Consider the following 115,343-nt stretch of genomic DNA (forward strand, 5'->3'; position numbering starts at 1 on the left):
GCACCATAGTAACTATTGGCAGCAGGGATTCAGTCAGCGTCGGTGCGCGTGGTTTTATTATATTATTCATAGGGTACTACTCCTGGTGTGCGTAGGGGGAAGTACTGATGATTCGTTCTAATGCTTCAGCCAACGTATCCCGCGGCGTGGCAATATTGATTCTGAAAAAACCTATTCCCGACTCGCCGAACCCAGATCCCCAGCTCATTTCGACGCCGGCACGGTTAAGAAACCAGTGTTTTAGTTGGTCTTCGCTGAGGTGACTTGCTTGGTAATTAACCCAGAGCATGTAAGTGCCCGTACTGCGGGTAACCACCCAGTCAGGGAAATGTTCACTTAGCATGTTGATCACCCATGCTCGATTTTCGGCTAGATAGTTTTTTAAGGCGAATAACCAGTCATCACAGTCGTGGTAAACGCTTAAAAAAGCAGGGACAGCGTAGTACCCGGGGTTATGAATCCCCGCAGCTTCGAGACAATGTATAAATTTTTTTCGATGTTGCTCGTTGGCAATAATAATGTTGGCAACCTCAAGACCCGCCATGTTAAAAGCTTTCGCCGGTGAGGTGCAGATAAATGAATTTTGCTCAACGTAAGCGCTAATGGATGAAATTACCTGGTGTTGGTGATGACTAAAAATAAAATCAGCATGAACATCATCTGAAATAATGAAAACGTGATGTTTTTCGGCCAGCGATGCAATTTTTTTTAATGATTCTTTTTCCCAGACGGTACCGGTTGGATTGTGGGGGGATAATAAAATGAAACAGCGAGCCTGTTTAAATTTCTCTTCAAGATCATCGAAGTCGATGGCATAGCATCCATGCTGATAGCGCAGTTCGCTTTCCAATAATCTGCGCTGATTGACCACGACACTGTGGCTGATGGGATGATAGGCTGGCGCCAAGCTGACAATGCCATCACCTGGTGCAGTAAAGTTCTGGATGTACAGAGAAACGGCTTGTATGACTCGTGGGCAGAAGACCACGTGCTCGGCATCTACATACCAGTGGTAATGACGTTGCATCCATTGTGCGACAGTTTCGCCCCAATTATCGCTCAGTAAGGTATAGCCATAAATGCCTTTATCTGTAAATTCATTAAGTAAATTTATTGTTTTTTCCGGTAGTGGGATATCCATGTCGGCAACGGAAAGGGGAATTAACGGCATTGGGAGAGTGTTGCTTGTTTTTTTCCATTTAGCGCTGTGAGTCCCTTTGCGTGATATTTTCTTATTGAAGTTATAGTTACCCATCACACGACCTCACTTTGACGCTTGCCATTATTGTGAGGCTACGATAGCGCTAATTGATTATGGTGTTTATTCCGGGTTTTTCTTTTGTCGTTATGAAAAATGGCTTACGTGATATTGGTCACAAGTAAAGCAAAGGACTAGCGCAGAAATAATCATTAGTGTTGTATATGGACGCAAAGAGTTCAGACGGGGAGTGGGGTAGGTATGTTCGATAAGCGCTACCGAATTACGCTGTTATTCAATGCGAACAAAGTGTACGACCGGCAGGTGGTCGAGGGGGTTGGCGAGTATTTACAGGCTTCACAATGTGACTGGGACATCTTTATCGAAGAGGATTTCCGCTGCCGTATCGACAATATCAAAGACTGGCTGGGTGATGGGGTCATTGCTGATTTCGACGATGTAGAGATTGAACGGCTACTGCAAAATGTCACTGTGCCTATCGTCGGCGTGGGCGGCTCTTACCACCGAGATGATGAATATCCACCGGTGCATTACATTGCCACTGACAACCACGCGTTAGTCGAGACGGCATTCACCCATCTGAAAGAAAAGGGGATTAATCGTTTTGCTTTCTACGGATTGCCTGATGAAGGTGGAAAGCAATGGGCGAAGGAGCGTGAATATGCCTTCCAGCAATTGGTGGCGGCGGAGCAATACCAAGGGGTGATCTATCAGGGGATGGCCACTTCTCCAGACAATTGGCAATACGCACAAAACCGGTTGGCGGACTGGGTGCAGACCCTGCCACAGCAGACCGGCATCATTGCGGTGACCGATGCACGGGCGCGCCATCTGTTGCAGGTGTGCGAACATCTGGATATCGCTGTGCCGGAAAAGCTGTGTGTGATCGGTATCGACAATGAAGAGCTGACGCGTTACCTGTCGCGGGTGGCGCTGTCTTCGGTTGCGCAGGGTACCCGCCAAATGGGCTATCGTGCCGCCAAATTGCTGCACCAATTGCTCAATGGGCAGGTGTTGCCGTTGCAGCGTATTTTGGTTCCACCAATAAAAGTCATTGAGCGGCGTTCTACAGATTTTCGTTCATTGCGTGATCCTGCGGTGATCCACGCGATGCATTACATACGCCACCATGCTTGTCAGGGGATTAAAGTCGAACAAGTGCTGGATGCCGTGGGCATATCGCGGTCTAACCTGGAAAAGCGCTTTAAGGACGAACTGAACCAGACAATCCACCATGTGATTCACGAAGAGAAGCTCGACCGTTCACGTAATTTACTCACGGCGACGTCATTACCGATTGCCGAGATTTCACAGATGTGTGGCTACCCATCGCTGCAATATTTTTATTCGGTATTCAAGAAAGGCTATGACATGACACCCAAAGACTATCGCGAACGCTACGGCGAGGTCGGGTATTAGATTGGGTGCCGTACTGACGGCTACACTGTTTTTTATACCAATCCACAAAACGCCTTCAGCCGTTCGGCCAGCGCGGGCGTTGCGGCGGGGGCGCCGTCGCGGTAATACAGCGCTAGCTCAATGTTGTCGATTGGCGGTAACCCTTCGGCGCTGCCCAGTACCCGATGGCTTGGCAAACGACAACCGGCCGGTAACAGCGTTACGCCCAGCCCGGCGGCAGATGCGGCGGTGAGTGCGGCCAGACTGGCGCTGCTGTAGCCGATACGCCACCGCTTGCCGAGGTTATCCAGCGCCTGGCACAGATCATCGCGGTATAACCCATTGAGCGGGAACACTGCCAACGGCACAGGTGATTGTTCGATAGCCGGGAAGGCCAGGCTATCCAGCCACAGCAGCGGTTCCGGCCTGGCGGCGCGCGGTGGTTGGTTACGGCGTTGTTTAACCAGGATCAGATCCAGCTCTTCACGGGCGTAGGCGCTATGCAGGTCGGCACTCAGGCCACTGGTGACGTCCAGCCGCAGATGCGGATGCGCCCGGCTGAACTCCGCCAGCAGTTCGGTGGTGGGGGCGGCAAAATCCTCCGGCATCCCCAACCGCAGTACGCCGTCACGCCAAATACCGGTTAAGGCGTCGTGCGCTTCTTCATTCAGTGCAATGATCCGCCGCGCATAGCTCAACAGTTTCACCCCCTCTTCGGTGAGGAGTACCTGATGAGACGAGCGTTCAAACAGTGGCTTACCCAGCATATCCTCCAGCCGGCGCACCTGTTGGCTAACAGTGGACTGCGACAAAAACACCCGTTCTGCGGCGCGAGTGAAGCTGTTGCTGTCACACACTGCGACAAAGCTGAGCAGTAACTGCGGATTAAACATCGGGTAGCGATTCATTTTCCCACTGTTGGCTATTTTATTATTTAATTTCCCAATACTAACGGTGGAGCCTACAGTTAGGCAACGTTGTGGCGGTGACTCTGTGACCCCGCACTCTTCATCCCGGAAGTTCAGGAATAGACCGTGTTAAATCATTTTGCAGTTCCCCCCCTTTTACGCCGTTGGTTCAACCCCCTGCTGTGGGCACTGGTGCTCATTGGTTTGAATATGCGACCGTTGCTGACCTCGATCGGCCCGTTGTTGCCGACGTTGCGACAGGCCACCGGCCTGAGTTTTGGCGGTGCAGCACTGCTGACCACCTTGCCAGTATTGATGATGGGGCTGATGGCGCTGGCTGGCGGGGCGATCAACCGCCTGTTCGACGAGCGTACCAGCGTAGTGCTGAGCCTGTTGGCCATTGGCCTGGGGGCCGCTTGGCGTGAGCTGGCACCGGGCAGCACACAATTGCTGCTGAGTGCGGTGTTGGGTGGACTGGGGATTGGGGTGATCCAGGCGGTGATGCCCGGCATTATCAAACATCACTTTCTCAAACAAATGGCCCTGGTAGCCGGGCTGTGGTCGGCGGCCCTGATGGGCGGTGGTGGCTTGGGGGCGGCGATCACCCCCTGGCTGATGAGTGTCGGCCATGACTGGCACAGTGCATTGGCCTGGTGGGCCGTACCTGCACTGGTGGCGTTAATCGCCTGGTGGCCGGTTAGCCGTGGCCTGGCGCGTCTGACACCGTCCGGAACCTCCTCCGGGCCGAGCCTGTGGTTCAGCCGTCGTGCCTGGTTGCTCGGCGCTTATTTTGGTTTGATCAATGGCGGCTATACTAGCCTGATCGCCTGGCTACCGCCCTATTACATGCAGCTCGGCTGGCAGCCGCAAGCCAGCGGATCTTTGTTGGCATTGATGACCTTTGGGCAGGTGGTGGGGGCTTTGTTGTTGCCGGCGCTGGCGCGCTCGGCGGATCGCCGACCATTGTTATTACTGGCGTTGTCCATGCAGCTGATTGGGTTCATCGGCCTGATTTATCTGCCGCAGACACTGCCGTGGGTCTGGGTGCTTCTGTCCGGTCTGGGGCTGGGCGGCGCCTTCCCGTTGTGCCTGGTATTGGCGCTCGATCATATCCCACACCCGGCGGCCGCGGGGCGGTTGGTGGCCTTTATGCAGGGCATTGGCTTCCTGCTGGCGGGTGCTACGCCTTATATTTCCGGGGTGCTGCGTGATTACAGCGGCGGTTTTGTACTGGATTGGCAAATCCATGCGTTGCTGGTGGTGGTATTGATTGCGATCACCTGGTGCTTCCATCCGCACAGCTACCGGCGGGCGTTCGCCGAATAATATTACTGTCATTGCGGCTCCCTATAGTGACGTTGCTTTTACCTCTGGGCAATAACAACAAAAAGGGAACCATGACATGCACATCACCAAAACCCGTCTGGCGCTATTGGCTGGCTGTATGGCGCTGAGCAGTAATCTATGGGCAGACGCTCAACCGGTGCCAGCAACCTTGGCCGGGCACGCGCTATTAGCCGTTAAATCCAACGTTGCCGCACCGCAGGATGCCCCTAACGATTTGCAGCAAAGTGGTAAATACACCAGTGGCAAACGTGTGACTGAACTGGGTAGCGTGGCGGGCAAATCCGCCGATCGCATGACCGGTATTGGTCTGCCGATCAGTGGCCAGCCGCTACAGGGGCATTCCGGCATCAAACATATGCCTGACGGCACCTACTGGGTACTAACCGACAACGGCTTCGGCAGTAAAGCCAATTCGCCGGATGCCATGCTGTACCTCAATCACTATAAAATTGACTTCAGCAACGGCACGGTGACCCCGTTGGAAACGGTATTCCTGCACGATCCGGACAAAAATGTCCCCTTCCATATCATCAATGAGAGCACCGATAAGCGTTACCTGACCGGTAGCGATTTTGACCCGGAAAGCTTCCAGTTTGCCGACAATGCCCTGTGGATTGGCGATGAGTTCGGCCCCTACCTGATTAAGGCCGATCTGAACGGTAAAGTATTGGCGGTGTTCGATACCAAGGTCGACGGCAAGGTGGTGAAGTCGCCGGATAACCCGACGCTGACCCTGCCGGGCGCTCCGGATGGCAAACAGAACTTCCAGGTGGCGCGTTCTAAAGGTTTTGAAGGCATGGCGGCATCACCGGACGGCAGCAAGTTGTACCCGTTGCTGGAAGGCGCGCTGTGGAATGGTGAAAAATTCGAGAACATAGATGGCAAACGCTACCTGCGGGTGCTGGAATTTGACGTGAAAAAACAGGCCTGGACCGGCCGCAGTTGGCAATATGTGTTGGAAGATAACCAGAACGCGATTGGTGATTTCAACATGATCGACGCCACCCATGGTTTGGTGATCGAGCGCGATAATAACGAAGGCACGGCGGACAAAGCCTGCGCTGCTGGCGCCCCCACAGACAACTGCTTCAGTCAGGTGGCGAAGTTCAAGCGAGTGTACAAAATCGCTTTTTCTGACGATAACGTCGGCAAACCGGTCGATAAATTGGCTTATATTGATCTGATGAACATTCAGGACCCAAATAAACTGGCGCGCAAACCGCTGAATAACGGTGTGCTGACTTTCCCGTTCTTCACCATTGAAAACGTGGACGTGGTGGATGGCAGCCATATCATCGTCGGCAACGATAATAACTTCCCGTTTTCCTCCAGCCGCCAGCCAAATGTGGCGGATGACAACGAGTTTATCCTGCTGGACGTGAAAGAACTGTTGAAGCCTTAACCCTGCCTGCCTCCGGCATATTGCCGGAGGCTACCGCTATTTCCCTCTTAGCGCTAAGGGTAAACTGCGCTATAATCAGCCCCTTGCTTCCTGTTGCCGAAGGAAGATCCTCGTCCCCGGTGGGGCGGCCGGACTTCAAATCCGGTTGGGGCCGCCAGCGGTCCTGGGCAGGTTCGACTCCTGTGATCTTCCGCCAAAGCTCCTCTTTTCATGTCAACTCAAGTCTATATTTTTCATTAAAAACAATGGTTAACTTGAAATTAATCTCTTCTGATGTCAACCTGTGTCTACTCAAATCTACCCCCATTAAGGGGTGTTTTTGGGGGTTAAAAATTACCCCTAAAAATTGATACCCCCAGAAGGAGACGCAATGCCTTTGACTGACGTAAAGGTGCGTACAGCAAAACCCCAAGACAAACCCTACAAGCTCACTGATGGCGGGGGATTATATCTGTTGGTAAACACAAACGGCTCCCGCTATTGGCGCATGAAGTATCGTGTGATGGGGCGTGAAAAATTGTTGTCCATTGGTGTTTACCCCGACATATCCTTAGCGGTAGCCCGTCAGAAAAGAGACGAGGCGAGGCGTGCCCTTGCACAGGGCAATGATCCCGGGGCGATAAAGAAGGCGGAGAAACAGGCTAAAAAAATAGCAGCAGAGAACACTTTCGAAGCGATTGCACGTGAGTGGCATAAAGCCAAGGCTGATCGTTGGTCACTACGTTACCGTGATGAAATCATTGATACTTTCGAAAAGGATATTTTCCCCTATATCGGGTTACGACCTATTGCTGAAATTAAGCCGTTAGAGTTGTTAGAAACACTCAAAAGAATGGAGAAGCGTGGCGCATTAGAGAAAATGCGTAAAGTGCGCCAGCGATGCGGTGAGGTATTCCGTTATGCGATTATTACTGGCCGCGCTGAGTATAACCCTGCCCCTGATTTAGCCAGTGCTTTAGCCGTACATAAGAAACAACACCTCCCATTCTTAACAGCGCAAGAGTTGCCTGATTTTTTGCAGGATTTAGCGGGCTACACCGGTAGTATTATCACCAAAACCGCGACTTACTTAATAATGTATACCGGTGTAAGAACTCAGGAACTGCGTTTTGCTCGTTGGCAAGATATTGATCTTGATAAAGCGATGTGGGAGGTTCCGGCTGAACATATGAAGATGCGCCGCCCTCATAAAGTACCATTATCAAGACAAGCCATATCCTTACTGAAGCAGTTACAGCCGATAACAGGCCATTATCCGCTTGTTTTTATTGGCAGGAATGATCAGCGTAAGCCGATCAGTAAGGAAAGTATCAATCAGGTTATTGAGCTTTTAGGCTATAAAGGCAGGCTTACTGGACATGGTTTTAGGCACACGATGAGCACTATCCTACACGAGCAAGGCTATGACTCTGCTTGGATCGAAATGCAATTGGCTCATGTGGATAAAAACGCGATCCGGGGAGCCTATAACCATGCACAATACTTGGATGGTCGTAGAGAGATGATGCAATGGTATGCGGATTATTTATCTGATAAAAAAGTAATTAATAAATGATTTTTTTTAAAATAAAAAATACAGATTCTCTTTTACGAGAATATTACCAATTGTCCGAGGCGGCCGAGATAATTGGATGTGATGAAAAAGATATCCTTTGGTTTGCGCGGCACAAAGGCATAGAGCTCTGTATGGAGTTCTATGATGATGAGCTGGATGTATCTAATGGCTTAAGCTCTAATGTTGATAGAGCTGAGTTATTAAATGCAATAAATTCATTGCCAAAAGATGAGGCTGGTTATCATCTTCTATCTGAAAGTTGTTCTTTAAGATTGCATGCTGGGGAAGACTCGTATGATGAGAATGGTTTTTTAAGATGCCATATAAAAGGTTTGTTTGCTGTCGGTGATATTTATAAGGAGCTATTCATTAAACATGAAGGCCAGCCTGAGTATTGGCCTGAAAGCTTTATTCCTTCTGGGGCTGCTTATCTTGATTTTCCTGTAAAGTTATTTGTTAACTACGATGAGAAGGAAAATTACTTATTACTAGATACTTTATGGATTACAAAGAAAGAAATAGGAAGTTTTTTTAGAGCCGTAGCAGAAGATAAAAAAACGAAGAAGATAGAGAATAGTTATAAATCACAGTCTGAAGCGCAAAAGCAGAAGCATGCGGTTCCTAGAGTCGAAATTCTTATGGCCGTTATAGCGTTGTATCACCGTGATATGAAGCTAAGAAGAGAAAGTCCTACTGCTGTAACCGACCATCTTTTTAAACATGCGGCTGAGTTCTGGCCAGAAAAAGGCGAACCTCCATTAAGTTATGACACCATCGTGAGCCTTTTGCGTAAGAGTATGAAGAAAAACCAATTAACATTTGATTAACAATCGTTGTGACTAATGAGTCTGACCCTCTGATTCTTTAGTCACATTTTAATACCTGAAATCATGTGATTAAATTTTCCGTATTGAGGCCAGTTGACTCGCACAGACGGAGAATGAGATATGACCTTTATCAATGAATTGACAACCGCACATCGCCCCCCAATGGATGCTCTGATTGATATGAAATTTATCACAGCAGACTGTCTATTAAGTGATAAATGGATTTATCGACTGATATCGCAAGAACGATTTCCACGCCCAATAAAATTAGGTCGTATGTCACGTTGGCGTGCTGCTGATTATTATTCATGGCGAGATGATTTAGAAAGTTCCTCTTCAACAGAATATGAAAAGAGTCGATTAAAAGCTAATAACATCAGGGAAGGCAAGTCACAAGGTATTACTGGGCGGCACTGAGCCGCCATTTAAGAAATCACCCTTTAGGCTCAATGCCTCGGCGTTTTAGTTCTTGGCGTGCAAGTTCTTTTATCCAATTAGCAAGGCTGACATTATCTTTATTAGCTTCAGTTTCTAATTGCTCCTTTAGCTCAGGAGTTATACGCATTTTGAATTGCGGGGACTGTCCAGCACCTTTTGGGCTGCGATCTCTGGTTGTTGCTGTTGACAAGTGGCCACCTATTGGAATACTGTTTAAAACGTTAGGTGGCCACCTTATCACGAGGGCACCTGAAAAAAAAGCGGCTCTGTACAGTGCGCGAACACTGCCAGAGCCTGACCATCAACGTAAATTGAGAGCAACGCCATGGCTACATCAAAGTGTACCTACATCTTTGCCGCAATCAACCGCACCCAGCGCAAAATCCGCCCGGTGATGTTGCGCATTACCGCCGGTGACGAACGCAGCGCCCGCCGCCAGTTGGCCGGTGACTACGTACTCATGTTCGCCGGTCGTCTGCCGCAGGGAGGCTGTCATGCGTGAGTTTCCGCAATACGGCGAGCGCTATCAGCATCAGGAAGGCAGAACAGTGCGCATCCTGAATCTGCAACGTGCCCGTGAGGCTATTTCACAGCTCAATCCTGAGTTTGCCTATGAAGTGATTTTTGAATACGAGTTATCCGGCAATGTCACCGTTATGCCACTACCGTGGTTCGCTGAGGTGTACACCAAAATCGCCGATGCACCGCGCACCCTTGATTCCCGGTCGTCCGGCAGTCAGCCGCCGTTACGTCTGCATCCCTCCGTGAAAGTGGTACGTAGCCGCCATTGGACGGCCGAACGCCCTGCGCCGGAGCACGACGACACCCATTATTCCCGCTTCCTGTAACGCGGCTAATCACGCTTAATTTTCGATTCTGACGGACAAAAATCATGACTTCATTACATGGGCAATCATCAGCTCAGGGCACCGTGTTGCCGCCATCCTGCCAGTACCTGTCTTACGGCATGACCGAAGACGCCTTTGAGAAATTAAACCGCGCCAAGCAAGCCTGTTCGCTGCTGGATATGCTGTTCGCCGGTCAGGCCGCCTCGACGCAGTTCCCGACCGGCATCACCACGCAGGAAATGGCCGCTATGGTGGCTTACCTGTCGGAGGATTTGGCCTTCGTTCAGGCGCAGTGCGCCGCGATTAACGGGGAGGTGGCCGCATGACACTGGATAACGGTTCTGCCTCCTGCATTCCACTGGAAGTGCGCACCGCGCTGTTTCGCCGTGCGGTGGCCGAAGCCTATCTCGCCGCCTGTGCCGTGCAGGGTGTGGCGCTTTCCCACTCACTGGACAGCCTGCAGAAGCTGATTGCCAGCGACATCGAAGCGCTATTTGTGAAGATGCACGGCATTGACGAAGGCATGGAGATTGCCTGTGCGTTGCTGGGCGAGATGGTGGCCCCGAATATCCTGCTGGCGGCACCACAGCTCACGGTGCAGGGCTGCAACATTATGGCGGAGCTGTGCGGCGTGGCGGTCACGTCCTGCCATCCGGCACCGACGCTGCATTAAGGGGGCGCAATGACTAAATTAGAACAGACCAAACAGGCGGCCCGCGGCCGCTGGGAAGCTCTATTCCCCCTGCTGGGCGTGACGGTTCCGCCTCACGGCCAGCACGGCGCCTGCCCGAAGTGCGGCGGCACCAAGCCATTTCGTATGGACGATAAAAATGGGGACGGCCGCTGGATTTGTACGCATTGCTCGCACGGTGACGGGCTGGACTTGGTGGCGCTGGTTAACGGTATCAGCGTCGGGCAGGCCGTCAATGAAGTGGCCGACGTGCTGCAACTGAGTCAGGTGCAGCAACAGCCACCCAAGCCCGCCAGAAAAGAAGCCGCCAACCCCGCACCGGCAATGACGGATACGGTGGCGCAATGGCTGGCTTCCTGCGCTGTCGGGCAGAGTGAGTATCTGAACGGCAAAGGCTTCCCGGCTCTGCCTCATCCGTTGACCACCACAGCCCGCAAAAGCGGCGGTGTGGACTTCCTGCCCGGTTCACTGGTGCTGGAATTGACGGATATTCACGGCGCAGTGACAGGCGCACAGCTTATTTCCCCGCTGGGCGATAAGCGTCTGCTGCCGGGGACGGTACAAAAGGGGGCATTTATCGCCCTCAGTGAGCTGCCGGGCGCAGAAGTCCCCCCGGCGCAGGTGATTATCACCGAAGGCTACGCCACCGCGCTGACGGCCGCCCAGCTCGCCGCAGGCTGGGTGGTGGCCGCCATCTCGGCCAGCAACCTGCCGAACGTGGCACAAGCGATACATGCCCGCTGGCCGCAGGCCCGTATCGTCATCGCCGGAGACAATGATTTCTACGACGGCAAAGAGAACACCGGCAAAGTCTGGGCGGAGAAAGCCGCCAAGGCCGTCAACGGCTGCGTCACCTTGCCGCCGACCCGGCATAAGGCAGACTGGAATGACTTTATGCAGGAGAACGGCCCGGCACGCGCTAAAGAGGCATTCAGCGAGGAACTGGTGCAATTGGGTAAGTCGGCGGTGAAGTTGCCACAGGGGTTCCGGCTGACGCAGGAATATCTATGGTTCGACAAACAGGTGCAAAAGTCGGACGGAGACACCGAAATTCGCAACATCAAAATCAGTAACCCGTTGCGGGTGACGGCCATCACCTGCGATGCCGACGGCGGCAACTTCGGACGCCTGCTGGAATGGGAAGACACCTACGGCCAGTCGCGTAAATGGGCGATGCCAATGGAGATGTTGAGCGGCAGCGGTGAAGAGCTGCGCCGAATCTTGCTGGTCAACGGCCTGTCGTACATCAGCACCACCGGCGAGGCCCGTGCCCGGCTTATGGAGTACATCTCCCTGTGCAAGCCGGAGCGCAAAGTCACCTGCGTGAACAAGACCGGCTGGCATGGCGATGTCTATGTGTTGCAGGATGAGGTGATCGGCGAAGATGCGGAGGCGGTGATACTGCAAACCGCCAGCGTACAAGGCAAAGATTTTCGTGTGGCCGGGACGCTGGACGAGTGGCAGAAACAGATTGGCCGCTACTGCGTCGGCAACTCCCGCGTGGCCTTTGCGGTCAGTCTGGCGTTTGCCGCACCACTGCTGCGTCTGGTGGGGATGGACGGCGGCGGTTATCACCTCAAGGGTGAATCTACCGACGGCAAGACCACCACCATGAAGGCGGCGACCTCGGTGTGCGGTGGCCCGGATTACTGGCACACGTGGCGCTCCACCGGTAATGCGCTGGAAGGCACCGCCAGCCGCCGTAACGATGCAGCCATGATGCTTGATGAAATCCGGGAGGTGGACGGCCGTGAGGCCGGAAACATCGCCTATATGCTGGCGAACGGCCAAGGCAAAGGGCGGGCAGGCACCGACGGCGAGTTACGCGCCCGCAAGCAATGGCGGCTGTTGTTCTTCTCGACCGGAGAACTGTCGTTAACCGAACATGCCGCCCGCGCCGGCGAACGCACGTTTGCCGGGATGGAAGTGCGGATGCTTCAGATACCGAGCGACTCCGGCAAGTACGGCGTGTTTGAAACCCTGCACGGGTTCGACAGCGGCAAGGCACTGGCGGAGCATTTTGAACTCACCACAGCGACGGTCTACGGCACGCCGTTTCGTGCCTGGCTGAAAGCCCTCACCGCTGACCTGAACGGCATGGCAGCCAGAGCCAAGGCAATGATGAAGGAATACACCCACCTGCTGATGCCGGAGGCTGCCGGTAATCAGGTCGGGCGGGCTATCAACCGCTTTGCGCTGGTTGCCATGGCCGGAGAGCTGGCAACCCAGCTCGGCATCACCGGCTGGCCGGAAGGGGAAGCACTGCGGGCCACCCAGACCTGTATGCGGGCATGGCTGGCCGACCGGGGCCACAGCGCCAATCAGGAAGATCTCGCCGCACTGGAGCAGGTGCGCAGCTTCTTTACGGCCGGGCAGTTCAGCCGTTTTGCCGACTGGCATAACGAGATGAACCGCCCCGGCAACATGGTGGGCTGGCGCAAAGTGGAGAAAGGCAACCATGCCCGGCAGGTGGAGGCGATGACAACGTTCTATGTGATGCCGTCCGGCTGGAAGGAAATCTGCAAGGGTTTTGATGCGCGGAAAGTGGCAAGGCTGTGCGCGGAGGCCGGTTTTTTGGTTCCGGCCAAAGACGGCAAAATGCAAACGGCCACCCGCCCGCCAGAGATGGGCGTCAAGAAGCTGTATGTGTTTACCAGTGACGTCTTAGGCTAAGTCTTTACGCGAGTCTTATTTTTAAAGGGTAACAGAGGTAACAGGGGTTACACCGTTGTAATCACTGGAGAAAATCTGTTACCCCTTTTGTTTTGATTGGGGTAACAGGGGTAACAGATTCGACGCTTTTTCACCCTGTTACCCGGTGTTACCCCGTCAATTACCGCCGGGGTAACACATTTTTCCCTTTAAAATCATAGCTGTAACCTGTGTAACCCCTGTTACCCCTTCAAATCGATAAAGGCAGCGGCCGACTCACCGAAACGCCCTTTCTCTGGCGGGCCATCCCTTCCGGAAAAACATCACCTAACACATTGAAAAAGGCCAAGTTGTGTAGCCGGAGTGACAACTGTGTTCGATTGAGCGGTTGTGCCGGTTATCGGACACTGTCCACACAACATAACGAACTGGAGTTTTTCGATGACCACCAAGACCCCGCTTGCCGCACTTTCTACCCGCTTTTTGCAACAACAATCCGGCTTTGATGACGCACGTAACGGTTTTTATAAAAAGAAAACCGAGCTGAATGATATCCGTCAGGTCATTGCGACCACACACGATAAAAAACGCGCAGCGGAAGAGCAGGCCGTTATGGATGACAAGGGCTGGCGTAAGCGGTTCCGCAAAGCAAAAGGCGAACTGACGCCGGAGATGCAAGACCTGCATACCCAGCGCATCATCAAGCGCGAGCTGGTGAATGAATACGACGGGCTGTTGGCCGAATTGGAAGATGAGCAGGAAGAGGCGATGCTTTCGGTCTGCGCCGCCGCCCGCCGTTATGACCAGAAACACCGCACGATTTTACGAACCCACTCCGAAATGACGCTGGAAATCGCACTGGATAAGGCCTCGTCCCTGATCCGCGCGGTTGCCTTGCGACTCCATGCCCAGTTGCGTCTCGGCCACGACGAAGAGCAGTTCCAGAACAATAATCTGTGCGCCCGAGATCCGCGTGGTGTCGTGATGCAGGAAATTATGCAGGCACTGATGGAACGCGCCGGTAGCTATCAACTAAGCGCAGAGGGCGACCCGATTCTTGAGGCGATTGGGTTGTACGGTCCGGATTTCAGTGGTATCGACCAGAAGCTGATTAACAGTCCGGCGGCACTCACAAAACTCAGCGTGGAAATCGCCGAACGCAAAAAAGCCAAAGCGGCAGAGGAGGAATAATCATGATGCGCTGCCCTTTCTGCCGCAGCGGTGCACACACCCGCACCAGCCGTTATCTGACGGAACAGACCAAAGAGGCCTATTACCAGTGCCAAAATATTGACTGCTCCAGCACCTTTAAAACACGGGAAAGTATTGAGCATGTGATCCGGCAACCAATACCCCCGGAAACTATTCCGGTACCGCCGCCGGAATACCGAACGTTGAACCGTTACGGGAATAATAATTGTCTGCGTTGATTAATAGCATCCGCTCCTTTCTTAAGGGGCGGTTTTTTTATTTCCTTCTGTGTTTGTTTTCTGCGGCTTTTTCTCTGGCGGGCCTCACATTTTGAGCATGCATGCATAGGGTGCATGAATTTGCATGCCTATAATGCCCTTACTGCCTCCCTGCCGTCCCAGTGCTGGCGCGGTTTGCGGGCCATCATGCAACTGCATGAAAAGCGACACAAGAAGCGGGCAGGCGAGGCGGGGATAGCATTGCGCGGAAGCTTATAAAAGGTTATAACGGGCTGAAAATGATGATGGTTAGAGGCAATCAATGAATAGACAACCGTTTACTTCTTTCGCGCTTAAAAAGAAATTAAGTGATAACGAAAGATATATTGATTTAAAAAATAACCCAGATGAAATAGAGAAGTTGGTTAACGACGCTGTAAATATTGCTCATGAGAATTTCAGGTCCGGAGTAAGTATAAACAAGTTCCAACTAAAAGGACGCTATGTATACTCAGCGTCCTGTGTTAAAGAAAAAATAGTGTTAAGACATTGCAATTCTAATTTGAAATCTATCAGTAATGTCTCTTTGAAACAAAGAAATACAATTATTGACGAGATACAAATTTACCTCAGCGAGGGTGCTAGGTTTCGGGTTTACAGGCTTGATATTAAATCATTTTTTGAGTCTATAGAACTAGATGTTCTGCTTGGTATTATTAATAACAGTACTGAGATATCTCGGCATACGAAAAACATTGTCGAATGGTATTTAAAGTCTTGCGAGAGAAAATATGGTTCGATAGGGCTTCCTAGAGGACTAGAGATTAGTCCTGTTCTCTCTGAAATTTATTTGTCAGATTTTGATGATAGTTTAAAAAAAAGAAACGATATTTTTTATTATGCACGATTTGTTGATGATATAATTTTAATTACTGCAGGAATGGAAGATAGTAATATTTTATTGAGGGAGATAGGAAGCAAGCTTCCAAAAGGTTTAACCCTAAGTCATAGGAAAGATAAGAAATCCATATCTCCGCTAATAGAAAAAAGAGCGCAAGGCGCTAGCCCGAATGGAACCGTTGTTCATAAGTTTGACTATCTTGGCTATCGTTTTTCAATAGTAGATACGCACATTATTAATAAAAAAGCAGTGAAGTCTGTTTATAGACTAGTAAAAACTGACTTATCAGATGGTCGATTGAGAAAGATAAAAACCAGACTTGCGAGAGCATTTTACTCCTACCATAAATATGGTAATTTTGACTTGCTATTAGATAGGGTTTCTTTTCTTACAAGTAATAGGGATTTAAAGAGGAAAATAAATAAGACAAAGGGTATAGACAAAAGTAAAATCAGTACAGGAATATATTATAGTAATGCAAAACTAGACTCTGACTCTGAAAGTTTATCTTTTTTAGATGATTTTTTAATATTTTGTGCTAATTCTAATAAGGGTAGGATTAATAAAATAAAAAATCACCACATAAACAAACAGCAAAAAAAAGCATTGCTTAGAAATAGCTTCAAGAAAGGATTCAAAGAAAGAGTTTATCGAAAGTATAACTTTAAACGATATGAAGAGATCACCAAAATATGGTTATAAAAAAAACAAACATAAAATTGGATAAGAAAGACTATCTCAGAGCTCTATTGTGTGATACTGCGCCATCTGATACACCTATTATATTTTCCAATGATGGGTTATACATCAATGCAAATGACATGAAGAAATATGAAAATTCACAATATTCTCCAATATCTTCGTTTTACAAAAAGATTATAAACCCAAATTTGGACAATAGTTTGACTCTCGGAGATAGAGAGTCAAATAAAAAGAAGCAAACGTATCCTTTTAAATATAGTATATTTAAAGATCAATATAACTTAAGGCATATATCTCTGATCCATCCTAGATCTCAGATTAACTATTGTGAGTTTTATAAAAAATATGCACCTGTAATATGTTTAAATACCTCAAAAAGTAACTTTTCAATAAGATCACCAAAGAAAGTAGCTAATTCATTTTTTCTTTATGAACAACAGGTAATGAGGAAATATAAAAGTGGCGACATAGAAACACTAAAAGATGAGTTAACGAGTAAATATTCATCATCATACTTTTCATATAATGGCTTTAATAGGATTCATAAACTTTTCGATAGCAAACTATACTTCGATATTGAAAGAAAGTTTTCCATGATGTGGATGCTTGATGTATCACATTGTTTTGACAGTATTTACACACACTCAGTTTCGTGGGCTTTAAAAAGCAAGGAGTTTATAAGGGAGCATATAGATTGCAAGAACCAATTCCCGCAAGAATTAGATACATTAATGCAACGAAGCAACAATAATGAAACAAATGGGATACCGATTGGTTCGGAGTTTAGTCGAATTTTTTCAGAGATAATATTTCAGAGAATAGATAAAGACATAGAGGAGTGTCTTCTCAAACAGTACTCATGGAAAATTAACGTTGATTATATAATATTGCGATATGTTGATGACTATATACTCTTCTCAAATAGTGAGGATAAGTCACATACTATAACAAATGTTATAAGTATAATGCTTAATGAATATAATCTTCACTTAAATAATAATAAAATGCAGAAATACAATCGACCTTTTTGTACTAAAAAGACTAGTATTATCATTAAGATTAATGAGTTGATAAAGAGTTTAGAAAGGAAAATTTATGAAAAGAACGGTGACAGTAGAGATATAAAAAGAATAAGAAATCATCATGAACTTAAAAGGTACTTCATAAATAATTCAAAGTCTATATGTATTGACTGCGGAATGGATTACAGCAGTGTTTCAGCATACTTAATATCGTCTTTGTCAAAAAGAGTTATAACTTTAATACATAATAATTCTGTTGTAGATCTACTAAAAGAAGATGATAGAGAAAAAGTAAAAAAAGTAAAAGACGTTATTTTTATAATGTCTGATTTGATGTTTTTCTTTTTTAGTGTAAACCCAAGTGTTTCTGCGTCCTATAAATTTTCAAAAACAATGGTTATTATATCTAATTATTTAGAGGATTTGTCAGAGGATTATAAAAACTTATTTATGACTAATCTAGTTTACACGGCCGAAACGTTGAATTTTGGTGATAAAGAAAATGGATTGTTTGTAGATGGGTATATATCGATAGAAAAAATAAATGTAATACTCTCAACTACATTTTTTGGAGATAATTATTTGGTTAATAAGCAATACTTTAACGGAATTTTGCCAAAAAAACACCTTGATTATTTTAGTGTCATATCGCTTTTATTTTACTTTAGAAATAGATCTGAATATAAAGACCTAAAGAATGAGATAGAGAGGAGGATTAAAGATGTTTTATGCAAGGAAATGAATCTATTACAGTCATCAGAGAATGCTCACTTATTTCTTGACATAATGTCATGCCCATTTGTATCCAAGAAGACAAGAAAGGAAATTTATAAAAAGTATCTTATTAAATTTGAAGATAAATTGATGAGAAGTGACACTGAAGTTGAAAATGATTTACGTCAGCTTCTGACGACATTTTGGTTCGTGAATTGGGAAAGTTTAGATCTTGTTAAAATGATAGAAAAAAAAGAGTTGAAAGAGAGTTATTGATATGATAAAAAAATAAAGTGATCAGCTTCAAAATACTTACGTACTATTTCAAACTTATTTACATCGAGTTTTTGAAGAGTACGATTTCGCTAGATTGAAACTCGGCTTAGTCGCTTAAACCACAACAGACAGACTTGTTGTGGGGCTGTAGCAATACATCGCTACCGCATGTCTCGCTCTAGTTGAGAGTAACGTGCTAAAACACGTGCTTACACACCTGATGTTGAGGAGCTGATCACACCCTATTTGTTGTTTTCAAGTATGTTTTTCTACCAGCCATCAAACAGAAAGTATCTTGCAATACCATTTTTCAGAGCTTGTGTTGGTTTTCATTAGCAATTAGCTAAAACTCCTTATGCATCGTTTAACTACAATCTTTGATTGATTATGCTCCGTATCATTTGGTCATCATAAAATGATATGCAAATCAATTCGGTGGTGCTTTTGGGGGTGTGTTGAGAATTATTATAGTAAATCTTAATATTTTACATGTTGTTACCTATCAAATGCGACTCCTGTGATCTTCCGCCAATCAATCCGCTTCATTCCCCACAAGTGACTGAGTACACCATTGCCCAAGCTGGGCGATCGCCTGTTCAACCTCATCGTTATAACCAAAGCCTGCATTCAGTCGGAAACAGTGATCGTAGCGGTCATCCGTGGCAAAAATATGCCCGGGGGCGATGCCGATCCCGGCATTACGCGCTTTGATAAACAGCGAGCGTACATTCAAGGTATTCTTCGGCATTTCCACCCACAGCACATAACCGCCTTCAGGCTCAGAGACTTTTGTGCCAGGGGGGAATGCTCGTAGCACTACCTGACGGATCTTGCTCACCAGGTTAGCCAACTTATGCCTGAGTTTGCGCAGATGGGCGTCGTATCCGCCATTGCTCAGTAATTCGGCAATGGTTGCCTGCGGCAATATTGGTGAGCCCATGGTCGAGGTATATTTCAGCGAGGTGATTTTTCGCATGTAATGGTTGCTGTGAACCCAACCGACACGCACGCCAGGCGCCACGGTTTTAGAGAAACCGCTGCACAGGATGACATTGGGGCTAAAGGCCCTCATGGGAAATGGTCGTTGATCACCAAAGGCGATGTCGCCAAAAGTGTCATCTTCAATAATGATCACATCGTTTTCATCGGCCAGCCGCGCGATGTGAGCTTTTTTCTCGTTCGGTATGGTTTTGCCCAGTGGGTTATTAACATTGGCGAGGGTGACAAACACCTTCACCGCTTTTCTCTGGAATAGCGCAACCAGCTTTTCGCTATCCACATAGCCTTCGTTACCCGTTTCAACCTCAATCACGCGCAGTTTGAGCTGACGCAACATTTGCAATAAAACAAAGTAGCAGGGCGATTCAACGGCAACCGCATCTCCCGGTTTCACTGTCGCAAGCAGCGAGAGCGACAGTGCCTCCACGCAGCCGTTGGTCACTAAAATGTTATCCGGATTAATATTGCAGCCATAGTCTATCGCTCGTCGGGCGATTTCTGTTTTTAACGGCGCATAGCCAGAGCCTTTAACCGTATCACCGAGCAAAAATGGCTTGCTATAACCAAGCTGGCGCATGATCAAACTCAGCTTTTTGATGGGGTACAAAGAGCTATCACCATTAGCCAGATCCAGACGAACGCGGCAATCTTCCCCCACCATGGCCATATGCAGTTCGGTTTGTTCATCCAGCGGCGCAATCTCACGTGGCTGTTCCACGATAACGGCGTCCTTTTGCGGCGAATGTCGCTTTGGTGCGACAAAAAAACCGGATTTGGGTTTGGCTACGGCGTAATGTTCATCTTCCAGGGTACGCAAGGTTTTAAGTGCGGTTGTCAGACTGATGTTGTATTGAGTGGCCAGGGTTCTTACCGACGGCAAACGTGTATTGGCAGGTAAAAATCCTGCGTGGATTGCCTGTTTTATCTGTTCGGCAATCTGACGGTACCGGCTGCCCTGTATCCCCGCTTCCGTCTGCTCCATCGGCATCTGTTCCACTCCATATCGTTCTGATCTGTACGTATAAAACAGATTACTTTGATAGTAGTTTAGCTAGCAAGGCTTAGAAATAATGAATTCAACGTGTTCATTCGCAGAAAGTTTGTCAGTTCGAGTGGGTGAATGACCGAGGCCTATATTCTGTGACTGAGCCGTTTGTTATTTATCAAAGGATAACTTTGATGGATATAGAGAATTAATTTTTACTGCAATGATAAATTTCTAAAAAAACTGGGTTATTTTCGACTTTCTAGGAGGTTTGCATGGAATTGAGTGTGGCCAATGTGGCTGATATTGAACAAGTGACTGAACTGCTCAAGCGGTATCAGGTAGTAACCATCAGTGAGGAAGACAAGAAAGATGGTTTTGTGACCACTTTACTGACCTATGAGCAAATGGTCGCGTTGATCGAGCAAGAGCAAGGGCTGTTTGTCGCCAGGCAGAAAGGTAAGGTTGTCGCGTTTGTGATGGCCGCTTCCTGGCAGTTTTGGGCGCCCTGGCCTTTGTTTGAGCACATGATTGGCAGATTGGGAGAATATGAGTTTGCCGGCCAGGTGTTGACGGTAGAGAACTCCTACCAATATGGGCCGATCTGTGTCGACGTTTCGGTTCGGGGCAGCGGGGTGCTTGAAGCGCTGTTTGCATTTGCATTAAAAAAAATGTCATTGCGTTTTGATGTTTTGGTCACATTTGTGAATAAAATTAACCCACGATCTTATGCAGCCCATACGCGTAAACTGGGGCTCCAGGTTTTGAATGAGTTTACCTTTAATAATAATCATTATTACTGGATGGTTTGCGCTACTCGTCAGAGTGGTAACGGATCTTTCGCTTAAACCTAAAAACTCTATAAAATCAAAGGATGGTTGTTGTCTGTTTTGGTTCATTTCCTATAAGGTACACCCGCCGAAATAAACTTACCCAGTTTTAGCACAAAGAGCTAAAAACGCGTCTATCTTTACCAGTGAACACGGGTTCCGCAAATGAGAGGCAGTTATGTTTCTTAATTACTTCGCGTTGGGTGTACTTATTCTAGTTTTCCTTATTATTTTCTATGGGATTATTATTCTGCATGATATTCCCTATCTTATTGCCAAGGCACGCAACCATCCGCATGCCGATGCTATCCATGTCGCGGGCTGGGTGAGTTTATTTACTCTGCACGTGATCTGGCCGTTTTTATGGATATGGGCTACTTTATATCGCCCCGAGCGTGGTTGGGGTATGCAAAATCAGGAGGCATCGCTCGCACAGTTGCAGCAACGTGTGGCGGAGCTAGAGTTGAAGTTAGTTGATATTAAAACGCCTCCTGCGGAGTAGCCACCATGGATCTGCTCATTATCTTGACGTATGTCGCTTTTGCCTGGTCTATATTTAAAATTTTTAAAATACCGGTAAATAAATGGACTGTGCCCACAGCAGCTTTAGGGGGCGTATTTTTAATTGGTGCGTTAATTCTATTAATGAATTATAACCATCCATATACTGCTCTGGCACAGAAAGCGGTTGTTTCTATCCCTATTACGCCTCAGGTGACTGGCATAGTTAGCGAAGTAACCGATAAACAAAATGTATTAATAAAGAAAGATGAGGTGCTATTTAAATTGGACCCTGTGCGGTATCAGGCTCGCGTCAATCGACTGCAGGCAGATTTGGTCACCGCGATTAATAACACCCAGGTTTTAAAAGGTCAGCTTGATGAAGCCATTGCCAATACGTCTCGGGTCAGTGCCGAACGCGATAGATTATATAAAGACTACCAACGCTATATTAAAGGCAGTCAGGCAAAGGTAAACCCTTTCTCTGAAAGCGATATTGATAACGCCCGGCAGAACTATCTGGCGCAAGATGCGCTGGTAAAGGGTTCGGTAGCTGAACAAGCACAAATAAAAAGCCAGTTAGACAGTGTGGTGAACGGGGAGCAATCTCAAATCGTTAGCCTCAGAGCACAGTTGGCGGAGGCCAAATATAATCTTGATCAAACGGTGATTCGCGCTCCGAGCAACGGGTATATAACCCAGGTACTCATCCGCCCAGGTACTTACGCAGCGGCTATTCCGCTGCGGCCGGTGATGGTATTTATCCCTGAGCAAAAACGGCAAATCATTGCTCAGTTCCGCCAAAATTCCTTGCTGCGTCTTAAGGCAGGCGACGAGGCCGAGGTGGTGTTCGATGCATTTCCCGGCCAGGTATTCCCCGGTAAATTGATTAGAATTCTTCCGGTAGTCCCCGGTGGATCATACCAGGCTCAGGGGACGCTACAATCGCTGAGTATGGCCACTGGCAGTGACGGTGTACTGGCGGTGATTGAGCTGGCACCCAACAGTGAAATCGATGAGTTGCCGGACGGAATTTTTTCGCAGGTGGCAGTTTACTCCGACCACTTTACCCATGTTGCGGTGATGCGCAAAGTACTGCTACGCATGACCAGCTGGATGCACTATCTCTATTTGGACCATTAGTTCCGTATGGAAAGCCTCTTCTAAATGAAGAGGCCCAACACCCTTTGACCTAAGCATACCTGAGTGTGTTTAATCGCCGCTTTCGGCGTATTTATGCCCAAGTTATGTTGTAGAGTCGTTGGCGTTTATTATGTGGCGTAGGTTAATTGATATTAATCGAAGAACACAAAGTCCTGCTGAGCATTAGGGCATATTTTATCCCCAGATAAACCGCGTTATCTGGGGCATTAGCCGTAGCTTGGCCATTAAAAGAAGTAAGTTAAAATACAGGGTATTATAGCCAGCTCGATGATGGCTTATCTTCTGCCGAAAGGATAATTAGTCGTGTTAGCGTGAGGATCCCGGCCAGCAGTGGATTTTTACGTATTCTGTCTGACCGGAAAATTTCCCTGGTGTTGGCTGGGTGGCCTACCTGACTGCACTAACCCGTTTTATCCTTCACCGACGCACTTGATTATAAGGTATAGTTTTCAATTCATAACCTGAACTTAAGTGCAGGCAACACCTATACTTAAATGCAGGTTGCTTTTAGTAAGGGATTAGTTAGATCACCACGGAGCCTGTATGTTTTGTGCCTTCAATGAAAATCAAACAATAACGGCAACGCTTAGGGATCATATCGACAGAAAGTTGTCCTCACTCGGTAGTCCAGAATACGCTTATACAGTGCTTAGAAAACAAGATCCGTCAGATGCACTTATTATTTCCAGCTATCCGAGTGAATGGGTAGACCTCTACCGTGCTAACAATTTTCAGTTCACTGACCCAGTGATACTAACTGCGTTAAAACGCACCTCACCCTTTGTATGGGACGAGAATATCACTCTGATGTCAGATAAGATTTTTTCTCTCTCTAGGCGATACAACATCGTTAACGGCTTCACCTTCGTGCTGCACGATCATATGAACAGTTTGGCTTTATTGTCTGTCATCATCGGCAGCACTGGACAAGAGGAATTGGAAAAGCAGCTCTCGTCCGATCGTGGTGCCATGCAGATGTTACTGATTGATATTAATGAGCAGATGTATCGTCTCGCTAGAACCACCACAGCTAAAAGTCAGAAATATCATACCGATACGGATAAACCCATTTTCACCCCAAGGGAGAATGAGGTGCTGTATTGGGCCAGTATGGGAAAAACTTATGGGGAGATCGCGTCTATTGTTGGTATTTCCGTGAGTACGGTGAAGTTTCATATGGGTAATATTGTCGTGAAGTTGGGTGTCAGTAACGCCCGGCAGGCCATCCGACTGGGCACTGAACTGACGTTAATTACCCCGGTAGCGGCCAGATAAAATAGCGGCCCCCCTGGATGATCTTCAATACCCTCTCATTGGGTCTGTTAAAGGCTGTTTGGCTTTATCCCGCCTGGACAGGTTTCAGCTAGTTGAGTTAAACCTTCGCTTTCCTGCTTGAATGAAACCTTGTCCTGATCCAGTGTGACCACGAAAATGCTGTCGAAGTCGCTACCTGGCCATTTGGGCACCAAATTGGCGTCGCCACCGCGTGCCGCGACGATGTTCTTCACCGCCTTATCGAGATTCTTATGTTCCCAGGCGATGAAAATACGTGAGTTTTGGTATTTGTCGCTGAGCAGTTCCTGTTTCAGCCCGGCGATGTCATCGGCGTGAAACTGGATGCCGATTGGGAGCCCTACGCGCACGGCGGTAGGCATGATGGTCGACAGCGCTCGCAGAGAACTGCCGGTCTTGTTCTCTTTCGGTCCGGCAGCAAAGATAAAGTCTGGCTTGCCATAGCGGTTCAGCAGCACATCCGGCAGTGCCAATGCGCGGTTCAGGCCTTTACAGGTTAGCTGCCCGCTGCTGTTAGCGGGTTTCTCCCCGTGCCGCACGAAGATCAGCGTTTCCTGTGCCAGTGCGCTTTGGCTGAACAACAGCACCGCCGCCAAACCACCGAGTAAATTTCGAGCTACTTTGTTAAACATCCTCAACCCTTATGTAATGGCTTGCTGATTTCTATGCGCTTTTGGTCGCGTTACTCGCTATCATTACCGGTGTGACAAAAAGGGCATGCCGCACCGATGTGGCGCCTCTGGGATAATTAAATACTGGCCTAAGGAAGGATTTACAATGAAAAACATTTTCTTTTTTGATGCGATGCTGACTCCGAAAATCATCACCGGTGTCTACTGGCTTTGCCTGCTGAGCATTATTGTTGGCGGGATTGGGGCGATGTTCTACGGTGAGTTCTTCCGTGGTCTGTTCGCGATCATCATCGGTGGCGTGTTCACTCGCGTTTGCTTTGAAATGATCATAATTGCGTTTAAAAATAACGAATATCTGCGCAAAATTGCTGAAAAGCCATAATGTTTTAAAATGCCGGGCTGTGCCCGGCATCCTGTTATTCCCCCAAAGTGATCGCCAGCCGCTCCTTCATCAACTCAATAAAATTATCCGGCAGCGTTTTCGTTGTGGGGGCCCGTAGCGCTTTGCTCCAGACCGGCTCCGGGAAGTGCGAATCGTCGAGGTAACGCGGGACGATATGCCAATGCAAATGTGGCAACGCGGTACCCAGACTGGCGATGTTTATCTTCGCTGGCGTTAGCAACTGACGTAGCTGCGCTTCAACCTGTGCCACCACCGCCATGATGCTGTTGCGCTGGTCGTCACGCAGATCGCTCAACTCGGCGATGTGTTCATGCCACACCACCCGACACCAACCTGGAAAGGGACTGTCAGCGATAAAAATTGCCCGACACAGTGCGTTTTGCCACAGCACGATCTCATCGGTCGGGTGGCAGTAAACACAAGATTCATCATTCATTTTTTTCTCCTACTGCAATTTTGGACGCAGCGAAGCCCTGCCGCGCATCAGCGCAACCAGAATTCAGTGTGAAAGTGAGCGGGGCAGAGACCCCGCCAGGGGCTACGTGTTAATAACTGACTGGCGGCGTACCAAGCTGGGGGCAAATAAAAATTCCTCAACCGGCAGCTCAGGATTTTCCAGTCGGCCGATAAGCCTATCGACAATTTTCACTGCCATCTCGCGCAGCGGCGGTGCCACAGAACTGAGCGCTGGGTTAAACAGCTCGGACAGAAACATGTTATCGATGCCGACAACCGAAATATCTTGCGGTACTTGCACGCCCAGCCGTTGGAAGGCGGAGATCATGCCGATGGCCAGCATGTCATTGAGTGCGACAACGCCATCGGGTCGTGGCTCACTTTGGCAAATCTGTTCGGCGAGTGTTTTCCCCAATTCGGCCATTTCGGCATCGCCAAAGGCAAATTGCGCCTTACCTTCGATCACCGTGGCTGGCAGTCCGGCATCCTCCAACGCCTGCCGATAACCGGCAATCTTGTTGGCACGGCTGCTGGTCATGCCAGAGGCGGTGGCGAAAGCAATACGGCGGCAACCTTGGGCGAGCAGATGTTGGGTGGCCATGTTGCCAGCGGCGCAATTGTCCATCGACACGCTGTCGATCGGCAGTATTGTCTCACCGGGGGAAGTCAGCGTGCGTTCATCGTAGTTGATCATCACCAGGCCACGTTTCAGTGCATCACGGAAATGGGGGCGATCGTAAAACGTGGAGGCCACCACCACACCGCGGATGCCTAATGCCAGCAAATCGTCAAGAAAACGGATCTCCTCTTCCTCTTGCCGATGCGTATCTCCCAGCAGCACCTGATAGCCGTAATTTTGCTTGGCCGCCAGTTCAATCTCACGCACCAGTGCGGCGAAGCTAGGGTTCACGATCGACGGCACCAGCAGGCCGAGCATTTTTACCTGCCCGGTTTTGAGCTGTTGCGCTGCGCGGTTCGGTTGGTACTGCAACGCCGCCATCGCCTGTTCAATACGGGCTAGCGTATCCTTTCGCATCTGATCTACCCGGCCGTTCAGCACGTTGGAAACCGTACTGACCGACACCCCGGCATGACGTGCCACATCACGTATATTCGCCATCACATTCCCGTTTTGCATTAACCCATTACCCCGACTTTATCACGCGGCTGAAAGTGAGTCACAGGCCCTTAGGGCGCGATCTGCCCACCGTTAACGTCGATAATCTGCCCGGTGATGTAGCCGCTGCAATTATGTGACGCCAGGAACAGATAAGTTGGCGCCACTTCTTCGCTGCGGCCAAAGCGGCCCATTGGGATGGAGGCGCACATCTTGCTCAGCACTTCTTCGCTTTTGCCGTGGTGGAAAGCCGTGTCGATACTGCCTGGCGACACGATATTGAAACGGATGTTGTCCTTGGTGAACTCCTTCACCCAGTTGCGGTGAATGTTATGTAACCAGGCTTTGGCGCTGGCATACAGGCCAGCACCGATACCGCCGCCTTCACGTGCTGCGATGGAGCCGGTGCTGATCACACTGGTAGTAGCGCCGCTTTCACGTGCTGAAGCGCGCAGGTAAGGGATAGCGAATTTGGTGACCATCAACGCGGAGCGGCAGTTAAGGTCCATCACCCGGTCAAAGAACTCGTCGTCGATAGCTTCCAGTCCATTGCGCCCACCCAGCCCACCGGCGTTGTTGATCAGAATATCGATGCCGCCGAAACGAGCGACAAAGGCTTCCACCAGAGCTTCACAGCCAGCGGAGCGGGATAAGTCGGCGGAGAAAAACGCACACTCGCCAGGGAAGGCGGCGACTTCTGCCGGCGCCTCACTGCGCATCCCGTTAATCCCCACTTTGGCACCGTGTTGGGCGAACAGCGCTGCGGTTGCCAGCCCGATACCGGCGGTGGAACCGGTGATCAACACGCGTTTGTTGGTTAAATCAGAGAACATGGTATGGCTCCTTTTGAGTCAATCAGTAGCCCAGCCGCGTCGGCAGCCAGGTGGTGAGCGCCGGGAACAGCGCGATAACGATAATGCCGAGCAGTACGATCAGCAGGTATTTGGCCATGGGCTTGATCACGTCCTGCATGGGGACGCCACAGATGGCGCAAGTGGTATACAGGCCGAGGCCGATCGGCGGGGAAAATAGGCCAAAGCCCATCGCCAGAATCATCACAATGGCGTAATGCAGGGCATTGAAGCCGAGCTGAGTGGCAATGGGCACCAGAATTGGTGCGAAGATAATCAGTGCCGGAGCGCCTTCCAGCACTGCGCCGAAGATAATCAGAATGACGATCGACAGCAGCAGAAACAGCCATGGACCGTAGTTCGCACCGATGGCAACCAACAGCTGTGCACATTGCTGCGGGATCATCTCGATGGTCAGGGCGAAAGACAAACTGGTGGCACAGGCGACGATAAACAGCAGCATGCCGGACAGGGCTGCGGTGTCGACAAACAGTGTCAGGGTGGCTTTCAGCGTGAGTTCCCCAAATGTCAGCCGACCCACGACGATGGCGTAGACCACGGCGAAAGCGGAAATCTCGGTAGATGTCGCGATACCGGCCACTACACCCTTGCCGATCATCAAAATCATCACTAACCCGACGGCGGCGCCGATCAGCAGTTGGCGCGTTGGCATCCGCACCGGATAGGCATCATCCACGTTGATGCGCTTGCCGAAGATCACGGCGGCAATCAGCAACATCACCAGCAGGCACAACGCTGGAATCAGTCCGGCGATAAATAGCGCGCCAATAGAAATGTTGGCGATAAAGCCCATCACGATCAGGTTGACGCAAGGGGGAATCGTCTCCGCCATAATGGCCGAAGCAGCGAACACTCCGGCAGACTCTGCGGCAGGTTGGCGCGCCCGTCGCACCGCAGGCATCAGCACGCCGCCTACCGTGGCAACGTCCGCCAACTTGGAGCCGGAAATACCGGAGAAGAATGCCATCGACACAATCGTGGTCATGTTCAGTCCACCGCGATAACGGCCCATGCCCCGGACGATCAGCTCAACCAGCCGTGACGACATGCCGTTCACTTCCATCACTGCGCCAGCCAGTAAAAAGAAGGGAATGGCCAGCAGGACGAAATGGTCGACGCCAGCGGTTACCTGCTGAGCAAAGAACACGAATGGCAGCGAGGGATCGCTAAGGAAGAACACCATTGCCGACATGCCGAGCGTAAAAGCGATCGGCACGCCGGAGATGATCCCCAGAATAAAACAGGCCAGCATGAGTACGGCAGGCAGCGAACTGAACCCCAATGCGCTATGCAAGCTGAGGTAGCCAGTACCACCCAACAAGGCGACGGCAACCGCGCTGAGCAATACCACTTTCAATGGTGCCTGGCAGGCGTGATCGAGCGCACTGACCAACATCACCGCTGCGCCGATAAACACCGGCACCACAAAAATCGCCTGCGGCAAGCCGTGCTCAGTGGTTTGTGGCAGCGAAATACCGACCAAACTGAAGCTGGATACCGTCAACCCGAGTGCCACCAACACCAATACCCAACGGCTGGCATGCACCACGTATGGCTGGATTGCCGCTGGTAGCCAACGTAAGAACAGATCGACGCCAATATGCCGCCCGCGCCCGGTGGAGGTGGCGACGCCGAAAAACACCAGCGTCACCATCAGGGCTCGCGCCACTTCCTCCGCCCATTCGATGGGGCTGTGCAGCGCGTAGCGCCAAATTACCGAGGCGAATACCACCACGACGTTTACCAGCAGCGCCAATGCGCCGCCCCAAGCGGTCAAACGGGTCAGGCCACGGCTTAACTGTGTCAGGATGGCCACTTTTTTTACGCTCATTTCAAGAGTGACAGGAAGGGTCATAACAAATCCTCCGCCTTGGGGGCGTTACGGTTGTGATGCGACATGAATGGCATCCAACACGGCTTTGGCTTGCGGATATTTGCCGATGAATGTCGCCTGTAGCGGCAGGGTTTGCTGGCGGAAATAGTCGCGATCGGTTTCGGTGAAAATCACGCCGGCAGCTTTCAATTTGTCCATTGCCTGGCGTTCTTTTTCCGCTGCGATTTTGCGTTCATAAACCGTCGCTTCGCTGGCGGCAGCCAACACGTCGGCTTGCAGCGATTGCGGGATGCGTTGGAAAGCGTTTTGGCTGATGGTAGCGACAATCGGGTTGTAGATGTGGCGAGTCAGTGTGGCGTATTTGGCGATCTCGTAATATTTGCTGGTGTAGACCGTGGCGGCGTCGTGTTCCACACCGTCGATCACTCCCATCTGCAATGCGGAGTAAACTTCACCGCCGGGCATCGGGATCGCTGTGGCCCCCATACTTTTCAACGTGGCGATAAAGTTGGGTGCCGGCAGCACACGTATTTTCATCCGGTTAAGATCGTGCGGTGATTGCAGTGGTTTCTTACTGTAAATGTTGCGTGGACCCAGGCTGAAACCGTAGCCCAACACCTTGATATTGCTTTGTTTGGCCAGCATGGCGCTCAGCAGTTGGCCTGCCTGACCGTCCAACGCCTGACCCAGTTGCTGGTTATCGTTAAACAGATAGCCCAGATCCAGCACGCCAATTTCCGGTACCAATGTGGCCCAGATTGAGGTGCCGGAGATCATCATGTCGATCGCGCCAATACGTACCTGTTGGACGGCATCAGCCTCTTTGCCGAGCATGCCGTTAGGGAAATAGTTGAGGGCGATTTTGCCCGGCAGGCGCTCCTCCAGGTTCTGCTTAAAACGATTGAACCAAATGGCGTGCGAGGAATATTCATCATCGGGCAGTGATGAGTACACGCGCAGGTTAACGTCGACGGCATTGGCCCGTAGCGGCAAGGTAAAGAGTATCAATAGCAGTGTGACAAACAGGCGCAGAGTTAAGCGATTTGTGAGTGATTTCATCGGCCTGGCTCCCGATCGCAGACAGACTGCGATGCTGGTGGTGAAGATGATTTCCCCTGCTGGGTAATGCTGTAGGGACAGGGGGAACAGGGACGATACTTTGTTTCTAACATTTAACTGTAACGTTTTAGTGTATCGTTACAGAAAACCTACAAACATTCCGTCGGCAGATCAATTTTTATCCGTTAAAACGGTTTGGAAATGTGGGTTCTGTGAGCAGGCTCTAATAATCGGTGTGCAGAGTTCGGCGATCGCCGGGCTGCCGCTGATGGCATTTAGCTTCTATAATCGCAGCAGGATAACCGTGAATTCAGGAGTGGGTATGCCTTCCAGGGCGATAATTAAATGGACTAAGCGGCTGACAATCGTAGTTGCCACCGTGTTACTCACACTGTTTGCGGTACGCATTTACGATACCCAAAGTGGTCCGGCGTTGGAGCCGTGGCATACTTTTGTACCGCATGAACTGTCGGCCGCCGAGATGGATAAGACCAATTGGCAGGGTTATCTTGCCGCCGAAAGCCGGGTGTTTGATGACGTGAAGGCTAACGTCACGGATAAACTCTCTGCCAGCGAACGTATTCCCCTCAACCGCTATTTTGACGGCAGCCCGGTGTACCCAGAGCACTTTGTCCGAGACTGGAATCGCTCTTACGAACTGATGCCGCAAGGCGAGCCACGTGGCGCAGTGGTGTTGTTGCACGGTTTAACCGACTCCCCTTACAGCCTGCGGCACATTGCTGAGAACTACCGGCAACACGGTTATGTGGCGGTCGGTATTCGTCTACCGGCACACGGCACGGTGCCGGGTGCGTTGACCAATATTGACTGGCGCGACTGGTTGGCGGCGACGCGGCTGGCCGTGCGTGAGGCGCGAAGTAAGGCCGGGGGCGATAAGCCCTTGCATATTGTGGGCTTCTCCAACGGCGGTGCGCTGGCGATGAAGTATGCGTTGGATGCACTGGATGATCCGCAGTTGGCGGCACCGCAGCGGTTGGTGTTGATTTCACCGATGATTGGCGTCACCAGTTTTGCGCGTTTCGCTGGTATTGCCGGCTGGCCTGCTGTGTTCCCAGCCTTTGCCAAAGCGGCGTGGCTCGGTGTGCTACCGGAGTTTAATCCTTTTAAATACAATTCATTTCCAGTAAATGGCGCACGTCAGTCTTATCTGCTCAGTAATGGGCTGCAACAGCAAATTGCCTTGGCGGCACGTGACGGAAAGCTGGCTAGATTAGCCCCTGTACTGACCTTCCAGTCTGTTATGGATTCGACTGTTAGCACCCGGGCGGTGATTCGTGCGTTATATAACGAACTACCGGCTAACGGCAGCGAACTGGTGCTATTTGACGTTAATCGTACGGTAAACTTTGGGCCACTACTGCGGCCAAATGCGGCGGCGGCGGTCAGTCAACTGCTGCCACCAACGCCGCGTCGTTATCAGACCACGGTGATCGCTAATGCCTCACCGGAAAGCAGTGAGGCGATCGCCCGTGTTACGCCAGCTGGAGAAACCACCGAAAGCGAACAGCCGCTAGGTATGACCTACCCAACGGATATTTATTCGCTGTCGCACGTGGCGTTACCCTTCCCGGTGAATGATTCGCTGTATGGCCGGTTCCCCGAGCAGCGCGATGAGTTCGGCATTAGCCTTGGCACCCTTGCTGCACGGGGTGAGCGTTCCGTGCTGGTTGTCGATCTCGACTCGCTGATGCGCATTGCCTCCAACCCATTTTTCCCTTACTTGCTCCAGCGTATTGATAACAAGCTTTAGGCAAAACCGAGAATGCTGAACGCATCATCTTGCGGGTAGTAGCCGAGCAAGCGGCTGGTTTCTTCTAGCGACAGTCGCTTATAGCGGTTGTTGGAAACGCCGTGCACCACGGCATGGTGTACGCCTTCGATGCGCAGGCAACGTTCCAGTAGATCGGCCGCGTCGCGGTGGCTCAGGAAAGCGCTCATATCGCGGGCGCTGAGCTGTTCGCCGTGTTCTAGCGTTGTGAAATTGGCGATACGTACCGACAAGGCAGAAAGCCCTTCCTGATGTGCAAAGTAGGCGGCGATACCTTCGCCAAATGCCTTGCTAACCCCGTAGAGGTTTTTCGGTTTGGGGGCATCTTGCGGCCGAATTTGGTAATCCAGTGCATAGCCTTCCACCGCTTGTGCGCTACTGGCGAAGACCACGCGTTTGCAGCCTGCGTCTTTCGCTGCCCGGAAAATATTGAAGGTGCCGAGGATATTATTATCCATCAGCGAGTGGCAGAAGTCCGCATCGGGTGAGGGATCGGCCGCCAGGTGCAACACCGTATCGATATTGGCGCAAGCCTCACGGCAGGCTGCGATATCGGCAATGTCGAAACTGATCACCTCATCGCCTGGTTGCAGGTCTGTCAGCAGACCGAGATCTTTTTCCGCCAGCCGCAGCTGGTAGCGATTTCCCACAGATTGACGGAATGCCGTCGCGACCCGGCCACCTGCACCGGTAATCAGAATTCGTCCAAACTCAGTACGTAAAGTCATGATCTCAGCCAGTCCTAAAGTCCATTATGCCGTGATCAGTAATAATCCCCTGCGTGAGTTTTGTCCAGCATTCAATTAGCAATGCTGATGCTTTATGGCGTTGTCGGACATTTTTTTTCAATGATGTCGGTCAGAAATGTCATCACTGTACGTACGGCAGTCGAGCGTGCCAGATCGGGGTAAGTGACCAGCCAGAGATCACGTATCGGCGCGGCGATTGATGTGGGCAGCGTCACCAGTTCTGGGTCGCTATCGGCGACAAATGTCGGTAATACTACGGCTCCGAGTCCCGATCTCGCAGCTTCTTGCAAAGAGAACAGATCGCTGGCCTGGAACACCACAGGACGGCCTTGTAACAGCTGTTGCAGCCATTGCTGGTGGGGTTGGTGTTGGTAGTGATGGTCATAGGCGATAAAGGACCGGGCGGCCTCTGGTAGCGCGGCGTGCTGCCTTGTGGCGTACAGGGCGTAGCGCATTATGCCGATGCGCTTTATCAACAGATCTGGCTGTTGTGGCCGTACCATGCGAACTGCCACTTCGGCATCACCGCGATCCAGTTCGGCTATTGCCGACTCACCGGAGAGAATCAACGTAATATGCGGAAATGATTGATGAAATTCCGCAATTTGCGGTGCAATAATCCGAGCAGCAACCGACGGCGGGGCGCTAATGCGCACCTGGGTTTGTGGCGTTTCTCCGGCGCTACGTGCATGACGCACAATGGCGTGGCTTTGGTTTTCGATGTCGGTCGCCAGGCCGGCAATCACTTTTCCGTCCTGCGTCAGCGGTGTGCTGCGCGGCAGACGAAGGATCAGCGGCACGCCGAGTGCCTTCTCCAGTGCGGCCACTCGTCGACCTACAGTGGCGTGATCGCAACCCAGCTCACGTGCCGCTGCCGACAATGAGCCGGTACGTGCCAGCACCACGAAGTGTTTTAAATCCTGCCAATCGAACATCAGTGAATTCCTGCACAGTATGTCTGCAAATTTAAGGAATATTCACACAGAGTGAGACGTGATTCAATAGTGTCATTACTGTAACCAGATTGAACTATTTAATTAGGTAATCTTATGTATTTGCATTTGGAGGGCCGTGTCGCGCTGGTTACCGGTGCGAGTGACGGTATTGGGGCGGGAATGGTTCGGGTATTGGCGGCTGAAGGGGTCTCCGTGGTGGCGACGGCCCGCCGTGAGGATCGTTTGCTGACACTGGCGGATGAGATAGAGCAAGCAGGTGGCATAAGGCCCTATACCATTGCCGCGGATATCACAGACACGGAAGCGCTCAACAGCATGCTTGCACAAGCTATAGCGCGGTTTGGAACGATCGATATTGTGATTAATGCCGTTGGTGGCGCTCGCCCGATGGCGTTGAATGAAGCCGACGGCGTTTGGGATGAGGCGTTTGGCCTAAACTTTACGCCGGCGCGTCGGGTGACGCACGCATTACTGCCCGGTATGCAGGCGCAGGGATGGGGACGCATTATCAACATCAGCGGTTCTATGGAGCCGCGTAGCCTGAACGCAGCAACTGCCGCCAAAGGGGCACTGCATCTGTGGGCCAAAGGGTTGGCGGGTGATGTGGCTGCACAGGGCATTACGGTCAATACGCTGCAACCCGGGCGGATTAATAGCGCGCAGGTGCGTGAAAAACTGCACCCGACGGACGCCGCACGGTTGGCGTTCATCGAACAGAACATCCCGATTGGCTACTTTGGTGAGCCGGAAGATATGGCTTATCTGGCGGCGTTTCTTTGTTCCCCGCTAGCGCGATATATCACGGGTGCGGTTATCCCGGTAGACGGCGGTATGCACTATTTTGCCCACTGACGTGGTTTTGCATGCTGGGTCACAGTTCAGTAATTTGGCGTCTTAGGGTCTTGCTCCAGCAAAATATGGAGTGTTAACGTCTTAGCTCAACCGATTTAGGGTTGTCACTGCTTCGGCAGGCAAAACCTAAACCTCGTGTTTCTGTTTCCGTGTGGATGCAGAAGCCATGAGGTTTAGGTTTTTTTTTGCGCTGAATTCCGTAACGGCGATTGGCCATCGCGCCACGGAGGCCAGCAGAACGTAGATTTTAAGGGTAATACTATGAAATATGAAACATTAGCCCGTGAGATTTTGGCCGGCGTCGGTGGCCGCGACAACGTGAGAAGTTTGGTGCACTGTGCCACCCGCTTGCGTTTTAAACTGCGTGATAATCAGCGTGCTGATGCTGCGGCACTGAAAAAAAATCCCGGTGTGATCATGGTGGTAGAAAGCGGCGGGCAGTTTCAGGTGGTTGTGGGTAACCACGTTGCGGAGGTTTATCACGCGGTCAATCAGGTCGGTAGCTTGGGTGATGATGTAGCGGCGGATGATGACGGAAAAAAGGAAAACCTGTTCAGCCGATTCATTGATGTGGTGTCCGGTATTTTTACACCGCTGTTGGGAGTGATGGCGGCTTCGGGGATCCTGAAAGGTTTTCTGGCGTTGAGCCTGGCTTGTGGTTGGCTGCTGGGGAGCAGCGGTACCTATAAAATGTTGTTTGCTGCCAGTGATGCCCTGTTCTATTTCCTGCCGATTATGCTGGGCTATACCGCCGGTAAAAAGTTCGGCGGCAATCCATTTATTACCATGGCAATCGGCGGTGCATTGACCCATCCGCTAATGATGGCGGCATTTGATGCCGCCCAGCAGCCTGACGCAGCGCGTGAATATTTCTTCGGCATCCCGCTGACATTTATCAACTACAGCTCGTCGGTGATTCCGATTATTTTCGCCGCCTGGGTTTCGTGCCGATTGGAGCCGTTGTTTAACCGGGTAATCCACAGTGCGTTGCGCAATTTTGTTACGCCGCTGTTGTGCCTGGTGATTACCGTTCCGCTGACTTTCCTGCTGATTGGCCCCGCAGCCACCTGGCTTAGCCATTTGTTGGCTAACGGTTATCAGAGCATCTACGCGTTTAACCCCATCATTGCGGGCGCTTTTATGGGCGCGATGTGGCAGGTATGCGTGATCTTCGGTCTGCATTGGGGGCTGGTGCCGTTGATGATCAATAACCTGAGCGTGCTTGGCCGCGACACCATGGTACCGCTGCTGTTGCCGGCAGTGATGGGGCAAGTCGGTGCGACGCTGGGTGTGATGTTGCGTACCCGTGATGCCAAATTACGGGCGTTGGCAGGTTCCGCGATTGGCGCCGGTATCTTTGGTATTACCGAGCCGGCGGTTTACGGTGTGACTCTGCCGAACAAACGACCATTTATCTTCGGCTGCATTGGCGGTGCGCTTGGTGGTGCGGTGATCGGTTATTTCCATACTGCCACTTACTCCTTTGGCCTGGTGAATATCTTCACCTTTGCGCAGATTATTCCCGCCGGTGGTTTTGACGCCACGGTGTGGGGTGCAATTGTCGGTAGCTTATTGTCGTTTTGTCTCGCGGCGGTGGCCAGCTATCTGTTTGGTGTCGCACCTACCGAAACGAACGAGGAACTAACACCTGCCGCCCCCCTTAACCGCAAACAGTGCGTTGTTAGCCCGATTGCCGGTGACGTGATGCCGTTGGAACAGGTCAATGATGCCACTTTTGCCAGCGGTTTATTGGGCAAGGGAGTGGCGATAACCCCACAGCAAGGTCGAGTGGTGGCACCGGCTACGGGACGTGTTGCATCGCTGTTTAACACTAAACATGCCATTGGCATTGAGTCGGATGACGGTGCTGAGATTTTAATTCATGTCGGCATAGACACCGTCAAGCTCGACGGACTGCATTTTATTGCCCATGTGCAAGAGGGGGACCGCGTTAGCACGGGCGATCTGTTGATTGAGTTTGACCAGGCGGCAATCCGTGCTGCCGGCTTTGATACCACCACACCGATCATCATCAGCAACAGCGATGACTACGTCGAAGTGCTGGCCAGCGGCCAGGGCAGGGTGCAAGAACAGGCGCCGCTGCTGACTTTATTACGTTAACCGAGGAGAAAGCGATGAGCAGCAAATTTCCAGACCATTTTCTATGGGGCGGTGCGGTAGCAGCCAATCAGGTGGAAGGGGCTTATCAGACCGATGGCAAAGGGTTGTCGACTTCTGATTTGCAACCGCAGGGCATCTTCGGCGCAATTACGCCGCGGGTTGACGGCGACAGCGGCATTAAGGATGTGGCGATCGACTTTTATCATCGTTATCCGCAGGACATCGCGCTGTTTGCTGAAATGGGCTTTAAGTGCTTGCGAACCTCTATTGCCTGGACGCGTATTTTCCCGCAGGGCGATGAAGATGTCCCGAATGAAGCCGGCTTGGCGTTCTATGACCAGTTGTTCGATGAAATGGCAAAGTACGGCATTCAGCCGTTGATCACCCTGTCACACTACGAGATGCCGTATGGGTTGGTGAAGAATTACGGGGGATGGGGTAACCGTAAGACCATCGAATTTTTCGAGCGCTACGCACGCACGGTGTTCGAGCGCTATAAGCATAAGGTGAAGCATTGGCTGACCTTTAACGAGATCAATATGTCGTTGCATGCACCCTTTACCGGTGTCGGGTTAAAGGACGACAGTAACAAGAGCGAGATTTATCAGGCGATTCACCATCAGTTAGTGGCCAGTGCCAAAGCGGTAAAAGCCTGCCATGAAATTGTGCCGGGCGGCAAAATTGGCAATATGCTGTTGGGCGGTATTTTGTATCCGCTCAGTTGCAAACCGGAAGATGTGTTGGAAACCCAGCGCCAGAACCGTGACTGGTTGTTCTTTGGCGACGTGCAGGCACGCGGCGGCTATCCGGCGTATATGCAACGTTTCTTCCGCGAAAACAATATTCAGGTAGAGATCACCGCCGAGGACAGACAGACGCTGCGCGAGACAGTCGATTTTATCTCTTTCAGTTATTACATGAGTGGTTGTGTGACTACCGACGAACAGCAGAACAACACGGCCCGTGCCAACATTCTCAATATGGTACCGAACCCGCACTTGGCCAGTTCTGAATGGGGTTGGCAGATTGATCCCGTTGGTCTGCGCTATCTGCTTAATGTGTTGTACGACCGCTACCAAAAGCCGTTGTTTATCGTGGAGAACGGACTCGGGGCGAAGGACCGTATTGAAGCTGATGGCAGCATCAACGACGACTACCGCATCAATTATATCAACGATCATCTGGTACAGGTCGCTGAAGCGATTGACGACGGTGTTGAAGTGATGGGGTACACCAGTTGGGGACCGATCGACCTGGTCAGTGCCTCTAAGGCTGAGATGTCCAAGCGCTACGGCTTTATTTATGTCGATCGCGATGATACTGGCAAGGGCAGCTTGGAACGCCGCCGCAAAAAGAGTTTCTACTGGTACCGTGATGTGATCCAAAGCAACGGTAACAGCCTGAAAGACAAAGCCTAAGTTCCGTCAATCAACCCGGTGGCAACCACCGGGTCATCACCTTTATTTACTGCTGCCAATGATGGGGAATTTTTACCCAGGGATTGCTGCTGCTTGCAGTCAGCGCGATATGCGGAGAAATATAATAATGAAATGCCCATTACCTCACTCTATGACTCTTGCGGCGTTATTGCTGACCTGCGCTGGCGCACAGGCCGAAACGTTGCAAACCGCCAAAGATGTGGAGGCACCCACCGCCAAATGGCAGGGTGTCGCACTTGGCTTTGAACCGCCACAGGCAGGGCTGTTGGGGGATATGTTAGGGATCAGGCCGATCCTGGAAGATCATGGTTTTCACTATAATCTGGGGTACCTTAGCCAGATTTCTTATAACGCCGGTGGTGGGTATAACCACGATAAGCAGGTGTCATACATTGATCAGTTCTCGCTGACCTTCAGTCAGGATCTTCAGGCGCTAACGGGGATTCCGGATGCGGCGATTGAAGGCAATATTGTTAACCGTAACCATGATAACAACCTGACACGCGATCGTTTGCAGGATCCTCGCGTCAATCCGACCGATTTGTCGCAAGAAAGTTATGGCGGCCAGTCGATCACCCGATTGGGCTGGTTAACGTTTAGCCGCAGTTTTCTCGATCGCCGGCTGCAATGGCGTATCGGTATGATGAACAAGGTGCAGGATTTCGATCAGATCATTCCCTGCGATTTCCAGACACTGACCTTGTGCGGCGGAAAATCTGCCAACTCATTGACCTGGTATAACTGGAACGTCCATTACTGGGGCACCACCTTGCAGTATAAACTGACTGATGGGCTGACCTTTAAAACCGGTGTGATGGAACAAAACCCGCAGGCACCTAGCCGCAGTCATGCCTGGAGTTGGTCGACCAAGGGCAGCAAGGGCGTTTTGTTGCCAATGGAACTGGAATTGAAAACCAACGCGGTCAATCAGTTACCTGGGGTCTACAATATTGGCGTGTTATTCACCAATGCTAGTCAGCAGGATTTGTATGAGGGCGTTTCTGGTGGCCCGGGAGCGGCCGATCCTAACGGCTATCGCAGCCATGATCGTACCTGGTTCCTGTACACCGGCTTTAACCAGCAGGTCACGCGCCACCAGGATGACGCTAATCGAGGACTAAGCCTGTTCTACAGTCTGGGGCTGGCAGATCAGCGGTCAAACTATATGCATTACTCAACCTCAACCGGCATCCGTTACCGTGGGCTGTTTGACGCACGCCCAGATGATTGGCTGGGCTTGGGGGTATCGATGGTCAAGCTGAGCAACCATTATCGGGATAACCAGCGCTACCTTAATCAAATCAACAACGCCACCGACTATAACGATCCCAACTATCACCCAGTACCGGGGCATTCAGTAACGGCGGAACTCTATTATCGCTTCAACGTCACTCCGTGGTTGCAGTTACAACCGGGTGTGCAATATTGGCACCATCCGGCGGGCGTCAACGAAACGCAAGATGCCTGGGTGACGGCGCTCAAAACGGTGGTGACTTTCTGACGGCTACGCCGCGTCGCTTTCCCGGTAGCGCTGGCGCGTGTGTTCGAACCAGCTCGCCGGGACGTTATGCGGCGGTAATTGCAACTTTTGTAGCCCCTGCTCGACAATATGGTGCGCTTGCTGCCACAGCGTTGGATCGCCCTCGGTAAGGACTTCCAGTAACCGCTGTTTTTCGATCAGATAGGTGCGGGCAAAATGGCTATCGTATTCAAGCAGTGAACGGGTGTTATCGATCAAGTCCGCCAGCTTAATGGTCTTGGCCTGTGGTGAAGCTTGGGCGCTGTGGCGTCGATCGCGATTCTTGCGTTCAAAACGGTTACCGTCGGCGGCAGTGCTGACGTTGGTCAGCATCGCCACCAAGGTGGCGACCTCCGGCCCAAAATGGCTTTCGATATCACTGAGGGTGGTGGGCGTATCTTCTACCGTGTCGTGCAGCCAGGCAGCGGCCAGCATTTCTTCGCTGTGTGGCACGCTACTGACGATTTCCATCACCGCCTGAGGGTGAACAATATAGGCGTCATCTGTATATTTTCGGCGCTGATCAATGGCCGCATGCGCTTTGGTAGCGTAACGACGTGCGCGCTCTGCTAATGTGTTTGTCATGTCCATTCCCTCCACACAGCACCCCGCTGTGACATCCTCTGTTTTAAAAACGTAGCACATTGTCTAAAAAATAGCTTGCGATTACATAGTGCACTATCTATATTTGATTCATGAAAACGAAAAACACCGAACAACCGGTAGCGAAAAATCTGTTGCTGCTCGATCAGCAGCTGTGTTTTGCCCTTTACTCTGCGAACCTGGCACTGCACAAGGTGTATCGCAAGTTGCTGAACCAACTTGATCTCACTTATCCACAATACCTGGTGATGCTGGTGCTGTGGGAACGGGACGAAATCAGAGTCACGGACATCGGCGAGCGGCTGTTTCTCGATTCGGCAACGCTAACACCGTTGCTGAAACGGCTGGAGACTGCAGGATTACTGGTGCGTTACCGTGCGACTGCGGATGAGCGGCAGGTGATTATCGCGTTAACCGACGCGGGCCGTGCACTGCGTGAAAAAGCGCAGTCGGTCCCAGAAGCTGTAATGTGTGCCACTGATTGCAGCCTTGATGAAATCGTCAATATCAAACAGCAGTTGGAAAAGCTGCGCGGTAAGTTGCTCAACCAGCTTTGACGATTGGCTCCGGACGCAGGATTGGCGTTCGTGGGCTACACTGAAAGTAAGCGTTAAATATATAGTGTGCGATTTAATCGTGAAAGATATACATATGATGGCATTTGCCTGTAAGCATCGCTGTCATGTCCCCAACCAGAAAGAAGGAATGATCTATGTCGATTGAAAAAGTTGTTTACCGTGCTCATGCCACAGCAACCGGTGGCCGTGATGGCCGTGCGACATCATCCGACGGTGTGTTGGATGTTAAACTGGGTGTACCGAAAGAAATGGGCGGCGCGGGCGGCGACGTCACCAACCCGGAACAGTTGTTCGCCGCTGGCTACTCTGCTTGCTTCCTTGGTGCACTGAAGTTTGTTGCAGCGAAGGAGAAAGTGAAGATCCCTGCTGAAGCCAAAATTGACGGCACCGTCGGCATTGGCGAAATCCCTAATGGTTTTGGTATTGAAGTACAACTGGATATCACTTTGCCAGGTATCGAACGCAGTGTGGCGGAAGACCTGGTGAAAAAAGCCCATGTTGTTTGTCCTTATTCCAATGCGACCCGCGGCAATATTGATGTCACGCTGAACATTAAATAGGGCTCCCGCTAATACCATTAAAAAATGGAGGGTTTGATCTCTCCATTTTTTTCGTTTTGCCTACCTCCATTTTGCTCACAAAAAGCAGCAAAAAATGCCCCCCCTTTGAGAATTTGCTTGATTATTGCCCTCAAAATAGCGCTTATTGCCGCTCGGCTGAACCTGAGGCCGCATTGGATGTCTGACTGATTCAGAACTGTTACAGTCCCCGGAGCCACCGCGTTACATGAACAAAGTTAAATCGCTATCACAGCAGAATTTATCGTTATTGTTAGCGATCTATATCGGCATATTTTTAAACCTTTCCGTTTTTTATCGCCGCTTCGATTCGTTTTCACACGGCATTCAGGGGATTAAGGTTATTTCCGCAATAACTGAGGTTATTGCCATTGTTCTATTCACCTTCTTCATTATGCGGCTGGTGTCGCTTGGCGGCCGGCTGTTCTACCGTATCACCGCTTCGTTGTTGGTCCTGATTTCCGTTGCTGCCAGCTATTACATGACGTTTTTCAACGTGGTGATTGGTTATGGCATTGTCGTGTCGGTGATGACCACGGATATCGATCTGTCTAAAGAAGTGGTAGGTCTGCACTTTGTGTTGTGGATGGTGGTGCTCAGTACATTGCCGCTGCTGTGCATTTGGAAAAACAACCTGCGTTATACGCTGATTGAGCAACTAAAAACCCCTGGCCACCGGGTAAAGCCCTTAGTGGTGCTGGTGGCAGTGGTAGCGCTGGTGTGGTTACCGCTGCGCATGCTGGACAACGAGCAGAGTGCCCAGGAAAAAATCACCAATGTGGATTTGCCAAGTTATGGCGGCGTAGTGGCCCATTCTTATTTGCCGTCTAACTGGTTGTCGGCGCTGGGGTTGTTTGCCTATACGCGTTATGACGAAAGCCAGGATCAGGCCACCTTGTTCGACCCAGCCAAAAACTTTACCTATGTGCCGCCCGCCGATATCGATGACACCTATGTGGTGTTTATCATTGGCGAAACCACGCGTTGGGATCACATGGGTATTCTTGGCTACGACCGTGACACCACGCCACGGTTGTCCAAAGAGAAAAATCTGGCGGCATTCCGTGGCGTATCATGTGATACCGCCACCAAACTTTCGCTGCGCTGCATGTTTGTGCGGGAAGGTGGGACGGCAGACAACCCGCAACGAACGCTGAAAGAGCAAAACGTGTTCGCAGTACTGAAGGACTTGGGCTTTACCTCTGAGTTGTTTGCCATGCAGAGTGAGGTTTGGTTCTACAACAATACCGAAGTTAACAACTATTCATTCCGCGAGATGATCGCCTCCGAGAAACGTAACGATGGCAAGTCGGTTGACGATATGCTGCTGGTGGACGAAATGAAGGAGTCACTGGCGCGTTACCCGAAAGGCAAGCACTTGGTGATCCTGCATACCAAAGGCTCGCATTACCTTTATTCACAGCGTTATCCGCGTAGTTATGCGCGCTATCAGCCAGAGTGTATTGGCGTTGACGATTTCTGTTCCAAAGATCAGTTGATTAACGCTTTCGATAACTCGGTGCTGTATACCGATTCCTTTATCGCCAATGTCATTGACCAGGTGCGTGAGAAGAAGGCCATCGTGTTCTATTCGTCCGATCACGGCGAGTCGATTGGCGAGAACTCACATCTGCATGGTACACCACGTGAAATGGCGCCACCGGAGCAGTTCCGCGTGCCAATGATGGTGTGGGCTTCTGACAAGTTCCTGGAAGATCCGCAGCATCGCAGTGCGTTTGAGCAATTACAGGCGCAGCAGCGTGTGGGCAAGATACATCGCCATGTTGAGCTGTTCGATACCATTCTCGGCTGTCTTGGCTATACCTCGCCTAACGGCGGCATCGTAGCAAAAAACAACTGGTGTAATATTCCTCAGAGTAAGACAGCCGCGGCCCAGATGTAACCTCTTCAATACCGGGCGCGTTGCGCCCGGTAAAATCCGTTAATACCTTCCCTTCATCAATTAATCCGGCTCAGGCTTGCGGTATACTTGCGCACTTTCCCTCTCGGACCGGAGATTTCCATGACCTTGCGCGTGGCGTTTATTGACGATCATGACATTGTGCGATCGGGCTTTGTGCAACTGCTGTCGCTGGAGGCGGATATTCAAGTGGTCGGGGAGTTCAGCAGTGCGACCCAGGCGCGTGCCGGTCTGCCGGGTTTAGAGGCGGATATCTGCATTTGTGACATTTCGATGCCGGATGGCAGTGGGCTGGATTTGCTGGCGGATATACCTTCAGGTATTCGGGTGGTAATGCTGTCGATGCATGATAATTCAGCGCTGGTGGAAATGGCTTTGGAGCGTGGCGCCTGTGGTTTTTTATCCAAACGCTGTAAGCCAGAAGACCTGATCACCGCGGTTCGCACCGTCGCCAGCGGGGGCGTATACCTGATGCCTGAAATCGCCCAGCAGCTGGCGCGAGTCAAGGTAGACCCCCTGACCCGTCGCGAGCGCGAAATCGCGCTGTTGCTGGCACAAGGGCAGGAAGTCCGGGAAATTGCTGCGACGTTGGGGTTATCACCGAAAACGGTACACGTACATCGTGCCAATCTGTTCGCCAAGTTGGGTATTAACAATAATGTTGAACTGGCGAAGCGGATGCTAAACCTGTGATGCAACGTCTGATCACCCAGCTGGCGCTGTTTTTTATCTATGCCACCAGTGCATTTTGCCTGTGGGGTATCGGTACCGCGCTGATTGATCCGCCGTGGCAGGCACTGTTGTTATTCCCGTTTGGCCTGCGTATGGGCATTCTGCTGCAAAGTCCTTACCGTTTCTGGCCGGGTATCTTACTGGCTGACTTACTGCTGATGGTGTTGTTGGCAGATCAGTTCGGTTACGGCCCGGCGCTGTGGGCGTCGGTCGTGGTACTGGTGTTGACGGTGCTGCTCAGCCTGCTGGCTTCCCCCTGGTTGTTACGCCATCAGCAAAGTGACAGTGAATGGCAATGGCCGTTAATGCAGGGAGCGGTGGTGGCTGTTGCCGCCGTGCTACAGGCGCTGGTGTGGCAGTTGGTTAACGGTAACGGCGCACGTGCCTTGCTGCTTGGGTTGGCGGGTGGTTTCACTATTGCACCGACCTGCCTGTTGCTGTGGCATTACCTGGCGCGGCAGATCTGGGTGCCTCTTGAACCGGGTCTGATCCATAAACCGGTAACTTTGCGGTTGCGCCATCTGGCCAGCTATTTGTTGTTGTTTGGGCTCAGTATCTGGTTGCAACAGCAGGTCAATGCCGCTGAGCTGCGCCGCTTCGCACCGTTTTGTCTGGCGATCCCGATCGTTTTTATGTCCTATCGCTATGGCTGGCAAGGAGCGCTGCTGGCGACATTGCTCAATGGGGTGGTGCTGGTGGCCAACGAGCCACCACAACCTGAGTCGCATCGCGATCTGTTGCTGTCGTTATTGGCCCAGAGTCTGACCGGTTTGCTGCTCGGCGCGGGGATTCAGCGCCAGCGAGAGCTCAATCAACAACTGCGTTGGCGATTGGCAGAGAACCGCCAACTGGCACGTGCGTTGGTCACAGCAGAAGAACAGACTCGGCGTGAGGTTGCACGCGAGCTACACGACGAAGTCGGCCAAACTATCACTGTTATTCGTACCCAAGCCAGTATTATCAAGCGCCTGGCACCGCAGCCGCAGGTAATAGGCTGCGCCGAGGCGATAGATACACTGGCGCTGCGGGTCTATGACGGTGTTCACGATGTACTGACTCAATTGTGGCCCGCCGCGCTGAATAATCTGCCGCTTTCGGCGGCGGTAGCGGCGATGTTGCGTGAGTCGTTGCCGCAAGATACGTCTCTGGTGAGCGTGATGCAGTGGCAGGTACCGGACGAGTTGCTGGATGAAACGCTGAAGATCACCCTGTATCGGGTCTGTCAGGAGGGCGTAACTAACGTTTGCCGCCACGCCGCCGCCAGCCGAATTGAGCTGGATGCACGTCTTAGCCATCGTAAAGGGCAGCCACCGCAAGTTCTGCTGACTATTCGGGATAACGGTGTTGGCATCGATCTGGCTAACCATGAGCCCGGTTATGGCCTGCGTGGTATGCAGGAACGCATTAGTGCACTGGGTGGTAGCCTGCGACTGACGTCGGAAAATGGCACCAGTTTGAATGTGATCTTACCCACAGTTTCGGCGGTAGAAGGGCAAAACTAGGAAATACTCTTAGTCGCGTCGGGAATCCGGCGTAAGTCATTTACGCGCGCGCGCAGCATGATAGCGGCACTTTTCCCATTCTCTGAGGTTTCACATGTGGTCTTTCCTTAAAAGCCGCCAGGATGTGCCGCCGGTTACCGATCAAAAACAGATCGATGCCAGCTATAAATACTGGCGTATCCAACTGATGTGGACGATGTATATCGGCTATGCTGCGTTTTACTTCACGCGCAAAAGCTTCAACTTCATCATGCCAGCCATGTTGAGCGATCTTGGCCTGACGATGTCTGATGTCGGCATCCTAGGCACGCTGTTTTACATCACTTACGGTTGTTCGAAGTTTATCTCTGGCATGATCAGTGATCGCTCTAACCCACGTTACTTTATGGGACTGGGTCTGATCATGACCGGCATACTCAATATCTTCTTCGGCTTGAGTTCTTCTCTGCTGATGCTGGGTACGCTGTGGATCCTCAATGCCTTCTTCCAGGGTTGGGGCTGGCCGCCATGCTCAAAAATACTCACCAGTTGGTACTCACGCTCCGAGCGTGGAGGCTGGTGGGCTATTTGGAACACGTCGCATAACTTTGGTGGTGCACTGATTCCACTGCTGGTGGGCTTTATTTCGCTGCACTTCAGTTGGCGCTACGGCATGATTATTCCGGGCATTATCGGTGTGGTGCTAGGCCTGTTGATGTGTTGGCGGCTGCGTGACAAGCCGTCCACCATGGGGTTACCGAGTGTGGGTAAATGGCGTAACGACGCCATGGAGCTGGTGCAAGAATCGGAAGGCCAGGGGCTGAGCAACCGGGAAATCGTCAAGCGCTACGTCTTGACCAACAAATATATCTGGCTGCTGGCCGTGTCTTATGTGCTGGTGTACATCGTGCGTACCGCAATCAACGACTGGGGTAACCTGTATCTGACGCAGGAGAAAGGCTACTCACTGATGACCGCCAACTCGGCGATTTCTCTGTTTGAAGTGGGCGGCTTTATTGGTTCGCTGGTAGCCGGTTGGGGTTCTGACAAGCTGTTCCGCGGTAACCGTGGGCCTATGAATTTGATCTTCGCCATCGGGATCTTCCTGTCGGTTGCGGCGCTGTGGCTCATGCCGGGTGTTACTTTCCTGCTGCAGGCGGCCTGTTTCTTTGCTATCGGCTTCTTCATCTTTGGCCCGCAGATGCTGATCGGCATGGCAGCGGCGGAATGTTCGCACAAGGATGCTGCCGGGGCGGCAACCGGTTTTGTCGGCCTGTTTGCTTACCTGGGGGCGGCGTTGTCCGGCTACCCGATTGCCCGCATCATGGAAATCTGGCACTGGAATGGTTTCTTCGTGGTGATTTCGATCGCTGCCTGCTTGTCTGCGTTGTTCTTGTTGCCGTTCTTGCGCGCTCAATCACCGGCGCTGAAAACGGCGAAGGCATGATGAAAAAGCGCGCTGCAGGCTGCTGTAGCGCGCTTTATGCCGTTTTTATCACCACTTGACTGGCCGGGGCAAGAAAGTGATTGACGCGTATTATCGTCAGCAGTAAGATGCGCCCCGCATCGGCGAGTAGCGCAGCTTGGTAGCGCAACTGGTTTGGGACCAGTGGGTCGGAGGTTCGAATCCTCTCTCGCCGACCACATTCAAGAAAACCTGCTTTTTAAAGCAGGTTTTTTTTCGCCTGTAGTTTACCAAACTCATCCTTACTCGCCGGTGAAACCTGTATTAGCGGCAATACTGTGAGAAATATTTATCCTTTCTCAGTAATAAATTCACGCTCCTTATATCTAGCTGCCTCCTTTATTCATGTTTAAATAAATTCACCGTTGTCTAATAAAACCCAATCGATAGTGCTCTTGTTTTAATTGGCGTTTTATCTATAGTCTGAATACACAACGCGAGAGTAATAATTCCCGCTGCGTGAAAAGATAAGTGTTTATTTGTTCACTTTAATCGGCCAAGATTATTGCGGGATTATTTTGCTCCGACAATGGGCGGCCGTCATTAAATATTTTACGTTTATCCTCTCGGAATAAAGGAATCAGTTATGCGCAAATTTAATAAGCCACTGTTGGCGCTGTTGATCGGTAGCACGCTCTGTTCTGCTGCACAGGCCGCTGCACCGGGTAAGCCTACGCTAGCCTGGGGCAATACCAAGTTCGCCATTGTCGAGGTCGATCAGGCAGCGACCGCATATAATAATCTGGTGAAAGTAAAAAATGCTGCCGATGTTTCAGTTTCATGGAATTTATGGAATGGCGATACGGGTACCACAGCAAAAGTATTATTAAATGGTAAAGAAGTTTGGAGCGGTGCGTCAACCGGTTCTTCCGGCACGGCAAACTTTAAAGTTAATAAGGGTGGCCGCTATCAAATGCAGGTGGCGTTATGTAATGCCGACGGCTGTACCGCCAGCGATGCGACTGAAATTGTTGTGGCTGATACCGACGGCAGCCATTTGGCACCCTTAAAAGAACCGCTGTTGGAAAAGAATAAACCTTATAAACAAGATTCCGGAAAAGTGGTCGGCTCTTATTTTGTGGAATGGGGCGTATACGGCCGTAATTTCACCGTCGATAAGCTGCCGGCGCAAAACCTGACGCATTTGCTGTACGGGTTTATCCCGATCTGTGGCGGTGATGGCATCAACGACAGTCTGAAAGAGATCGAAGGTAGCTTCCAGGCGTTGCAGCGTTCCTGCCAGGGCCGTGAGGACTTTAAAGTGTCAATCCACGATCCGTTTGCCGCGTTGCAGAAAGGCCAAAAGGGCGTTACCGCCTGGGATGACCCCTACAAAGGTAACTTTGGTCAGTTGATGGCGCTGAAACAGGCGCGCCCAGACCTGAAAATCCTGCCATCGATCGGCGGTTGGACGCTATCCGACCCATTCTTCTTCATGGGCGACAAGGTGAAGCGCGATCGCTTCGTCGGCTCAGTGAAAGAGTTCCTGCAAACCTGGAAGTTCTTTGACGGCGTGGATATCGACTGGGAATTCCCGGGCGGGCAGGGCGCTAACCCGAAACTGGGTAGTGCGCAGGATGGGGCGACCTATGTGCAATTGATGAAAGAACTGCGGGCCATGTTGGACCAGCTTTCGGCAGAAACCGGTCGCAAGTATGAACTGACCTCAGCGATCAGCGCCGGCAAGGATAAAATCGACAAGGTGGACTACAACACTGCGCAGAACTCGATGGATCACATCTTCCTGATGAGTTACGACTTCTATGGCGCATTTGATCTGAAAAACCTGGGCCATCAGACAGCACTGAAAGCACCGTCCTGGAAACCAGATACGGCGTATACCACGGTGAATGGCGTTAACGCGCTGCTGACGCAGGGGGTTAAGCCGGGCAAGATCGTGGTGGGTACTGCCATGTATGGCCGCGGTTGGACCGGTGTGAACGGCTACCAAAACAACATTCCGTTTACTGGTACCGCAACCGGCCCCGTGAAAGGCACCTGGGAAAATGGCATCGTGGATTACCGTCAAATCGCCAATGAATTTATGAGCGGTGAATGGCAGTACAGCTATGACGCCACCGCCGAAGCACCTTACGTGTTCAAACCTTCGACGGGCGATCTGATCACCTTCGATGATGCACGCTCGGTGCAGGCAAAAGGCAAGTATGTGTTGGATAAGCAGCTGGGCGGGTTGTTCTCTTGGGAGATTGATGCCGACAATGGAGATATTCTGAACAACATGAATACCAGCTTGGGCAACAGCGCCGGCACACAATAATTACATCAGTTGTAGCACGTTACCGGGGGATATTTTTTGGCCCCCGGTTTTTTGGCAGACGAAAGTTTTTTCACGCCGCATAGATTGTGACGCCTATTCGATTAAAAAGGACTGGTTTGCCTCACCCTTTCGGGTAAGGAACCAGCATTTCATCCTGTCTTTAACGCCGATCACAAAAATAACCGTTCAGATATTCATCATTCAGCAACAAACTTTTTTAGTTTTTTATCGGAGTTAAAAACCAGTAACTTTCAGCCATGCAGCCTATCGAACTAAAAATAACCGCATAGCATAATTTTTAATGCTGTAACTGTTAAAAAAAGGTTTTTTTTATGTTTGTTTGCTGTTTCTCACAGTCTGTGTAAATCCCCACTGGTTATATTGACGACACTCGAAACAGTTGGCAATTTGGTAGCCTCAGGGGTAAGAGCGAGAGTTGTTTGAGTGGATCCCACGCGCTCAGACGCCCCCACCGGGATGCGTTCCACCCGGCTCTCTCGAGCAATTATCCCTTCCAGCCTTCGGGCACTGACTGCACAGGCCGCGCAATAAAAAATACAGGCTCTGGCGGTAATACACACATCACATCACATAATGGAGCACTAGCGATGACAAGTTCCTTGGGAAAAACAGGGATTCTGAAATTCGGTATTGGGCTGATTGCGCTGACCGTTGCGGCCAGCGTACAAGCCAAGACTCTGGTTTACTGTTCTGAAGGGTCCCCGGAAGGGTTCAACCCGCAGTTGTTCACCTCGGGTACGACCTATGACGCCAGCTCGGTGCCAATTTACAACCGTCTGGTCGAATTCAAAATCGGCACCACCGAGCTGCAGCCTGGCCTGGCTGAAAAATGGGATGTCAGCGAAGATGGCAAGATCTACACTTTCCACCTGCGTAAGGGTGTGAAGTGGCAGAGCAGCAAAGACTTCAAACCGACTCGCGACTTCAACGCAGACGATGTGGTGTTCTCCTTTGAACGCCAGTTAGATGCCAATAATGCCTATCACAAAGTCTCCGGCGGTAGCTATGAGTACTTTGAAGGCATGGACATGCCGAAGCTGATCGCCAAAATCGAAAAAGTGGACGACTACACAGTACGCTTTGTGCTGACCCGCCCGGAAGCGCCGTTTGTGGCTGACCTGGGCATGGACTTTGCCTCTATCTTGTCTGCCGAATACGCCGATGTGATGATGAAGGCTGGCACCCCGGAGAAAGTCGATCTGAATCCAATCGGTACCGGTCCGTTCCAACTGCTGCAATATCAGAAAGACTCCAAAATCCTTTACAAGGCCTTCGACGGTTTCTGGGGCACCAAGCCGAAGATCGACCGCTTAGTATTCTCTATCACGCCTGACGCGTCAGTGCGTTACGCCAAGCTGCAGAAAAACGAGTGCCAGGTGATGCCGTACCCGAACCCGGCTGACATTGCCCGCATGAAGCAGGACAAAACCATCAACTTGATGGAACAACCAGGTCTGAACGTCGGTTATCTGTCGTTCAACGTTGAGAAAAAACCACTGGATAACCTGAAGGTACGCCAGGCGTTGACCATGGCGGTCAACAAGCAGGCTATCATCGATGCGGTGTACCAAGGTGCAGGCCAGGCGGCCAAGAACCTGATCCCACCGACCATGTGGGGCTATAACGATGCGGTGAAAGACTACACCTACGATCCGGTCAAGGCCAAAGAGCTGCTGAAAGAAGCGGGCATGGCAGACGGTTTCTCCATCGATCTGTGGGCGATGCCGGTACAACGTCCGTATAACCCGAATGCACGTCGTATGGCTGAAATGATCCAGTCTGACTGGGCAAAAATCGGCGTGAAAGCCAAAATCGTGACCTATGAGTGGGGTGAATACCTCAAGCGCGCGAAAGCGGGCGAACATCAGACGGTGATGATGGGCTGGACTGGCGACAATGGGGATCCGGATAACTTCTTCGCTACGCTGTTTAGCTGTGCCGCAGCGAAAGACGGTTCCAACTATTCTCGCTGGTGCTACAAGCCGTTTGAAGATCTGATCCAACCGGCGCGCGCTGAATCGAACCACGAAAAACGTGTAGAACTTTACAAGCAAGCTCAGGTAGTGATGCACGATCAGGCTCCGGCACTGATTGTTGCGCACTCCACCGTTTACGAGCCAGTACGTAAAGAAGTGAAGGGCTACGTCGTGGATCCGCTTGGTAAGCATCACTTTGAGAATGTCTCTCTAGATTAATTCTGGCCGTTCAGTCGGCGACGCACGAATGGACTTGGCAGGGGCGCAACAAATTGCGCTCCTGCTGACCAGTCCCCGACGTATGGCATCAGGGTTTTTCAAAGTGTGTGAGCTTTAATAAGCCTGGCGGACGATGAGCTGCCGGGCATTGATACAGAGAGTTCGGGATATGTTGCAGTTCATACTCCGACGTTTGGGGTTAGTTATCCCAACGTTTATCGGCATAACTTTGCTGACTTTTGCATTCGTCCATATGATCCCGGGTGACCCGGTGACCATCATGGCCGGGGAACGCGGGATCTCCGCAGAACGCCATGCACAGTTGATGGCGGAAATGGGGCTGGATAAACCGCTCTATCAACAGTATTTCTCTTACGTATCCAACGTCTTACATGGCGACTTGGGTACGTCCCTCAAAAGCCGTATTTCCGTATGGGATGAGTTCGTCCCCCGCTTTAAGGCCACGCTGGAATTAGGATTCTGCGCGATGATTTTTGCCGTGCTGGTGGGGATTCCGGTGGGGGTATTGGCAGCGGTCAGGCGAGGCTCCATATTCGATCATACCGCAGTGGGCATTTCACTGACCGGCTATTCGATGCCGATTTTCTGGTGGGGCATGATGCTGATCATGCTGGTATCGGTGCAACTAAACCTGACGCCGGTATCGGGACGGGTCAGTGACACGGTGTTCCTGGACGATACCTTGCCGCTAACCGGCTTCATGCTGATCGACACCCTAATCTGGGGTCAGCCGGGTGACTTCATTGATGCTGTGATGCACATGATTCTGCCAGCGATCGTATTGGGTACCATCCCTCTGGCTGTGATCGTGCGTATGACGCGCTCCTCAATGCTGGAAGTGCTCGGTGAAGATTACATCCGAACTGCACGTGCCAAAGGTGTGAGCCGTATGCGAGTGATTGTGGTGCATGCGTTGCGTAACGCTTTGCTGCCTGTCGTGACGGTGATCGGTCTGCAAGTCGGTACCATGCTTGCCGGCGCGATCCTGACCGAAACCATCTTCTCCTGGCCGGGTCTGGGACGTTGGCTGATGGACGCGCTGCAACGTCGTGATTATCCGGTTGTTCAGGGCGGTGTGTTGCTGGTCGCCTGTATGATTATTCTGGTTAACCTGCTGGTAGATGTGCTCTACGGCGTGGTCAACCCGCGTATTCGCCACAAGAAATAAGGGGCGCTCTGATGTCTCAAATCACTGAGTCTGTAGTTAAAGGTGCGCCGAAGCCAATGAGCCCGTTCCAGGAGTTCTGGCACTATTTCAAGCGCAATAAAGGGGCCGTTGTTGGCCTGGTGTATATCGTTCTGATGTTCGTGATTGCCATCGGTGCTGGCGTGTTGGCGCCGCATGCACCGGCGGATCAGTTCCGCGACGCATTGCTCAAGCCGCCTGTCTGGCAAGAAGGCGGCAGCTGGCAATACCTACTGGGTACCGATGATGTTGGCCGCGATGTGTTGTCCCGACTGATGTACGGTGCCCGGTTGTCGTTGCTGGTCGGCTGTTTGGTCGTGGTTCTGTCGCTGATCATGGGCGTGGTGCTGGGCCTGCTGGCGGGTTATTTCGGTGGCGTGGTAGATGCGATCATCATGCGTATCGTTGATATCATGCTGGCCCTTCCAAGCTTGCTGCTGGCGTTGGTTCTGGTGGCGATCTTCGGGCCGTCTATCGTCAATGCCTCGCTGGCACTGACGTTCGTTGCTCTGCCGCACTATGTGCGTTTGACCCGCGCGGCGGTATTGGTGGAAGTCAACCGCGACTATGTCACCGCTTCACGCGTGGCGGGTGCCGGTGCGATGCGCCAAATGTTTATCAATATTTTGCCAAACTGCCTGGCACCGCTGATCGTCCAGGCCTCTCTTGGTTTCTCGAACGCTATCCTGGATATGGCCGCTCTCGGCTTCCTGGGTATGGGTGCACAACCGCCGACGCCGGAGTGGGGCACCATGCTCTCCGACGTCCTGCAGTTCGCACAAAGCGCCTGGTGGGTTGTAACCTTCCCCGGCGTGGCGATTCTGCTGACGGTGCTTGCATTTAACCTGATGGGGGACGGCTTGCGTGATGCTCTCGACCCCAAACTCAAGCAGTAAAGAGGACGAGAGAGATGGCGTTATTAAATGTAGACAAGCTTTCGGTACACTTCGGTGACGAAGGCACCCCTTTCCGCGCGGTAGACCGTATCAGTTACAGCGTGGAACAGGGTCAGGTGGTGGGGATTGTCGGTGAATCCGGCTCCGGCAAATCCGTCAGCTCGCTGGCGATTATGGGCCTGATCGATTTCCCTGGCAAAGTGATGGCTGAAAAGCTGGAGTTTAACGGCCAGGATCTACGCAAAATTTCTGAAAAAGAGCGCCGCCAACTGGTGGGCTCGGAAGTGGCGATGATCTTCCAGGATCCGATGACCAGCCTGAACCCGTGTTACACCGTCGGTTTCCAGATTATGGAAGCGTTAAAGGTGCATCAGGGCGGTAATCGTCGCACCCGTCGTCAACGGGCTATCGACCTGCTTACGCAGGTGGGCATTCCCGACCCAGCCTCGCGGCTGGATGTGTATCCGCATCAGCTTTCTGGTGGCATGAGTCAGCGTGTGATGATCGCCATGGCGATTGCCTGTCGACCGAAGCTGCTGATTGCTGATGAACCCACCACAGCACTCGACGTGACCATCCAGGCGCAAATTATCGAACTGTTGCTGGAGTTGCAGCAGCGCGAGAATATGGCGTTATTGCTGATTACCCACGATTTGGCTCTGGTATCAGAAGCTGCACACCACATCATCGTGATGTATGCCGGACAGGTGGTGGAATCCGGGAAAGCATCGGAAATATTCCGTGCGCCGCGCCACCCTTATACCCAGGCGCTGCTGCGTGCGCTGCCGGAATTCGCCGCCGATAAGGCCCGCCTGGCTTCGTTGCCAGGCGTGGTACCGGGCAAATATGACCGCCCAAGTGGCTGTTTGCTCAACCCGCGTTGCCCGTACGCCAATGAGCGTTGTCGCGTTGAAGAGCCGGAATTGCGCACTATTCCCGGCCGTCAGGTTAAATGTCACACACCGCTGGATGATGCGGGGAGGCCGACCGTATGAGCCAGAATCAACCCTTATTACAGGCGATTGACCTGAAGAAACACTACCCGGTCAAGAAGGGGATATTCGCCCCGGAACGGCTGGTTAAAGCACTGGATGGCGTCTCTTTCACCCTTGAGCGTGGCAAAACGCTGGCGGTGGTGGGTGAGTCCGGCTGTGGTAAGTCAACACTGGGTCGCCTGCTGACGATGATTGAAGTGCCTACGGGTGGTGAGCTGTACTACCAGGGACAGGATCTGCTGAAGCCGGATGTGACAGCCGAGAAGCTGCGACGACAGAAGATCCAAATTGTGTTCCAGAATCCTTATGGATCGCTCAACCCACGTAAAAAGGTCGGGCAGATCCTCGAGGAGCCGTTGCAGATCAACACCGGGCTGAGCAGTGCGGAGCGTCGTGAGAAAGCGCTGGAAATGATGGCCAAGGTTGGACTGAAAACCGAGCATTACGATCGCTATCCACACATGTTTTCTGGCGGCCAACGGCAGCGTATTGCGATCGCGCGTGGGTTGATGCTTAACCCTGATGTAGTGATTGCCGATGAGCCTGTTTCCGCTCTGGATGTGTCGGTGCGTGCGCAGGTGCTGAACCTGATGATGGACCTGCAACAGGAACTTGGGCTGTCCTATGTGTTCATCTCACATGATTTATCGGTGGTGGAACACATTGCCGACGAAGTGATGGTGATGTATCTCGGCCGTTGCGTGGAGAAGGGCAGTAAAGACGCCATTTTCAACAACCCGCGTCATCCGTATACCCAGGCGTTGCTCTCTGCGACACCGCGTTTGAATCCGGATATGCGCCGTGAGCGCATCAAGCTGACCGGTGAGCTCCCTAGCCCGATGAATCCGCCACCCGGTTGCGCTTTCAACGCCCGGTGCCGTCGTGCTTTCGGGCCATGCACTCAACTGCAACCTCAATTGAAGCAATACGGTGAACAGATGGTGGCTTGCTTTGCGGTCGATCAGGATGAAAATCCTGCGGCATAATGCTGTTATCACTGAGTATTTATTTAAATACCGGCATTTATGCCGGTATTTTTTTGATTGAATGTATCACTTAATTAATTAGGTTTCTGATTGAATATTTTATCTTTATTAATTTAGCTTATTTCCCTTAACGATTTCCTTACGAATAATTGCTGATATTCAGAATCTTCGCAGAGTCATAATTAACAAATGGATTTGATTTGGTGTCGTGTTTTCTTTTTTGTTAAGACTGAAAGAGAATACCTGATGTTAATGCGGCGCTACTCATTGTTCTTCATGAATTAATACCCTTAAAAAAAAGCACGCCCGAAGGCGTGCCTGTGCGTCCTGTATTAAGTCACTGTGGGTAAGGCACCCAATCGCCGCCGTTCAATCGTATATACGGCTTACCCTGGTATTGCATCACGATAGCGTTGTCATTTTCCGAAATGACCGCAGTCTGCGGCAAGTTCTGCGTCAGTGCCTGCCAGTCCACACTCGGTGCCGTGAATGCTTTGCCATCGACCAAGCGAGAGACCAGTTCTGACAGGGCCAGATAGCTGCTTGGGGTTTTGATCTGCAGAGGACTCCCCTGATGTGGGGCTTTCATCCCAACCAGCTTGATACCTACAGGCGTGTGGGTAATGTTCGGACTTGGTATATCACGCAAACCGGACATCTGCATTTTGTCACCTACCAGCGCCGCGCCGTGTTCCGGCACAATCACAACCATCACTTTGCGACCGGATTTCTCCAGTTGTTCAAGGAAGGTGTTCAACTGATCAAACAGCTTTTGCGCTCGAGGTTGATAGTCTGCACTCTTGTTAGAGCCAACGAAGCGGTTGCCATCATGTAACGGAATGATGTTGAAGAAGGTGGCACTGCGGGCATCACCGGCCTTCTGTTGCTGATCCAGCCAGCGGTTGAGTAAATCCAGATCGTTGTATATCGGTTCGCCGTCAAAGGAGGCGAGCTCATTGCTGATACCGGCCTGTGACATCAGTGGCGCCTGCATATCACCCTGCTCACGCAGTTCTTTCAGGAAGTTACCAAACACGCCGGAGTGATCCAGCATTAGCTGTTCTTTAAAACCAAGCTTGGCAAGATTATCAAATAGATAGCATTGCTGATTAACCGGCTGATACAGGTCGTGGTGCGAAAGCTGTCCACAACTGGCACGCAACAGGCGTATCGCGGCCGGGCCGCTGTAGGCGGTCGCCGAGTTGAAGTTGTCGAACATGATGTCCATCTTCGACCACAGCGGATGGTTTTGCAGATTCACCGCATCCATATCGGCCCAGGCCAGCGAACAGATATTGATGACCAGCAGGTCAAACGGCTGGGCATCGGCAGGCAGCGTCGCTGGGAAAGCGGTGGCGCGGGCTTTTTCCTTGTCGTAAAACTGATTCAGGTAGGCCGTCAGATTCGCACTGGTTGGCGGCGCACTGTCTGCTGGTGCGCTGTTTCCCCCGGCCGCCGGAGCTGTCGTCGCCGGTGTGCTGCTGGTGGATGCGGTGATGCTGGCTGGGAGCAGCGACACTGCCGGCCCGGCGATGTTAACCAGGTTGAGCCACACCAGTGCAGCGACGGTGAATACGGTGACGCGCACCCATTGGGCCAGGAACAAATAGGCAATCAGCATCACAAAGGCGGCGCCGACCATCTGCCAGTTGATAAAGCGGTTTGTCAGTTCCAGCAGATATTGGGCACTGAAGCCGGTCAACTGCGAACCTTGACTCATAATGCTGTTGATACCGGGTAGCCAGGTATCGTGATAGAACAGCGCGAGGCCTATCGGGATCGCCACGTAATGACGCCAACGGTGCAGGCGCAGCGCCGGTATCGGCATCAGCAGGAATGCCATGAACACCAGGTTCGATAACGGGTGGAAGTTCAGGTAACCGAACCACAGCAGGCCAAATTTGGCCAGGAAGTAGTAGTTCCAGCCGCCCAGTCCACGCCAGTAGCGCCACAGGGAGTTATCGGATAGCGGGTTGTTTGTTGGCTTCATGGCTGTTTCTTACGCTTAATCTGAGATGAAGAACCTTCGCGTACCCATAACCCGACGGATTTTAAATAACGCGGTGATAACAACAGGTTTTGCCAGTATTGACGCCAGTGAGGGAAACGCCGGTGAAAGGCATAACCCAACGGAATAAAAACGATCGCACACAGGATAATCAACTGCATAATATCGTTAAGATTCAGCATGCTTTCTCTCCTGTATGCCGCTAGCCAGCGTGAATGGCACCGGTTGTCGACGCTCCTGTGGGCTGTCTGCGACAGCGGCAGCGTGGCGCGGCGTAGCCGGTGCGGTCATGGTGGCTAACGGAATATTGGCGTTGTGCGCCATCCGTTTGATTTCTGAAAGAATATCTACATCCTGATGCCATACGACCCGATTACTGAACGCCTCGTCCACCGGCAGCCGGAAGATAAATTTCAACGCAGTATCCAGATCGTTAATCCGACAGGTGGAGAGAAACAGCACCAACCGGCCCTGTACCACGGTCATTACGTCACCGAAACGGCGCAGATGACAGAGGGTCATCGCCTGTTCGGCGCGTAACCCCGGCGCTGGACGTAGTGCAACCATCACGCCTTTACCGTCTTCTGGCAGCAAGGTGTTACCCATCAGCGAAACCACGGCCTGGCTAAAGTCATCTGGACGCATGTAGCCTTTCAGTTGCAATGGACGTAACCCGGCTAACAGAGCATCAATGTCTGCTGGGACATGGCGAGAAAAGCGTTGACCCTGAATACCCTCAAGCATGGTTAAAAAACGCGACAGCGGCGCCACGTGCGGCACAATCAGGTTGGCTCCGCAGGCCAAGAGCAGACGCTCGTCGCTGTAACGCAGGCTGGCACTCATCTCACGTACCACGATCTTCAAGCCGTTACCGCGTTGACGGCGCAAGCTGTGAATTTGATGCGCGAGCGCATCGATTTCATCACTCTGGTACAGCGCAAAGATCAGTGTAGCCGAGAGTGTCAGCATGCCGTGTTGTGCCAGTAATGCATTGCTTTCCAGCAGTTGCCAGTTGGCGGACAGTGGGGGAGCGCCTTCAAGAATGCTCTGTTGAGCAAGATAACGGCCTTCATCGCTGCGGATAGAGGTTGGGGAAGGTTTGTTGCTGTCATCGTCCCCCTGCCAGCCGTGTTCGCCGGCATAGAGTGTCAGTAGTTGGTTGGCATTGATGCCGTTTTCGGTACTCCACCAATTCACCAGATACTGTGCGCTATCTTGTTGCCACTGCAGGCTGGACAGGCCGTTGAGAATACGGTGCTGTGCGCTGAGCTGCCCTTTGAGCTTATTGACGCCCCCTCCGTGGCTGAGGATCAGCAGCGTGCAGCCTTGCTGACGTAGCCAAATGGCCGTGGCACGCGTCCAGCTCCGCAACTCTTCGCTGGTGAAGGTTTGCCACAGGCTGGCATGGGCTAACAGGATTAATAAGCGGTTTTGCGGTTTTAAGGCGCGCATCAGGTCATCACTGAAATGTGTCAGCGCGGCTTTTTTTTCCGGTAACTGGTACAGCGGAATTTTTTTCAGGGCGGGGGAGGCAAGCTCAGCCAACAGTCTGTCGGGTTTTTCTCCGCTGCAAATCAATGCCACCTGGCTGGTTACAGCCTGGGCAGCTAAGATTTGTTGGCAGAGCAAACTGGCATCGGTTTGACGATCGACATTTACCCAATAAAACCCCGGGGCCTGCATTACAGACAGTTCTTCCCAAATCTGTCGAATACCTAATGAGAAAGATTGCGCCATAGGATATGTTTCTACTTTCGTTGAAAGTGTCGCCGCGGCTAACTGAATGTCGCTATTCAGTCATAGTGTCATTGGGATCAATAATAACAAATCTAACAAACTGTGTAATAATATCTGTTAGGAATCATCTTATTGGCCATGTCTTTTTTTTACGTTGCTATAGTTAATTAACATTAGCCTATTTTTTAAAGGCGGCAGAATGAATAATCAATTAACGCGCTTTCATGCAGTGGCACCGCCGGAAACTCAGGATGATTTGCTGGCTCTCAGTCATGCCTTTTCTTTACCAAAATTAAGTTATGTTGATATTTCGCGTCAGGAGCGTTTAACGCAAATGATGACGCGCTGGCCCTTGCTTGCTGAATTAGTGCAAACAACGGGGAGCCGCTAGTTTATGCCAGTGATTGCACTGCAGGGTTTGCGAGGCGGAATGGGGACGACGTCGGTCACCGCGGCGCTCGCATGGGCATTACAGCAACTGGGCGAATCGGTGCTGGCCATTGATTTCACAACGGATAATTTACTGCGCCTGCATTTTAATACACCGTTCGAGTTAGCGCGTGGCTGGGCCCGGGCTGAGCAGGACGGTGGGCAATGGCAACAAGGCGCAATGCGCTATTGTGAAAACCTCGACTTTCTTCCCTTTGGCCGGTTAACGGCGGTGGAACGGTTAGATTTGCAAAGGCATTGCCAGCAACATCCCAAACGCTGGCAAGAGAATTTGGCGCAGATTACTGCCAACGCCCAATACAACTGGATCCTGTTGGATCTTCCGACAGATGATGAGGTGTTGGCTCAACAGGCATTGACGGTGGCGGACAGTGTATTCATGTTGATTGCCCCGGACGCCAACTGCCAGGTTCGTCTGCATCAACAGGCCCTGCCGGAAGGTTGCCATTTCCTGATTAATCATTACTTTGCCGCCAGTCTGCTACAGCAGGATTTGCACCAACTGTGGCTGCAAACACTGGGCGGGTTGTTGCCGGTGGTAATTCACCGCGATGAGGCGATGGCTGAAGCGCTGGCAGTGAAGCAGCCGCTGGGTGAGTATCGGCCGGAAAGCCTGGCTGCCGATGAGGTGCTGACCCTGGCTAACTGGTGCTTGATCAACCTGAAGGATAGGGTGCCATGAGCCGGGTGATGAGCCTGCTACTGGTACCGCCTGTCCACCATGCGGTACAGGCGCGATATCGTGCCTACCGCCGCCATGGGGCATCGGCGTTTACCGCTTTTTTCACCACGTTATTGGTGGCGTTGAGCTGGGTTTTTCTGCGTTTGGAATCCCCCGGTTGGCAGCGCTTGCGGGCAGGGCGTACCTATTGGTTCCCGCATCTGTCTCCTAGCCGCCCACGACCGGCAGATGCGTTACGTTATCTGGTGCAAGGCTTGTGGTTGTTGGTATTCCGTACAGACCGTGCGCAGAGAGAACACAACCATTTCGCCAGCTGGCAGCGCTTGCAGCTACGCTATGCCAATTGGTTGAAAACTATTCCACAACGGTTAGAAAGCGCTGGGCTGGAACAACGCTCGGTGGCACGTTTGGGGCGGATGAACCGGCGCATGCGTCGTGTACTGTTTATCATTATTGGCATATGTGCGGCGCTCCTCGCTATTTTGTGTATTTCGCAGCCGTTTGACCTGCCAGCGCAGTTTGTGTTTGTGGTGCTGCTGTGGGCGATCGCCATGGTGGTGCGCCGGGTGCCTGGGCGCTTGCCGGGACTGATGTTGATTGTGTTGTCGCTGACTGTGTCTTGCCGCTATTTATGGTGGCGCTATACCGCCACGCTGAATTGGGATGATCCACTCAGTCTGACCTGCGGCTTGCTGTTGCTGGTGGCAGAAACCTATGCCTGGGTGGTACTGGTATTGGGGTATTTCCAAACGGTTTGGCCGCTTAATCGTCAGCCGGTGCCAATGCCCGCGGATAGCTCTACCTGGCCGACAATCGATCTGCTGGTACCGACCTATAACGAAGACCTCGGGGTGGTGAAACCCACCATTTATGCTGCGCTGGGCATCGATTGGCCGAAAGAAAAAGTCACCATCTACATCCTCGATGACGGCAACCGGCCAGAGTTTAAAGCGTTCGCCGAAGAAGTAGGCGTGAAGTACATCGCCCGTCCCACCCATGAACACGCCAAGGCCGGTAATATCAATAACGCGTTAAAGCAGGCCACAGGCGAATTTGTGGCGATTTTTGACTGCGACCACGTGCCGACACGCTCGTTCCTGCAATTGACAATGGGGTGGTTCTTTAAAGACAAGAAACTGGCGATGCTGCAGACGCCACATCACTTCTTCTCGCCAGACCCGTTTGAACGTAACCTCGGGCGTTTCCGACAAACACCGAACGAAGGCACGCTGTTCTATGGCCTGGTGCAAGACGGTAACGATATGTGGGATGCGACCTTCTTCTGCGGTTCCTGTGCGATTCTGCGCCGGAGTGCGCTGGATGAAATCGGTGGTATTGCGGTGGAAACCGTTACTGAAGATGCCCACACGTCACTGCGCTTGCATCGCCGCGGGCACACTTCGGCCTATATCCGCATTCCGCAGGCGGCCGGGTTGGCGACAGAAAGTCTGTCGGCACACATTGGCCAACGTATTCGCTGGGCACGTGGCATGGTGCAAATCTTCCGGCTTGATAACCCCCTGCTCGGCAAAGGGCTGAAGTTGGCTCAGCGCCTGTGTTATGCCAACGCCATGCTGCACTTCTTGTCCGGTATTCCGCGACTGATTTTCCTTACAGCGCCTTTGGCCTTCCTGTTACTGCATGCCTATATCATCTTTGCTCCGGCACTGGCGATCGCGCTGTATGTACTGCCGCATATGATCCACGCCAGCCTGACTAACTCACGCATTCAGGGGAAATACCGCCACTCCTTCTGGAGTGAGATCTACGAAACGGTACTGGCTTGGTACATCGCCCGACCGACCACGGTGGCGTTGTTCAATCCGCACAAGGGCAAATTCAACGTTACAGCGAAAGGTGGATTGGTGGAGGAAGAGCATGTCGACTGGGTGATCACCCGGCCCTATATGTTCCTGGTGATATTAAATCTGGCTGGATTGGCTTTTGGTGTCTGGCGCTTGGGCTATGGCCCAGCGGATGAGGTCATGACGGTGATCATCAGCCTGGTGTGGGTACTTTACAACATGACTATCCTCGGTGGTGCGGTGGCGGTGGCTGTCGAGGCCAAGCAGGTGCGCCAAGCGCACCGGGTGGAGATTGCCATGCCGGCCGCGATCGCGCGTGCCGATGGGCATTTATTCCCCTGCACGTTGCGCGATTATTCCGACGGTGGGGTAGGGATTGAGATGCGCGTCGCGGATGCGCTGAAAGACGGTGACAAGGTGTCGCTGTTACTCAAGCGTGGCCAGCAAGAATACAGCTTCCCGTGTGTTGTTACGCGTGCCTTTGGTAGCAAGGTGGGGATCCGTATGGTTGGCCTCAGCACCCGCGAACATATTGATTTTATTCAGTGTACCTTTGCCCGTGCCGATACCTGGGCGCTGTGGCAGGACGGGTTCCCTGAAGATAAACCGATCGAAAGCCTGCGAGACGTTCTGGCGTTGGGCTTCCGGGGTTACGTACGTATGGCGGATTACGCACCGCCGATGGTGCGCCGCCTGCTGGTTGGGTTCACGACGTTGATCGCGTGGATAGTGTCCTTTATCCCGCACAGTGTCGGCAGGACTCCGATCTTCAGCCAAAAAGAGACAGTGGTATAGGCAAACCGCCCGTTCACTTGCCTGGTGATCAGGCTCTAACATTGATGATGATACGATGACGAGAAAAATAACCTGGTTTACCGCCCTGGCCTTAGGCATCAGCACCTTGTCTCAGGCTGAAACTGCCACTGCACCGACCGTGGCTGCACAACCGCCGATGACGGTACCCGTCGACGCGTCGGTGACGACCCCGATGGGAACGGGTGCGCCACAGGATCCGAATGCGCCGGTTCGTGACGTACAATTGCCGTTTGCCAATATTGCCCCACCGCCCGGTACCTTTACCCTGCGTGGTACCCGGCCTGATGGTCAGGTTGAATTTGGCGTGCGCAGCGATGAGGTGGTGTCGCAGGCGATGCTCGATCTGGAGTTCACCCCGTCACCGTCGTTGATTCCGGTGGAGTCGCACGTCAAGGTGTACCTCAACGATGAACTGATGGGCGTGACGACCATTGCCAAAGAGCAACTCGGCAAACCGAATCGCATCCAGATGCCGATTGATCCCCGCTATATCACCGATTTTAACCGTGTAAGGTTAGTTTTCGTCGGTCATTATCAGAATATTTGTGAAAACCCGGCTAGTACAACGCTGTGGCTTGAAATCAGTAAATCCAGCTCCTTGAACCTGCGCTATCAGACCTTGCCGGTGAAAAACGAATTATCGCATTTCCCTGAACCCTTCTTCGACAGCCGCGACAACCGGCCGTTGACGTTGCCAGTGGTGTTTGCGGGTCAGCCAGATATTGCCCAACAACGTGCTGCGGGCATTCTGGCCTCGTGGTTTGGCAGCAAAGCGCAGTGGCGTGGCCAGTCGTTCCCGGTGCTGTATAACAAGCTGCCAGAACAGCATGCCATCGTCTTCGCCACCAATAAGCAACGTCCGGATTTCTTGCGCGACTATCCACCGGTCAATGGGCCTACGGTGGAAATGATCAGCCATCCAGACAACCCGTACATCAAACTGTTGTTGGTGCAGGGGCGTGATGACAACGATTTGATCACTGCAGTGAAAGGTATTGCGCAGGGCAACATTCTGTTCCGTGGCCAGAACGTCACGGTCGATAAGGTCGAACAACTGGCGCCGCGCCAGCCTTACGATGCACCTAACTGGGTGCGTACCGATCGACCTATGACCTTTGCAGAGCTGCAACAGTATGCAGAACAATTGCAGACCAGTGGCATCGAGCCGGGCCCGATCTCGCTAACCATGAATTTACCACCGGATCTGTTCCTGATCCGCAGTACCGGCATTGATATGCATTTGAAGTACCGCTACACCGCACCGCGTATTCAGGACGGTTCGCGCCTGAGCGTCAGCTTAAACAACCAGTTTGTGCAGGCATATTCATTAGTCCCTGAACACGAACAGGGTACCCAGTTGCTGCGTTTGCCGCTGACTCAAGGGCTGATCGACTCGGACAAGAATGTCAATATACCGGCACTGCGCCTGGGTGCGACTAACCAACTGCGTTTCGACTTTGACTACACTACGCTGCTGGCCAGTGGCGCGGAAGGGCGTTGTGAAACTTACTCCTTTACCGCTAACCATGCGGTGATCGACGGTGCATCAACCATTGATTTCTCCGGTTACCGCCACTTTATGGCGATGCCGGATCTACGTGCCTTCGCGAATGCCGGTTTCCCTTTCAGCCGTTTGGCTGATTTGTCGCAAACACTGGTGCTGGTGAACAAACAGCCACAGCCGCCACAGGTCAGTGCCTTGCTGAACGCACTGGGTATTATTGGCGCCCAGACCGGTTATCCGGCGCTGGCGGTGACGCTGAGTGACGATTGGTCCCAGGCGAAAGATCGGGATGCCGATATTCTGATGATCGGTACCATTCCGCCAGAGCTGCGGGATGACAAAAAAATCAACCTGCTCGTGGACGCCACTCAGAGTTGGGTGAAGCAGCCGACACGTCAGTTACCGTTACCGACGATGGACGTATTGGCGGAGGACACTAAGCCGGACAGCAAAACCACCATCAGTTCAGAAGGTGCAATGTCGGCGATTATCGGGGTGCAATCACCGTTTAACGACCAACGCAGCATTGTCGCGTTACTGGCTGACAGTCCGCGTGGCTACGATCTACTGAACAATGCATTGCTGGACAGTGGCAAGCGTGCAGCAGTGTTTGGGTCGGTGGCGGTGATCCGTGAATCTGGCGTAAACAGCCTGCGAGTGGGCGATGTTTATTATGTCGGCCATCTGCCGTGGTGGGAACGCATCTGGCATGCCTTGTCGACTCATCCGGTGTGGCTTGCTGTGATCGCGGTTGTGGTAGTGGTCATTCTGGCGTTGATGCTGTGGCGTGGCTTGAGAATCTTCAGCCGTCGTCGCCTGTCGCCTGAAGACCGGGATTAATTACCATGCCAGTGGCGTTGAAACGTCTGACATTCGGCATGCTGCTGCTGTGCGCCTTCAGCGCAGCGGCGGCCTGCGAATGGCCAGCCTGGCAACAGTACAAACAATTTTATATCAGCGAACAGGGACGCGTGATCGATCCGAGCAGCCCGAACCGCATTACCACATCGGAAGGGCAGAGTTATGGCATGTTCTTCGCGCTGGTAGCAAACGATCGACCAGCGTTTGACCAGCTGCTGGAGTGGACGGAAAACAATTTGGCTGCGGGCGATCTTAGCGCCCATTTACCTGCGTGGCTGTGGGGTGAGAACGAAAAAAAACAGTGGACAGTACTGGACAGCAATTCTGCATCCGACGCGGATTTGTGGATTGCCTACAATCTGCTGGAAGCGGGGCGCTTATGGAACAGTCGCCGCTATCAAACCCTTGGCACGTTGTTGTTGCAGCGAATTGCCCGTGAAGAGGTGGCGGATATTCCCGGTCTGGGTTTGATGCTGTTGCCGGGAAAGGTGGGGTTTGTGGCTGAAGACCGTTGGCGACTCAACCCGAGCTACCTTCCCCCCCAATTGCTGGCACGTTTTTCTGCCTTAAATGGTCCGTGGCGGGCAATGGAGCAAACCAATTTGCGATTGTGGCTGGAAACCGCACCACACGGCTTCTCACCGGACTGGGTGGTGTGGCAGGTCGGCAAAGGCTGGCAACCGGATACCGTCAAACCGAACATCGGCAGTTATGACGCTATCCGGGTTTATCTGTGGGTCGGCATGCTGGCAGATGACGATAAACATAAGGCAGCATTACTCAAGCAATTGCAGCCGATGGCGCAAACTACCCTGACACAGGGTGTCCCACCGGAGAAAACGGATACAGTCAGTGGCAAAACCAGTGGCGACGGTCCGGTGGGCTTCTCTGCTTCCATGTTGCCGATGTTGGTGAACCAACCAGAGGCGTTGCAGGTACAGCGCCAACGGATTAAGCAAAACCCGCCGGGTGATAATGCCTATTTCAGTGCCTCGTTGGTGCTGTTCGGTCAGGGATGGGATCAACAACGTTATCGTTTTAATCGGCAGGGTGAACTTCAACCCTCCTGGGGCGGCCAATGCGTAACTTCAGAATAAACTGGCTAGGCCTGGTGCCTTTAAGTCTGGCGATGCTGCCGCAAGCTCAGGGGGCGGAAACCGTCGCGCCGGAACAATGGTTGTTGGAACAGGTACGGGTTGGGGAGGCCAGTAATAAGGATGAGTTGGTTCGTCAGTCGCTTTATCGGCTCGAGTTAATGGACCCGAACAACCCGGACGTTATTTCAGCGCGTATGCGTTTGGCGTTGCGGCAGGGTAATCAGGCGTTGGCGCAGCAGCAGTTAGATAAGCTGAAAAAGATTGCCCCACAGTCAAGCGCTTACCGTCAGGCGGAAATGAATATGTTGCTGACCCAGCCAGAAACCCGGCAGAAGCTGCAACAGGCGCGATTAATGGCGACAGCCGGCCGTTTGCCGGAGGCGAAGGCGCAGTATGACGATCTGTTCCACGGTGACCCGCCGACACTTGAACTGGCGGTGGAATATTGGCGGCTGGTTGCACGGCTACCGGGACAAGAAGCCGCAGCACTAAAACAGTTACAGCTGTTGGATCAACAATATTCCGGCAACGTGCCGCTGCGGATGTCATTGGCACGGATGTTATTTAGTCAGGATCGTGACGCACAGGCTTATGATTTATTGCAGAAAGTGGCTGCCGATCCCATCGGACGCGGTGATGCTGCGGATCTGTGGTTGGAAAAAGTTAAAGCGATGCCGGTCAGTCCGCAAAGTGTCGCGGCCCTTAATCGTTTCCTCGGGGTATTTGAAACCGGCGATCAGGCTGTCGGCGCCCAGCAAGAGCTGGCGAGGCAACAGGCACTGCTATCGGACCCGGCCTATCAGGCACGAGTGCGTGGACTCGCTCAGGTGGAGAAGGGGGGCAGTCGTGCAGCCATTCCTGAACTGAAAAAAGCGCTGGCGGCCTCACCTAACGATGCTGAAGTGCTCGGGGCTCTGGGGCAGGCCTATTCCCGCGCCGGCAATCGCCCGCAAGCGTTAAGTTTGTTCCGTCAGGCATTGCAGGCCGATAAAAGCGGTTACGGCAGCAGTAAATGGCAGAGCCTGATCAAGAGCAACAGCTATTGGTTGGCGGTCGATGAAGGTGACAAGGCGTTGAAAGCCGACAATCTGGCGCTGGCACAGCAGAAATATCAACAGGCACGGCAGATTGACAACAGTGATAGCAGTGCAGTGATTGGTCTGGGTGACGTTGCCGTGGCGCGTAAAGATGACGCCGCTGCCGAGCGTTTTTATCAGCAGGCACTTCGGCTGGATCCGGGCAGCGGCAGTGCGGTACGCGGTCTGGTCAATATCTACCAGCGTCAATCACCTGAAAAGGCGCTGGCCTATCTCAATAGCCTGCCGCGTAGTCAGCAAAATAAATTGCGTAGCACGCTGGACGGTTTGCAGCTCGACATGCTGAAACAGCAGGCCGACCAGCTTGCAGAGCAAAAACAGTGGCATCAGGCAGCAGAGAAATATCGCCGTGCCCAGCAGATGGATCCTGACGATGTGTGGCTGACGTATCATTATGCACAGACTTTGCGTCAGGCCGGGCAACCGGGGCAGGCGGACGCCCTGTTCAGCCGATTGGCGCAAAAACAGCATGGTAACCCGCAACTGACGTATGCCTACGCACTGTATCTTTCCGGCAGCGATCGCGATCAGCAGGCGCTGGCGCAGTTGAATACTTTACCTACCTCGCAGTGGAACGACAATATGCGGGAATTGGCACAGCGACTGAAAATGCAGGAGACGTTGGATCATGCCGAGCAACTGCGTGCCGCAGGTGACGAGCCGGGTGCGGTCGCTTATCTGCGCCGTCAACCCACCGATACCCGTATCGATCTCCAGTTGGCCGATTGGGCGCTGGCGCGTGGCGACTATGATGCTGCCTTGGCGGACTATCAACGGGTACGGGCGCGTGAACCGAATAACCCGGATGTGCAACTGGGCGAAATAGAGGCATATGTGGCGCAGGGTAAACTGAGCGAAGCGCGTCAGCGTCTACAAACCGAAACGGCGGCGCCAAACCCATCCAGCAACAGCGAAAGACGGGTGGCCAATGCTTGGTATGCCGTTGGCGAGCCACAAAAAGCGACGGATATCTTTACCCGGCTGAAAACGGCAGCTCAGCAAGAACCGCCTAGTCAGTCAAAAGCGCTGATTTACCGCGATGCGGCACGGCTCGAACGCGACCAATTGCAGCCGGCATTGGCGCAACAGGACTATAAACAGGCAATGGTGGCCAGCGGCATTACACCTAACGTACCGCCAGATAACGACAGCTATACCTATTTGACGCGTAACAATCCGGGTGACGACTGGCTAAAACGCGGTATCCGTTCAGATGCAGCGGATCTGTACCGTCAGCAAGATGTTAATGTCACGCTCGATCATGACTATTGGGGATCCAGCGGTACCGGTGGTATCTCCGATTACAAAGCGCACGACACCATGTTGCAGGTGGACATACCGTTGTACGACGGGCGGGCATTTTTCCGGTCCGATACCGTTCAGTTGGATGCCGGCAGTTTCTCCACCGACAACAATGGCAAATATTATGAGACCTTTGGCACTTGTCATACTCAGGGCTGTAGCGGTGACGAACATCAGAAAGCCACCGGTACCAGTGTGGCGGTCGGTTGGCAGAACGATCGCTGGTCGGGGGATATCGGTACCACACCGATGGGCTTTGATGTGGTCGACTGGGTGGGTGGACTGGCTTACAGCAACGACTGGAACCACATAGGTTGGACATTGGCGGCCTCACGCCGGCCGATATCCAGCTCGCTGCTGGCGTTTGGCGGCACCAAAGACCCGAATACCGGCACGACCTGGGGCGGAGTGCGCGCCACTGGGGTCAGTCTGAGCGCCAGTTATGATCGCGGTGAGGCACAGGGTGTTTGGGCCGACCTCAGTGCGCATCAGTTGACCGGTAAAAACGTCGAGGATAACCAGCGCGAACGCTTTATGGCCGGTTATTACTACAAATTGATCAACGAGGATAACCGTCGCGTTACTGTCGGGCTGAACACCATGCTGTGGCATTATCAGAAGGATTTGAGCGGTTACTCTCTCGGTCAGGGCGGCTATTACAGTCCACAGCAATATATGTCGTTGGCGGTGCCGGTCAATTATCGCCAGCGTACCGAGAATTGGTCCTGGGAACTGGGTGGGTCAGTGTCTTTGTCCCATTCGAAAACCAACAGCCAAGCGCGTTACCCGTTGCAAGGGTTAATTCCAGACTCGTTACCGGACAAGTTTGCCGTGGAGGATGGCAGTTCTTCTTCCGGCTTCGGTTATACCCTCCGGGCGATTGTTGAACGCCGTCTCAGTTCACACTGGACACTGGGAGCCGGGATCGATATTCAGCAGGCGAAAGACTATACACCAAGTCATGCATTGCTCTATTTGCGCTATTCGATGGCCGGTTGGCAGGGCGACCTGGATTTACCGCCTCAACCACTGACACCGTACGCTGATTTCAAGTAACCCACTTCAGGCAGATTCAGAGTGTCGGCACAGGGTAGTTTTGCTACCCTGTGTTCGTTTGATGTGCCACCAGAGATACCCGGACCTGATGTACCGAGGCGCGCTCTCACTAATAACCGGCTTTGTAAGCGGTCTTTCATTAGGAAAATACTGAAACCCGCGGTTTTCTTGGGTTTGTCCTGGGCATGGCAAGATTAAAACAGCAAACAATCGAGTATACTCAGACCGGTCCAAGGGATGGGTATTCTTCATCCCTTTTTTATTTCAGCCCGAATTAGCGGAGAGCAGGTTTGCGGGTCAGGCGTTCATTAACGATTAAACAGATGGCAACGGTGTCCGGTGTGGCGCTGGTGACGATCTGCATCTTTATCGTGATCCAGTTATTCCATTTTGTGCAGCAGCGCAGGGATGACTATGCCCAGCAACTGGAAAATATTGCTCACTCCGTGCGCCAGCCTCTGGCGGAAGCGGTTCTGCGCATGGACGTGCCCGAAACCAAGCGTGTGCTGAACACATTGCTGCCGGTGGGGATCTTGACGCGTGCGGATATCGTGTTGCCGAACGAATTTCAGGCATTACACGCCAATTTCCCGCCGGAACGGCCAGTTCCAACGCTGATCGCTCGCCTGTTTGAGCTACCGATCCAGATTTCTGTTCCGCTCTATTCGCTGGAGCGTGTGCCAGCCAACCCACAGCCGTTGGCTTATCTGGTGCTGCAGGCCGATTCGTTCCGCATGTACCAATTTATTCTCAGTATATTGTCGACCATGCTGTCGACCTACTTACTGTTGGCATTGATCCTGTCGGTCGCCATTAGTTGGTGTATGAACCGACTGATGGTGCACCCGCTGCGGGCAATGGCCAAAGAGCTGGAAAATATTTCGCAGGAAGAAGCGCCGTATCACCAACTGATGCTGCCAGCGCTGCATCAGGACGATGAGCTGGGGTTGTTGGTGCGTAACTACAACCGCAATCAGCAGCGGCTGGCAAAAGCCTATGCGGAAATGAGTCGTATGAGCACTCGCCATCCGGTCACCGAGTTGCCGAATCAGGCGCTGTTTACCGCGTTGTTGGAGCAGCATATTGCCTCTAGTCTGCGTCCCGAGCGTTTTAATCTGCTGGTTATCGGCATTGAAACCTTGCACGAGGCATCGGGTGTGCTCAATCCGGCGATGCGAGAAGCGCTGTTGCTGATGCTGGCGAAAAAGCTGCGTGAGTGTATCGATGAAAACGGCGTATTGGCGCAGTTGAGCAACACCGAGTTTGCCATTCTGGCTAAAGGCGTTGAGCGCCCATTCCATGCCATGCAACTGGCACGCCGTATCATGGCGCAGATCAACGCACCGCTGAGCTTGCAGGAAATGCCGTTGCGACCAAGTGCCAGCATCGGTATCGCGCATTACCTCAATTCGGGGGAGAGTGCGGAACAACTGCTGCGTAGCGCTACTTCGGCAATGATGTCAGCACATCGTGAAGGTAAAAACCAGGTGCTGTTTTTCGAGCCGAGCCTGACAGAGCGCACCCAAAAGCGACTGACGCAGGAAAGCGAAATTCTGCAGGCCATTGAACAGCGTCGATTTACGCTATTTTTGCAGCCACAGATAGATATGCAGTCCAATGCAGTAATAGGCGCTGAAGCGCTGCTGCGTTGGCAACAGTATGACGGCAGCTATACCCTACCGGCAGATGTGATCCCGTTAGCCGAAGAACTTGGGGTGATTGTGCCACTCGGTAACTGGGTGCTGGAGGAAGCATGCCGTATCTTGGCTGATTGGCAGGGCCGCGGTATCACAATGCCGTTGGCGGTCAATGTGTCTCCTATCCAAATGAAGCATGAGGATTTTATCCCGCATCTGAAAAGTGTGCTCGCGCAACACCATATTGACCCGCGCAAGTTGCTGCTGGAAATTACCGAGACGGTACGTATTGACGATCTCGATCGTGCATTGGCGCTGTTGCGGGAGTTGCACGACCTGGGGCTGTCCATTGCATTGGATGATTTTGGTATGGGATATTCCAGCCTGAATTATCTGAACCGATTGAAATGCCTGCCGATCGATTTGATTAAAATCGACAAGAGTTTTATTCAGGGATTACCGAACGATGACGCTATGGTGCGTATCGTCAGTTCTATTTCTGAGGTGTTGGCGCTGCCAGTGATGGCTGAAGGCGTCGAAAATACAGAACAACGCGATTGGTTGTTGCGGCACGGTATTCATAGTGGACAAGGCTTCTTGTTTGCTCGCCCGCTGCCACGCAGTGAGTTTGAAGCCGAGTTTTGCCAACCGCCTGCCTGATTTACCCTTCCTCATCTCTCGGACGATGCCGGTGTCGCCCGAGAGCTATCTCGTCCAACAATGCTGATCTTTACTACCGCTTTTGAGTTAGTGCAAAGAAATGCTTACGTAATTTACAACCTTGCATTTGGGCTGGCGCGTTTCAGCTCTTAAATTCGTATCAACATGTATCTATGGGTGCAACAAATTATTTCCATGTTGTTAGGTGGGTGTTATTTTCCGCGCAAGCGATGAACAGGCGAGATAACTAGAATACCGCCTGGTGCGTGTCTTCCCCCCCAAAGGATGTTCATATGAAACTCACTATCTTTAAGAGCCTCTATTTTCAGGTGTTAACGGCGATTACGCTGGGCATCCTGCTTGGTCATTTTTATCCTGACATTGGCGCACAGATGAAACCTCTGGGCGATGGATTCGTTAAACTGATTAAAATGATCATCGCGCCGGTGATCTTCTGTACTGTGGTGACGGGCATCGCGGGTATGGAGAGCATGAAGGCCGTCGGCCGTACCGGTGCGATCGCACTGCTCTATTTTGAAATCGTCAGTACCATTGCACTGCTGATTGGTCTGCTGATTGTTAACCTGGTCCAACCGGGCGCTGGGATGAACATCGATCCAGGTACTTTGGATGCCAAGGCGGTGGCAGTTTATGCGGAACAGGCCCAGCAGCAGGGCATCATTCCATTCTTGCTGGATATCATCCCTGGTAGCGTTATCGGTGCCTTCGCCAGTGGCAACATTCTTCAGGTACTGCTGTTTGCCGTACTGTTCGGCTTTGCCCTGCATCGCTTGGGTGACAAAGGCCAACTGATCTTCAACGTTATCGATAGTTTCTCTCGCGTGATCTTCGGCATTATCAATATGATTATGCGTCTGGCACCACTGGGTGCTTTCGGGGCGATGGCGTTTACTATCGGTAAATACGGCGTAGGTACGTTGTTGCAGCTCGGTCAATTGATTGCCTGTTTCTATCTTACCTGCGTGCTGTTCGTGGTGGTGGTTCTGGGCTCCATTGCCCGCGCCAACGGCTTCAGTATTTTCAAATTTGTTCGATATATAAAAGAAGAGCTGCTGATCGTACTCGGAACGTCTTCTTCCGAGTCGGTGCTGCCACGTATGCTCGATAAAATGGAAAAATTGGGCTGTAAGAAGTCGGTGGTGGGCTTGGTTATTCCGACCGGCTACTCATTTAACCTGGATGGGACCTCAATCTACCTGACTATGGCGGCCGTGTTTATTGCGCAGGCGACCAACACTCATATGGACATCGTGCATCAGGTGACTCTGTTGGTGGTGCTGTTGCTGTCCTCTAAAGGGGCTGCAGGAGTGACCGGTAGTGGCTTTATCGTGCTGGCTGCTACTATTTCTGCTGTCGGCCACTTGCCGTTGGCCGGTTTGGCGTTAATTCTGGGCATTGATCGCTTCATGTCTGAAGCCCGTGCGCTGACTAACCTGGTCGGTAATGGTGTAGCAACGGTTGTAGTGGCTAAATGGTGTAAACAGTTGGATGAAAAGCAACTGCAAGACACCTTGTCCAACAAGCAAGGAACAGGTGCCGATAAAACGCTGCCTTCAGCCTGATTTAATCCTCAAATCACCGGTTGCAGCCGCAGCCGGTGACGTTTTATCCCCCCGCGTAATGAATTCTTGCATTAAAAAATCGGTTATCCATTATTTTTCACACTAATGAGTGACATCCGCAAAGGCGCGCGGTCTAACTCGATGGTACACTTTCTGCTTTCCGCCCCACTGTGAAACTCAGGGCGTATTTGTAGGCTGTTTGTCGCAGCCTAATATTCCGGTGAATGGAATATCCGCATTTGCATAAAGAAATTGGATAGTAATTAAGTAGGGGTTCACATGCAGGGCACCAGAATTCATCTCATAGTAGGTGGGCTGCTGTTGGCTGCAGCCAACAGCAGCGTGCAGGCTGAAGCACTACAACCCGATCCTGCCTGGCAGCAGGGGGCGTTGGCCAACGGGTTTTCATGGCAGATACTAGATACGCCACAACGGCCGAGTGATCGCGTCGAGTTGCGGTTGATGGTCAACACTGGCTCTTTAGTCGAGTCTTCGCAGCAGATTGGCTTTGCCCATCTGCTGCCGCGCCTGTCGCTCGCGCGCAGCGAAAGCTTTACGCCACCGCAGTTACGTTCACTGTGGCAACAGAGCGTGGACAGCGAGCGACCTTTGCCTCCGGCCATCAGCTCTTATGACTTCACCATTTATAATCTCAGCTTGCCGAATAACCGCCCAGATTTGCTGAAAGAGGCACTGACGTGGCTTTCCGACACCACCGGCAAACTGGCGATTGACGAACATACGCTGCATGCGGTGATGAACTCTAGCGTCGATCCGGTTGGTACTTTCCCACCGAACCCAAAAGATGCCTGGTGGCGCTATCGTCTGAAAGGCTCGACGCTGTTGGCGCATGATCCGGCTCAACCGCCGAAACGGCCGGTGAATGTCGACCAATTGAAGAAATTCTACCAGCAGTGGTACACCCCGGACGCGATGACGTTATACGTTGTGGGTAAGGTAGACAGCCGCAGCCTGGGTGAACAAATCAACAAAGCTTTCTCGCCGCTGAAAGGCAAACGTGAAACGCCCGCTCTGATGCCGACGTTGACGCCGTTGCCACCGCAACCGGTTAGCCTGATCAGTGAACAGGTTAAGCAGGATACGTTGTCGATTATGTGGGATGCACCCTGGCATCCGATCCGCGATTCGCAAAACCTGAGCCGCTATTGGCGCGGTGATATGGCGCGTGAGGCGTTGTTCTGGCATCTCCAACAGGTGCTGGAAAAGAGCGACCAGAAAAACCTGCATTTGGGCTTCGATTGCCGCGTGCAATACCAACGTGCCCAATGTGCTATCCATCTCGACACGCCGAATAACAATCTGAATAACAGCCTGAGCTTTATTGCTAGAGAGCTGGCGAACGTGCGTAACAATGGGTTGTCGCAGGAGGAGTTTAACGCTCTGCTGGCGCAGAAGAACGATCAATTGAGCAAGTTGTTCGCCACCTATGCCCGCACCGATACGGACGTGTTGATGAGCCAGCGTTTGCGCTCGCAACAAAGTGGTGTCGTAGATATTGCGCCAGAGCAGTATCAGAAACTGCGTCAGGAGTTCTTGAGCGGGTTAACGCTTGAAGCACTGAACCAGGAGCTGAAACTGCAACTTTCACAAGATGCGACGTTGGTGTTGATGCAGCCGAAGGGCGAGCCAGAGATGAGCATGAAGCAGTTACAGGAAACCTATAACGGCATTATGTCTCCGGCCCCTGCAGTGGTGTCAGAAGAGGTCAAACCGACCGACACTGCGCCCGCACCAGAGACTAGCGCACAGTAACGACAGGGGGGGCATTTGCCCCCTTAGTTACGGTACAGCACTTTGATGATGTGGTAGCCGAACTGGGTTTTCACCGGGCCGTAGGGCTTCAACAATGGAATGCTGAACACCGCTTTATCGAAGGCCGCCACCATGGTGCCCTTGTTGAATTCGCCTAAAGAGCCGCCGTTACGTTTTGACGGGCACGTTGAGTATTTGCGCGCCAGCGTGTCAAAGCTGACACCGCGTTTAAGCTTGGCCAGCAGTTCATCGGCCAGTTTTTCATTATCTACCAGAATGTGCAGGGCGCACGCCGTCTTTGCCATGGTATTGCCTTTATCGATACAGAAATTGCGCTGATTATACCCGTTAAATCTCATCGACGCTTTCTGCTACAATCCTCTTCCACGTTAAAAAGTCGAGCAATAAAGCGCCATGCGATTAAACCCCAGCCAACAACAAGCCGTCGAATTCGTTACCGGGCCCTGCCTGGTGCTGGCCGGTGCCGGCTCCGGCAAGACGCGCGTCATCACCAATAAAATCGCTCACCTGATCCATAACTGTGGTTATCAGGCGCGGCACATCGCCGCCGTGACCTTTACCAATAAGGCTGCGCGTGAGATGAAAGAACGTGTGGCGCAAACCATGGGGCGCAAAGAAGCACGCGGACTGATGATTTCTACGTTCCATACGCTGGGGCTGGAAATTATTAAACGTGAATATGCCGCGTTGGAGATGAAGTCTAACTTCTCGTTATTCGACGATCAGGATCAGTTGGCATTGCTGAAAGAGCTGACCGAGAAATGGCTGGAAAATGACAAAACGTTGGTGGCACAGCTGATTTCCACCATCTCCAACTGGAAAAATGACCTGGTCGATCCCAAAAAGGCCATGGAGCTGGCACGTTCCGAACGCGACAAGCTTTTTGCACATTGCTATGGCCTGTATCACGCACACATGCGTGCCTGTAATGTGCTGGATTTTGACGATTTGATCCTGCTACCGACGCTGCTGTTGCAGCGCAATGAAGAGGTCCGTGAACGTTGGCAGAACCGTATTCGTTACCTGTTGGTGGATGAATATCAGGACACCAACACCAGTCAGTACGAGTTAGTGAAACTGTTGGTGGGTAATCGCGCACGCTTTACCGTGGTAGGAGACGATGATCAGTCGATCTACTCTTGGCGCGGCGCACGTCCACAAAACCTGGTGCTGTTGAAAGAAGACTTCCCGGCGTTGCAGGTGATCAAACTGGAGCAGAATTACCGTTCCAGCGAACGCATCTTGAAGGCGGCGAATATCCTGATCGCCAATAACCCGCACGTGTTTGAAAAACGGTTATTTTCCGAGCTGGGTTACGGTGAAGAGCTGAAGGTGGTGACTGCCAATAATGAGGATCATGAGGCCGAGCGCGTTGTTGGGGAGCTGATTGCCCATCACTTCGTGAAGAAAACCAACTACGGCGATTATGCGATCCTCTATCGCGGCAACCATCAATCGCGGTTGTTTGAAAAAATGCTGATGCAAAACCGTATCCCTTACAAGATTTCCGGGGGCACCTCGTTTTTCTCGCGGCCGGAAATCAAGGATCTGTTGGCCTACCTGCGTGTCCTGACTAACCAGGATGATGACAGCGCGTTCCTGCGGATCGTCAATACGCCGAAACGTGAAATTGGCCCGGCGACGCTGCAAAAGCTGGGCGAATGGGCTAACCAACGTAACAAAAGCCTGTTCCGCGCCAGTTTCGATCTTGGACTGAGTCAGCATCTGACTGGTCGCGGACTGGAGTCTTTGCAGCGTTTCACCCATTGGCTGGACGGTATTGCCCAGTTGACGGATCGCGAACCGGTAGCCGCGGTACGCGATTTGATCCATGGCGTAGACTACGAAAGTTGGCTGTTTGAAACCTCGCCCAGCCCGAAAGCCGCCGAGATGCGCATGAAAAACGTCAATACGTTGTTTGGCTGGATGACGGAAATGCTGGAAGGCAGTGAGCTGGATGAACCCATGACGCTGACGCAGGTGGTGACGCGCTTTACTCTGCGGGACATGATGGAACGCGGCGAAAGCGATGAGGAGCTGGATCAGGTTCAGTTGATGACACTGCATGCCTCCAAAGGGTTGGAGTTCCCTTATGTCTTCCTCGTGGGAATGGAGGAGGGGTTACTGCCACACCAGAGCAGTATTGACGAGGATAACGTTGATGAAGAGCGTCGCCTGGCCTATGTGGGGATAACGCGAGCTCAAAAGGAGCTGATTTTCACTCTGTGCCGCGAGCGTCGTCAGTATGGTGAGCTGGTGCGGCCAGAGCCAAGCCGTTTTTTGTTGGAGCTGCCGCAGGATGACCTGGCGTGGGAAAGTGAACGTAAGGTGATCAGTCCGCAAGAGCGGATGCAAAAAGGTCAAAGCCATCTCGCGAATATCCGCGCCCAGTTGGCCAAGGCTAAAGGCGAAGGTTAAAAGTAAGGGCGCAGTTAGCGTCCTCAGACTGCTGACAAAGCTCTCTGCGGTTAAAAAACCAGTTATGAGTGCTAATAAAAACAAAGGATTATGTCTTCTGATTTATCCCAAACATCCGAAAACCACGTTTTTCGGGTGTTTGTCATCAAAGTAAGGGCGCGATTAGCGCCCTTGTCATATCAACGTTGTTCTTCCAGTATCAGCGGCCAGTGCACATAGCTTTGCCAATGGCTTTCCTGATCCAACGCTTCTGCCCGTAATGGGTGCTGTTCCAGCCAACCCGGCGGCAGGATCACCGTTAGTTCGTCATCATTGTTGGCACGCAGACGTACCGCAGGCAGCGTGTCATCGCGACGACGGCTGGCAAAGATGATAGCCAGGCGCAAAATCCGGCATAAACGTTGTGCCATACGTGGTGGCAGAGCGTTTTGCTGGCTCAGCAGCGGTAGATCGATAGTGTTGCTTTGGTTTTGCAGCAGAGTGGCGAGCAGTTTTTTTTGCGCCGGGGTAAAACCGGGTAAATCCAGATGGCGGATCAGATAAGCGGCGTGTTGCGGCGCTTGCTTGAAATCAACACTGAGGCCAATTTCGTGGATCAGGCAGGCGCTGTGCAATAACTCGCGACATCGCGCATCCAGTTGCCATTCATTGCTGACCTGCTGTGAGAAGTTGGCAGCCAATTGGCTAACGCGCTCGGCTTGCTCGGTATCCAACAGATAACGTCGTTGTAGGTTGCGAATGGTGCGGCTACGAATATCTTGTTCAACCGGCAGGTGTAGCATGCCGTAAACCAGCCCTTCGCGTAGCGCGCCGCCAGCCAACATCATGCTCTCAATGCCCAGCTCCTGGAAAATCGCCAGCAGGATGGATAGCCCACTTGGAAATACCAGTGCGCGTTCCAGTGTCAGCCCTTCAATTTCCAACTCTTCCAGCTTGCCGCACTGAATAGCGCGTTGTTTCAACTGGCGCAACTTAGACAGGGTGATGCGTTCATCCATACCCTGCGCAACCATGATTTCCTGCAGCGCCTGGACGGTGCCGGAAGCGCCGACGCAGATCTGCCAACCGTGTTGACGCAAGTGTGGCGCAATAGGGCGCACCATTTCACGCGCAGCCTGTTCAGCCCGCTCGAAATTCTCCTGCCCCAGGTTACGATCGCTGAAAAAACGCTCCAGCCAGGTGACACAGCCCATAGACAAGCTATACAACTGGGCAGCCTGCGCACCGGTACCTGTGACTAATTCAGTACTGCCGCCGCCGATATCGACCACTAAACGTTGGTCTGGCCCGCCGGTAGTATGGGCAACACCGTGGTAGATCAGACGGGCTTCTTCCTCGCCGCTGATTACCTGGATCGGACAACCAAGGATCTGCTCGGCGGTTTGTAGGAATTCATCGGCATTGGACGCCAGACGCAGCGTAGCCGTGGCGACTACGCGGATCTGTTCACGGGGAATGTCCTGCAGGCGTTCAGAGAACAGCTTCAGGCATTGCCAGCCGCGCTGCATGGCTTCATGCGACAGGTGGTTGTTCTGATCCAGCCCTGCTGCCAGACGCACTTTGCGCTTGATGCGCGCCAGTGTTTGAATACTACCGGCTACCTCGCGCACCACCAGCATGTGGAAGCTGTTGGAACCAAGGTCGATAGCGGCATAAAGTGCGCTGGAACTGAGCATTGTCTATCAGCCTGAACGTTTACGGTTGTTGCGCGGCGCACCGCCACGACGTGGTGAGGAGTTACGACGCGGGCCGTTGCCACCGCGTGGGCGAGCCAGGCGTTTTGGCGCAGGCAAGTCACTCATTAACGCATCGCTGTTGTACTTGCTCACTGGAATGCTGTGACCGGTATAGGTTTCGATCGCCGGCAGGTTGAGCGCATACTCTTCACAAGCCAGACTGATGGAATGACCGCTTTCACCGGCACGACCGGTACGACCGATACGGTGGACGTAGTCTTCGCAGTCGTCAGGCAAGTCGTAGTTGAATACGTGCGTAACCAATGGGATGTGGAGACCGCGTGCGGCGACGTCGGTAGCAACCAGAATATCCAGGTTACCCTTGGTAAAGTCATCCAGAATACGCAGGCGTTTTTTCTGCGCAACATCGCCGGTCAACAGGCCTACGCGGTGGCCATCGGCAGCCAGATGGCCCCAAACGTCTTCACAGCGATGCTTGGTGTTGGCGAAGATGATGCAGCGGTCCGGCCACTCTTCTTCGATCAGCGTCTGTAACAGGCGCATTTTTTCTTCGTTGGACGGGTAGAACAACTCTTCTTTAATGCGGTGGCCGGTTTTCTGTTCCGGTTCCACTTCAACATATTCAGCATTGTTCATCTGCTCGAAAGCCAGTTCGCGAACGCGATAGGACAAAGTGGCAGAGAACAGCATGTTCAGGCGTTGATCGACCGGAGGCATACGACGGAACAACCAGCGAATGTCTTTGATAAAGCCCAGATCGTACATGCGATCGGCCTCGTCCAAGACTACGACCTGGATTGCGCTCAGATCAATATAGTTTTGTTTGGCATAATCGATTAAACGACCGGTAGTACCGACCAGGATATCCACGCCGCTTTCCAGCACTTTCAGCTGTTTGTCGTAGCCGTCGCCACCGTATGCCAGGCCAAGCTTCAGGCCGGTAGATTTGGACAGGGCTTCTGCGTCGGAGTGGATCTGAACCGCCAGCTCACGCGTTGGCGCCATGATCAAGGCGCGCGGCTGATTGGTCTGGCGATCCTGTTTTGCCGGGTGAGAAAGCAAATAGTGAAAAGTAGACGCTAAAAATGCCAGCGTCTTTCCGGTACCGGTTTGCGCCTGACCTGCAACGTCACGCCCAGAGAGCGTGAGCGGCAATGCTAACGCCTGGATAGGCGTGCAATGTTGAAACCCTTTCTTTTCAAGGGCTTCAAGGACTAACGGGTGCAGGGCGAAGTCGGAAAACTTCTGTTCGGTCAAGTGTGTTTTGCTCATAGTGTGGTAGAATATCAGCTAACTATTGCTTTACGAAAGCGTATCCGGTGAAATAAAGTCACCTTAGGTTGGTTAATGCTACACCAACAAGGTAGACACAATCCTTTGGAGTAGAACATGAGCGATAAAATTATTCACCTGACTGACGGCAGCTTCGACACCGACGTGCTGAAAGCTGAAGGGCCAATCCTGGTCGATTTCTGGGCTGAATGGTGTGGGCCGTGCAAGATGATTGCTCCGATTCTGGATGAGATTGCCGATGAGTTCGAAGGCAAGCTGACCATCACCAAGCTGAATATCGACCAAAACCCGGCCACCGCACCTAAGTACGGTATCCGTGGTATCCCTACGCTGTTGTTGTTCAAGAACGGTGAAGTGGCTGCGACCAAGGTTGGTGCGTTGTCCAAAGGCCAGCTCAAAGATTTCCTTAACGCGAATCTGTAATCGGGCGAGAAGCCGTATGCCCAATGGATTTGACACTGCGGTTCTCAACGTCGCAGTGTGAGAGGCAACGGGGATATACAGGCGTCTAGCGGGGATGTTCAATTCACCGCTAGACGCCTGCCAAGAAGCGTGTTAAGTTTAACCATACTGCATATAGAACTTGCCCGAAGTTTTAAATCTAAAGAGTCTAAATCTAAAGCTTTACTCTGTGTTGAACCGCTGGCGTTGAAAGAAAAAATGAACTCAGCCCGTGTTTTAACAATCAAACGGTTTTGCAAAATCAATTTTAAGGTACCTTCGATCTTAAACCGTCAATGCGCGCGTCCTCTGTAAGCCATTTCTTACCGTGACAGCTCAGCGCCCGGTGATCGAACGTCCAGTAAACAGGCACGCATATCCAATGGATTTCAGGGTGTGGCCAGTCGGCAACCGAACGAATCTCCGTAGCTTAGTCCGCTAAGTGGCTGGGGTTAACACGGGAAGCCAACGCAACCACCAGAAAGCCGAAAGATATATCTCGCTGCCATACCATTCACGAAATAAGTTCGAGACATACCCCGAGTTTAAGAACCCACCACTATGAATCTTACCGAATTAAAGAATACGCCGGTTTCTGAGCTGATTACTCTCGGCGAAAATATGGGGCTGGAAAACCTTGCCCGTATGCGCAAGCAGGACATTATCTTCTCTATCCTTAAGCAGCATGCGAAAAGTGGAGAAGATATCTTCGGCGATGGCGTGTTGGAGATATTGCAAGATGGATTTGGTTTCCTCCGCTCTGGAGACAGCTCCTACCTTGCAGGCCCCGACGACATCTACGTATCCCCTAGCCAAATCCGCCGTTTCAACCTCCGTACAGGTGACACCATTTCCGGTAAGATTCGTCCGCCAAAAGAAGGCGAGCGCTACTTTGCCCTGTTGAAAGTTAACGAAGTTAACTACGACAAACCGGAAAACGCCCGCAGCAAGATCCTGTTCGAGAACTTAACCCCACTGCATGCCAACTCCCGTCTGCGGATGGAGCGCGGTAACGGCTCAACCGAAGACTTGACTGCACGCGTGCTGGATCTGGCTTCACCGATTGGTCGTGGTCAGCGTGGTCTGATTGTTGCTCCGCCGAAAGCCGGTAAAACCATGCTGCTGCAGAACATTGCGCAGAGCATTGCATACAACCATCCAGACTGCGTGCTGATGGTTCTGTTGATCGACGAACGTCCGGAAGAAGTGACCGAGATGCAGCGTCTGGTTAAGGGCGAAGTTATCGCTTCGACCTTTGATGAACCAGCCTCTCGCCACGTCCAGGTTGCGGAAATGGTGATCGAGAAGGCCAAGCGCCTGGTTGAGCACAAAAAAGACGTGATCATCTTGCTTGACTCCATCACTCGCTTGGCGCGTGCCTACAACACCGTAGTACCGGCTTCCGGTAAAGTGTTGACCGGTGGTGTGGATGCCAACGCCCTGCACCGTCCTAAGCGTTTCTTCGGTGCGGCACGTAACGTTGAGGAAGGCGGCAGCCTGACCATCATCGCGACCGCGCTGGTTGATACCGGGTCGAAAATGGACGAAGTTATTTACGAAGAGTTTAAAGGTACCGGCAACATGGAATTACACCTGGCGCGTAAAATCGCCGAGAAGCGTGTATTCCCTGCGATCGACTACAACCGTTCTGGTACACGTAAAGAAGAATTACTTACCACGTCTGAAGAACTGCAGAAAATGTGGATCCTGCGTAAAATCATTCACCCAATGGGTGAGATTGATGCGATGGAATTCCTCATTAACAAGTTGGCCATGACCAAGACCAATGATGAATTCTTCGATATGATGAAGCGCTCATAATGACGATGCGCTCATAATTGAGTAAAAAATTCAGAGAACGCCACGCCTAGTCGTGGCGTTTTTTGCTTTTGGCAGATACGATAAGTAACAGAAATGGAAACGTAAGTTTTTTTCGTGACTTACTGAGAATTCATCTTATTTGCGGTCGATGTTTCGTCGTTCGCGCTTTGTTACTGTCAAAACAGCGAGCAGGCAAAGTGAAATAAGAATGAATCGCTGTTGTCATAGGAAATGACTGAAAGGTAGCGGGATCCCATGGCGCAACCTGTCGCCCGTGTTAAGCTGCCTTATCTTCTACAGAGATCTTGTTAACTGTGAACTTACTCACTATGAGTACTGAAATTCTATTTGTTTTCCTGTTTTCTTTGGCTTTTCTCTTTGTTGCCCGTAAAGCAGCAAAACGTATTGGTCTGGTTGATAAACCTAATTACCGTAAACGCCATCAGGGGCTGATTCCTCTGGTCGGTGGTATTTCTGTTTACGCCGGATTGTGCTTTGCCTTCCTTATTTCTGACCAAACGATTGCGCATAGCAAACTCTACCTCGCTTGTGCGGGGATATTGGTGTTCGTTGGTGCTCTTGACGATCGTTTCGACATCAGCGTCAAAATTCGCGCGCTGGTTCAGGCACTGGTTGGCATTGCGATGATGGTCTTTGCTGGGCTTTACTTGCGCAGTTTTGGCCATGTGCTGGGTGACTGGGAAATGCAGCTGGGGCCGTTCGGCTACCTGGTTACGCTGTTTGCCGTTTGGGCAGCCATCAATGCCTTTAACATGGTAGATGGCATTGACGGCCTGCTGGGAGGGCTGTCATGCGTATCTTTCGGTGCGCTGGGCGTATTGTTATACCTGAGTGGGCATTCTGATCTGGCCTTCTGGTGTTTCGCGATGATTGCTGCCATCGTTCCTTATATTCTGCTTAACCTCGGCATTCTTGGCCGGCGGTATAAAGTGTTTATGGGCGATGCCGGCAGTACGTTGATCGGTTTCACCGCCATTTGGCTGCTGTTGCAAAGCTCGCAAGGTAAAGCTCACTCTATTAACCCTGTTACCGCCCTGTGGATTATCGCTATTCCGCTGATGGACATGATTGCAATCATGTACCGTCGCTTGCGCAAGGGGATGAGTCCTTTCTCCCCAGATCGCCAACATATTCACCATTTGATTATGCGTGCGGGCTTTACGCCACGGCAGGCTTTTGTGCTGATTACGCTGGCAGCTGCGCTGCTGGCCGCCATCGGCGTGTTGGGTGAACGTCTTACTTTTATCCCTGAATGGGTAATGTTGGCATTATTCTTGCTTGCCTTCTTCTTATACGGTTACTGCATTAAACGCGCCTGGCGTGTTGCACGTTACATTAAGCGTATCAAACGTCGTTTACGGCGTTCGAACGGCAATAAGCAAGTATCTTAACCAGAGGCTTTTGGGCAGTGATGAATCCAGAAACAATGTCTGACAAGAATACCCCGGCAGTGGATAACGAACTCGATATCCGTGGCCTGTGTTGTACCCTGTGGCGCGGTAAACCGTGGATTATTGGCATTGCGGTGCTGTTTGCTGTGGTTGCGTTGATCGTTTCCTACCTGGTGAAACAGGAATGGAGTGCAACGGCGATTACCGATCGGCCAACCGTGAATGCATTGGGCGGTTATTACTCCCAACAACAATTCCTGCGCAATCTGGATGTGAGAACCATGCCGGCCGTTGCTAGTGAGCAACCAGGTATTGCTGACGAAGCTTATAATGAATTCATTATGCAGCTGGCAGCTTACGATACACGTCGTGATTTTTGGCTGCAGAGCGATTATTACAAACAGCGTCAGGAAGGTGATGCGGGCGCTGATGCGGCCTTGCTCGACGAACTGATTAACAACATACAGTTTACTGCGCGTGATGATAAAAAAGTGCCGAACGACGGTGTGAAATTGACGGCGGAAACGGCGGCAGATGCCAACCGTCTGCTGCGCCAATACGTCGCCTTTGCCAGTCACCGTGCAGCACAGCATTTGAATGAAGAGATCCAGGGAGCCTGGGCTGCCCGTACCACCTCAATGAAAGCGCAGGTCAAGCGCCAGGAAGCGGTAGCAGAGGCTGTGTATAAGCGCGAATTGAATACCATTCAACAGGCGTTGAAAATTGCCGAAACGCAGGGTATCGGCCGCACTCAAACCGATACACCGGCAGAACAGCTGCCAGACTCCGATCTGTTCCTGCTGGGCAAACCTATGCTGCAGGCTCGTCTGGAAGGTTTACAGGCGTCAGGGCCTACCTTCGATCTGGATTACGATCAAAACCGTGCGATGTTGTCGACATTGAACGTTGGCCCAACGTTGGACGAAAAGTTTCAGACTTACCGCTATTTGCGGACTCCGGAAGAGCCGGTAAAACGTGATAGCCCGCGGCGGATATTCTGGTTGATCATGTGGGGCGCGATGGGCGCTTTGGTTGGCGCAGGTGTTGCCCTGGTGCGTCGGCCGCGTAATTAAAAATAATATAATAATTCGCTGATGGGCGCTTACGCGCCCAATTCGCAGGTACGCCTGCGGTTAACCGACCAAAAGAGATTCGCTGTGAAAGTGTTGACTGTTTTCGGCACCAGACCTGAAGCCATCAAAATGGCCCCGCTGGTACATGCCCTGGCTCAGGATGAAGCCTTTGAATCAAGAGTCTGCGTGACGGCACAGCATCGTGAGATGTTGGATCAGGTATTGCGGTTATTTGAGATAGTGCCTGATTACGATCTGAACATCATGAAGCCCGGCCAGGGATTGAGTGAGATCACCTGCCGTATTCTGGAAGGCCTGAAAGGCGTTCTCGAGGAGTTTAAACCTGACGTGGTGCTGGTTCATGGTGACACCACCACTACGCTGGCGACGAGTCTGGCGGCGTTTTATCAGCGTATACCCGTAGGGCACGTTGAGGCAGGTCTGCGCACTGGCAACCTTTATTCGCCGTGGCCAGAAGAAGCTAACCGTAAGCTGACCGGCCATCTGGCGATGTACCATTTTGCTCCGACGGAAAATTCGCGCCAGAACCTGTTGCGTGAATTGTTGCCGGACGATCATATCTTCGTCACCGGTAACACGGTGATTGATGCGCTGTTCTGGGTGCGTGATCGGGTGATGGGTGATACCGCGTTGCATGACAGCTTGGCGCAACGTTACCCGTTCCTGGATGCCAACAAGAAATTGATTCTGGTAACAGGCCACCGCCGCGAAAGTTTTGGTGGCGGTTTTGAGCGGATCTGCAGCGCGCTTGCAGAAATTGCCCGCACTCATCCCGATGTGCAGGTGGTGTATCCGGTACATCTCAATCCGAATGTTAGCGAGCCGGTCAACCGCATTCTGAAAGGGATTGATAATATCATCCTGATCGATCCGCAAGACTACTTGCCCTTTGTGTATCTGATGGCTAAGTCCTATCTGATCCTGACCGATTCTGGCGGTATTCAGGAAGAAGCGCCGTCATTGGGCAAACCGGTGCTGGTGATGCGTGACACCACCGAACGACCAGAAGCGGTAGATTCGGGCACAGTGCGTCTGGTGGGTACCGACGTGACAAAAATTGTCGATGCCGTGACCCGCTTGCTGACGGACGAAAACGAATATCACGCCATGAGCCGGGCGCATAACCCTTACGGTGACGGGCATGCCTGCCAGCGTATTCTTGAAGCTTTGAAGAACCATCAGGTGACACTATGAGTTTTAACACTATTTCAGTTATCGGCCTGGGTTATATCGGTCTGCCAACAGCGGCGGCGTTCGCCTCCCGTAAGAAAAAAGTGGTGGGCGTAGATGTTAACCAACATGCGGTAGATACCATTAATCGTGGCGCGATTCATATCGTTGAACCCGACCTGGACAAAGTGGTGAAAGACGCGGTCGATGGCGGTTATCTGCAAGCAGTGACTAAACCGCTTGCCGCAGATGCTTTTCTGATCGCGGTGCCAACGCCGTTTAAAGGTGACCATGAGCCGGATCTGGCTTATGTCGAAGCTGCGGCTAAATCTCTGGCACCGGTGCTGAAAAAGGGTGATCTGGTTATCCTGGAGTCCACCTCTCCAGTCGGCGCTACCGAGCAGATGGCTCAGTGGCTGGCCGAGGCGCGTAGCGATCTCAGCTTCCCGCAGCAGGCAGGTGAATCTGCCGATGTGAACATCGCTTACTGCCCAGAGCGTGTGCTGCCGGGGCAGGTGATGGTTGAATTGATTCAGAACGACCGTGTTATTGGCGGCATGACGCCAAAATGCTCAGAGCGTGCCAGCGCGCTGTATAAAATTTTCCTCGAAGGTGAGTGTGTCATTACCAATTCACGCACCGCTGAGATGTGCAAGCTGACCGAAAACAGCTTCCGCGATGTGAACATTGCGTTTGCCAACGAATTGTCGCTGATTTGCGCGGAACAGGGCATCAATGTTTGGGAACTTATCCGCCTGGCGAATCGCCATCCACGGGTAAATATCCTGCAGCCAGGCCCTGGCGTCGGCGGCCATTGTATCGCGGTCGATCCGTGGTTCATTGTCTCGCAAAATCCGCAGCAGGCCCGTTTGATTCATACAGCGCGTCTGGTGAATGACGGGAAACCTTTGTGGGTGGTTGATCGCGTGAAAGCGGCCGTTGCTGATTGTCTGGCGGCGACCGATAAGCGTGCCTCAGAAGTAAAAATTGCCTGCTTTGGCCTGGCTTTCAAACCGAATATCGACGATCTGCGCGAAAGTCCGGCGGTGGAAGTGGCGCATCTGATTGCCGATTGGCATGTTGGCGAGACGCTGGTCGTTGAGCCAAACGTGGAGCAGCTGCCTAAATCCCTGGCTGGACATGTGACGCTGAAAGCGTTGCCCGAAGCATTGCAGCAGGCGGATGTACTCGTGATGCTGGTCGACCATAAGCAATTCAAGGCAATTAAGCCGGAAGAAATAAAACAAACGTGGGTTGTGGATACAAAAGGGGTATGGCGTTGAAACGTATTTTAGTTACTGGCGGGGCTGGCTTTATTGGTTCAGCGGTCGTGAGGCACATTATTGAAGCTACGCAGGACAGCGTCCTGGTGGTAGACAAACTCACCTATGCGGGCAATCTGGAGTCGCTCTCGGTGGTTGCCCATAACGAACGCTATTCGTTTGAGCAGGTGGATATCTGCGATCGTGCGGCACTGGATCGTGTATTTGCCCAGTATCAGCCGGATGTGATCATGCACCTGGCGGCGGAAAGCCATGTCGATCGTTCGATCGATGGCCCGGCGGCATTCATTGAAACCAACGTGGTGGGTACTTACATCATGCTGGAGGCGGCCCGCCATTATTGGCAACCGCTGGATGCGGAGAAGAAGCAAAACTTCCGTTTCCACCACATCTCTACCGATGAAGTGTATGGCGATCTGCACGGCACAGACGATTTGTTCACTGAAACGACGCCTTATTCGCCGAGCAGTCCTTATTCGGCCTCTAAGGCATCCAGCGATCATCTGGTTCGTGCCTGGCTGCGTACCTATGGCCTACCGACGCTGGTCACCAACTGTTCCAATAACTACGGCCCGTATCACTTCCCGGAGAAACTGATCCCGCTGGTGATTCTCAATGCCGTTGCTGGTAAACCCTTACCGGTGTATGGCGACGGGGCGCAGGTGCGTGATTGGCTGTATGTGGAAGACCACGCGCGTGCGCTATACCAGGTGGTTACCGAAGGTGTGGTCGGCGAAACCTACAATATTGGCGGCCACAACGAGCGCAAGAATATTGAGGTGGTACAAACTATCTGCGATCTGCTCGAAGAGTTGGCACCGAACAAGCCACAGGGTGTCGAGAAATACCGTGACCTGATTACTTACGTCAAGGATCGTCCGGGCCATGATATGCGTTATGCGATCGATGCCGGAAAAATTGACCGAGAGCTGGGCTGGCGCCCGCAGGAAACCTTTGAGAGCGGCATTCGTAAAACCGTTTCCTGGTATCTGAACAATGAAACCTGGTGGCGCCGCGTTCAGGACGGTTCTTATACGGGTGAACGTTTAGGTTTATCTGACTAAATATAGCGAGGTCGCTGCTCGAGTGGCGACCCTGTGGATTTTTGGAGTAAGTATGAAAGGCATTATTCTGGCAGGCGGTTCCGGTACCCGTTTGCACCCTATTACCCGTGGCGTATCCAAGCAACTGTTACCTATTTACGACAAGCCGATGATTTATTACCCGATGTCGGTGTTGATGTTGGCTGGCATTCGCGACATTTTAATCATTTCTACCCCGGAAGATTTGCCTTCGTTCCAGCGCCTGCTGGGGAACGGCGATCAGTTTGGGGTGAATCTCTGCTATGCAGCACAACCGAAACCGGAAGGTTTGGCTCAGGCGTTTCTGATTGGTGAAGAGTTCATCAATGGAGACTCCTGTTGTTTAGTGCTGGGGGATAACATCTTCTTCGGCCAATCTTTCAGCCCTAAACTGAAAACTGTAGCGACGCGTACTGAAGGTGCAACGGTATTTGGCTACCAGGTGATGGATCCCGATCGCTTCGGTGTGGTGGAGTTTGACGAGAATTTCCGTGCATTGTCGATTGAGGAAAAACCGAAAAAGCCTAAATCTGACTGGGCGGTGACCGGCTTGTACTTCTACGACAAGCAGGTTGTGGAATTTGCCAAACAAGTGAAACCTTCAGAGCGCGGCGAGTTGGAAATCACCAGCATTAACCAGATGTATCTGGAGCGTGGTGAACTGACCGTTGAGTTGTTAGGTCGTGGTTTTGCCTGGCTGGATACCGGTACCCACGATAGTCTGCTGGAAGCCAGCAGCTTTGTGCAAACGGTGGAAAAACGTCAGGGCTTCAAAATCGCCTGTCTGGAAGAGATTGCCTGGCGTAACGGCTGGTTGGACGAGAAAGCTCTGAAGCAGGCTGCGAATGCTTTGTCTAAAACCGGTTACGGCAAGTATCTGCTGGATCTACTGCATGCGCGTCCACGCCACTATTGAACCCCTAGCATGGGAAACTGAGTTTTTCGCCCTTGATAGCGCAAAACTCAATTTTTCCGATACGGCCCCGGCGCTAGCCGAGGCCGATTTGGCTGGCTGGACTTTGGTGCAGGCAAAAATTCCAGCGTATCAAACCGTTTGGGCCGATGGGTTAGCTCGTCTGGGCTTCCAACTGGTTGAAGGTGAAGTGGATCTGGTGCTTGATATCGGCACGGAATGTGCATCATCTCAAAACGTACCACCAGTAGGGATTCGCTTGGCTGTGCCAGCAGATATTCCGGCGCTGCGTGCTGCTGCGGCTAGTGTGTTCACGGCCAGCCGTTTTCGCGCTCCTTGGTATGATATTCAAGACAGCGGCCGTTTCTACGCCGCCTGGATCGAAAAAGCGGTATTGGGGACGTTTGACCATCAATGCTTGTTGGCGTTGGACGATACCGGTCAGCCTGAAGGTTTTGTCAGCCTGCGTGAACTCGGTGACCAAGAGGCTCGCATTGGCCTGCTGGCTGTGTTCCCTGGCGCATCAGGCAGAGGGATCGGTTCGCGATTAATGACAGCGGCTATTGCTGAGTGTCGATCACTGAAGCGTCTGCGGGTTGCGACCCAACTGGGTAACATCGCGGCGCTACGGCTCTATCAACGACAGGGTGCTGTTATTGAAAGCACCTCGTATTGGTTATACAGAGGAAAACATGATCCCATTTAACGCACCACCGGTTGTTGGCACTGAACTTGACTATATGCAGGCTGCGATGGGCAGTGGCAAGCTGTGTGGTGACGGTGGCTTTACCCGGCGCTGCCAGCAGTGGATGGAACAGCGGTTTGGTAGCCTTAAGGTATTGTTGACGCCGTCCTGCACCGCATCGCTGGAGATGGCGGCGATCCTGCTGGATATCCAGCCGGGCGATGAAGTGATCATGCCGAGCTTCACCTTTGTTTCAACCGCCAATGCCTTTGTGTTGCGCGGTGCCACCGTAGTGTTTGTCGACCTGCGTCCTGACACCATGAACATCGATGAAAGCAAGATTGAAGCGGCCATCACCGATAAGACCCGTGCCATTGTACCGGTGCATTACGCCGGTGTTGCCTGCGAGATGGACACCATCATGGCGCTGGCGGAAAAATACAAATTGTATGTGGTTGAAGATGCTGCGCAAGGCGTGATGTCTACCTATAAGGGGAAGGCGCTGGGCACCATTGGCCATATTGGCTGCTTTAGCTTCCACGAAACCAAAAATTACACCGCGGGTGGGGAAGGCGGTGCTACGTTGATTAACGATCCTGCGTTGGTCGACCGTGCGGAAGTTATTCGTGAGAAAGGCACCAACCGCAGCCAGTTCTTCCGTGGTCAGGTCGATAAGTATACCTGGCGTGATATTGGCTCCAGCTACCTGATGTCAGACCTGCAAGCGGCCTATCTCTGGGGCCAACTGGAAGCGGCAGATCGCATCAACCAACGCCGTCTGGCACTGTGGCAACAGTATCACGACAGTCTCCTGCCATTAGCCAAGGCGGGCCGTATCGAGCTGCCGACTATCCCGACGGACTGCGTGCAGAATGCCCATATGTTCTATATCAAATTGCGCGATATTGAAGACCGCACGGCGTTTATCAATTATTTGAAAGAAGCCGAAATCATGGCGGTGTTCCATTACATTCCGCTGCATGATTGCCCAGCGGGCGATCGTTTCGGTCGCTTTGCCGGTGAAGATCGTTTCACCAGCCAAGAGAGTGCACGTCTGGTACGTTTGCCGTTGTTCTACAATATGTCTGATGTCACTCAACGCACAGTGATCAATACCATTCTTAGTTTCTGCGCCTGATATGTCACTGGCAAAAGCATCGCTTTGGACTGCCGGCTCTACGCTTATCAAGATTGGCGTGGGGTTGTTGGTGGTGAAATTGCTGGCGGTGGCGTTTGGCCCCAGCGGTGTTGGGCAAGCGGGTAACTTCCGTCAGTTGATTACTGTATTGGGTGTGCTGTCCGGCGCCGGGATTTTTAACGGCATCACTAAATATGTTGCCGAATATCATCAGGACCCACAGCGGCTGCGACTGGCTGTTGGCACGGCGTCGACTATCGTACTGGGCTTTTCCACGCTGTTGGCGCTGGTGTTTCTGTTCGCTGCTGAACCCATCAGTATTGGGTTGTTTGGTCATGCTGAGTTCGTGAACGTGGTGCGGGCAGTGGCATTTATTCAGATGGGCATTGCCTACGCCAACCTGTTTATGGCCGTGCTGAAGGGCTACCGCGATGCGATGGGCAACGCACTGGCGGTGATTGGCGGCAGCCTGATTGGCGTAGTGGCATACTACCTGTGCTTTAAACTCGGGGGCTATGAAGGCGCGTTGGCAGGGTTAGCGCTGGTTCCGGCATTAGTGGTGTTGCCCGCGGGTTTTATGCTGTGGCGACGCAAAACCTTGCCGCTGCGCTATTTAGCGCTGGCATGGGACAAGGCATTAGCCAGTCATCTTGGCAAGTTCACCATTATGGCGTTGATCACTTCGGTGACGCTGCCGGTGGCCTACGTGATGATGCGTAACTTGCTGGCGAGCCATTACAGTTGGGATGAGGTGGGGATTTGGCAGGGCGTCAGCAGTATCTCCGATGCTTACCTCCAGTTTATCACCGCTTCATTTACCGTTTATCTGCTACCAACGTTGTCGCGGTTGAAGGAAAAAAGCGCCATCTCGCAGGAGATTGTGCGTTCACTTAAATTTGTACTGCCTGCGGTGGCAGCGGTAAGTTTCACTGTCTGGCTGTTACGCGATTTCGCCATCTGGTTACTGTTCACGGACAAGTTCATCGCGATGCGTGATCTGTTTGCCTGGCAGTTGGTGGGGGACGTGCTGAAAGTTGGCGCTTATGTGTTTGGCTACCTGGTTATTGCCAAAGCGTCGCTGCGTTTTTATATCCTGACTGAAGTCAGTCAGTTCCTGCTGTTGACGCTGTTCTCGCACTGGTTGATACCGCTGCACGGTGCACTGGGCGCAACGCAAGCTTACATGGCAACCTACATCGTGTATTTCGCGCTCTGTAGCTGCGTATTTATTCTTTATCGTAGACGAGTATGACCACACTGATTCACGTATTGGGATCTGACATCCCGCATCACAATCAGACGGTGCTGCGTTTCTTCAACGACGTGTTGGCGAAGCGCCTGCCGTCCGATCAGACACGCCATTTCATGGTAGCTGCGAAAGACGCTGCTGCACTAGGGTCGTTCCCCGATCTGAGTATTGAATGCTATCCGGACAAGAAAAGCCTGGCGATGGCGGTCATTGCCCGTGCTCAGGCCGATCGCAACCAGCGCTTCTTCCTGCATGGTCAATTTAACCCTACGCTGTGGCTGGCGTTGTTAAGTGGGAAAATCAAAGCGCATCAGGTGAGCTGGCATATCTGGGGGGCTGACCTTTATGAAAACGCAACAAGTTGGAAATTCCGCCTGTTCTATTTACTGCGCCGTATTGCGCAGGGCAGGGTGGGACACGTGTTTGCCACTCGTGGTGATGTAATCCACTATCAACAGCGTCATGCGCGTGTGCCGGCTTCTTTGTTGTATTTTCCGACACGGATGGATCCAGCGTTGACCGGCATTAACGTAGAGAAAAACCTGGCTGGCCCTATGACCATTCTGGTGGGGAATTCAGGTGATCGTACTAACCGGCATGTGGAAGCGCTGAAAGCGATTCATCAGCAATTTGGTGCCGATGTTCGTGTGATCCTGCCGATGGGGTATCCGGCCAACAACGATGCTTATATTGAACAGGTACGTACTGCCGGGCTGGCGCTGTTCGGTAATAAGAACTTGCAGCTATTGACGCAGCAGGTGGCGTTCGACGACTACCTGAACATTCTGCGCGAATGCGATCTTGGCTACTTTATTTTTAACCGCCAGCAGGGTATCGGCACGCTTTGCCTGCTGATCCAGTTTGGTGTGCCGTTCGTGCTGAGCCGGCAGAATCCGTTCTGGCAGGATCTGGCGGAACAGCACCTGCCGGTACTGTTCTACGGTGATTCTCTGGATGAGGCGGTAGTGCGTGAAGCGCAGCGCCAACTGGCGTCAGTAGACAAGCAGGCGATCGCCTTCTTTAATCCCAACTACGTTGATGGCTGGCAACAGGCATTAGCCCTGGCTGCAGGGGATAATTCATGACGCTGGCGCAATTTGGCGGGTTATTTGTCGTCTACCTGATTGGGACCTTGTTTGTACTGACGTTGACCTATCAGGAGTTTCGACGCGTCCGCTTTAACTTCAACGTCTTCTTTTCGCTGCTGTATCTGCTGACGTTTTACTTTGGCTTCCCATTGACGTGTTTACTGGTGTTCCAGTTCGACGTTGAAGTGGTGCCCGTAGAGTTTCTGCTGTACGCCATTCTCTCTGCCACTGCGTTTTATGCGATTTATTACGTCAGCTATAAAACCCGGTTGCGAAAGCGCAGCATGCAGCCACGTAAGCCCGTATTTACCATGAACAGGGTGGAAACCAACCTGACCTGGGTATTACTGGCGTTAGTGGCCATTGTCACCGTTGGCATTTTCTTTATGCAAAACGGTTTCTTGCTGTTCAAGCTCAACTCCTACAGCCAGATTTTCTCCAGTGATGTTTCTGGCGTGGCGCTCAAGCGGTTCTTCTATTTCTTTATCCCGGCGATGCTGGTGGTGTATTTCCTGAAACAAGATTTGCGTGCCTGGTTCTTTTTCCTGGCGGCAACGGTCGCTTTTGGCATTTTGACCTACGTGATAGTCGGCGGCACACGTGCCAATATCATTATTGCCTTCTCGCTATTTCTGTTTATCGGCATCGTGCGGGGATGGATCTCGCTGTGGATGCTGGTAGCTGCCGGGGTGTTCGGTATCGTTGGTATGTTCTGGTTGGCGTTAAAGCGCTACAGCCTGGACGTCAGTGGCCCCGAGGCGTTTTATACGTTCCTCTATCTGACGCGTGATACGTTCTCGCCGTGGGAAAACCTGGCGTTACTGCTGCAAAACTACGACAAGATTGATTTCCAGGGCCTGGCGCCGATAGTACGTGATTTCTACGTCTTTATTCCGTCTTGGCTATGGCCGGGGCGACCGGATACCGTGCTGAACACCGCCAACTATTTCACCTGGGAAGTGCTGAATAACCATTCAGGCTTGGCGATTTCGCCGACGCTTATCGGTTCTTTGGTGGTGATGGGCGGCGCGCTGTTTATTCCGGTTGGCGCGGTTTTGGTGGGTATGATTATCAAATGGTTCGACTGGCTGTATGAGATGGGCAAAAGCGAGCCGAACCGTTATAAGGCTGCCATATTGCAGGGCTTCTGCTTTGGCGCGGTATTCAACATCATTGTGCTGGCACGCGAGGGCGTGGATTCGTTTGTTTCGCGAGTGGTGTTCTTCTGCCTTATTTTTGGTGCCTGTTTGCTGATGGCAAAATTGCTGTACTGGCTGTTTGACACTGCCGGCTTGATTAAGGCGCGGGTGCTGCGCTCGCGCACTCTGACACCGCCTGCATCATCCGTTCAGGCCGACAGCCTTTTGTAAGGTAAGGGTAATAATAAGATGGAAGTAAAAATCTCGGTCCCCAAATATGAGCTGCGCGGTTTCAGCCTCTGGGGATTTCGCGATATGGCACAGTGCATGGATTTTCTCTTTGACGGTGGCCGGGTAAAACAGGGCACATTGGTTGCCATGAATGCCGAAAAAATCCTTACGGCGGAACAAGATGCGGAACTGCATGCCTTGTTGGATGAAGCGGAATATAAGTACGCGGACGGCATCAGCATGGTTCGGTCTATCCGTCGTAAATACCCAGGCGCTAATGTGTCACGCGTCGCAGGAGCCGATCTGTGGGAAGCATTGATGCAGCGGGCTGGGCGTGAAGGCACACCGGTGTTTCTGATTGGCGGCAAGCCGTCGGTATTGGCGGAAACGGAACAGAAGCTGCGTAGCCAGTGGAACGTTAATCTGGTGGGTAGCCAGGACGGTTATTTCAAGCCTGAACAGCGTGAAGCGCTGTTTGAACGGATCCGTGCCAGCGGAGCTGCCATCGTGACGGTAGCCATGGGATCGCCGAAACAGGAAATCTTGATGCGAGATTGTCGCAAGGTCCATCCAAAGGCGCTCTATATGGGAGTTGGTGGGACCTATGACGTGTTCACTGGGCATGTGAAGCGTGCCCCCAAGGTCTGGCAGAATCTCGGTCTGGAGTGGCTTTACCGGTTGCTCAGCCAACCGAGCCGTATTCGGCGCCAGCTCAGGCTACTTAAGTTCGTGGGTTACTATTACCGCGGCAAGATGTGATGATGGCGCCAGGGCAAGATTATTTTGCCTTGGCGCATAGGTTGTTCAAATAACCTGCTTTATGGCTGTTTAGCCAGCGTCCCTATAACCTCAGTTCCTAAACTCCCCTGTATTTATTCCATAAAGTTTTAAATTGCGGTTTGCTTATAGCGGCAAAATGCGAAACGATACCGCCCTGAAATTATCCCCAGCTGTTGGCGCCAGATATGGCCGCACTGAACGACGTTTTTCTCCGCCGTAAGATTGCCCCGACTACACGTTGATGTCCGCCTGAGCGGCGGGAGATGATTTACGCTATTTTTCATTAAAACAATAACGACCGGTAATAGCCGGCATGCAAACACAATCAAGAAATAATACTGAGGATTTATGGCACACAAAGAAAAACCGCAAGGACTACACCGAGGGCTGGAAGCCCGGCATATCGAGCTGATTGCGCTGGGGGGTACCATTGGCGTCGGTCTGTTTATGGGCTCAGCCAGTACGCTGAAATGGGCGGGGCCGTCGGTATTATTGGCGTATATCATCGCCGGGCTGTTCGTGTTCTTTATTATGCGCTCGATGGGCGAGATGTTGTTCCTTGAACCGGTCGCAGGCTCCTTTGCCGTTTATGCCCATAAATACATGAGCCCTTACTTTGGCTATCTGACTGCCTGGGGCTATTGGTTTATGTGGATCGCTGTTGGCATATCGGAAATCACTGCCATTGGGGTCTACGTGCAGTTCTGGTTCCCGGAGATCCCGCAGTGGCTGCCGGCATTAATCGCCGTGGCGATGGTAGCGTTGGCTAACGTGGCGGCGGTACGCCTGTATGGCGAGCTGGAGTTTTGGTTTGCCATGATCAAGGTGACCACTATCATTGTGATGATTCTGGTCGGGCTGGGTGTGATCTTGTTTGGCTTTGGTAACGGTGGTCAACCTATCGGATTTGCCAACCTGACTGAACACGGTGGTTTCTTTGCCGGCGGCTGGAAAGGTTTCCTGTTTGCGCTGTGTATTGTGGTGGCGTCTTATCAAGGGGTTGAGCTGGTCGGCATTACCGCGGGTGAGGCCAAGAACCCGCAGGTGACGCTGAAACGCGCGATTAACAACATCCTGTGGCGCATCCTTATCTTCTACGTCGGCGCTATTTTTGTCATTGTTACCATCTTCCCTTGGAACGGTATTGGCACCACCGGCAGCCCATTTGTGCTGACCTTCGCCAAAATCGGCATCGTTGCCGCTGCCGGTATCATTAACTTTGTGGTACTGACCGCTGCACTCTCTGGCTGTAATAGCGGTATGTATAGCGGGGGGCGCATGCTGTACGCGCTGGCCAAGAACCGTCAACTCCCTGCCTCACTGACCAAGCTGTCTGCCAGCGGCGTGCCGGTAAACTGTATTGCTGTGACTATTGCTTGCCTGTTGGTCGGTTCTGGTTTGAATTATCTGATCCCCAATCCGCAGGCGGTATTTGTCTATGTCTACAGCGCCAGCGTGCTGCCAGGTATGGTGCCGTGGTTTGTGGTGCTGATTAGCCAACTGTATTTCCGCCGTGCCCATAAGGAAGCGATCAAAACCCACAGCTTTAAGTCGATTATGTTCCCCTATGTGAACTATCTGACCATCGCTTTCCTGGTTTGCGTGCTGATCGGCATGGGAATTAACCCGGATACCCGCATTTCTCTGTTGGTTGGGGCGATATTCTTAGCGGCGGTCAGTCTGTGCTACTTTGCTTTCGGTATGCACAAGAAACATCATCCGGCTGAAAAACGGACAGAAACCCAGCAATAACCGGTGAAAAGGGGCTACGGATAGCCCTTTCCTGCGCAGGAGTGAGCAAAGCGTAATCAAACGCAACATTTCTGCGAAAAAGCACTAGACAGGATTGGGTTAAAACCGTAGTATCCCCTCCCGCAACGGCGCTATGCGCCCGTAGCTCAGCTGGATAGAGCGCTGCCCTCCGGAGGCAGAGGTCTCAGGTTCGAATCCTGTCGGGCGCACCATTAAGTTTGTGTGCAAGAGCTGCGGTGGTAGTATTACCGCGTGAAGTAGTAAGAAGTAGAAATGGTGGCTATAGCTCAGTTGGTAGAGCCCTGGATTGTGATTCCAGTTGTCGTGGGTTCGAGTCCCATTAGCCACCCCACTTCCTAAGAGAAGTGAAGAATTGTAAGCTGTTTTGTGACTGTGCGAAGGTGGCGGAATTGGTAGACGCGCTAGCTTCAGGTGTTAGTGTTCTTACGGACGTGAGGGTTCAAGTCCCTCTCTTCGCACCACACACAAAATGTCTAATAAATTTAATATTTACATAGACATAAGCGATAAAATTTAGTAGTATCTGCAACAAGAAATCGGCGAGTAGCGCAGCTTGGTAGCGCAACTGGTTTGGGACCAGTGGGTCGGAGGTTCGAATCCTCTCTCGCCGACCACATTCAAGAAAACCCGCTTTATAGCGGGTTTTTTTACATCTGTAGTTTATAGGATGAGCACCTCCGAAGGAGGTTTGAGCCGAGCGCAGCGAGACAACGTTGCTTTAGCAACGGCCCGCAGGGCAGTATCACAGATGCAGTAATCCTCTCTCCACCACATTCAGAAAAGCCCGTTCAGCAATGAACGGGCTTTTCGCTTTCTGCAATCCGGTCAACTTCATATCCCTCCCTGGTACGGCTTATGGTTTCCGTCTCAGTGTGGCTAATGTGTTGGTTTTCCACGACACCGGCATGGTGCATTGTCGTCAGGATGAGACATGTAATTGATTGATTTTTATTAATAAAAATCACTTTGGCTTAAGTCGTCGTTATAAGGCGACATATCTTCTGATGTTGGGGGATGGAGAGCATGGTAAGCGGCGGAAAACACGATACATACTAAAATGATTAAATTTGTTTTAATTCAATATGATAAATAAATTTTTATAAAAATGGGTGCTCTTTTAAAAAAGCTGGCACGGCAAGTGCAATATCTACTGTGTAGATGCTCATTCCACTTCTTATGTTCGCCTTAGGCTTCATAAACCCTGGGAATGACGCAGAGCCGATTTAGGGTGCCTATTGCCCACCAGAACGATGTCAGCGTGCTTACAGCCATGACATCACACTCCGGGCATAACGTTGAGTGAGGCACCGCCCCTGTTGTCCTAGACCTGATTGCTTTTTTATACACTTGCCACCGCGGCAAGTGTTTTTTTTTGCCTAAATATAAGCGACAGGCGAAAAAAAACGCGGCAATCATGCCGCGCCAGACTGATGACAAACCTCATTCCTGCCCAGAGCGAGTAGATGCCGATAAATAAAAATCAGGAAAATCAATTTATTGATTTTCGGCTGATCACCACAAAGTAGGAAAAACCACGCTTTTTCCTTCTTTGTCAGCAACCTAACGCGGCAATCATGCCGCGCTTTGGTCACTCGATAATACCGTTATGCGTCGCCGTTCTGCTTCAGAGTCAACATCAAACCTTCACGTCGCATCTGAGCTGCTTCATCTGAACGGTGCAGCTTATCCAGTACATCCGCCAGCCAGGCATAATCGTAGGCATCTGGACGTTGTTTCAACGCTTCCCGGAATGCATCGGCGGCCTGTTGCCATTCACCGTGCTTCATCAACAACTGCCCCAGAGTGCTGTTCAACAACGGTGTAGCACCATGCTGTTTCACTTGCTGACGTAATGCTTTCTCCAGCTGTTGCGGATTCCCCGACTTCAAACGTGGGATCAACAGCACCAGTCGCTCATCGTACTGACGTTTCAGGCTATCGAGCACGATTTCTTGTGCTAATTCGTGGTCATTGCATTCGATCAGATGTTCTACCATCGCAATTTGCAACGGAACTTCATGGCGGGTTTTGCGGCTTTGATCTTTCCACCAACGCTTCAGACCATCGCTGCCTTCATCTGCCATTGCCTGATTCATCAGGCCAATATAAGCCTGTTGCTGCAAAGCTTGCAGTTCAGCTTCGGTATGCAGATTGATCTTGCTCATCGATGGCAAGATCTCAAGCAACGAGGCAAAGGCACCGGTACGCAGATAAGCCATTTCCGCCAGCCTTAACACTTCTGGGTGGCGTGGCGCTTGGTTTAACAGGCGATCGACACCATGACGTGCTGCATGGTTTTCACCTTGCGCCAATTGAATGCGTACGCGAGTGATGTCTACCGGCAACTGATCGGTATCGGCGGCCTCGGCGGCGCGTTCCAGATATTGGTTGGTGCGGAAGTCATCGCCGCGTTGCTGTGCTGCCTCGGCGGCCAAGAGGTAGTTTACGACCGGCTGCTCGGCATGATCTGCATTACGCGTCAGCAGCTTCTCAACTTGCTTGTAATCACCTTCTGCCAGTTTGATCAATGCGGCCTTGGTTTGCTTGCGCGCACGGGTGCGTTTACGGCCGATAAACCAGCCGCGGGTACGGGCCCCCGTACGGAAGATGCGGCGTAGGATCCATTCGATCACCAGCAGTACCACAAACAACAAAACGCCCATGATCACCAGACCGGTGACACTGGTTTCAATGTTGTAGTTATCGGTCTGAATCAGCACATAGCCCTGATGGCCGGCCAACATCGGCCCGACCACCACACTGGCAATTAACACCAGGAACAGAAATAGCACGCGTAACATGGCTTATCCCTCCTGGTGGGCTGCAGGGGACTGGGTCATCAGATTACGCACCCGGGTCTGCATCAGTTTTTCCAGCAGTGGCTGGCTTTTCAGATGGTCCGGCACGTCCATCGTGATCGACTGCTGACTCAGTGCGTCTAACTCTTCGAGGAAGGCTTTCGTGGCCGGGTCGGTAGTGTCGAAGTAGGCGCGTACCCACGTAGAGATAGTTTCCAGCGACTGCTTATACACTTCGTTTTGATGGCGTGGGATTGCCTGGGCGGCAACTAACAGGCGTGAGCGAATATTTTCGCGCAGGTAAATGTCCTGATTTGGGGCCAGCAAAGGCTCAGCACTGCTATCACGGCGGCGAACGGTAATAAAGTCGGCCATAAAGTTATGCCAGCTTTTCGCCAGGTTTTGCCGCCATTCACCGATAGAACTGGACAGCTCGGTGCTGTCTTGGTCCATTGGCGCTTCGTCGCTGTTGTTATCCGCCAGGCGTAGATTATCAACCTGATTGGAGAGTTGATTGGTTTTGAGAATGATGCCATCGAAATCCACCTGGGTAAGGGTAGATAGCGTGCTGATATCTTCAGTGATGGCGCGACGAACCTCGAGTAGGCTTGGGTCGTTCATGTCTGCCAGGCTGGCGTCGGCACTTTTCAGCAAGGCTGCGGCAGTTGTGACGTCCTGATCGCTCCACAGTTTACGCCCGGCCATTTTCACCAAAAAGTCGGCCTGCGCCAGCAACCAGGTTTTGGCGTCGCTGCCGGAAATGATGGCGACTTTTTCTTGCAGTTCATTAAGTTGGCGTGCCAGGGTCGCTTGCTCACGGTCGGCAGCATCGAGCGTTTTACCCTGTTGCTGCAGCAGGCCTTCCAGCGCGCCTCTTTCTTGCTGTTGGCTCTGTTTCAGTGCTTCAAGCTGCTGCTGTAAGGTTTGATTGGCTGCAATGAGCTGCTGTGCTTGTCGATGTGTGTGGTAATAGCCGCCAGCACCCAATGCTATAACCAGCACGATGGCAATTGCGCCTAATACCGGGCCGGTATTTTTACCTTTACGCTTGTCAGCGTCTGGCTGCTGGGGGCTCTCAACCGCGGTGGTTGGCTCTTCAACCGGGGCGGATGGGGTATTTTGTTCCGTCATAGTGGCACATCCCATAGTCAGGTTTGTTGTAGCGCGCGGATCAGCGCGTCATTATCGGCATTATCAGCTACCCGAATTGTGCTCCAGCCCAATTCCTGGGCGAGGGTAGCCAGGCGTTCACTTACGACTACCAGGCGGCAACGCAATAACCACGAAGAACGGTAGTAATCAGGAACTAAAGTATAGAGCTGTTGTAACATTTCACCGCTGGTGACGACCAGTGTATCAACACCGGCACGCTGCCAGTGGGCGCTTTGTTCACTACCATCATAATGCACTGGGCTGCGTTGATAACATTCATAATAGCTGACGGCAGCGCCGCGCTCGCTCAAGGTATTGCCGAGCAGCTCGCGTCCGCCGTTGCCGCGTAAGATCAGCGCCTGTTTGCCGTCGAGTTTCTGTAAGGCAGGTAGCAGCAACAAGGTTTCGCTGATCTCCTGCTCACGCGGGTATTCCACCGGTAGGCTGGTGATCCGGTGCATCGCCAGCGCGGTAGTACGGCCGATAGCATAATAGGTCAGTCTGGCGGGCCATGTCAGCCCGACGCGGCCCATCACCGAGTTGGCGTAGCTCACTGAATGTTGCGACAGGATAAATACCAGGTCGCCATCATTAAGTTGCTGCAGCGCCAGCGGTAGCTTGGGTAGATCACTCCCCGGCGCGAAATCGATCAACGGAGCATGGTAGGCAACCCGGCCGAGTGCACGCAATCGGCTCACTAATTGCTCTCCTGAAGGAGAAGGGCGGGTTACCAATATTGTCATGCCGGGGGATTTCCCTGATAAACAACCTGCAGAATTTCACGTGCGCCCTGCGCCAGCAACTCTTCTGCCAGTTCAACACCCATTTGTTCTGCCAATGCTGCGGGACCGCGACGCTCGCCGCGTACCATCTGGCTACCATCTGGGGAGCCGACCAGTGCACGCAACCATAGGCTATCGCCATTCAGCTCGGCATAGCTGCCGATTGGGACCTGGCAACCGCCTTCCAAACGGGTATTCATTGCGCGTTCTGCGCGTACACGGATTTCGGTTGCCGTATGATTGAGTGGTGCCAGTAACGCACGGGTGGTTTCATCGTCGAGTCGGCATTCAATGCCGACAGCGCCTTGGCCGACAGCCGGCAGGCACTCTTCAGGGCTCAGCGGGCTGCGGATACGTTGTTCCAACCCCAGGCGATTCAACCCCGCGACGGCCAGGATAATGGCGTCGTAATCGCCATTATCCAGTTTTGCCAAGCGTGTTCCGACGTTACCGCGCAGATCACGCACGATCAGATCCGGGCGACGCTCACGCAATTGGCACTGACGGCGTAGGCTGGATGTGCCGACTATGCTGCCGTGCGGCAGTTGATCGAGCGAGTCGAAACGGTTGGAAACAAATGCGTCGCGCGGATCGTCACGCTCACAAATGGTCACCAAACCCAGACCATCGGGGAAATCTACCGGGACGTCTTTCATCGAATGGACGGCGATATCCGCACGGCCATCCAATAGCGCCAATTCAAGTTCCTTAACAAACAGCCCTTTACCACCGACTTTCGCCAGTGGTGTATCCAGAATAATGTCGCCCCGCGTAACCATCGGCACCAGTTCGACCTGTAGGCCTGGGTGGCTGGCCATCAGGCGCTGCTGCACATAATGTGCTTGCCAGAGAGCAAGTGGGCTTTGGCGGGTGGCAATTCGAATAATTTTGTCTAACATGCTTGTTACCGTTTTTATAATTCGCCGTTCATCCTACCACTGAGTGTGAAAACTGTCAGTGCAAGAAGCCATAGGCGGATAAAGGACAACGGAATCAACGGGACGTGTGATGTATTTTGGGGCAGTTAACACTGCGGGTAAATCGTTTAGAGTGGCGCTACAATAATAGTGAAGCGTTACTTCCTTTACGGTCAATCAGCAAGGTGTTAAATTGATCACGTTTCCAGCAATAAGTTGCCAAATATTCTTCCAACACTAACGGCGCTTATGGAATACGGGTTTTTTTCTAAACACCGGGATAATCAGGCGAGACGTCTTGTACCTCTACATCGAGACACTGAAGCAGAGACTGGATGCGATCAATCAATTACGAATCGATCGCGCCCTAGCGGCCATGAAGCCCGCGTTTCAACGGGTATACAGTCTGCTGCCTACCTTATTGCACCACCACCACCCACTGATGCCAGGTTATCTGAACGGTAACGTTCCCCATGGCGTTTGCCTCTACACGCCTGATGAAACCCAGCAAGAATATCTCAACGATTTAGAAGACAAATGGGGCAGCCCGTTTGATAAGCTGGCCAGCGGTGAACTGCCGATTACTGGGGTTTACTCCATGGGCAGTACTTCGTCGATCGGCCAGAGTTGCAGCTCGGATCTCGACATCTGGGTGTGCCACCAGTCTTGGCTGGACAACGAAGAACGTAATCGCCTGCAACAGAAATGCAGCCTGTTGGAAAAATGGGCAGCGTCGATGGGGGTTGAGGTTAGCTTCTTCCTGATCGACGAAAACCGCTTCCGCCATAACGAAAGCGGTAGTCTGGGCGGTGAAGACTGTGGTTCCACTCAACATATTCTGCTGTTGGACGAGTTTTACCGCACCGCGGTACGTCTGGCCGGCAAACGCATTTTATGGAATATGGTGCCAGGTGAAGAAGAAGCCCATTACGATGAGTATGTGCTGTCGCTGTACTCACAAGGTGCGTTAACACCGAACGAATGGCTGGATCTCGGCGGCCTGAGTACGTTGTCGGCAGAGGAATACTTTGGTGCCAGCCTGTGGCAACTGTATAAAAGTATCGACTCGCCTTACAAAGCGGTACTGAAAACCCTGTTGCTGGAAGCCTATTCCTGGGAATACCCGAATACGCAGTTGTTGGCGATGGATATCAAGCAACGACTGCACCAGGGCGAGATCGTCTGCTTCGGTCTCGACGCCTACTGTATGATGCTTGAACGCGTCACCCATTATCTGACCGAAATCAACGACACTACCCGCCTCGATCTGGTCCGCCGCTGTTTCTACCTCAAAGTCTGTGAAAAATTGTCGCGTGCCAACGCATGCGTAGGCTGGCGTCGTGAGATCCTCAGCCAATTGGTCAGAGAATGGGGTTGGGACGAAGAGCGCCTGGCGATGTTGGATAACCGCGCGAACTGGAAAATTGAACGGGTGCGTGAAGCACACAATGAGTTGTTGGATGCGATGATGCAGAGCTACCGCAACCTGATCCGCTTCGCCCGTCGTAATAACCTCAGTGTCAGTGCCAGCCCGCAGGATATCGGTGTGCTGACCCGCAAGCTTTACGCTGCGTTTGAAGCGCTGCCTGGTAAGGTGACGTTGGTGAACCCGCAGATCTCGCCGGACCTGTCAGAAGAGGATTTGACCTTCATTCATGTGCCGATTGGCCGCGCCAACCGCACCGGCTGGTACCTGTACAACCAGGCACCGGCCATGGACTCGATTGTCAGCCATCAACCGCTGGAATATAACCGTTACCTGAACAAGCTGGTGGCTTGGGCTTATTTCAACGGCCTGCTGACGCCGAAGACCCGTTTGCATATCAAGAGCGGCAACCTGTGTGACACCGCCAAATTGCAGGAGTTGGTGGCCGATGTATCGCACCACTTCCCGCTGCGCCTGGCGGCACCGACGCCAAAAGCGCTGTACAGCCCATGTGAAATTCGCCATTTGGCGATTATCGTCAATCTGGAAAACGATCCGACTGCGGCCTTCCGTAATCAGGTCGTACATTTCGATTTCCGCAAGCTCGATGTGTTCAGTTTTGGTCAGCAACAACAGTGTTTGGTGGGCAGTATCGATCTGCTGTACCGCAACTCCTGGAACGAGGTGCGTACACTGCATTTCAGCGGTGAGCAATCGGTGTTGGAAGCCTTGAAGACCATTCTTGGCAAAATGCATCAGGACGCTGCCCCACCGGAGTCGGTAGAGGTGTTCTGCTACAGCCAGCACTTGCGCGGCCTTATCCGTACCCGTATTCAGCAGCTGGTGTCAGAGTGCATTGAACTGCGCTTGTCCAGTACCCGACTGGAACCGGGCCGCTTTAAAGCAGTTCGCGTTGCCGGACAGACCTGGGGCCTGTTCTTCGAGCGCCTGAGCGTGTCGGTGCAGAAGTTGGAAAATGCGGTGGAATTCTACGGCGCTATTTCGAATAACAAATTGCACGGCTTGTCGATCAAAGTAGAAACCGATCAGGTGCATCTGCCCCCTGTCGTGGATGGCTTTGCGAGTGAAGGGATCATTCAGTTCTTCTTTGAAGACACGTCAGACGATAAAGGCTTTAACATCTATATTCTGGATGAGTCTAACCGGGTTGAGGTGTACCACCATTGTGAAGGCAGTAAAGAGGAGCTGGTGCGCGATGTCAGCCGTTTCTACTCTTCCTCACATGACCGCTTCACGTATGGTTCCAGCTTTATCAACTTCAACCTGCCACAGTTTTATCAGATCGTGCAGCTCGATGGTCGCACTCAGGTCATTCCGTTCCGCAGCAATGTATTGTCGAGCCTGTGCGTTCCCCTGACCGATGGTGCAACTCTGCCGCTGAAGCAGCAGTTCCAACTGCATTGATCTCACAAGGGCTCAGAGTACTGAGCCCTTGTGAACGCCCGCATACTCAAGCAAATGTCACATCTTCGCCGGCCTGTGCGCTGGCCGCTTCACTCAGCAATGGATAGAAGGCGTGGCCGCTGCGATCGCAGACCCACACACCGTCACGGTAGTTAAAGTGGTAGCCGCCCGTTTTGGTCGCCAGCCAAACCTGATGCAGAGGTTCCTGGCGATTGATCACAATTTTGGTGCCATTTTCGAAGCTTAACGTCATGACACCGCCGTTAGTTTCGTAATCGATGTCCGCATCGCCGTCAAAATCGTCCAGTGTCTCTTCAATATTAAGCATCAGTTGGTCAGCCAACTGGTGAAACTCACTGTCGTTCATATTCAATTCCTATTGCTTTTCATGATCCACCTGCGATTATAGAGACCTTGGACGCATGAATTACAGGCATTAATGCAAATGAAAAAACAACTACGCTATGCGCTGATGGCAGTTCTGTTTGCCGGGCTCTCTGGCTGCGGTCTGAAAGGCCCGCTGTACTTCCCTCCAGCCGATCCGGCCAGCAAGAAACCTCAGGTTCAGACTGGCGATCAAGTACAGAAAAATCAGCAGGAGCTTTCTGGGTCTCAGCAAAACCGTCGATGAGCGACCAGTAACATCTTGTTTGCGGCGGCGTGGGCCATCGCAAACTCAAGACGGATAGCGGAGTATGATATGCAGTTCTCCAAAATGCACGGTCTGGGCAACGACTTTATGGTGGTCGATGCCGTTACACAGAATGTCTATTTTTCACCCGAGCTGATCCGCCGTTTGGCCGATCGGCACTTGGGCGTTGGCTTTGACCAGCTGCTGGTGGTAGAACCGCCTTACGATCCTGAACTGGATTTTCACTACCGCATTTTTAACGCTGACGGCAGCGAAGTGGCACAGTGTGGTAACGGTGCTCGCTGTTTCGCCCGCTTTGTGCGGTTGAAAGGGCTGACTAACAAGCGCGATATTCGCGTGAGTACCCAGACTGGGCGTATGGTGCTGAGCGTCACCGATGACGATTTGGTGTGTGTGAATATGGGTGAGCCGAACTTTGATCCTCAGTCGGTGCCCTTTCGTGCGACTAAAGAAGAAAAGACGTACATCATGCGTGCGGCCGAACATACAGTGTTATGCGGCGTGGTGTCGATGGGCAATCCGCATTGTGTTTTACAGGTGGATGATGTAAAAACCGCCAAGGTGGAGTTGCTTGGACCGGTACTGGAAGGGCATGAGCGTTTCCCGGAACGGGCCAATATTGGTTTTATGCAAATTGTCAGCCGTGAGCACATTAAGCTGCGTGTCTATGAGCGTGGCGCTGGCGAAACGCAAGCTTGCGGTAGCGGCGCTTGTGCTGCTGTGGCGGTAGGGATTCAACAAGAATTGCTGTCAGAAGAGGTGCATGTAGAGCTGCCGGGTGGCAGTCTGCATATTCGCTGGAAAGGACCGGGCAGCCCGCTGTTTATGACCGGTCCGGCAACCCATGTATATGACGGATTTATTCATCTATGAAAAGCGTTGAGGACCAGGCTGTCGCAGGCATTGAGCTTGACGATGACGCCGTAATGCAGTTTTTACTGCAAAACCCAGACTTCTTTATCCGCAATGCGCGTTTGGTGGAACAGATGCGCGTTCCCCATCCCGTTCGCGGCACTGTGTCGTTGGTCGAGTGGCACCTGGCCCGCCAGCGTAATCATATCAACCGGTTGGAAGAAGAAATCACGCTGCTGATGGAGCAGGCCAGCGCTAACGAAACGTTGTTTGCCAGCCTGTTGCATTTGCAGGCCAATCTGGCGACCGCCAGTAGCTTGCAGGATATGCTCAATCGTCTGCAACGCTGGGCGCGTGGTTTCGGTTTGGCGGGCGCCAATATTCGTCTGTTTTCCGAAAGCTGGAAAATTGGTGCCCCTTCCGACTTTACACACCTTGGGCTGACGCGTTCGTCGTTTGAGCCGCTGCGTATTCAGCGTTTGGGTGATCAACAACATTTCCTTGGGAGCCTGAACGGTCCCGAACTGTTGCTGTTACTGCCACAGGCCAAGTTGGTCGGTTCGGTTGCGCTGTCGATGTTGGGTGACGATGGTGAGCTGGGCATGGTGATTTTCAGTAGCCGTGATACACAACACTATCAGCAGGGCATGGGTACGGTGATGCTTAATCAGCTGGCGCGTATGTTGCCTGAACTGCTGGAACGCTGGATCGAACGCGCATGATCCCGCTGGCGGCCAGCCTGCAGCAGCCGGTGGACGCTTTCTTGCGTTATCTGAAGGTGGAACGCCAGCTCAGTCCATTGACACAGTTAAGTTATTCGCGCCAACTGCAGGCGCTGATGGTCTTGACGCAAGAGATGGGTGTGACGGAATGGCCAGCACTGGATGCTGCCAAAGTCCGGATGCTGGCAGCGCGCAGTAAACGGGCCGGGTTACAGTCTTCCAGCCTCGCACTGCGCCTGTCGGCGTTGCGCAGTTTTCTCGACTGGCAGGTCAGCCAGGGTATGCTGATTGCCAACCCCGCCAAAGGGATCCGAACGCCACGTAGCGGCCGTCATCTGCCGAAGAACATCGACGTCGATGAAATGAATCAGTTGCTGGATATCGATCTTAACGATCCGCTGGCGGTGCGTGATCGCGCCATGCTTGAGGTGATGTACGGTGCTGGGCTGCGTCTTTCGGAACTGGTTGGACTGGACTGCCGCCATGTCGATCTGGGTGCCGGTGAAATCTGGGTACTGGGTAAAGGCAGCAAGGAACGCAAGCTGCCGGTAGGCCGCACCGCTGTGACCTGGCTTGAACACTGGTTGGCGATGCGCGATCTGTTTGGGCCGTCGGACGATGCCATGTTCTTGTCCAATCAGGGCAAGCGTATCTCGACCCGCAACGTGCAAAAGCGTTTTGCCGAGTGGGGCGTCAAGCAGGGCGTTAATAGCCATATCCATCCGCACAAGCTGCGCCACTCGTTTGCCACCCATATGCTGGAGTCGAGCGGCGATCTACGAGCGGTGCAAGAACTGCTCGGTCACGCCAACCTGACCACGACTCAAATCTACACCCACCTCGACTTTCAACATCTGGCGAACGTGTACGATGCTGCGCATCCACGCGCCAAACGGGGGAAATCCTGATGCATTTTTATCGTCCGCTGCGACCGTTGGCGGCGTTGACCTTTGATCTGGACGACACGCTGTACGACAACCGTCCGGTGATCAAACAGACCGAGCTGCAGTCGGTGGCTTTTTTGCAGAACTATCATCCTGGGTTGAACCACTTCCAGTCGGCGGATTTTCACCGCCTGCGTCAGGAGCTGCGTGAACAGGACCCGGAAATTTATCACGATGTTACCCAATGGCGTTGGCGAGCGATCCATTTGGCGCTGAGCCGTCAGGGGCTGCGTGATACTGAAGCCGCCGACGGCGCGGACGCGGCAATGCAGAACTTTGCGCTGTGGCGTAGTCGTATTGATGTACCTGAAGCGACCCATGCGACGTTGAAAGCCCTGGGTGAACGTTTTCCGCTGGTGGCGATTACCAATGGTAATGCCGATCCGGCCCTGTGCGGGCTGGATAGTTACTTCCAGTTTGTATTGCGCTCAGGGCCGGATGGCCGCGCCAAGCCCTATCAGGACATGTATCAACTGGCCGCCGAGCGGTTAGGGATTGCTCCTCAACATATTCTCCACGTCGGTGACGACTTGACCACTGACGTCGCTGGGGCGTTACGTTCTGGCCTACAAGCCTGTTGGATCAACGACCGCCAACGCAGCCTGATGCAGGCCGCCGATAGCCGTCTGCTGCCACATATTGAGATTTCGCAGTTGGCATCGCTGACAGCATTGTTATAATCCCTGCCAGAACTCTGTATAAATTCCCAGTGGAATCGCGTCTCTGACGCGCGTTCCCTTACCAATTAATGGTGCCTATGGACGTTTCCGATCTGCTCGATAGCCTGAATGAAAAACAACGCGAAGCCGTGGCGGCGCCACGTGGCAACCTGTTGGTACTGGCCGGCGCGGGCAGCGGTAAAACCCGGGTGCTGGTGCATCGCATCGCCTGGTTGCTGTCGGTAGAGAACTGCTCACCGTATTCCATTATGGCGGTGACCTTCACCAACAAGGCGGCGGCGGAAATGCGCCACCGTATCGAACACCTGATTGGCACCAGCCAGGGCGGCATGTGGATTGGCACCTTCCACGGCTTGGCTCATCGGCTGCTGCGCGCTCATCATTTAGACGCCAACCTGCCGCAGGATTTTCAAATTCTCGACAGCGACGACCAGTTACGTCTGCTCAAGCGCATCGTCAAGGCGCTGAATATCGACGAAAAGCAATGGCCGCCGCGTCAGGCGATGTGGTACATCAACGGCAAAAAAGATGAGGGCCTACGCCCGCAGCACGTGGAAACCTATAACAACCCGGTGGAAGCGACCTGGCTGCGTATCTACCAGGCCTATCAGGAAGCCTGTGACCGTGCCGGGCTGGTGGATTTTGCCGAACTGTTGTTGCGTGCCCATGAGCTGTGGCTGAACAAGCCGCATATCCTCAATCATTACCGTGAACGTTTCACCAACGTGCTGGTGGACGAGTTTCAGGATACCAACAGCATTCAGTACGCCTGGATCCGCCTGCTGGCCGGCAACAACAGCAACGTGATGATCGTGGGTGATGACGATCAGTCCATCTACGGATGGCGTGGTGCTCAGGTGGAGAACATCCAACGTTTCCTGAAGGATTTCCCCGGTGCGCAAAGCGTCCTTCTGGAGCAAAACTACCGTTCGACCAGTAATATCTTGAAGGCAGCCAATACTCTTATCGCCAACAACGGCGGGCGCATGGGTAAGAACCTGTGGACCGAAGGTGGGGATGGCGAACCTATCTCAATCTATTGTGCCTTCAACGAACTCGATGAGTCGCGTTTTGTGGTTGGCCGCATCAAGGCTTGGCAGGAGAACGGCGGTGCACTGAATGACTGTGCCATTCTTTACCGTAGCAATGCCCAATCACGCGTACTGGAAGAGGCGCTATTGCAAACGGCCATGCCGTACCGCATTTACGGCGGGCAACGCTTCTTCGAACGTCAGGAGATCAAGGACGCACTGGCTTACCTGCGATTGATCGCCAATCGTAATGATGATGCGGCGTTTGAACGTGTGGTAAATACCCCAACGCGTGGCATTGGCGACCGGACGCTGGACGAAGTACGTCGTACAGCGCGCGATCGCCAACTGACGTTGTGGCAGGCTACCCGTGCCCTGTTGCAGGACAAAGTGCTTGCCGGGCGCGCGGCATCTGCGCTGCAACGCTTTACCGAGCTGGTAGATTCACTGGCGCACGAAACCGCCGATATGCCACTGCACGTTCAAACCGATCGGGTGATCCGCGATTCGGGGCTGTTCATTATGTATGAGCAGGAGAAGGGCGAAAAAGGTCAGGCACGTATCGAAAACCTTGAGGAACTGGTGACGGCAACGCGCCAGTACAGCTATCAGGATGAAGATCAGGATCTGATGCCGCTACAGGCGTTTCTGTCACATGCAGCTCTCGAAGCGGGTGAAGGGCAGGCCGATGCTTATCAGGATGCGGTGCAGTTGATGACCCTGCACTCGGCCAAGGGGCTGGAGTTTCCGCTGGTGTTTATCGTCGGTATGGAAGAGGGGATGTTCCCAAGCCAAATGTCGCTTGACGAAGGCGGCAGGTTGGAAGAAGAGCGCCGTCTGGCCTACGTTGGTTTGACGCGAGCCATGCAGAAATTGACGCTGACCTATGCCGAAACGCGTCGTTTATACGGCAAAGAGGTTTATCACCGCCCTTCACGTTTTATCGGTGAACTGCCGGAAGAGTGTGTGGAAGAAGTGCGTTTGCGCGCCAGTGTGTCGCGGCCGGTGAGTCACCGCCGCATGGGCACGCCGATTAGCGAAAACGACACTGGTTACAAACTGGGCCAGCGAGTGCGTCACCCCAAGTTTGGTGAAGGGACTATCGTCAATCTGGAAGGCAGCGGCGAACACAGTCGGCTGCAGATTGCTTTCCCGGGCGAAGGGATTAAGTGGCTGGTGGCCGCTTACGCCCGTCTGGAAACGGTGTAAGGCCGGTGGTAACAGGGGCGAATTATCGCCCCTATAGTCACATCAAACAGAACGGGTATAGTGATCGCCAACTTGCGCGGTAGCATACCAACGCATCACCGCTTCGGTACCTTCGGCCCCTTCTTGCGGTGCCCACTGCATGCAGTCTTCTTCAGACAGTGGTTGATAAGGCCCTTGTTTCACTTCAAACACCACACCACCGGGATCAACCGACAGTACGGCATGCCAGGTATAAGCCGGCATTTCCAGCACTTTGGTTTCTTCACCGAGCAGGGTGCGTTGGGTAACAACGCCATCTTCGTTAAACTGCAGTACTACAAAGCGGCCGCGCAGCGGGGTTAACAGTTCCCAGGTTTGCGGATGACGGTGTGGGCGGATATAGGTGCCGGGTTCCATGGCAATCGCCAGTCGCTGCACCGGGTCGCTCAACTCGTCGTGTAACGTACGGTGCGCGCGCAGGCGTGCCACTGTAGCGGCCTGTTCACTCATGCTGGTCAGGTCGTGGGCAGTAATTTGTTTCATCGGTAAAGTCCGCAAGCTTATCGTGGCCTAATCTTAGCAACATTATTGGGCGTGGTCAGAGATCGCCGCGACTTTTTCGTTACCCTTTACCACGGATTAAGCCGATTTTACCCTATTCGTCATAGCGATGAATTGTTGCGCAATTATCGTGCCTAACGTGTTGACAGACTTTTTCTTCTCGGCGTAACATGCGCGCACTATTATCAATGAGGACATACGCCTTGGACACACCCAGTAGATACTGGCTCACTGACCTGGACAACAACAGGTACAACTTCTAAGGCTATCCCATTGAGCTGATAGCCTTCGTGGTTGTCGGCGACCTCTTAAGTGTCGCTACGAGTCAGATCCTTCATGGTCTGAAACAAGCTGGTGATGCAACACCCCTCTGTTTCTGTGCTTCCACGCGTTGTTTACCCCTGTCACCCTAAGGGAGTTTTGGCACATGCTAAGCGCGTTTAAATTAGATAACAGCCGCCTGTCCCGTCTGGAGTTGGATGACTCCGATGATCTGACCACGTCACTGTGGGTTGATCTGGTTGAGCCGGAAGAAGGCGAGCGTGAGCGCGTTCAAAGCGAGCTGGGTCAAAGCCTGGCGACACGCCCGGAGCTGGATGATATCGAAGCCTCCGCGCGTTTCTTCGAAGACGAAGACGGTCTGCATATTCACTCCTTCTTCTATTTTGAAGATGCGGAAGATCATGCCGGTAACTCCACGGTAGCCTTCACAATTCGTGATGGCCGTTTGTATACCCTGCGTGAACGCGAACTGCCGGCATTTCGCCTGTATCGCATGCGTGCACGTAACCTGACGATGGTCGATGGCAATGCCTATGAGCTATTGCTGGATCTGTTCGAAACCAAGATTGAGCAGTTGGCCGACGAGATCGAAAACGTCTACAGCGATCTGGAAAAACTCAGCCGAGTGATCATGGAAGGCCATCAGGGCGACGAATACGACGAAGCGCTGTCAACGCTGGCAGAACTGGAAGATATCGGCTGGAAAGTGCGGTTGTGCCTGATGGATACCCAGCGCGCGCTGAACTTCCTGGTGCGTAAAGCGCGGCTGCCGACCGGTCAATTGGAACAAGCGCGTGAAGTGCTACGCGACATCGAATCCCTGCTGCCGCACAACGAATCGCTGTTCCAGAAAGTTAACTTCCTGATGCAGGCGGCGATGGGCTTTATCAATATCGAGCAGAACCGCATCATCAAGATCTTCTCGGTGGTGTCGGTGGTATTCCTGCCGCCAACGCTGGTGGCCTCAAGCTACGGGATGAACTTTGAGTTTATGCCGGAGCTGAAGTGGTCGTTCGGTTACCCTGGGGCTATCAGCCTGATGATCCTGGCGGGGTTGGCCCCCTATCTGTACTTCAAGCGCAAAAACTGGCTTTAACCTGACGGGCGAAACAGTTCGCCCGATATTTCTGCCGTCCCCAACCCTTAGCCTGCTAAATAGGGGTAGAATGCTCCCTCAGCTTATCTGTCCGTAAGGTGTGCGTTTTGATGGAGACGTTCCCCCGCTTGATTCAATGGTCAATCCTGCTGCTGGCTTCGCTGGTGTTGGGGTTTGGCCTGCAAACCTTTCATATTCCCGCTGCGCTGTTGCTGGGGCCGATG

The 115,343-nt window shown here is 52.3% G+C and carries 97 protein-coding genes, 6 tRNA genes and 1 other RNA gene (2 of these 104 running past the window's edge); 78 read left to right on the forward strand and 26 right to left on the reverse strand.

The annotated features are described in order from the left end of the window. Both nhaC and SGBXF1_RS23740 read right to left on the reverse strand, forming a co-directional pair. Positions 1-70 carry the beginning of a Na+/H+ antiporter NhaC gene (gene nhaC / locus SGBXF1_RS23735; RefSeq protein WP_202819432.1) on the reverse strand. Its footprint begins 1,382 nt before the window's first position, so only the first 70 of its 1,452 coding nucleotides appear in the window; its start codon is at positions 68-70; the stop codon falls past the left edge of the window. 6 nt (positions 71-76) lie between these two features. Continuing rightward, entirely contained in the window at positions 77-1,255 is a 1,179-nt protein-coding gene (locus tag SGBXF1_RS23740) for a MalY/PatB family protein (RefSeq protein WP_202819433.1), read from the reverse strand. 204 nt (positions 1,256-1,459) lie between these two features. Between SGBXF1_RS23740 and xylR the strand changes: the two genes are divergently transcribed. Then, positions 1,460-2,638, forward strand: coding sequence for a D-xylose utilization transcriptional activator XylR (gene xylR / locus SGBXF1_RS00510; RefSeq protein WP_037420591.1), 1,179 nt, complete (start codon positions 1,460-1,462; stop codon positions 2,636-2,638). Between the two features lie 32 nt (positions 2,639-2,670). On the opposite strand, the gene SGBXF1_RS00515 is transcribed toward xylR, so the two are convergent. Beyond that, positions 2,671-3,525 carry a LysR family transcriptional regulator gene (locus tag SGBXF1_RS00515; protein ID WP_186427660.1) on the reverse strand — a complete coding sequence of 285 codons (855 nt, stop codon included), beginning with the start codon at positions 3,523-3,525 and terminating at the stop codon, positions 2,671-2,673. 126 nt (positions 3,526-3,651) lie between these two features. Between SGBXF1_RS00515 and SGBXF1_RS00520 the strand changes: the two genes are divergently transcribed. The 6 genes from SGBXF1_RS00520 (at position 3,652) to SGBXF1_RS00545 (ending at position 9,073) form a co-directional block, all read left to right on the forward strand. Next, positions 3,652-4,851, forward strand: a complete 1,200-nt coding sequence (locus SGBXF1_RS00520; RefSeq protein ID WP_186427661.1) for a CynX/NimT family MFS transporter — start codon at positions 3,652-3,654, stop codon at positions 4,849-4,851. 76 nt (positions 4,852-4,927) lie between these two features. Then, positions 4,928-6,274, forward strand: coding sequence for an esterase-like activity of phytase family protein (locus SGBXF1_RS00525; RefSeq protein WP_186427662.1), 1,347 nt, complete (start codon positions 4,928-4,930; stop codon positions 6,272-6,274). A 101-nt stretch (positions 6,275-6,375) separates the two neighbouring features. Then, positions 6,376-6,470 (forward strand) — tRNA-Sec (locus tag SGBXF1_RS00530). Between the two features lie 174 nt (positions 6,471-6,644). Next, positions 6,645-7,829 carry a tyrosine-type recombinase/integrase gene (locus SGBXF1_RS00535; protein ID WP_186427663.1) on the forward strand — a complete coding sequence of 395 codons (1,185 nt, stop codon included), beginning with the start codon at positions 6,645-6,647 and terminating at the stop codon, positions 7,827-7,829. Then, positions 7,826-8,656, forward strand: coding sequence for a hypothetical protein (locus SGBXF1_RS00540; protein ID WP_186427664.1), 831 nt, complete (start codon positions 7,826-7,828; stop codon positions 8,654-8,656). Before SGBXF1_RS00535 ends, SGBXF1_RS00540 begins: the two co-directional genes overlap by 4 nt. Positions 8,657-8,776: 120 nt before the next feature. After that, the gene (locus tag SGBXF1_RS00545) at positions 8,777-9,073 is read left to right on the forward strand and encodes a helix-turn-helix transcriptional regulator (RefSeq protein ID WP_084797459.1); all 297 of its coding nucleotides are present in this window, start codon (positions 8,777-8,779) and stop codon (positions 9,071-9,073) included. A 16-nt stretch (positions 9,074-9,089) separates the two neighbouring features. Here the strand turns inward: SGBXF1_RS00545 and SGBXF1_RS00550 are convergent, their stop codons facing one another. Further along, complete coding sequence (locus SGBXF1_RS00550; protein ID WP_238320996.1) at positions 9,090-9,284, reverse strand: toxin-antitoxin system HicB family antitoxin; 195 nt, start codon at positions 9,282-9,284, stop codon at positions 9,090-9,092. A gap of 135 nt (positions 9,285-9,419) precedes the next feature. On the opposite strand from SGBXF1_RS00550, the gene SGBXF1_RS00555 reads away from it, so the two are divergent. The 9 genes from SGBXF1_RS00555 (at position 9,420) to drt3b (ending at position 18,309) form a co-directional block, all read left to right on the forward strand. Next, positions 9,420-9,596 (forward strand): host cell division inhibitor Icd-like protein, encoded by a 177-nt coding sequence (locus tag SGBXF1_RS00555; protein WP_129942423.1) that lies wholly within the window; start codon positions 9,420-9,422, stop codon positions 9,594-9,596. Continuing rightward, positions 9,589-9,942: a hypothetical protein gene (locus SGBXF1_RS00560; RefSeq protein ID WP_186427665.1), complete on the forward strand. Its 354-nt coding sequence runs from the start codon at positions 9,589-9,591 to the stop codon at positions 9,940-9,942. The genes SGBXF1_RS00555 and SGBXF1_RS00560 overlap by 8 nt, the downstream gene beginning before the upstream one ends. Before the next feature lie 44 nt (positions 9,943-9,986). After that, on the forward strand, positions 9,987-10,268 hold the full coding sequence (locus tag SGBXF1_RS00565) for a hypothetical protein (RefSeq protein WP_186427666.1): 282 nt from the start codon (positions 9,987-9,989) through the stop codon (positions 10,266-10,268). Continuing rightward, a complete protein-coding gene (locus tag SGBXF1_RS00570) occupies positions 10,265-10,615 on the forward strand; it encodes a DUF5375 family protein (protein WP_186427667.1) in 351 nt (116 codons plus the stop codon). The genes SGBXF1_RS00565 and SGBXF1_RS00570 overlap by 4 nt, the downstream gene beginning before the upstream one ends. A 9-nt stretch (positions 10,616-10,624) precedes the next feature. After that, entirely contained in the window at positions 10,625-13,306 is a 2,682-nt protein-coding gene (locus SGBXF1_RS00575; RefSeq protein WP_186427668.1) for a TOPRIM and DUF927 domain-containing protein, read from the forward strand. Between the two features lie 420 nt (positions 13,307-13,726). Beyond that, positions 13,727-14,476 (forward strand): hypothetical protein, encoded by a 750-nt coding sequence (locus SGBXF1_RS00580; protein WP_186427669.1) that lies wholly within the window; start codon positions 13,727-13,729, stop codon positions 14,474-14,476. A 2-nt stretch (positions 14,477-14,478) separates the two neighbouring features. Continuing rightward, positions 14,479-14,715, forward strand: a complete 237-nt coding sequence (locus SGBXF1_RS00585; RefSeq protein WP_186427670.1) for an ogr/Delta-like zinc finger family protein — start codon at positions 14,479-14,481, stop codon at positions 14,713-14,715. 301 nt (positions 14,716-15,016) lie between these two features. Next, complete coding sequence (gene drt3a / locus SGBXF1_RS00590) at positions 15,017-16,297, forward strand: antiviral reverse transcriptase Drt3a (protein ID WP_186427671.1); 1,281 nt, start codon at positions 15,017-15,019, stop codon at positions 16,295-16,297. Then, on the forward strand, positions 16,288-18,309 hold the full coding sequence (gene drt3b / locus SGBXF1_RS00595; protein ID WP_129937770.1) for an antiviral reverse transcriptase Drt3b: 2,022 nt from the start codon (positions 16,288-16,290) through the stop codon (positions 18,307-18,309). Before drt3a ends, drt3b begins: the two co-directional genes overlap by 10 nt. 532 nt (positions 18,310-18,841) lie before the next feature. Here the strand turns inward: drt3b and SGBXF1_RS00600 are convergent. Beyond that, positions 18,842-20,296 (reverse strand): aminotransferase-like domain-containing protein, encoded by a 1,455-nt coding sequence (locus SGBXF1_RS00600; RefSeq protein WP_186427672.1) that lies wholly within the window; start codon positions 20,294-20,296, stop codon positions 18,842-18,844. 272 nt (positions 20,297-20,568) lie between these two features. Here SGBXF1_RS00600 and SGBXF1_RS00605 point away from each other — a divergent pair, with 272 nt between their 5' ends. The 4 genes from SGBXF1_RS00605 (at position 20,569) to SGBXF1_RS00620 (ending at position 24,063) form a co-directional block, all read left to right on the forward strand. Continuing rightward, positions 20,569-21,141, forward strand: a complete 573-nt coding sequence (locus tag SGBXF1_RS00605; RefSeq protein ID WP_186427673.1) for a GNAT family N-acetyltransferase — start codon at positions 20,569-20,571, stop codon at positions 21,139-21,141. Positions 21,142-21,301: 160 nt separating this feature from the next. After that, positions 21,302-21,625: a DUF3302 domain-containing protein gene (locus SGBXF1_RS00610; RefSeq protein WP_037426114.1), complete on the forward strand. Its 324-nt coding sequence runs from the start codon at positions 21,302-21,304 to the stop codon at positions 21,623-21,625. Positions 21,626-21,630: 5 nt separating this feature from the next. Then, positions 21,631-22,767, forward strand: coding sequence for an HlyD family secretion protein (locus tag SGBXF1_RS00615; protein WP_186427674.1), 1,137 nt, complete (start codon positions 21,631-21,633; stop codon positions 22,765-22,767). A 564-nt stretch (positions 22,768-23,331) separates the two neighbouring features. After that, positions 23,332-24,063, forward strand: a complete 732-nt coding sequence (locus SGBXF1_RS00620; protein ID WP_130382774.1) for a LuxR family transcriptional regulator — start codon at positions 23,332-23,334, stop codon at positions 24,061-24,063. 47 nt (positions 24,064-24,110) lie between these two features. On the opposite strand, the gene SGBXF1_RS00625 is transcribed toward SGBXF1_RS00620, so the two are convergent. Beyond that, positions 24,111-24,713, reverse strand: coding sequence for a histidine phosphatase family protein (locus SGBXF1_RS00625; protein ID WP_186427675.1), 603 nt, complete (start codon positions 24,711-24,713; stop codon positions 24,111-24,113). A 145-nt stretch (positions 24,714-24,858) separates the two neighbouring features. Between SGBXF1_RS00625 and SGBXF1_RS00630 the strand changes: the two genes are divergently transcribed. Further along, on the forward strand, positions 24,859-25,095 hold the full coding sequence (locus SGBXF1_RS00630; protein ID WP_037426124.1) for a DUF4282 domain-containing protein: 237 nt from the start codon (positions 24,859-24,861) through the stop codon (positions 25,093-25,095). A gap of 34 nt (positions 25,096-25,129) precedes the next feature. On the opposite strand, the gene SGBXF1_RS00635 is transcribed toward SGBXF1_RS00630, so the two are convergent. The 5 genes from SGBXF1_RS00635 to SGBXF1_RS00655 form a co-directional block, all read right to left on the reverse strand. Further along, the gene (locus tag SGBXF1_RS00635; RefSeq protein ID WP_186427676.1) at positions 25,130-25,552 is read right to left on the reverse strand and encodes an HIT family protein; all 423 of its coding nucleotides are present in this window, start codon (positions 25,550-25,552) and stop codon (positions 25,130-25,132) included. A gap of 102 nt (positions 25,553-25,654) precedes the next feature. Further along, positions 25,655-26,692 (reverse strand): LacI family DNA-binding transcriptional regulator, encoded by a 1,038-nt coding sequence (locus tag SGBXF1_RS00640; protein ID WP_186427677.1) that lies wholly within the window; start codon positions 26,690-26,692, stop codon positions 25,655-25,657. A gap of 68 nt (positions 26,693-26,760) precedes the next feature. Next, the gene (locus tag SGBXF1_RS00645) at positions 26,761-27,522 is read right to left on the reverse strand and encodes an SDR family NAD(P)-dependent oxidoreductase (RefSeq protein ID WP_037426132.1); all 762 of its coding nucleotides are present in this window, start codon (positions 27,520-27,522) and stop codon (positions 26,761-26,763) included. Positions 27,523-27,544: 22 nt separating this feature from the next. Then, positions 27,545-29,416, reverse strand: a complete 1,872-nt coding sequence (locus SGBXF1_RS00650) for a TRAP transporter large permease (protein WP_186427678.1) — start codon at positions 29,414-29,416, stop codon at positions 27,545-27,547. Positions 29,417-29,440: 24 nt separating this feature from the next. Next, entirely contained in the window at positions 29,441-30,454 is a 1,014-nt protein-coding gene (locus tag SGBXF1_RS00655) for a TRAP transporter substrate-binding protein (protein WP_186427679.1), read from the reverse strand. A gap of 322 nt (positions 30,455-30,776) precedes the next feature. On the opposite strand from SGBXF1_RS00655, the gene SGBXF1_RS00660 reads away from it, so the two are divergent. Next, on the forward strand, positions 30,777-32,225 hold the full coding sequence (locus tag SGBXF1_RS00660; RefSeq protein ID WP_130382760.1) for an alpha/beta hydrolase: 1,449 nt from the start codon (positions 30,777-30,779) through the stop codon (positions 32,223-32,225). Here SGBXF1_RS00660 and SGBXF1_RS00665 read toward each other — a convergent pair. Further along, positions 32,222-32,971: an NAD-dependent epimerase/dehydratase family protein gene (locus tag SGBXF1_RS00665; RefSeq protein WP_061808189.1), complete on the reverse strand. Its 750-nt coding sequence runs from the start codon at positions 32,969-32,971 to the stop codon at positions 32,222-32,224. The genes SGBXF1_RS00660 and SGBXF1_RS00665 overlap by 4 nt on opposite strands. Before the next feature lie 92 nt (positions 32,972-33,063). Next, positions 33,064-33,927 (reverse strand): LysR family transcriptional regulator, encoded by an 864-nt coding sequence (locus tag SGBXF1_RS00670; protein ID WP_130382758.1) that lies wholly within the window; start codon positions 33,925-33,927, stop codon positions 33,064-33,066. A gap of 114 nt (positions 33,928-34,041) precedes the next feature. On the opposite strand from SGBXF1_RS00670, the gene SGBXF1_RS00675 reads away from it, so the two are divergent. The 4 genes from SGBXF1_RS00675 to SGBXF1_RS00690 all read left to right on the forward strand — a co-directional run bounded on the left by SGBXF1_RS00675 (position 34,042) and on the right by SGBXF1_RS00690 (position 39,861). Next, on the forward strand, positions 34,042-34,800 hold the full coding sequence (locus tag SGBXF1_RS00675; protein ID WP_037422893.1) for an SDR family NAD(P)-dependent oxidoreductase: 759 nt from the start codon (positions 34,042-34,044) through the stop codon (positions 34,798-34,800). A gap of 261 nt (positions 34,801-35,061) precedes the next feature. Beyond that, complete coding sequence (gene bglF, locus SGBXF1_RS00680) at positions 35,062-36,921, forward strand: PTS beta-glucoside transporter subunit IIABC (RefSeq protein WP_186427680.1); 1,860 nt, start codon at positions 35,062-35,064, stop codon at positions 36,919-36,921. Between the two features lie 14 nt (positions 36,922-36,935). Further along, positions 36,936-38,339 (forward strand): glycoside hydrolase family 1 protein, encoded by a 1,404-nt coding sequence (locus SGBXF1_RS00685; RefSeq protein ID WP_186427681.1) that lies wholly within the window; start codon positions 36,936-36,938, stop codon positions 38,337-38,339. Between the two features lie 127 nt (positions 38,340-38,466). Further along, positions 38,467-39,861, forward strand: a complete 1,395-nt coding sequence (locus tag SGBXF1_RS00690; RefSeq protein ID WP_130382752.1) for a carbohydrate porin — start codon at positions 38,467-38,469, stop codon at positions 39,859-39,861. Positions 39,862-39,864: 3 nt separating this feature from the next. Here the strand turns inward: SGBXF1_RS00690 and SGBXF1_RS00695 are convergent, their stop codons facing one another. After that, positions 39,865-40,464 (reverse strand): HD domain-containing protein, encoded by a 600-nt coding sequence (locus SGBXF1_RS00695; RefSeq protein ID WP_037422888.1) that lies wholly within the window; start codon positions 40,462-40,464, stop codon positions 39,865-39,867. Positions 40,465-40,574: 110 nt separating this feature from the next. Here SGBXF1_RS00695 and SGBXF1_RS00700 point away from each other — a divergent pair, with 110 nt between their 5' ends. The 13 genes from SGBXF1_RS00700 to dppF all read left to right on the forward strand — a co-directional run bounded on the left by SGBXF1_RS00700 (position 40,575) and on the right by dppF (position 55,815). Then, the gene (locus SGBXF1_RS00700; RefSeq protein ID WP_037422885.1) at positions 40,575-41,039 is read left to right on the forward strand and encodes a MarR family winged helix-turn-helix transcriptional regulator; all 465 of its coding nucleotides are present in this window, start codon (positions 40,575-40,577) and stop codon (positions 41,037-41,039) included. A gap of 155 nt (positions 41,040-41,194) precedes the next feature. After that, complete coding sequence (locus tag SGBXF1_RS00705) at positions 41,195-41,620, forward strand: organic hydroperoxide resistance protein (RefSeq protein WP_037422882.1); 426 nt, start codon at positions 41,195-41,197, stop codon at positions 41,618-41,620. Positions 41,621-41,846: 226 nt separating this feature from the next. Beyond that, a complete protein-coding gene (gene eptB, locus SGBXF1_RS00710) occupies positions 41,847-43,541 on the forward strand; it encodes a kdo(2)-lipid A phosphoethanolamine 7''-transferase (RefSeq protein WP_037422879.1) in 1,695 nt (564 codons plus the stop codon). Between the two features lie 120 nt (positions 43,542-43,661). Continuing rightward, complete coding sequence (gene uhpA / locus SGBXF1_RS00715; protein WP_186427682.1) at positions 43,662-44,252, forward strand: response regulator transcription factor UhpA; 591 nt, start codon at positions 43,662-43,664, stop codon at positions 44,250-44,252. Then, the gene (gene uhpB / locus SGBXF1_RS00720) at positions 44,252-45,793 is read left to right on the forward strand and encodes a signal transduction histidine-protein kinase/phosphatase UhpB (RefSeq protein WP_130383127.1); all 1,542 of its coding nucleotides are present in this window, start codon (positions 44,252-44,254) and stop codon (positions 45,791-45,793) included. The genes uhpA and uhpB overlap by 1 nt, the downstream gene beginning before the upstream one ends. Before the next feature lie 94 nt (positions 45,794-45,887). Next, positions 45,888-47,219 (forward strand): MFS transporter, encoded by a 1,332-nt coding sequence (uhpC, locus tag SGBXF1_RS00725; RefSeq protein ID WP_037422872.1) that lies wholly within the window; start codon positions 45,888-45,890, stop codon positions 47,217-47,219. 120 nt (positions 47,220-47,339) lie between these two features. After that, positions 47,340-47,416: transfer RNA gene (locus SGBXF1_RS00730), tRNA-Pro, on the forward strand. A gap of 407 nt (positions 47,417-47,823) precedes the next feature. Next, positions 47,824-49,515, forward strand: a complete 1,692-nt coding sequence (gene chiA, locus SGBXF1_RS00735) for a chitinase ChiA (RefSeq protein WP_037422869.1) — start codon at positions 47,824-47,826, stop codon at positions 49,513-49,515. A gap of 608 nt (positions 49,516-50,123) precedes the next feature. Continuing rightward, positions 50,124-51,731, forward strand: coding sequence for a dipeptide ABC transporter periplasmic-binding protein DppA (gene dppA / locus SGBXF1_RS00740; RefSeq protein WP_037422866.1), 1,608 nt, complete (start codon positions 50,124-50,126; stop codon positions 51,729-51,731). Between the two features lie 169 nt (positions 51,732-51,900). Further along, entirely contained in the window at positions 51,901-52,920 is a 1,020-nt protein-coding gene (gene dppB, locus SGBXF1_RS00745) for a dipeptide ABC transporter permease DppB (RefSeq protein ID WP_037422863.1), read from the forward strand. Positions 52,921-52,931: 11 nt separating this feature from the next. Further along, complete coding sequence (dppC, locus tag SGBXF1_RS00750; RefSeq protein ID WP_037422861.1) at positions 52,932-53,834, forward strand: dipeptide ABC transporter permease DppC; 903 nt, start codon at positions 52,932-52,934, stop codon at positions 53,832-53,834. A 14-nt stretch (positions 53,835-53,848) separates the two neighbouring features. Further along, positions 53,849-54,829: a dipeptide ABC transporter ATP-binding protein gene (gene dppD, locus SGBXF1_RS00755; RefSeq protein ID WP_037422859.1), complete on the forward strand. Its 981-nt coding sequence runs from the start codon at positions 53,849-53,851 to the stop codon at positions 54,827-54,829. Then, positions 54,826-55,815: a dipeptide ABC transporter ATP-binding subunit DppF gene (gene dppF, locus SGBXF1_RS00760; RefSeq protein ID WP_037422857.1), complete on the forward strand. Its 990-nt coding sequence runs from the start codon at positions 54,826-54,828 to the stop codon at positions 55,813-55,815. The genes dppD and dppF overlap by 4 nt, the downstream gene beginning before the upstream one ends. Before the next feature lie 337 nt (positions 55,816-56,152). Here the strand turns inward: dppF and bcsG are convergent, their stop codons facing one another. From bcsG to bcsE, 3 genes are read right to left on the reverse strand one after another with little or no spacing between them, the layout of a single operon-like run. Then, positions 56,153-57,805, reverse strand: coding sequence for a cellulose biosynthesis protein BcsG (gene bcsG / locus SGBXF1_RS00765; RefSeq protein ID WP_186427683.1), 1,653 nt, complete (start codon positions 57,803-57,805; stop codon positions 56,153-56,155). Beyond that, positions 57,802-58,005 carry a cellulose biosynthesis protein BcsF gene (bcsF, locus tag SGBXF1_RS00770; protein WP_037422854.1) on the reverse strand — a complete coding sequence of 68 codons (204 nt, stop codon included), beginning with the start codon at positions 58,003-58,005 and terminating at the stop codon, positions 57,802-57,804. The genes bcsG and bcsF overlap by 4 nt, the downstream gene beginning before the upstream one ends. Beyond that, on the reverse strand, positions 57,992-59,560 hold the full coding sequence (gene bcsE / locus SGBXF1_RS00775) for a cellulose biosynthesis protein BcsE (protein ID WP_186427684.1): 1,569 nt from the start codon (positions 59,558-59,560) through the stop codon (positions 57,992-57,994). The genes bcsF and bcsE overlap by 14 nt, the downstream gene beginning before the upstream one ends. Positions 59,561-59,759: 199 nt before the next feature. Here bcsE and bcsR point away from each other — a divergent pair, with 199 nt between their 5' ends. The 9 genes from bcsR to SGBXF1_RS00820 all read left to right on the forward strand — a co-directional run bounded on the left by bcsR (position 59,760) and on the right by SGBXF1_RS00820 (position 75,883). Next, a complete protein-coding gene (bcsR, locus tag SGBXF1_RS00780) occupies positions 59,760-59,951 on the forward strand; it encodes a cellulose biosynthesis protein BcsR (RefSeq protein ID WP_037422848.1) in 192 nt (63 codons plus the stop codon). A gap of 3 nt (positions 59,952-59,954) precedes the next feature. Next, positions 59,955-60,692, forward strand: coding sequence for a cellulose biosynthesis protein BcsQ (gene bcsQ, locus SGBXF1_RS00785; protein WP_037422845.1), 738 nt, complete (start codon positions 59,955-59,957; stop codon positions 60,690-60,692). Beyond that, entirely contained in the window at positions 60,689-63,292 is a 2,604-nt protein-coding gene (gene bcsA / locus SGBXF1_RS00790) for a UDP-forming cellulose synthase catalytic subunit (RefSeq protein ID WP_186427685.1), read from the forward strand. Before bcsQ ends, bcsA begins: the two co-directional genes overlap by 4 nt. Before the next feature lie 55 nt (positions 63,293-63,347). Beyond that, positions 63,348-65,657, forward strand: coding sequence for a cellulose biosynthesis cyclic di-GMP-binding regulatory protein BcsB (gene bcsB, locus SGBXF1_RS00795; protein ID WP_037422839.1), 2,310 nt, complete (start codon positions 63,348-63,350; stop codon positions 65,655-65,657). Positions 65,658-65,662: 5 nt separating this feature from the next. Further along, a complete protein-coding gene (gene bcsZ, locus SGBXF1_RS00800; protein ID WP_186427686.1) occupies positions 65,663-66,775 on the forward strand; it encodes a cellulose synthase complex periplasmic endoglucanase BcsZ in 1,113 nt (370 codons plus the stop codon). After that, entirely contained in the window at positions 66,757-70,230 is a 3,474-nt protein-coding gene (gene bcsC, locus SGBXF1_RS00805; RefSeq protein ID WP_186427687.1) for a cellulose synthase complex outer membrane protein BcsC, read from the forward strand. The genes bcsZ and bcsC overlap by 19 nt, the downstream gene beginning before the upstream one ends. A gap of 290 nt (positions 70,231-70,520) precedes the next feature. Continuing rightward, the gene (gene hmsP, locus SGBXF1_RS00810; RefSeq protein WP_037422829.1) at positions 70,521-72,527 is read left to right on the forward strand and encodes a biofilm formation regulator HmsP; all 2,007 of its coding nucleotides are present in this window, start codon (positions 70,521-70,523) and stop codon (positions 72,525-72,527) included. Positions 72,528-72,820: 293 nt separating this feature from the next. Continuing rightward, positions 72,821-74,110: a dicarboxylate/amino acid:cation symporter gene (locus SGBXF1_RS00815; protein ID WP_061808170.1), complete on the forward strand. Its 1,290-nt coding sequence runs from the start codon at positions 72,821-72,823 to the stop codon at positions 74,108-74,110. Positions 74,111-74,389: 279 nt separating this feature from the next. Beyond that, positions 74,390-75,883, forward strand: coding sequence for a M16 family metallopeptidase (locus SGBXF1_RS00820; RefSeq protein ID WP_037422822.1), 1,494 nt, complete (start codon positions 74,390-74,392; stop codon positions 75,881-75,883). Positions 75,884-75,906: 23 nt separating this feature from the next. Here SGBXF1_RS00820 and ppiC read toward each other — a convergent pair whose 3' ends face one another. Then, positions 75,907-76,188: a peptidylprolyl isomerase PpiC gene (ppiC, locus tag SGBXF1_RS00825; protein ID WP_037422904.1), complete on the reverse strand. Its 282-nt coding sequence runs from the start codon at positions 76,186-76,188 to the stop codon at positions 75,907-75,909. A gap of 109 nt (positions 76,189-76,297) precedes the next feature. On the opposite strand from ppiC, the gene rep reads away from it, so the two are divergent. After that, positions 76,298-78,322 (forward strand): DNA helicase Rep, encoded by a 2,025-nt coding sequence (gene rep, locus SGBXF1_RS00830; RefSeq protein ID WP_186427688.1) that lies wholly within the window; start codon positions 76,298-76,300, stop codon positions 78,320-78,322. Positions 78,323-78,501: 179 nt separating this feature from the next. Here the strand turns inward: rep and ppx are convergent, their stop codons facing one another. Together ppx and rhlB are read right to left on the reverse strand one after the other, a co-directional pair. Beyond that, positions 78,502-79,998: an exopolyphosphatase gene (ppx, locus tag SGBXF1_RS00835; protein ID WP_037422819.1), complete on the reverse strand. Its 1,497-nt coding sequence runs from the start codon at positions 79,996-79,998 to the stop codon at positions 78,502-78,504. A 6-nt stretch (positions 79,999-80,004) separates the two neighbouring features. Beyond that, complete coding sequence (gene rhlB, locus SGBXF1_RS00840; RefSeq protein ID WP_037422816.1) at positions 80,005-81,291, reverse strand: ATP-dependent RNA helicase RhlB; 1,287 nt, start codon at positions 81,289-81,291, stop codon at positions 80,005-80,007. Between the two features lie 117 nt (positions 81,292-81,408). Between rhlB and trxA the strand changes: the two genes are divergently transcribed. The 20 genes from trxA (at position 81,409) to SGBXF1_RS00940 (ending at position 99,385) form a co-directional block, all read left to right on the forward strand. Further along, entirely contained in the window at positions 81,409-81,735 is a 327-nt protein-coding gene (trxA, locus tag SGBXF1_RS00845) for a thioredoxin TrxA (RefSeq protein WP_037422813.1), read from the forward strand. A gap of 579 nt (positions 81,736-82,314) precedes the next feature. Next, on the forward strand, positions 82,315-83,574 hold the full coding sequence (rho, locus tag SGBXF1_RS00850; RefSeq protein ID WP_037422810.1) for a transcription termination factor Rho: 1,260 nt from the start codon (positions 82,315-82,317) through the stop codon (positions 83,572-83,574). A 314-nt stretch (positions 83,575-83,888) separates the two neighbouring features. After that, entirely contained in the window at positions 83,889-84,986 is a 1,098-nt protein-coding gene (gene wecA / locus SGBXF1_RS00855; RefSeq protein WP_115185125.1) for a UDP-N-acetylglucosamine--undecaprenyl-phosphate N-acetylglucosaminephosphotransferase, read from the forward strand. 20 nt (positions 84,987-85,006) lie between these two features. Next, a complete protein-coding gene (wzzE, locus tag SGBXF1_RS00860) occupies positions 85,007-86,059 on the forward strand; it encodes an ECA polysaccharide chain length modulation protein (RefSeq protein WP_037422806.1) in 1,053 nt (350 codons plus the stop codon). An 84-nt stretch (positions 86,060-86,143) separates the two neighbouring features. Further along, positions 86,144-87,274: a non-hydrolyzing UDP-N-acetylglucosamine 2-epimerase gene (gene wecB / locus SGBXF1_RS00865; RefSeq protein WP_037422803.1), complete on the forward strand. Its 1,131-nt coding sequence runs from the start codon at positions 86,144-86,146 to the stop codon at positions 87,272-87,274. Next, positions 87,271-88,533, forward strand: a complete 1,263-nt coding sequence (gene wecC, locus SGBXF1_RS00870) for a UDP-N-acetyl-D-mannosamine dehydrogenase (RefSeq protein WP_037422801.1) — start codon at positions 87,271-87,273, stop codon at positions 88,531-88,533. Before wecB ends, wecC begins: the two co-directional genes overlap by 4 nt. Continuing rightward, positions 88,524-89,597, forward strand: a complete 1,074-nt coding sequence (gene rffG / locus SGBXF1_RS00875) for a dTDP-glucose 4,6-dehydratase (protein ID WP_186427689.1) — start codon at positions 88,524-88,526, stop codon at positions 89,595-89,597. The genes wecC and rffG overlap by 10 nt, the downstream gene beginning before the upstream one ends. Positions 89,598-89,649: 52 nt before the next feature. Continuing rightward, positions 89,650-90,531: a glucose-1-phosphate thymidylyltransferase RfbA gene (gene rfbA / locus SGBXF1_RS00880; protein WP_186427690.1), complete on the forward strand. Its 882-nt coding sequence runs from the start codon at positions 89,650-89,652 to the stop codon at positions 90,529-90,531. Continuing rightward, the gene (gene rffC, locus SGBXF1_RS00885; RefSeq protein WP_186427691.1) at positions 90,509-91,234 is read left to right on the forward strand and encodes a dTDP-4-amino-4,6-dideoxy-D-galactose acyltransferase; all 726 of its coding nucleotides are present in this window, start codon (positions 90,509-90,511) and stop codon (positions 91,232-91,234) included. Before rfbA ends, rffC begins: the two co-directional genes overlap by 23 nt. Then, a complete protein-coding gene (rffA, locus tag SGBXF1_RS00890) occupies positions 91,221-92,351 on the forward strand; it encodes a dTDP-4-amino-4,6-dideoxygalactose transaminase (protein ID WP_186427692.1) in 1,131 nt (376 codons plus the stop codon). Before rffC ends, rffA begins: the two co-directional genes overlap by 14 nt. A gap of 1 nt (position 92,352) precedes the next feature. Further along, entirely contained in the window at positions 92,353-93,603 is a 1,251-nt protein-coding gene (wzxE, locus tag SGBXF1_RS00895) for a lipid III flippase WzxE (RefSeq protein ID WP_061808161.1), read from the forward strand. Next, positions 93,600-94,685: a TDP-N-acetylfucosamine:lipid II N-acetylfucosaminyltransferase gene (locus tag SGBXF1_RS00900; RefSeq protein WP_186427693.1), complete on the forward strand. Its 1,086-nt coding sequence runs from the start codon at positions 93,600-93,602 to the stop codon at positions 94,683-94,685. The genes wzxE and SGBXF1_RS00900 overlap by 4 nt, the downstream gene beginning before the upstream one ends. Further along, the gene (gene wzyE, locus SGBXF1_RS00905) at positions 94,682-96,058 is read left to right on the forward strand and encodes an ECA oligosaccharide polymerase (RefSeq protein WP_061808159.1); all 1,377 of its coding nucleotides are present in this window, start codon (positions 94,682-94,684) and stop codon (positions 96,056-96,058) included. The genes SGBXF1_RS00900 and wzyE overlap by 4 nt, the downstream gene beginning before the upstream one ends. A gap of 18 nt (positions 96,059-96,076) precedes the next feature. After that, positions 96,077-96,817 carry a lipopolysaccharide N-acetylmannosaminouronosyltransferase gene (wecG, locus tag SGBXF1_RS00910; protein WP_037422786.1) on the forward strand — a complete coding sequence of 247 codons (741 nt, stop codon included), beginning with the start codon at positions 96,077-96,079 and terminating at the stop codon, positions 96,815-96,817. A gap of 369 nt (positions 96,818-97,186) precedes the next feature. Continuing rightward, on the forward strand, positions 97,187-98,590 hold the full coding sequence (gene thrP, locus SGBXF1_RS00915) for a bifunctional threonine/serine APC transporter ThrP (protein WP_130382720.1): 1,404 nt from the start codon (positions 97,187-97,189) through the stop codon (positions 98,588-98,590). 135 nt (positions 98,591-98,725) lie between these two features. Then, positions 98,726-98,802: transfer RNA gene (locus SGBXF1_RS00920), tRNA-Arg, on the forward strand. Positions 98,803-98,866: 64 nt separating this feature from the next. Continuing rightward, positions 98,867-98,942: transfer RNA gene (locus SGBXF1_RS00925), tRNA-His, on the forward strand. A gap of 43 nt (positions 98,943-98,985) precedes the next feature. Beyond that, positions 98,986-99,072 (forward strand) — tRNA-Leu (locus tag SGBXF1_RS00930). A 76-nt stretch (positions 99,073-99,148) separates the two neighbouring features. Then, positions 99,149-99,225 (forward strand) — tRNA-Pro (locus tag SGBXF1_RS00935). A 32-nt stretch (positions 99,226-99,257) separates the two neighbouring features. Next, a non-coding RNA gene (locus SGBXF1_RS00940) (RtT sRNA) lies at positions 99,258-99,385 on the forward strand. Positions 99,386-100,215: 830 nt separating this feature from the next. Here SGBXF1_RS00940 and hemY read toward each other — a convergent pair. From hemY to hemC, 4 genes are read right to left on the reverse strand one after another with little or no spacing between them, the layout of a single operon-like run. Beyond that, positions 100,216-101,412, reverse strand: a complete 1,197-nt coding sequence (hemY, locus tag SGBXF1_RS00945; RefSeq protein WP_037422779.1) for a protoheme IX biogenesis protein HemY — start codon at positions 101,410-101,412, stop codon at positions 100,216-100,218. Between the two features lie 3 nt (positions 101,413-101,415). After that, positions 101,416-102,540 (reverse strand): uroporphyrinogen-III C-methyltransferase, encoded by a 1,125-nt coding sequence (gene hemX, locus SGBXF1_RS00950; RefSeq protein WP_037422776.1) that lies wholly within the window; start codon positions 102,538-102,540, stop codon positions 101,416-101,418. A gap of 17 nt (positions 102,541-102,557) precedes the next feature. Next, positions 102,558-103,304: a uroporphyrinogen-III synthase gene (gene hemD / locus SGBXF1_RS00955; RefSeq protein WP_061808157.1), complete on the reverse strand. Its 747-nt coding sequence runs from the start codon at positions 103,302-103,304 to the stop codon at positions 102,558-102,560. Continuing rightward, positions 103,301-104,242, reverse strand: a complete 942-nt coding sequence (gene hemC, locus SGBXF1_RS00960; RefSeq protein ID WP_186427694.1) for a hydroxymethylbilane synthase — start codon at positions 104,240-104,242, stop codon at positions 103,301-103,303. Before hemC ends, hemD begins: the two co-directional genes overlap by 4 nt. 316 nt (positions 104,243-104,558) lie before the next feature. Here hemC and SGBXF1_RS00965 point away from each other — a divergent pair, with 316 nt between their 5' ends. Beyond that, entirely contained in the window at positions 104,559-107,111 is a 2,553-nt protein-coding gene (locus tag SGBXF1_RS00965) for a class I adenylate cyclase (protein ID WP_061808156.1), read from the forward strand. Between the two features lie 46 nt (positions 107,112-107,157). Here the strand turns inward: SGBXF1_RS00965 and cyaY are convergent, their stop codons facing one another. Then, entirely contained in the window at positions 107,158-107,478 is a 321-nt protein-coding gene (gene cyaY, locus SGBXF1_RS00970; protein WP_037426825.1) for an iron donor protein CyaY, read from the reverse strand. 78 nt (positions 107,479-107,556) lie between these two features. Between cyaY and lptM the strand changes: the two genes are divergently transcribed. From lptM to uvrD, 6 genes are all read left to right on the forward strand, one after another. After that, positions 107,557-107,742, forward strand: coding sequence for an LPS translocon maturation chaperone LptM (gene lptM, locus SGBXF1_RS00975; RefSeq protein ID WP_238320997.1), 186 nt, complete (start codon positions 107,557-107,559; stop codon positions 107,740-107,742). A gap of 69 nt (positions 107,743-107,811) precedes the next feature. Then, positions 107,812-108,636 (forward strand): diaminopimelate epimerase, encoded by an 825-nt coding sequence (gene dapF, locus SGBXF1_RS00980; protein ID WP_037426832.1) that lies wholly within the window; start codon positions 107,812-107,814, stop codon positions 108,634-108,636. Then, complete coding sequence (locus SGBXF1_RS00985; RefSeq protein WP_037426835.1) at positions 108,633-109,337, forward strand: DUF484 domain-containing protein; 705 nt, start codon at positions 108,633-108,635, stop codon at positions 109,335-109,337. Before dapF ends, SGBXF1_RS00985 begins: the two co-directional genes overlap by 4 nt. After that, positions 109,334-110,245 carry a tyrosine recombinase XerC gene (gene xerC, locus SGBXF1_RS00990; RefSeq protein WP_061808155.1) on the forward strand — a complete coding sequence of 304 codons (912 nt, stop codon included), beginning with the start codon at positions 109,334-109,336 and terminating at the stop codon, positions 110,243-110,245. Before SGBXF1_RS00985 ends, xerC begins: the two co-directional genes overlap by 4 nt. After that, positions 110,245-110,961: a 5-amino-6-(5-phospho-D-ribitylamino)uracil phosphatase YigB gene (yigB, locus tag SGBXF1_RS00995; protein ID WP_037426841.1), complete on the forward strand. Its 717-nt coding sequence runs from the start codon at positions 110,245-110,247 to the stop codon at positions 110,959-110,961. The genes xerC and yigB overlap by 1 nt, the downstream gene beginning before the upstream one ends. A gap of 77 nt (positions 110,962-111,038) precedes the next feature. Beyond that, complete coding sequence (gene uvrD / locus SGBXF1_RS01000) at positions 111,039-113,201, forward strand: DNA helicase II (protein WP_186427696.1); 2,163 nt, start codon at positions 111,039-111,041, stop codon at positions 113,199-113,201. Positions 113,202-113,243: 42 nt separating this feature from the next. On the opposite strand, the gene SGBXF1_RS01005 is transcribed toward uvrD, so the two are convergent. Then, on the reverse strand, positions 113,244-113,723 hold the full coding sequence (locus SGBXF1_RS01005) for a WbuC family cupin fold metalloprotein (protein ID WP_037426845.1): 480 nt from the start codon (positions 113,721-113,723) through the stop codon (positions 113,244-113,246). 445 nt (positions 113,724-114,168) lie between these two features. Here SGBXF1_RS01005 and corA point away from each other — a divergent pair, with 445 nt between their 5' ends. Both corA and SGBXF1_RS01015 read left to right on the forward strand, forming a co-directional pair. Then, the gene (gene corA, locus SGBXF1_RS01010) at positions 114,169-115,119 is read left to right on the forward strand and encodes a magnesium/cobalt transporter CorA (RefSeq protein ID WP_037426848.1); all 951 of its coding nucleotides are present in this window, start codon (positions 114,169-114,171) and stop codon (positions 115,117-115,119) included. Between the two features lie 110 nt (positions 115,120-115,229). After that, a protein-coding gene (locus tag SGBXF1_RS01015) for an AbrB family transcriptional regulator (protein WP_186427697.1) crosses the window boundary here: on the forward strand, positions 115,230-115,343 show its 5' end (the start). Its footprint extends 945 nt past the window's final position; 114 of the gene's 1,059 nt are visible here — the first part of the coding sequence; its start codon is at positions 115,230-115,232; its stop codon lies beyond the right edge, outside the window.

The sequence above is a fragment of the Serratia grimesii genome (genome assembly GCF_900186025.1).
Classification (GTDB): Bacteria; Pseudomonadota; Gammaproteobacteria; order Enterobacterales; family Enterobacteriaceae; genus Serratia; species Serratia grimesii.

Excerpts from the sequence above, each read along its gene's own strand:
- hemX (WP_037422776.1), bottom strand. The coding sequence starts at position 102,540 with ATGACGGAACAAAATACCCCATCCGCCCCGGTTGAAGAGCCAACCACC.
- bcsB (WP_037422839.1), top strand. The coding sequence starts at position 63,348 with ATGACGAGAAAAATAACCTGGTTTACCGCCCTGGCCTTAGGCATCAGC.
- wzxE (WP_061808161.1), top strand. The coding sequence starts at position 92,353 with ATGTCACTGGCAAAAGCATCGCTTTGGACTGCCGGCTCTACGCTTATC.
- chiA (WP_037422869.1), top strand. The coding sequence starts at position 47,824 with ATGCGCAAATTTAATAAGCCACTGTTGGCGCTGTTGATCGGTAGCACG.
- SGBXF1_RS00655 (WP_186427679.1), bottom strand. The coding sequence starts at position 30,454 with ATGAAATCACTCACAAATCGCTTAACTCTGCGCCTGTTTGTCACACTG.
- dppF (WP_037422857.1), top strand. The coding sequence starts at position 54,826 with ATGAGCCAGAATCAACCCTTATTACAGGCGATTGACCTGAAGAAACAC.
- dppA (WP_037422866.1), top strand. The coding sequence starts at position 50,124 with ATGACAAGTTCCTTGGGAAAAACAGGGATTCTGAAATTCGGTATTGGG.
- SGBXF1_RS00815 (WP_061808170.1), top strand. The coding sequence starts at position 72,821 with ATGAAACTCACTATCTTTAAGAGCCTCTATTTTCAGGTGTTAACGGCG.
- uhpB (WP_130383127.1), top strand. The coding sequence starts at position 44,252 with ATGCAACGTCTGATCACCCAGCTGGCGCTGTTTTTTATCTATGCCACC.
- SGBXF1_RS00820 (WP_037422822.1), top strand. The coding sequence starts at position 74,390 with ATGCAGGGCACCAGAATTCATCTCATAGTAGGTGGGCTGCTGTTGGCT.
- SGBXF1_RS00700 (WP_037422885.1), top strand. The coding sequence starts at position 40,575 with ATGAAAACGAAAAACACCGAACAACCGGTAGCGAAAAATCTGTTGCTG.
- rffC (WP_186427691.1), top strand. The coding sequence starts at position 90,509 with ATGCGCGTCCACGCCACTATTGAACCCCTAGCATGGGAAACTGAGTTT.
- uhpC (WP_037422872.1), top strand. The coding sequence starts at position 45,888 with ATGTGGTCTTTCCTTAAAAGCCGCCAGGATGTGCCGCCGGTTACCGAT.
- SGBXF1_RS00565 (WP_186427666.1), top strand. The coding sequence starts at position 9,987 with ATGACTTCATTACATGGGCAATCATCAGCTCAGGGCACCGTGTTGCCG.
- SGBXF1_RS00545 (WP_084797459.1), top strand. The coding sequence starts at position 8,777 with ATGACCTTTATCAATGAATTGACAACCGCACATCGCCCCCCAATGGAT.
- SGBXF1_RS01005 (WP_037426845.1), bottom strand. The coding sequence starts at position 113,723 with ATGAAACAAATTACTGCCCACGACCTGACCAGCATGAGTGAACAGGCC.
- rep (WP_186427688.1), top strand. The coding sequence starts at position 76,298 with ATGCGATTAAACCCCAGCCAACAACAAGCCGTCGAATTCGTTACCGGG.
- SGBXF1_RS00900 (WP_186427693.1), top strand. The coding sequence starts at position 93,600 with ATGACCACACTGATTCACGTATTGGGATCTGACATCCCGCATCACAAT.
- yigB (WP_037426841.1), top strand. The coding sequence starts at position 110,245 with ATGCATTTTTATCGTCCGCTGCGACCGTTGGCGGCGTTGACCTTTGAT.
- wecC (WP_037422801.1), top strand. The coding sequence starts at position 87,271 with ATGAGTTTTAACACTATTTCAGTTATCGGCCTGGGTTATATCGGTCTG.
- SGBXF1_RS00560 (WP_186427665.1), top strand. The coding sequence starts at position 9,589 with ATGCGTGAGTTTCCGCAATACGGCGAGCGCTATCAGCATCAGGAAGGC.
- hemY (WP_037422779.1), bottom strand. The coding sequence starts at position 101,412 with ATGTTACGCGTGCTATTTCTGTTCCTGGTGTTAATTGCCAGTGTGGTG.
- SGBXF1_RS00640 (WP_186427677.1), bottom strand. The coding sequence starts at position 26,692 with ATGGCGAATATACGTGATGTGGCACGTCATGCCGGGGTGTCGGTCAGT.
- drt3a (WP_186427671.1), top strand. The coding sequence starts at position 15,017 with ATGAATAGACAACCGTTTACTTCTTTCGCGCTTAAAAAGAAATTAAGT.
- SGBXF1_RS00635 (WP_186427676.1), bottom strand. The coding sequence starts at position 25,552 with ATGAATGATGAATCTTGTGTTTACTGCCACCCGACCGATGAGATCGTG.
- bcsQ (WP_037422845.1), top strand. The coding sequence starts at position 59,955 with ATGCCAGTGATTGCACTGCAGGGTTTGCGAGGCGGAATGGGGACGACG.
- SGBXF1_RS00610 (WP_037426114.1), top strand. The coding sequence starts at position 21,302 with ATGTTTCTTAATTACTTCGCGTTGGGTGTACTTATTCTAGTTTTCCTT.
- wzyE (WP_061808159.1), top strand. The coding sequence starts at position 94,682 with ATGACGCTGGCGCAATTTGGCGGGTTATTTGTCGTCTACCTGATTGGG.
- SGBXF1_RS00535 (WP_186427663.1), top strand. The coding sequence starts at position 6,645 with ATGCCTTTGACTGACGTAAAGGTGCGTACAGCAAAACCCCAAGACAAA.
- SGBXF1_RS00540 (WP_186427664.1), top strand. The coding sequence starts at position 7,826 with ATGATTTTTTTTAAAATAAAAAATACAGATTCTCTTTTACGAGAATAT.
- wecG (WP_037422786.1), top strand. The coding sequence starts at position 96,077 with ATGGAAGTAAAAATCTCGGTCCCCAAATATGAGCTGCGCGGTTTCAGC.
- xerC (WP_061808155.1), top strand. The coding sequence starts at position 109,334 with ATGATCCCGCTGGCGGCCAGCCTGCAGCAGCCGGTGGACGCTTTCTTG.
- SGBXF1_RS00615 (WP_186427674.1), top strand. The coding sequence starts at position 21,631 with ATGGATCTGCTCATTATCTTGACGTATGTCGCTTTTGCCTGGTCTATA.
- SGBXF1_RS23740 (WP_202819433.1), bottom strand. The coding sequence starts at position 1,255 with ATGGGTAACTATAACTTCAATAAGAAAATATCACGCAAAGGGACTCAC.
- uvrD (WP_186427696.1), top strand. The coding sequence starts at position 111,039 with ATGGACGTTTCCGATCTGCTCGATAGCCTGAATGAAAAACAACGCGAA.
- SGBXF1_RS00620 (WP_130382774.1), top strand. The coding sequence starts at position 23,332 with ATGTTTTGTGCCTTCAATGAAAATCAAACAATAACGGCAACGCTTAGG.
- SGBXF1_RS00630 (WP_037426124.1), top strand. The coding sequence starts at position 24,859 with ATGAAAAACATTTTCTTTTTTGATGCGATGCTGACTCCGAAAATCATC.
- ppiC (WP_037422904.1), bottom strand. The coding sequence starts at position 76,188 with ATGGCAAAGACGGCGTGCGCCCTGCACATTCTGGTAGATAATGAAAAA.
- bcsR (WP_037422848.1), top strand. The coding sequence starts at position 59,760 with ATGAATAATCAATTAACGCGCTTTCATGCAGTGGCACCGCCGGAAACT.
- SGBXF1_RS00645 (WP_037426132.1), bottom strand. The coding sequence starts at position 27,522 with ATGTTCTCTGATTTAACCAACAAACGCGTGTTGATCACCGGTTCCACC.
- uhpA (WP_186427682.1), top strand. The coding sequence starts at position 43,662 with ATGACCTTGCGCGTGGCGTTTATTGACGATCATGACATTGTGCGATCG.
- SGBXF1_RS00585 (WP_186427670.1), top strand. The coding sequence starts at position 14,479 with ATGATGCGCTGCCCTTTCTGCCGCAGCGGTGCACACACCCGCACCAGC.
- trxA (WP_037422813.1), top strand. The coding sequence starts at position 81,409 with ATGAGCGATAAAATTATTCACCTGACTGACGGCAGCTTCGACACCGAC.
- SGBXF1_RS00600 (WP_186427672.1), bottom strand. The coding sequence starts at position 20,296 with ATGCCGATGGAGCAGACGGAAGCGGGGATACAGGGCAGCCGGTACCGT.
- bcsF (WP_037422854.1), bottom strand. The coding sequence starts at position 58,005 with ATGCTGAATCTTAACGATATTATGCAGTTGATTATCCTGTGTGCGATC.
- SGBXF1_RS00675 (WP_037422893.1), top strand. The coding sequence starts at position 34,042 with ATGTATTTGCATTTGGAGGGCCGTGTCGCGCTGGTTACCGGTGCGAGT.
- rfbA (WP_186427690.1), top strand. The coding sequence starts at position 89,650 with ATGAAAGGCATTATTCTGGCAGGCGGTTCCGGTACCCGTTTGCACCCT.
- hemC (WP_186427694.1), bottom strand. The coding sequence starts at position 104,242 with ATGTTAGACAAAATTATTCGAATTGCCACCCGCCAAAGCCCACTTGCT.
- SGBXF1_RS00555 (WP_129942423.1), top strand. The coding sequence starts at position 9,420 with ATGGCTACATCAAAGTGTACCTACATCTTTGCCGCAATCAACCGCACC.
- SGBXF1_RS00670 (WP_130382758.1), bottom strand. The coding sequence starts at position 33,927 with ATGTTCGATTGGCAGGATTTAAAACACTTCGTGGTGCTGGCACGTACC.
- SGBXF1_RS00985 (WP_037426835.1), top strand. The coding sequence starts at position 108,633 with ATGAAAAGCGTTGAGGACCAGGCTGTCGCAGGCATTGAGCTTGACGAT.
- rho (WP_037422810.1), top strand. The coding sequence starts at position 82,315 with ATGAATCTTACCGAATTAAAGAATACGCCGGTTTCTGAGCTGATTACT.
- dppC (WP_037422861.1), top strand. The coding sequence starts at position 52,932 with ATGTCTCAAATCACTGAGTCTGTAGTTAAAGGTGCGCCGAAGCCAATG.
- bcsA (WP_186427685.1), top strand. The coding sequence starts at position 60,689 with ATGAGCCGGGTGATGAGCCTGCTACTGGTACCGCCTGTCCACCATGCG.
- bcsC (WP_186427687.1), top strand. The coding sequence starts at position 66,757 with ATGCGTAACTTCAGAATAAACTGGCTAGGCCTGGTGCCTTTAAGTCTG.
- lptM (WP_238320997.1), top strand. The coding sequence starts at position 107,557 with ATGAAAAAACAACTACGCTATGCGCTGATGGCAGTTCTGTTTGCCGGG.
- hemD (WP_061808157.1), bottom strand. The coding sequence starts at position 103,304 with ATGACAATATTGGTAACCCGCCCTTCTCCTTCAGGAGAGCAATTAGTG.
- wzzE (WP_037422806.1), top strand. The coding sequence starts at position 85,007 with ATGAATCCAGAAACAATGTCTGACAAGAATACCCCGGCAGTGGATAAC.
- SGBXF1_RS00525 (WP_186427662.1), top strand. The coding sequence starts at position 4,928 with ATGCACATCACCAAAACCCGTCTGGCGCTATTGGCTGGCTGTATGGCG.
- rhlB (WP_037422816.1), bottom strand. The coding sequence starts at position 81,291 with ATGAGCAAAACACACTTGACCGAACAGAAGTTTTCCGACTTCGCCCTG.
- bcsG (WP_186427683.1), bottom strand. The coding sequence starts at position 57,805 with ATGAAGCCAACAAACAACCCGCTATCCGATAACTCCCTGTGGCGCTAC.
- SGBXF1_RS00660 (WP_130382760.1), top strand. The coding sequence starts at position 30,777 with ATGCCTTCCAGGGCGATAATTAAATGGACTAAGCGGCTGACAATCGTA.
- dapF (WP_037426832.1), top strand. The coding sequence starts at position 107,812 with ATGCAGTTCTCCAAAATGCACGGTCTGGGCAACGACTTTATGGTGGTC.
- ppx (WP_037422819.1), bottom strand. The coding sequence starts at position 79,998 with ATGCTCAGTTCCAGCGCACTTTATGCCGCTATCGACCTTGGTTCCAAC.
- dppB (WP_037422863.1), top strand. The coding sequence starts at position 51,901 with ATGTTGCAGTTCATACTCCGACGTTTGGGGTTAGTTATCCCAACGTTT.
- xylR (WP_037420591.1), top strand. The coding sequence starts at position 1,460 with ATGTTCGATAAGCGCTACCGAATTACGCTGTTATTCAATGCGAACAAA.
- bglF (WP_186427680.1), top strand. The coding sequence starts at position 35,062 with ATGAAATATGAAACATTAGCCCGTGAGATTTTGGCCGGCGTCGGTGGC.
- rffG (WP_186427689.1), top strand. The coding sequence starts at position 88,524 with ATGGCGTTGAAACGTATTTTAGTTACTGGCGGGGCTGGCTTTATTGGT.
- SGBXF1_RS00685 (WP_186427681.1), top strand. The coding sequence starts at position 36,936 with ATGAGCAGCAAATTTCCAGACCATTTTCTATGGGGCGGTGCGGTAGCA.
- SGBXF1_RS00695 (WP_037422888.1), bottom strand. The coding sequence starts at position 40,464 with ATGACAAACACATTAGCAGAGCGCGCACGTCGTTACGCTACCAAAGCG.
- dppD (WP_037422859.1), top strand. The coding sequence starts at position 53,849 with ATGGCGTTATTAAATGTAGACAAGCTTTCGGTACACTTCGGTGACGAA.
- SGBXF1_RS00570 (WP_186427667.1), top strand. The coding sequence starts at position 10,265 with ATGACACTGGATAACGGTTCTGCCTCCTGCATTCCACTGGAAGTGCGC.
- eptB (WP_037422879.1), top strand. The coding sequence starts at position 41,847 with ATGAACAAAGTTAAATCGCTATCACAGCAGAATTTATCGTTATTGTTA.
- corA (WP_037426848.1), top strand. The coding sequence starts at position 114,169 with ATGCTAAGCGCGTTTAAATTAGATAACAGCCGCCTGTCCCGTCTGGAG.
- bcsZ (WP_186427686.1), top strand. The coding sequence starts at position 65,663 with ATGCCAGTGGCGTTGAAACGTCTGACATTCGGCATGCTGCTGCTGTGC.
- thrP (WP_130382720.1), top strand. The coding sequence starts at position 97,187 with ATGGCACACAAAGAAAAACCGCAAGGACTACACCGAGGGCTGGAAGCC.
- SGBXF1_RS00705 (WP_037422882.1), top strand. The coding sequence starts at position 41,195 with ATGTCGATTGAAAAAGTTGTTTACCGTGCTCATGCCACAGCAACCGGT.
- rffA (WP_186427692.1), top strand. The coding sequence starts at position 91,221 with ATGATCCCATTTAACGCACCACCGGTTGTTGGCACTGAACTTGACTAT.
- bcsE (WP_186427684.1), bottom strand. The coding sequence starts at position 59,560 with ATGGCGCAATCTTTCTCATTAGGTATTCGACAGATTTGGGAAGAACTG.
- SGBXF1_RS00580 (WP_186427669.1), top strand. The coding sequence starts at position 13,727 with ATGACCACCAAGACCCCGCTTGCCGCACTTTCTACCCGCTTTTTGCAA.
- SGBXF1_RS00690 (WP_130382752.1), top strand. The coding sequence starts at position 38,467 with ATGAAATGCCCATTACCTCACTCTATGACTCTTGCGGCGTTATTGCTG.
- SGBXF1_RS00605 (WP_186427673.1), top strand. The coding sequence starts at position 20,569 with ATGGAATTGAGTGTGGCCAATGTGGCTGATATTGAACAAGTGACTGAA.
- SGBXF1_RS00575 (WP_186427668.1), top strand. The coding sequence starts at position 10,625 with ATGACTAAATTAGAACAGACCAAACAGGCGGCCCGCGGCCGCTGGGAA.
- SGBXF1_RS00665 (WP_061808189.1), bottom strand. The coding sequence starts at position 32,971 with ATGACTTTACGTACTGAGTTTGGACGAATTCTGATTACCGGTGCAGGT.
- SGBXF1_RS00625 (WP_186427675.1), bottom strand. The coding sequence starts at position 24,713 with ATGTTTAACAAAGTAGCTCGAAATTTACTCGGTGGTTTGGCGGCGGTG.
- SGBXF1_RS00650 (WP_186427678.1), bottom strand. The coding sequence starts at position 29,416 with ATGACCCTTCCTGTCACTCTTGAAATGAGCGTAAAAAAAGTGGCCATC.
- cyaY (WP_037426825.1), bottom strand. The coding sequence starts at position 107,478 with ATGAACGACAGTGAGTTTCACCAGTTGGCTGACCAACTGATGCTTAAT.
- SGBXF1_RS00515 (WP_186427660.1), bottom strand. The coding sequence starts at position 3,525 with ATGAATCGCTACCCGATGTTTAATCCGCAGTTACTGCTCAGCTTTGTC.
- drt3b (WP_129937770.1), top strand. The coding sequence starts at position 16,288 with ATGGTTATAAAAAAAACAAACATAAAATTGGATAAGAAAGACTATCTC.